Origin of the sequence: Paenibacillus sp. V4I3 (assembly GCF_030817215.1) — a bacterium.
Classification (GTDB): domain Bacteria; phylum Bacillota; class Bacilli; order Paenibacillales; family NBRC-103111; genus Paenibacillus_E.
The window spans coordinates 952,228-1,067,570 of the sequence record NZ_JAUSZA010000001.1; the positions used below are offsets into that span (position 1 = coordinate 952,228).

Genomic DNA, 115,343 nt, shown 5'->3' on the forward strand with positions numbered 1-115,343 from the left:
TTCATCGCAGCAAAAGTAGCTTGATACGATTTATCATTCGGCTCATTCGGATCGATAAGCTTCGGCGTGTATTCAATTTCTAACGTATACTCACCCGTAATCGGCTCTGAGTAATCCTTCATATTGCTGACACGAATGTAATACTGACCAGGTAGCAGATCCATTTGGGAGCTGACCTCGATACCTCCATCTCCGGCTTGGTCGATCGTAATCGACTTCTCCCCTTCCTTCTGGAAAAGGATCATCGGATCTATGCGCCCTGTATCTACGGATAGCCTGATACGCATTGTACCTGAGTTTTCTAGGGATATTGCAAACCAATCCAGATCTCCTTTTTGATGAAAAGTACCTCGGATAGATTGACTCCGATCAGGTAAAACGAAGGCTTTATACTGCTTATCATTATCCTCAAATGGATCCTTATAAATAGCAAAATCCGTTCGCATCGAGTAATTTAACGCCGTCTTGCGGGAACGATCCACAGACTGCAGCTGCACGTACGTGCGCCCTTTGGTCACAAAGACCGTGAAAGGCTGACTTCCGTCCGTGGTATTATTCGCGATAAACGTTTCTCCGGAATCGAAACGCACTCGGACACCCGAGCTATCTGCGCTATTCAGCCATAATTTAATAAACCCATCATAAGCCGCATCAATGGCGTACCAATCTTGGTCTTGTGCCGAGCTAAGTACAGCTTTAACAGCCGTATGAACCGGCAATATGGCAGCCTGATTCATATTTTCGTTAGGCTCAAAGTAATCCTCACTGTACGGCTTCGTCAGTGCCAAATCCACTCTTAACAAACCATAGCCCGTTCTGGAATCCCATCCCCCTGACGCCAAGTCTTCTGCCGTCTGCTCGAGCTGCGCACGAACTTGATACACGTTCATACTCGGGTATTTGCCCCATACCAGAGCTGCAGCTGCAGCAACCTGGGGTGCAGACATGGAGCTTCCATCTTGGTACTGATAGCCGCCACCTAGTGCTGTTGTGTATACATCCCATGGCGCCACAAGATCCAGCTCCGGCCCAAAGTTCGAACGAGGGTCAGCAAGCCTTTCCGAGTTAACGCCTCCTACAGCTAGAACAGTTGGATATGCCGCAGGGTATTTCACACTTGTACTTTCATTGCCAACAGCGGCTACGAGCAGTACATTACGATCCTCTGCATACTGCACAATGCCTTCCATATAATCGGAGTATTTGTTCAGCCCTAGGGAAAGCACTACGATTTTCGCGCCGTGATCCACTGCATACTTGATACCTTCGCCAAGCTTCACTTCGCCGCCTGTACCGTCGGCCTCCAATGCTTTGATTGGCATAATCTTGGCATTTGGGGCTATGCCTGCAATCCCTTTATCGTTATTGAACGTGGCCGCAATGATACCTGCTACGTTCGTTCCATGTCCATTATCATCTTGAGGCTTTTTCGAAGGCTGAAGCAGATTCACACCATCTACTAAATTACCAACTAAATCAGGATGTACAAGATCAACGCCCGTATCGACGACCGCTACTACAATTGGTGTCCGGGAATCTCCTGCCGCAGCCCATGCTTGATCGATGTGGATCATATCCAGATAGGTTTGTTTCACTCTCATGGGATCCGTCGACACCGGGTAGGCTGCTTCTACTTTCGTTATCATCCCTGTAAGTTCCACAACAAGCATCATTAGTACAATGAGCCAAAGGTGTCGAGTACATTTCATGAAATCACAGGTCCTTTTTCTTGTATGATCTTTTTTCCTTCTCTATCTATACCACATTACCCGTCTTCTCGATACATATAACGGTTTTTCGTCGCAAAAAGTTCAGATATTCGGGAAAAAATTTTTGTATGTATGGGATGGCGGTCAATCATTCTCCTGTATATTGTACATCGAAATGACAGGCCGTGAAGCCCTTGGAATAATTTGCTGCAAAAGCGATAAATGACTCATTCATCTGGAATCAGCTGAACGCGTAAATCAACGCAAAAAAGCCTTCCCCCACTTTTTAAGCAGGGAAAGGCTTATTCATAAATTTACATAATCAGAAAATCCTTCGTCAAGGTGAAAATGGCTTCGATGCCTTTCAACACAAGGTGTGGAACAACGCCCAGCGCCACGCTGATGAGGGCACATAACCAAACTGTTATCCCTAATGGAATCGACACCTTAATCTCGGCAGGCTCGTAATCGCTGCGCATAAACATTTGGCGTACGATGCCAAAATAGTAGTAAAAGGATACCACACTGGTAGCTATCATCAGTCCCCCTAACCAATAGTGCTGGGTCTGCATTGTTCCCAGGATGATGTAGAGCTTTCCGAAAAACCCGCCAGATAAAGGAATACCAGCCAAAGAAAGCACGATGAGCACCATAGCTACGGCTGTTATTGGGGCCCTGTAATAGAGACCACCAAACCCCTTCGCCTCGGTATGCCCTTCCGCTTGCTCAATGATCATCAGCACAGCAAAAGCTCCGATATTCATAAACAAGTACGCGATCAGATAGAAAATAAATTCAGAAAAGTTCGCGTAATGGGTACCGGAAAAGTAAGTTCCAATCGGAACGAGTAAGTAACCTGCATTGGCAATTCCTGAGTAGGCCAAAAGCCTTTTCATATTCGTTTGCTTCAGCGCAATGAAATTACCGGTTACCATCGCGATGGCAGCCATGACCGATATGGCCAGGAACACGTCCGATTGAAAGCTGCTGTTTTCAAAGCTGCTAAATCCAAACAGCACGTAGAATACGCGGAATAGGATGGCGAAGCCGGCACCCTTGGACACGACGGCCAAAAATGCCGTGACTGGCGTCGGTGCGCCTTGGTACACATCCGGTGCCCAACTGTGGAACGGGGCAGCGGCGATTTTGAAGCCGAAGCCAGCCAACAACATGAAGAATGCTACATAGAGCAACGGCTCGTAAGCAGTTACGAGTGATGGAAGAGCAGCACCAATCTGCGACAGATTGCTGGAACCGACCATCCCGTATAGGAAGGACATGCCATACAAGATGATCGCAGATGAAATACCGCCCATGACCAAATACTTGAAGGCACCCTCGTTAGATTTGTTATCTTTCTTCTTCATAGCTACGAGCAAGTACGAAGTAATACTCAGCAGCTCCAACCCAACGTACAGCGTGATAAGGTCACCCGAGGATGACATAATCATCGCACCGAGCGCGGCGGGCAGATAGAAGTAGTAATACTCCCCGACATGTGGAATGGCCTCTTCTTTGATGAAGCCTAAGCTCATCAAGACAACGAAGCCAGTACCTAATAAAGTGAACAATTTGAGCAGATTCGAGAAATCATCCACTCTGTAGCTATTATTGAGCAGCCCAATAGCCTCTTCTGGATTCAACTGCATAACAACGAATATCGCAGAAATAGCGATGCCAACCAACGTCAGCCATCCAATTATCGAGCGACTAAGCCTGTTGGGAAGGACCAAATCCAAGAGAGATAGGATGATCGCAGTGGCAACCAGCGAAAGCTCAGGGAGCAGATGCACTAAATCAGCGACATGGAGTCTTATCTGTTCCACTGGTCTAACCTCCTATCTTCCCGGCAACGCTTTGGATCAATTGATCCAAGCTGCCTATCGTTTGCTGAAGCGGCTGACTTAGCACGCTTGGGTATACACCGAGCAAGAGAATGAACGCCACCAATGTAATCATCGGCACGGCCTCGATTAATCTGGCGTCGCGTATGCCTTGCAGCTGCAGGTTCGGCTGTTTAGGGCCGAACGTGATGTTCAGAACCCCGCGCAGCACGTAAACCGCGGTAAAAATGATCCCAAGTGTACCGACTATCGCGTATACTCGGTGCGTTTCGAAGAGTCCGAGAAACGCGAGGAACTCACTGATGAAGCCGGATAAGCCCGGTAATCCGAGCGATGCCATACCAGCGACCAGCAGAATGCCGCTGATGAACGGTATGGACGACGCGAGACCGCCTAATTGGTCGAGCTGCGTCGTTTGGGTTCGCTCGTAGATGCTGCCTACGAGCAAGAACATCAGGGCCGAGATGAGGCCGTGTGAGATCAGTTGGAACACGGCGCCCTGCAGGCCCGACACATTGAACGCGGCGAGACCCAGCAGGACGATGCCCATGTGGCTAATACTCGAGTAGGCCAGCACGAGCTTGAAGTCCTTTTGTACCATGGCGAGAATCGCGCCGTACACGATATTGATGACGCCGAGGAGCGCCAGCATCCAGGCCCACTGCTTGGCTTCCCCAGGGAAGAACAGAATGCCGAATCGGATGAGGCCGTAGGCCCCCATTTTCAGCAAAATTCCGGAGTGAATCATAACAACAGCAGGCGGAGCCTCTGTATGTACTTTGAGCATCCATGTATGGAACGGGAAGATTGGCAGCTTAATGCCAAAGGCAACCAGAAGCATAATAAACACGGTCCATTTCATGCTCTGACTAAGGAAGAACGGCGATCCTTCTTGATTGACATAAGCGGTGGGATCTTGCAGCAAATTATGTGCAATCGTATGAATGTCACCGCTGTAGTAAATGACAGCTTCTGTCTGCGAAGGCACCTGGTTGAATCCAGCCGTGCTGACGAGGATTAAGAACGCGATCAACATGATCGCCGAGCCAAGTCCATTGTAAAGCAGGAAGCGGTTAGCAGCTTGCTCCCGATTCATATACCCCCAAATACCAATCAAGAAGAACATCGGTACGAGCGTAATTTCGAAGAACAAGAAGAACAAGAAGAGATCCTGTGATAAGAAAACTCCGAACATACCGGTTTCCAGCAGCAAGAACAGAATGAAGTACGTTTTCCAACGTTTCTTGATATACACCGAAGCTAAAGCAGCCATTGACGATACAAGTGCGGTTAGAAACACCAGAGGCAAGGAGATGCCGTCAACCGCCAACGAATACTTAAACTCGAAGAAATACGAAGTAATTTGCTGAATTCCCTCATGATTAAGCGGAACTTTGATCCAGTCCAGCTGTTCTTTATACTGAATCGGATCACCCTGATAATTGTAATCACTATACAACCAAGCCGCCAGAATAAGCGGGATCAGTGTCGTGACAATACCAATTGTTTTAATCAATCGGCCTCGATCACCACGGATGAAGAGCAAGACCAGAACGCCCAAAAGAGGCGAGAAGGCGATCATACTTAGGATGGGTATACTAGCCAGCATGGATGAACCTCCTTCCTGCGATGGCGAGTACCAAAATCAGCATCCCCAAAATCATGATGACACCATAGGTTTGTAGTTGACCATTTTGAAGACGCGAGCCTAGACGCCCTAGTCCGACCACAGTAAAGGCGATCAAACGCACAATACCGTCAACGATATACACATCAAACAATTCGAGTATCCAGCCTAAACCGCGAAGCGGTTTTACAATGACGCCATCATAAATTTCATCAATGAAATATTTACGATTCAGCAGCGTATACAGCCACGGCATTTTACTGGAAACCACATCGCGCGGAATCGTACGTTTGAGGTAGATCAAGTAACCGAGCCCAATTCCAAGCACACCAGCCAGTGTGGACAAAATAATAACGGTCCAATTGGCTTTCTCATCATGATCATGCCCGGTCAACCACTGACTGAGCCATTCGTTAAACGGTGTATTCACAAAGCCCGCAACAACAGCAAGCACAGCAAGAACAATCAATGGCGTGGTCATTGTTGCCGGAGATTCATGGGGTTCATGAGCGGTATGCGCTGCATGACCATGATCGTCGTGATCGTCATCAGTAGTCTTTGCTTTGCCTCTAGGCGATCCCATAAACACGAGGAAAAACAGACGCGACATATAGAACGCTGTGAAGAAGGCAGCAATGACACCGACCCAGAACAAGAGCTGGTTATGCTCGTAGGCTTCCGTCAAGATCATATCCTTCGACCAGAACCCTGCGAAAGGGAAAATACCTGACAGTGCCAGCGTGCCTATGCCGAATGTCCAGGTCGTGATTTTCATTTTGCGGGATAAGCCGCCCATTTCGTTAATGTCCTGCGTATGAACAGCGTGAATCACACTGCCTGCGCCCAAGAAGAGCAGCGCTTTGAAGAAGGCATGCGTGAACAAATGGAACATACCAGACGTGTAGGAAACGCCAATCCCGAGTGCCATCATCATATAACCGAGTTGACTCACGGTCGAGTAGGCGAGAATGCGTTTGATATCGTTCTGAACAATACCAATCGTGGCCGCAAAAATCGCTGTGAAACCACCCACATATGCTACAACAAGCAAAGCATCCGGCGATGCGTGGAAAATATCAAAGGTACGCGCAACGAGGTACACCCCAGCGGCAACCATCGTTGCTGCGTGGATTAGCGCACTTATCGGCGTTGGACCTTCCATAGCATCGGGCAGCCACGTATGCAGCGGGAATTGACCAGACTTACCCATCGCCCCGATGAAGATCAGAATAGCAATCCATGTGATGATCGTTGGGTCGATTTTGCCCGTTGTAAAAGCATTATGAATAGATGTGAAATCAAGTGCATGCCCTGGCATGTACCAGTACAACAGCAGAATGGCAATAAATAGGCCAACGTCCCCGATACGGGTAACGATGAATGCCTTTTTCGCAGCAGCCTTCGCTTCTGGCTTGAAGTACCAGAATCCGACGAGCAGGAAGGAACATACCCCTACAAGCTCCCAGAAGATGTACAGCTCCAGCATATTTTCCGAGATAACAAGACCAAGCATAGAGAAGGAGAACAAAGCGATATAGCCAAAAAATACATGAATTCGCTCGTCGCCTTTCATATAACCCTTGGAATAAATGTTCACCAGCAAAGACACCAGTGTGACAATCACGAGCATCAAGGCGTTCAGATTGTTAACCTCAAAGCCCATATTCAGCGTGAAATCGCCCACTTGCAGCCAATGCAGCTTATTCCACGTGTAATCCTCCACTTTACCGCCAATTCGTTCAACGAAAATCAGCAAAGCCACGATAAATGATGCCAGCATCGCGAAAATACTGATGTAAATACCTAGATCTTTTAATTGACGTCCCATAGCCGTAAGCGCTAGAAAAGCAAGCAGCGGAAACAACGGAATGAGCCAGGCGTACTGTGAATAGTCCGATACCATATCCTTGTTAGCCTCCTAGCGCTTCATAGAATCCAAATCCGTAACTTCTACTGTCCCTTTATTTCTGTAAATGGTAATTAGAATCGCGATCCCGACAGCCGCCTCAGCAGCAGCTATGGTGATGTTGAAAAGCGAGAAAATCTGTCCGGTAAGAGCCGGATGGTCACCAAGCTTCGAAAAGGCAATCAAATTCAAGTTCACCGCATTCAGCATAAGCTCAATCGAAAGCAGGACGATAACCCCGTTCTTCTTCGTTAACGCACCGTATAAGCCGATGCAGAACAGGATTGCCGCCAGCGTGAGATAGGGAGTAATAATGTTGCCCACAGCTAATCCTCCTCTCTCTTCGCGACCACGATGGCACCGATGAAGGCTACCGTCAGCAGCACCGACATGATTTCGAAAGGGATAACGTGCTCGTTATAGAGCAGTTTTCCGATTTCTAGTGTGTTATCCTTGCCAGCATCCAGGGTACCCGAAGCGACAAAGGTCGTTTTTTGAATGGCATAAAACAACACTCCGAACAATCCCAAAGCACCAATAATCGCTAGGCCTTCATGCCAAGGACGCTTAGGCTCCTCTTCTTCCCCTTGTCTGTGCCTCGTCATCATAATGCCGAAAATCATCAGAATCGAGATTGCACCTGCGTAGATCAACACTTGCACGAAAGCTACAAACTCAGCCTCCAGAATGACATACAGCCCCGCCAAACTAATAAACGTAAGGGCAACGGCAATGACCATGTGAACGACTTTGGTAAATGAAATCATGAAGATAGCTCCGCCAATTGCGAGTAGAGCGAAGACGAAGAAAGCCCAGCTTGAACCGTTGGATAAGAAATCACCAATTCCGCTAAACATCTTTCTTGGCCCCCCCTTTTGGCAAAGCTGAGTTGTTCTCTTGACGGATATTTTGCGTGTTTTCGCTTAACCACTGCATATTTTTGAACAAATCATCACGACTGTAGGTACTCAGCTCAAAATTGTTCGTCATGACGATTGCTTCTGTCGGACAGACCTCAGTGCAGAGATCGCACAGAATACAAATCTCGAAGTTAATATCGTACGTATCGATAACCTTACCCTTTTTCTCTGGGTCAGGATTCGCTTTACCTGTTAGGGTGATACACTCCGTCGGACAAACGCGTGCACATTGATTACACACAATGCATTTCTCTGGATCAAAATATTGAATACCGCGAAAGCGGTCCGGCATTTTAATCGGAACGTCAGGATATGCGTACGTTATTTTTTTCTGCGTCATACTTTTAAACGTTACGCCTAAACCTTTCATTATGCCCTTCATTCGTTTCCCTCCTTAGAGTTTCCGTAGGAAACTTGATTCGTAAGCTATGTGATGGTCATTACGATCGCCGTAATCAGCATATTAACCAGTGCCAATGGAAGCAGCACTTTCCAGCCGAATCCCATGAGTTGGTCTACCCGTACCCGGGGCAGCGTCGCGCGCAGCCAGAATAGGAAGAACACAACCGAAGAGAATTTCAGCAGGAACCAGATAATACCCGGAATGAAATCAAGGAATGGGAACGGCGAGTGCCATCCACCCAGGAAAATCAAGCTCGTAAGGGAAGCAATGACGAACACGTAAACATACTCCGATAGCATGAAAAAAGCGAAGCGGAAACCACTGTATTCCACATGGTAACCAGCAACCAGCTCAGACTCCGCTTCCGGCAAGTCAAACGGCGTTCGATTGAGCTCCGAGACTCCGGCTATAACAAAAATGATAAAGCCCAGAATCTGAGGAATGAAATTCCAATGCCAGAAACCGCCTGTTTGATGATCAACAATTGTATGTAGATTTAAACTACCTGTCATCATGATGACACCAATAACGGAGATGACGAGCGGTACCTCATAACTAATCATTTGAGCCGCGGAACGCATACCGCCTAACAGCGCATATTTGTTATTCGATGCCCAACCGCCAAGGATGATACCAATCGTAGAAATCCCCGTTAGGGCTACATAAAAGAGCAGACCGACATTCAAATTCGCATTAAACAAACGATCCGAAAATGGAATCGTCGCAATAATTGTGAACGAAGGAATAAACGTAATGATAGGCGCCAGAATGAAAAGCTCGCGCTCTGCTTTTTTAGGAATTGTATCCTCTTTGATTAGAAGCTTGAAGACATCCGCAACACTTTGCAGAAGCCCAAAAGGCCCCGTTCGGTTCGGTCCGATCCGCATCTGCATCCAGCCGATAACCTTACGCTCGAAGTAAATCGCATAGGTTACGAAGCCTAGGACAAGCATCAGCATGACGATGCCCCAGAACAGGAAAACGAAGAAGTTCGTCCATGTTAGACTCTCCTCCAATAAATTCACCATTAGGCATCCACCTCCCCAACGACAATATCGATGCCGCCTAGAATCGTAATCAAGTTGGTCATCGACTCACCGACCAGCAGCTTGGGCAAAATTTGCAGATTCACGAAGGAAGGTCTTCGGAATTTCAAACGGAAAGGCTCTGCTTTGCCTCGGGAAATAATATAGCAGCCAATTTCCCCGCGCGGAGACTCAATAGCCGAATACACTTCCCCTTCTGGAGGACGAATGACTCTAGGCACCTTGCCCATGGTCTCGCCTTGCTCGGGAAACTGCTCAACAGCTTGCTCCAGGATACGAAGGGATTGCTTAACTTCCTCCATACGAAGCAAGTAACGATCATAGCAATCGCCGCCGCTGCGAACAGGCACGTCGAACTGAAAGCGGCTGTACAGGCTGTACGGCTGCGTTTTGCGGATATCCCAGTCTACACCCGTACATCTCAAGTTAGCGCCGCTAAGGCCATACGCAATGGCTGTCTCTGCATCATACTTGCCTACACCCTTGATACGGGATAGAAAGATCTCATTCCCCGTTACTAACGTGTGATACTCTTCCAATTTACCGTACATATAAGGAATAAATTTCTTAACTTTATCGATCCAACCCTCTGGAGCGTCCCACTTCACCCCTCCTACACGCATGTAGTTGTAGGTTAGACGAGCGCCGCATAATTCGTTGAACAAATCGATAATAATTTCCCGATCACGGAACGCATATAAGAACGGGCTCATCGCACCAATGTCCAACAAATAGGTTCCCCACCACACCATGTGAGAGGCAATACGTTGAAGCTCCATCACGATTAAGCGAAGAAACTCCGCTCGTTCTGGTACTTCGAGCTGCATCATTTTCTCTACGGCATTCACTAGCACGTAGTTGGTTGTCATCGCCGATACGTAATCCATACGGTCCGTGTAAGGAATAATTTGTGTATAGCTAAGGTTCTCCGCTAATTTCTCTGTTCCTCTATGTAGATAGCCCATCACGGGTATTGCTTCTTTAATAACCTCTCCATCCAACTTCACGATCACGCGGAAAACCCCGTGCGTACTAGGATGCTGAGGACCAACGTTTAACAGGAGTTCTTCTGTCCGTAACACGAGCTACACCTCCGGGTCAAGCGGTTCGTAATCTTTGCGCAGTGGATGGCCGACCCAATCGTCAGGCATCATGATTCTTACTAAGTTAGGGTGACCTGGGAAATCGATACCCAGTAGATCGAACACTTCCCGTTCATTCCAATCTGCGGTAGCCCATACTGGAGCCACAGAAGGAATGCTTGGCTGCTCTCGATCTGTTTTCACTTTCACACAATACTCATGCTTGTGTGTGAGGGATAACAGATGATACGCCACCTCTAGGTGCGTCTCTTGGTCAACGCCCGACAGATTGCGCAAGTAATCGCAGCGAAGCTCTTTATGATCCCTGAGCGTCAGCGCGGCCTGCAGCCAACGTGAGCTGTGAATGACTACGTAAGGACGATGCGCGTCCCTTTCGTTGATGAATGCATCGACGACGGTGTCTTCGCCAACGTCGGCTTTCAAAATCGCGACCAGCCGATCAAGCAACGGCTGATTCGGTGAAGGCTCCTTCGGCGCTTCAGGCTCCGCCGACTCGGGCTTCACCCCGCGCGCGCTAGCTCGCGCAGCGCGTGCTTCTGCGGCGGCCTGGACTTTGGCCGCCTTCTCGTCGTCCCCAGCATCCGCAGACGCTGGGGTTGGTGCTGCTGCCGACGCGGGCTCGTCCGTCGGCTCAGCGGCCGCCCGCGCAGCGAGGCGGGCGGCTCTCGCCGCGGCGCGCTCCGCTGCCGCGTCACTCGCTGCTGGCGCGTTCGCGCTCACGGCTGCGTCACTGCCCTTCGCTGCGTCTGCGTCGCCGCTGCCAGGATCTTGCTCCGCAAGCTCAGCCGCAGGCGCATCGCTCGGCTCGCTCGTCGTCTGCGCAGCCGGGTCAGCGGCCTGCTTCTCCGCCGCGCGATCTACCGCAGCCTGCACGTCCGCGCTAAGCGGCGTCTTACTCGCGCGCGCCTCCGGCGGAAGATCGCCCACTTTAGCGATTGCTTCCTCTAAAGGCGATTCATTCACTTTCTTTCCATCAGCAGTTGGAGACGGGGCTACCTTCTCCTCCGGCTTCTTCTCATCACTCATCGATTGGTCACCTGCTTCCCAGTCTTCGCTTCATAGCGAATCTTCTCCTGAAGCTTGTTTATCCCATAAATGAGTGCGGCCGGGTTCGGTGGACAACCCGGAATATAAACATCAACCGGAACAATTTGGTCAACTCCCTTAACGACGGAGTACGACTTCACATAAGGTCCGCCTGCCGTAGCGCAGGACCCCATCGCAATGACCCATTTCGGTTCAGGCATTTGTTCGTAAAGACGGCGCAGCAAAGGAGCCATTTTCTTCGTTACAGTCCCCGCCACAATCATGACATCAGATTGTCTAGGAGACGTACGGAAGATGACTCCGAAACGGTCTAAATCATAGTGGGATCCGCCGGTACCCATCATTTCGATGGCACAACAGGCCAGACCAAAAGTTAACGGCCAAAGCGAATTACTGCGAGCCCAAGCTTTCACTTGCTCCAGTGTCGTCATAAAGACATTACGGTTTAATTCTTCCCGTTCTTCGGGAGATATTGACTCTAGACTGAAGTCCATTGCAGCACCTTCTTCTTCCAAGCGTATATTAATCCAATGGCAAGCAAGGCTACAAAAATACACATTTCCACTAAGGCAAATAGTCCAAGCTGATTAAAAGCAACAGCCCACGGATACAGGAACACGGTTTCCACATCAAAGATAACAAACATCAAAGCAAATAAATAATAACGAATGTTAAACCGGATTTGTCCCTCACCTACAGGCTCATTACCACTCTCATACGTCGTATACTTTTCATCGACGGGTTTACTCGGTCTCAACCATTTGCCTACCGTTAGCGCTATCATAGGGAGAAGAATACCTAATCCTAGAAAGATCGCTACGATTACATAGTTATTTGTATACATCATGTGAATGTAACCGCCTCCATTCGTATTTGCTTTTCTTATGCGTGCTACTAGTTTTGGTAATATTCACCTTCAATATTATAACAAAAAGCCTTTTGGGCGTCGATGACTAATTCCAAACCCCACTTTTCATTCCTAGTGAGTAGATTTTCCATAATTATCTTTTTTTAATCTTCCTATTCGAAAAAAAAGCGGAGGAACCAAAGTTCCCCCGCTTTTCATCAAACATCTATTATTTCCCGGACACACTGATACGATTTACTGCTCTTTGCAAAGCAGCTTCCGCACGTTTGAAGTCAACGTTATCTTGTTTGGTTTCGGCTATACGCTTCTCCGCACGTTCTTTCGCTGCTTTCGCACGATCGATATCAATTTGTTCTGGTAGCTCGGCGCTTTCCGCCAATATAACCACCTTATCCTTGCGCACTTCCATGAAACCGCCGTTTACCGCGATGATTTCGTCTTTAGAGCCCTGTTTCTTCACAGTAATAGGCGCAATTTTCAATGGAGTGACCAGTGGAATGTGATTCGGCAGAATTCCAAGCTCCCCTTCGACACCCTTCACGCTAACCATGTTCACTTGTTCAGCGTACACTTTGCGCTCCGGAGTAACAATTTCCAGTAGGAATGTACTCACTTGGATTCTCCTCCCTTAGAGTTTTGCTAGGCAAAACTGGCTTCGTAAGCATTACTGCGTTGGCATTAAGCCAAACTTACAGTGTTTTTGCTTTCTCGATAGCGTCCTCGATCGTTCCCACGTTGTGGAAAGCCACTTCAGGAAGGTTGTCGTGCTTACCTTCAAGGATTTCTTTGAAGCTGCGCACAGTTTCTTTCAATGGAACATAAAGACCTGGGAAACCGTTGAACGGCTCAGCAACGTGAAGAGGCTGAGACAAGAACAAGCGGAGACGACGCGCACGCTGTACAGTCAATTTATCCTCATCGGATAACTCATCCATACCCAAGATTGCGATAATATCCAGAAGCTCTTTGTAACGTTGAAGAATTCGTTTAACACCTTGTGCTGTTTTATAGTGATCTTCGCCAAGTATTTCTGGCGTCAAGATACGGGAAGAGGAAGCAAGTGGATCTACCGCAGGGAAAATACCTGCTGCAGCAATACTACGCTCCAAGTTCGTTGTTGCGTCCAAGTGAGCGAAAGCCGTTGCTGGAGCCGGATCCGTATAGTCATCGGCAGGAACGTAAATCGCTTGAATGGAAGTAACGGAACCTTTTTTCGTGGACGTAATACGCTCTTGCAGTTGACCCATCTCTGTTGCCAGAGTCGGTTGGTAACCTACTGCTGATGGCATACGGCCCAGCAATGCGGAAACCTCAGAACCTGCTTGAGTAAAGCGGAAAATGTTATCGATGAAAAGAAGAACGTCTTTGCCTTCTTCATCACGGAAATACTCAGCCATTGTCAAACCGGACAAAGCTACGCGAAGACGCGCGCCTGGAGGCTCGTTCATTTGACCGAATACCATCGCTGTTTTTGCGATAACGCCGGAGTCTTTCATCTCGTGGTAAAGGTCATTACCTTCACGAGTACGCTCTCCAACGCCTGCGAAAACGGAGATACCGCCATGCTCTTGTGCAATGTTGTGGATCAATTCTTGCATCGTTACGGTTTTACCTACACCCGCGCCGCCGAAGAGACCGATTTTACCACCCTTAACATAAGGAGCCATAAGGTCGATAACTTTAATTCCTGTTTCAAGAATCTCTGCTTTTGTCGACAAGTTCTCGAAAGCTGGAGCTTCTTTGTGAATGCCGCTTGTAAATGTACGGTCAACGCCTTCGATACCATCGATTGGCTCTCCCAATACGTTAAATACGCGACCTAGTGTTGCTGCTCCAACCGGAACGGTAATTGCAGCTTTTGTATCTTCAGCTGCTGCTCCACGCACAAGTCCGTCAGTTGAGGACATTGCAATACAACGAACCAGGTTGTCACCAAGGTGAACAGCTGCTTCGACTGTCATTGTGGATAGTACGCCATTATCATTTCTTTCAATCTTGATTGCATTCAAAATTTCAGGGAGTTGTCCGCGTTCGAACTCAATGTCGACGACTGGCCCTGTAATTGTTACAACGCGCCCTTTGCTCATGGTTTCCCTCCTAAGAAAAGCTTTGCTTCCGTAGAAGCTTTAATATCATGCGTTCGCGTTCGCTCCAGCAACGATTTCCGATATTTCCTGGGTAATCGAAGCTTGACGCGCACGGTTGTAGGCTAATGTGTAGCCGCTGATCATTTTCGTTGCGTTCTTCGTAGCGGAGTTCATCGCTGTCATTCTCGCACCAAACTCACTTGCTTTACCTTCCAATACAGCACTGTAAATAAGCGTTTCAGCATATTTAGGCAGCAATACTTCCAGAACGCCTTCTGGTGATGGCTCATACTCATAACTTGCAGCAGCCACGCCAGTTACTTCTTCCATAGGAAGCAGGCGGATCATAGTTGGAATTTGGGTAATCGCATTTTTGAATTGGTTGTATACCAAGAACAACTGGTCATACGTTCCGTTTTCGAAGTTCTTCACTGCTGCAGTAGCCACAGATTTAATATCCGCGAATTTCGGTGAATCCGGAACACCTGTTACTTCTTCTACAATTGGCATGTTGCGTTTGTGAAAGAAGTTGCTGCCTTTACGTCCGATTACAAAAATCGAATATTCAGCTGTTGATTTATGGTTTTCACGAATCTCGGTCATGACCTTCCGCAACACGTTAGCGTTGTAGCCTCCAGCCAATCCACGATCCGAGGTGATTACTAAATAGCCTGTCTTCTTCACTTCGCGCGACTGTAACATCGGGTGTTTGATCCCTTTGCTTCCAGCTGCGATGCTTTGAACGACTTCTTTCAACTTATCGGAGTAAGGACGTGCTGCTTCCGCAGAACGTTGTGCTCGTCTCAAATTCGCTGCAGAGACCATTTCCATCGCTCTCGTAATTTGTTTCGTGTTTTGTGTGGACTTGATTTGGCGCTTAATCTCGCGCATTCCTTTTGCCATACCTGCTCACCTCTCTTTTGAGGCTTAGAAAAGCCTTCATTCGAAGACCTGAATTCAGGCGATCAGCCTGCCCAGGATTAACATGGTAGACAAAGCTCCATTTCAACATGAAGCTCTGCCATCATGATTTATTCAGAAGCTGCGAAGCTCTTTTTAAATTGAACAATTGCTTCTACTAGCGCTTTATCGTTATCCGGAGTGATGTCCTTCGTATCACGAATGCTGTGTAGAATTTCTGGACGGTTCGATTCCAGGTAAGCCAAGAATTGACCTTCAAAACGCGTTACGTCTTGAACAGGAAGATCATCCACATGCCCTTTAACAACCGTGTAAAGGGAAGCAACTTGCTTTTCCAAAGACATCGGTTGGTGAACACCTTGTTTCAAAATTTCAAGCGTACGAACACCACGGTCCAAACGCGATTGAGTAGCTTTATCTAAGTCAGATCCGAATGCGGCAAATGCAGCAAGCTCACGATATTGTGCCAAGTCAACACGAAGTGTACCGGCAACTTTTTTCATCGCTTTCGTTTGTGCAGAGCCCCCTACACGGGATACAGAGTTACCAACGTTAACCGCTGGACGCTGACCTGAGTAGAACAAGTCGGATTCTAAGAAGATTTGTCCGTCCGTAATTGAAATTACGTTCGTAGGAATGTATGCCGAGATATCGCCTGCTTGTGTTTCAATGAAAGGAAGTGCCGTCATAGAACCGCCACCTAGCTCATCATTCAGTTTCGCAGCACGCTCTAGAAGACGGGAGTGCAAGTAGAAAACATCCCCTGGATAAGCTTCACGACCCGGTGGACGACGAAGCAAAAGGGATAACTCACGGTAAGCAGCTGCTTGTTTGGACAAGTCATCATAGACGATCAACACGTGCTCGCCTTTGTACATGAAGTACTCTCCCATTGCGCAACCTGCGTACGGAGCCAACCAAAGCATTGGTGAAGGCTCGGAAGCAGAAGCTGTTACAACGATTGTGTAGTCCAAAGCGCCAGCGTGACGAAGTGTTTCAACAACACCTACGACAGTGGATTGCTTTTGACCGATAGCAACGTAAATACATTTAACTCCGTTGCCTTTTTGGTTGATGATCGCATCGATTGCGATCGCTGTTTTACCTGTTTGACGGTCACCGATGATCAACTCACGTTGTCCACGGCCAACCGGTACCATCGCATCAATCGCTTTGATCCCAGTTTGCATAGGCTCATGTACCGATTTACGGGCCATAACGCCTGGTGCTGGGGATTCGATTGGGCGGAATCCAGTTGTTTCGATAGGACCTCTACCATCGACTGGTTGACCCAGTGGGTTAACAACACGGCCGAGAAGTGCGTCGCCTACAGGAATTTCCATGATGCGGCCGGTACGTTTTACTTGGTCGCCTTCACGAATATCTTTGTAAGGTCCGAGAATAACGATACCTACGTTGCTTTCTTCCAGGTTAAACGCGTAGCCCAGAACGCCACTTGGAAACTCAAGCAGCTCGCCTGCCATTACGCTTTCCAAGCCGTGAGCACGAGCGATACCATCACCAACTTGAATGACTGTACCTACATCAACCACTTGGATATCGGAATTATAGTTTTCAATCTGTTGTTTAATCAATGAGCTGATTTCTTCAGGTTTGATACTCAACGAACTTCACCCCTATTCTTACAGTGCTTGTGTTAAACTAACGCTTTGGCCAAACGATCCAACTTGCCTGCCAAGCTTCCATCATATAAACGATCACCGATGCGCACTTGAACGCCACCGAGCAATTTGGGCTCGACTTCATTCGAAACACGAATCGTTTTACCTGTTACTTTGCTGAAATGTGAAGCAATCTCATCTTGCTGAGCATCCGTCAATTCGAATGCGGAGTAAACAATGGCACTCGCTTGTCCAAGGGCTTCATTCGCAACCTTGACATAGTCGTTAACCAAGGCTGAAAGAATCGATTGTCTTCCTTTATCAATCAAGACCAGCAGCGTGTTCCACACCGGTTCGGAAACTTTGCCTTCGAAAATCTGCTTCAGCAGGTCCGTTTTAGCGGAAGTCCCGATGTTCGGATGGTTCAGGAACTTCTGCAAGTCTGCATTGTCCCTAATCGCACTAGCTACAGATTTCAACTCTTCTTCAACTTGGGAAATGATACCTTTATCCTTCGCTACTTCGAACAGAGCCTTGGCATAACGCTTCGCTACGACGATGTCACTCATACGTTGCCTCCTACCTCTTTGAGGTAATGCTCAACCAGTTGTTCTTGTGACTTTTCGTCGATTTGCTTTTCAATAATTTTGGATGCGATCAGAACGGACATCGCGCCAACTTGGCTGCGAAGAGCGGCAACCGCTTTGTTCTTCTCATTTTCAATATCTTTAAGGGCTTCGTCTTTGAGACGAGCGGACTCTGCTCCAGCAGCACGAATAATTTCATCCGCTTGCTTGGAACCCGTTTGCTTCGCTTGCTCAATGATTTCGTAAGCTTCCTTACGTGTTTTTTGCAGTTCTTGCTTTTGTTCCTCTAACAGTAGTTCAGCTTGCTTGCGGCTTGTTTCTGCTGTTTGAATTTGATCTTTAACCAATTGTCTGCGTTTCTCCATCATGCCGAACAGAGGACCGAACGCAAATTTAGAAAGCAACAAATATAAAATTAAGAACGCGATAAGTTGAATCCAAAATGTGGACCATTCAATATGCAAGTAACGTCACTCCCTTCTGATAACATGGGCAAAACGAAGGCGTGGAGGCTATTGCCTTCCGCGCCAAGCGATTTATTAGCCTGCTTTTCCCATAAAGATGAACGCAAGAACCAATGCAACGACCGGCATTGCCTCAACTAGACCTACCCCGATAAACATTGTTGTTTGAAGCGTACCACGAAGTTCTGGTTGACGGGAAATACCTTCCAAAGCGCGACCTACGATCAAACCGTTACCAATACCTGCTCCTAGTGCTCCTAAACCGAATACGATACCTGCTGCTACTAATGCTATTGCTCCCATTGATAAAATCCTCCCTCAAATTCTTAAGTTTGTTTTTGTATAAGTGACTCGAGACTTCCCGAGGTAAGTCTTACTCTTAATGCTTTTCTTCGTGAATCAACGTTTGCGAGATGTAAACCATTGTTAGCATCGTAAATACGAAGGCTTGAATTGCACCAACGAACACACTGAAGCCCTGCCATACGAAGAGAGGCGCAATCCCAAACCAGCCTGCCCCAATGATGACAGATATCATAATTTCACCTGCATAAATATTACCGTAAAGACGGAAAGCGAGCGTAAGCGGCTTCGATACAACTTCAATCAAATGAAGGATCAGCATAGCCCCTTTAAATTCAAAGTAATGCGCGAAATAATGCTTCGTATTACGAGTTACCCCTAGATAATGACTGAGCAAGATGACGATAACCGTAAGCGCTCCTGTTACAGCGATATCTGCTGTCGGTGATTTCCACCATGATACATGATCTTCAGTCACGATCGAGAACGGAAGGCCAAGCATGTTGCCGATAAAGATGTACATAATGAGCGTAAGACCAAGCGCGATAAAGCCTTTGCCATGCTTCGAACCAATCGTGCTTCCAATAATGCCTTCTACAAACTCAATGGTCCATTCCATAAAGTTTTGCAATTTCGAAGGATTCGTTACCGATGCTCGGCTGGCCCCTGCGATTGCAAGGATAAGCACGATAATGGTGGTAATTCCGATCATCATGAGTGCAGATGCGTCGAAGTGAATACCTAACCACTCAAATTCTGGTGCGTGATGTTCCATGTTTTCCATTTTCACCCCTTTCATCCATTGAAGTTACATCGTGGAATTACTTCTTAGACTTTCGAATAGAAAGAATACCCAGTACGAGTGTTGCCAATTGAGCAAAAAAGTATCCAACGATCGTTGTAGATAACGCAACATGTTCGGGATACCTTACGGCAACCAAACCTACGAACCCAGCGATTGCTGCCCTAGTAAGAAAACCTAGGGTTACCTTCCGCCCGGTCTGCTCTATCGCAGCTGCTGCCAGCTTGTTAATCTTCCAGGCTAAAAACCTTGCGCTGATCATACTCGCAATCGAACCAAGCATAATACCGGCAATGTAAATCCTGTAGTCGACAAGAAGCGCCCATGCAGCCAAACAAAAGGATAAGAAGAAAAGAAATACATTTTGAACCGTTTTCAGAGTGGCTGAAAAGTCATCCATCATAGCCCTCCGTACTGCTTTATCATGAAGTAAATGCTAATGATTCCGGTTACAAGCCCGAGCAAAAATCCGCCTAACAACCAAAGCTGTCCCCCTAGTGTGTGACTCAACCAATCGCCGAGAAAATATCCGGCTCCTAAACAAACAACGAGGTCAATACCAATTGCACTAGTTAACGCTACTGCCCGCCACGGATTATCGTTGGGATTTGGCCGTTTCATCGCATCCTCCTGAGAGTTTTCCACATAGGAAAACCCGCTTCGTAGACATAGTGCTACGAATCCTCATTCATTGTATCGAAGCCATGCAAGGTTTGTCAATTGACGGAACTTCATTTGTGACTTCTTACAAAACCACTCAGAGCCTTGCGGCTCTAGGGTTTGCGAGTTTCCAAACCAAACAGTCGAACTGTACGCTGTAGCGTTTGTCATGATTTTGTCACGGTTAGAATGCTTCCGGACGCTCAGAGGTCTTGCCGAAGTGATAAAGTATCGCTTGCACGATGCGTTCAGACGATTTTCCATCCCCATAAGGGTTGGCGGCTTGACTCATTTTGTTGTATAAATCTGGATCGGTTAGAAGCGCGCGAGCACGCTCATAGACCACTTCCTCATCCGTTCCAACGAGTTCAAGCGTACCTGCCTGGATACCCTCAGGACGTTCTGTCGTATCCCGCAGAACTAGAACCGGCACACCAAAAGACGGCGCTTCTTCTTGAAGACCACCAGAGTCTGTCAGGATCATATGGGCGTGCGGATAGAAGTTGTGGAACTCGAATACGTCAAATGGGTCTACCAGCTTGATGCGTGGGTGATTGCCCAGGATCTCATGTGCGGGTTCCTTGACTGCAGGACTTGGATGTACGGGATAAACGATCGCAATGTCTTCGAATTCATCTGCAATACGTTTCACTGCACGGAAGATTTGACGATGAGGCTCACCTTGCGCTTCACGGCGATGCGCCGTCATCAAGATCAGCTTGCGGCCCGCTGCCCATTCCAGAACAGGATGATCAAATTTCTCCTGTACCGTGTATTTAAACACATCCGTAACCGTATTCCCCGTCACATAAATCTGGGATTCAGATTTATTTTCTTTCCGCAGATTATCAGCCGATTGCCCAGTTGGCGCAAAGTGCAAATCCGCTAGCACACCCGTTAATTGACGGTTCATTTCCTCCGGGTAAGGGGACATTTTGTTCCACGTACGAAGACCTGCCTCTACATGTCCCACTTGAATTTGCTGCATGAATGCCGCATAGCTTGCAAGGAATGTCGTCAATGTATCGCCGTGAACGAGAATCAGGTCAGGCTTAGCTTCTTGGAAGACAGGCTCCAAACCTTGCAATACACGCATCGTAATCTCATTTAACGTTTGGCGGTCTTTCATGACGTTCAAGTCGAAATCCGGTTTAATTTTGAAAATATCGAGTACCTGATCCAGCATTTGTCGATGCTGAGCTGTCACACAGACAAGGGACTCAATATGTTCAGGATGCTTCTCCAGCTCCAAAATAAGCGGAGCCATCTTAATCGCTTCGGGTCTTGTTCCGAAGATCGTAATGACTTTTAAACGTTTCATCGGTTTCTTCTCCCCTTAGAGCTTTCCGTAGGAAAGCTATTCTTCGTAAGCATTAACTTTAGAGCTTTCCATAGGAAAGCTTACTTCGTAAGCCAATTACTTAGTGCCGAACAGACGATCCCCTGCGTCACCAAGTCCCGGTACGATATAGCCATGATCGTTCAGGTAGTCATCAACGGCAGCTACGTAAATATCAACATCTGGATGCTCTTGTTGAACTGCTTTGATCCCTTCTGGTGCTGCAATTAAGCACATCAGCTTCATTTGCGTACAGCCTCTGCGTTTCAGCACTTCAATCGCCATATTCGCGGATCCGCCTGTGGCCAGCATCGGGTCAATAACAATTAACTCCCGCTCCAGGACATCTGTCGGCAGCTTCACATAATACTCGACAGGTTGAAGCGTGTCAGGATCACGGTAGAGTCCAACATGTCCAACTTTAGCAGCAGGAATCAGCTTAAGTATCCCATCTACCATACCCAGACCTGCACGCAGGATCGGAATGAGTCCCAGCATTCTGCCAGAAATAATACGGCAATCTGCTGTAGTCACAGGTGTTTTCACCTGAATATGCTCAAGCGGAATATCTCTCGTAATCTCATAGGCCATTAAAGTCGCAACCTCGTCTACGAGATCTCGAAAATCCTTCGTTTTCGTATTCTCATCCCGAATATAAGTTAACTTATGTTGAATTAACGGATGATCACAAATAAATAACTTCCCCATAATTTCCTCCTAAAGAGCTGAGTTTTATATGTATTTCACAAAAAATATCGTCATGGTACGACAAACCTCGTCCATTATATCATATGTTATCCAACTTATCCTCTGAAAAACCAAAGCTTCCGTGAATATCCATTTTACAAGAAAAAACCACTAGGACTATTCACCCGAGCGGCTTTGGAATAACATGATCAGCTCAATCTACGATTTCGGGGCAGAACCAGATGCTCTTGAAATCGAACCAACCAAGCGTATTGAAAGAAATACCTTGAAGGTGTGGACTATAAACTAATTGTTGGGTTGTATGTAGAAGAAATAAGACCGAGTGGTTATGCGATAATAATCCTTGCATGGAGCGGATTCGTTGTAAACGTACCTGACTGTCAGGCTCAGCTTCGATGGAGGCAATGGTTTCATCGAACGTTCTGCGCTGTTCATCGGTCGCGTAAACGCGCAGCGCCAAGTTGCCTATCTTATACATCTCAATCAGACAACGGGCCTCATCGTCATCTGCGACAACCCCGCCGACAATGATATCTGCGCATTGCATCCTATGCACTTTGGACATTTCCTCAAAAGAATATTCTTGTAGAGCAACCTGAATTCCGATTTCGAGGCAGCGAGCATGAACCCATTCAGCTAGAGCACGGTTTTTTGGGGTGAAAGTCATCGTTATCGGCTGGCCTTCATATCCGCATTGACTTAGTAATTCTCTAGCTCGTTCAGGCTGGTCATCTTCCGGCAGTTCGACTGGCGAATCGGTCGGCAAGAAATCTGCTGCAGGTATCGCATTATATAACCCTAGTTCCTTAATCATACCGCTGCGGTTAAGTACTAGCTGCAGCGCTTGACGAAAATGGATATCCTGCTGAGGCCCTTCCTTTCGTAAATTAAAGACCAGCATGCTGGAACCCAGCATCATGATTTCTTTTTTACACCAATGCGCCGGTGTCGGCTGTTTAGAATGACTGAGCTTGCCCATTTGGAAGTTCAGCTGCTGCCACCTTCGCTCACTCACCATTTCCGGAACACAAAGCAGTTCGATACGATCCAGGTGGGCGGACTCCCGGTAATAATCCACGAACGCTTCGAATGTTACGCCTCCCTCATCATATCTCGTAATCCGAAATGGACCAGTCCCAACGGGCAGCATGCCTGGATCGCTCACTTTCTGAGGACTGTACACATCAGCCGGTACGATCGCGGCCTGGTAGGAACTTACGTAGTGTGGAAACATATAATTCGGCGCATTCAACTCGACTCTAACGGTCAGTCGATCCACTGCGCGGATGTCTCTAACAGATTCCAGCAGCCATCGGTTTGGAGAATCTTCCGTGCCTAGCGTACGCACCCGATTAAGCGAAAACACCGCGTCTGCCGATGTCATCTCACGACCATGATGGAATCGTACCCGCTTACGTAAATAAAATGTCCAGATCGTTGCATTCTCATTACATTCCCAGTCATGCGCCAAACCTGGCTCTAAGCTGCCGCAAGCAGGATCAAAATAGATCAGCGTATCAAAAGCCTGCTTGACGAAATGGAGATCACCAGAGAATAGCACATCCACAGGGTCTAGGGTCAAGACTCTCATCTGCATCGGCAATCGAAGGGTTTCAGGATCGCCAGACTCAAGGGTCCCTCTATACCCAAAGTAACTTCCTAACCAAGCTAAGAATCGATCCATGACTCCTGGATCCAATCCTTCTATTTGAAACAAACTCATCGCGCTGTTCAAATTCCCCTGCTCAACATGCAATTTCGCTTCAGTAAACAAAAGATCTTCGACGGAAGCCAGAAACCGGATCGTAGAACGATTACCGCGCCCGCGACCCGGTGTCCAGGAAATCCACGCCATCTCAATCATCTTACGAATCAATATTTTCACATTGCGTTCCGTACAATACAGGTAACCGGCTATTTCTTCAACGGACACGGGCACATCCATATCTGTTTGTTGAAAATTGTGGACCCGCATTATTGTTGTTTTCAACTGCACGTACTGTAAAACAAGCTGCATGGATGCAACCTCCTTTTACACGAATTACCAAGAAGTATAGGTCTGCCCCCATACTTTCGTCAACAGCCCCTGGACCGATAAAAGGGTAAAAAAAAGCCGACTCCAGAGAGCCGGCCTGAACATTTTTTAAAACTAGAATTAATAAGTTAAACCTGGGTAAAGCGGATACTGTGCTGTCAGGTCTTTCACTAAACCGCGTGCTTTTTCCAAAACAGCTTCGTCTTTCGGGTTTTTCAAGGTAAGTCCAATAACTTTCGCGATTGTTTTCATCGCTTCTTCATTCATACCACGGGATGTTACAGCAGGTGTACCAAGACGGATACCGCTAGTGATGAACGGACTTGTTGGGTCAAAAGGAATCGCGTTTTTGTTTGCTGTAATACCAATTTCGTCTAGAACGTGTTCAGCGTCTTTACCCGAAATGTTCAAGTTGCGCAAATCGATCAGCATCAAGTGGTTATCCGTACCGCCGGAAACAAGGTTAATACCTTCAGCTGTTAGAGCAGTCGCCAATGCTTGCGCATTGTTGATCACGTTTTGTCCGTATGTTTTGAAATCTGGTTGCAGAGCTTCACCGAAGGAAACAGCTTTTGCTGCAATCGTATGCATCAAAGGACCACCTTGCGTACCAGGGAAAACGGCCTTATCGATCGCTGCAGCCCAAGCTTTGCGCGTAAGAATCATACCGCCGCGAGGACCGCGAAGCGTTTTGTGCGTTGTTGTCGTTACGAAATGTGCGTGCGGCACTGGGTTCGGGTGCAAACCAGCCGCAACAAGACCTGCAATATGTGCCATATCGACGAAGAAAAGTGCGCCGACATCATTAGCAATGGAAGCCAATGCTTCGAAATCAATCGTGCGCGGGTAAGCACTTGCGCCAGCTACGAGCATGCGAGGCTTGTGTTTGAATGCAGCTTTACGAACATCGTCGTAATCAATGCGGAAATCTTTTTCGCTTACGCCGTAAGCTACGAAGTTGTACAGAATACCGGATGCATTCACAGGGCTACCGTGCGTTAAGTGACCACCATGTGCCAGGTTCATACCCAGAACAGTATCACCAGGGTTTAGAGCCGCCAAGTAAACAGCCATGTTGGCTTGTGCGCCGGAATGCGGTTGAACGTTTGCATGCTCAGCACCGAAAAGCTCTTTTGCACGATCGCGAGCGATATCTTCTACGATGTCTACATGCTCACAGCCGCCATAGTATCTTTTGCCTGGGTAGCCTTCAGCATATTTGTTCGTTAGCACTGTACCCATAGCTTCAAGAACAGCTTGGCTTACGATGTTTTCGGATGCAATAAGCTCAATTTTGTCACGCTGACGGGCAAGCTCAAGGTTCATGGCTGCTACAATTTTAGGATCTTGTTTGCTCAAAAAGTTTGTCATATTAAATTCCTCCTACAGGATAATCTTATTTGTTAAGTCTTTATTCATTGAGGTAAATGGCTAACAATCCGCATCGGGTGCGGCTGTTTGATAGAGCTGATCAGCGATATCTTGCGAGTATACTGCCCTTGTACCACCGACCAGCTTAGGCCGGGTAAAAGCCATCGTTACATAGGCATGGCCAATGTTTCGCACTGGCGGTCTTGCTGGCACAGCAACTGGGCGCAGATGCATCCCGATGAGTGTGCTGCCAATATCGATTCCGGCATGTGCCTGAATCATCTCGACAACGACCGGCTTCGCGAAATGACGGTACGCATAGGAGGCCATCGAGCCTCCGGCCCTTGGCACCGGAATGACAGAGACAGGCTCAAGCTGAGGCGCATGCGATAGCAGCTCTTCCTCAATAACAATCGCGCGGTTCAAATGCTCGCAGCATTGAAAAGCTAAATGCAGCCCGAACTCGCGGCTTATTCGCTGCGCCGTTTCAAAAATCGGCTTGGCCGCATCCAGCGTACCCGATGTACCGATCCTATGCCCGAGAATTTCACTCGTGCTCGTTCCGATAATCAGAATGTGACCTGATCTTAGATTGCCGACTTTGACCAATTCCCGAAGATTCGTTTCCAAAGCCTCGGCAACATTAGAAAGAATGGAATCTGTCATCGTGATCCCTCGTTTCTCGAATTTTCCGTTAGGAAATATTCTATGGATGCAGTGTGAAACGGTCTTCGATACTTTGCACTTTGTTAATCCGATTCTGGTGGCGAACACCTTGAGAAAACTCGGTTTCGAGCCAAATTTTCACGATTTCCTCTGCTACACCCGGTCCAATAACACGTTCCCCTAAGGCAAGTACGTTCGTATCATTGTGCTCACGCGTCGCTTTCGCTGAAAATAGATCATGCACAAGTGCACAGCGGATGCCCGGAACCTTATTCGCGGCAATCGACATCCCGATACCCGTTCCGCAAATCAGAATACCTTTGTCAGCTTCGCCTGATACCACTTGCTCACAAACTTTAAGCGCATAGTCGGGATAATCGACCGAATCTGCACAGGTGCAGCCGTAATCGACGACTTGATGACCTAATGACTCAATAAAAGGAATGATAACATCTTTCAAACGATAGCCTGCATGATCCGCACCTAAAGCAATTTTCATGAGTAGAACGCTCCTTTGCTTGTTCGAAATTCGACCATCCTATTATATCCCAAAGCTCACCAGAAAACGAAAAAAAGAGCGGACACGCTAGAAAACGCGCGTTGCTCTTTTGCCCAGGCGACCGGCCGTATAGCTCAATGCTCCATTGTGGTTACTCCCACTCGTCGCCAGTTACATTGAGTCTTGATTGATACCTCTATTTTATCGCATTCTACCCCATGTGTAAAGATGTATCCGCAATTCGTATATATAGAACGTGAGTTATTTGGAGCCTTCGTTTCGTGCACGTATTTTCTGAACCAATTTATCTAAACTCCCGCTGATTTCCTCGGCCGTTTGTCGGTAAGTCTCTATGGAGCCTCCGAACGGGTCAGAAATGTCAAAGTCAGGAATCGCATGTTCAAGTTTATAAATGCGGCTTCTTTCTTCTACAGACACTTCTTGCGAAAGAGCCTGTTTGAGCTGAAGCTCCGTAACGAGCTGCTCCCTTTCCTCAATCGCCTGTAAAATATGAGCATCATCCAGGGCGTACTCTTTGAGCGTAAAAGTCTTTTCAATCGCACCCGGAAACCGCTGAATGACCGTACGCTTATGACCCATCGTCATCGTCAAAATGAGATCAGCCCAATTCACTTCAGACTCTTGGATCGCCAAAGAACTAATGGACTCCTTGAAGCCCGCTTCCTGTAAAAGCGATGCACTATTTCGGGAAATTGGACCACCCGTCACCGCGGATACCCCTGCTGAACGAACCTCCGCCGCAAGCCCTTCTTGATGCACCCTGATACGCAGCAAACCTTCTGCTAATGGACTGCGGCACGTATTTCCTGTACAGACAAATAGAATTCGCAACATGATTCCCTCCTAATCATAAGCATAAGCTAAGATGAAAACTTTATATACCCTATTGTATCATAGTAAAAACTTGATCCCAAACGTGAGCAAAATAAGCCCGCCAAAAGCCTCGCCATACTCGCCTACCAAGCCGCTTACCCGCCTACCAACCAACAAACCGGCGATGGATAGCAAACCCCCAAACAGACCAAATATCAGCACCGTCAACACAATATCTGTAGCAAACATGCCAAGGGATACACCCACAGAGAATGAATCAATACTGACACTAAGCGAGAAGATCGTCAGGCCCCAAATTGACCTATGATCAAAAGAAGTCGCTTCTTCTCCACGAATCGAACTATATACCATATGCGAACCCAAAAGAATGAGCAAACATCCCCCAGCCGCTGTAGCGACATTCCCTAGCAGCAATGAAACATATTGCCCCATAAACATACCCATCAAAGGCATGAGAACGTGAAATATACCAATCACGAAGCTAATTTTCATAATATCAATCAAACGAATACCCTTCATCCCTATGCCAATCCCTAAGGAAAAAGCATCCAGGCCCAAAGCAATCGCCATAATAATAATTGTTACTAGCTGCCCAAATTCCACCCCAGATGCGAGCATAGCGCTATCCCCCTTGTCCACGTTTCTCTCTCAAGATATGCGGACAAACAGGGAATCATGCTAGCTAAACACGTACAAGCCGGTGACCGGCTGCTTTACGAAGTCGATTCATAATCGCAAGGCCAATCCCCGTTTCAGGACAGCCCTCTGCAGCAATATATTGAATGCCTTCTTGATCAAATTGCCTTAACGCAGCATAAAGATCCTGAGCGATTGTTTCTGGTTGCGATAACGATCCGCAGGCAATAACCAAATCAGCATGATAACAAGAAGCTCTCTCCTCAAAAGTAAGAACACCCGTTGACTCACCTCGTGTTTTGGCAGCATCAATATCGTTTTGGATCCATTCAGCAACAGATTCTGTATCTTCACCATGAACGATATGCATAAATCCTTTTGGTGCATAATGTGTATACTTCATCCCAGGAGCACGCGGTGTTTCGGAATCTTGTACTTCTTCCCGCTCTGGCTCATGAATTCGAATAGCAGGTAGTGCCGATTGCAGCTGCTCTGCCGTAACACCGCCAGGACGCAAAATGTATAGCTCACCGCCTACAATCTCGATAACAGTCGACTCGACACCAACCCCAGTTGCACCACCATCCACGATCCCCCCAATCCGACCATCTAAATCATCTCTGACATGAGAGGCGAGTGTTGGACTAGGTCTGCCTGAGCTATTGGCACTTGGCGCGGCTATAGGAAGTCCCGCTTCACGAAGAAGCTGCAAAGCCACAGGATGATCCGGAATTCGCACACCCACAGTTTTTAGACCAGCGGTTACTAACGGCGAAATGCCACCTGTTTTCACAGGCAGCACAATGGTAAGAGGACCCGGCCAGAAAGCCTCCATAAGCTGGCGATGATCCGACGTAACACGATCAGAAAGAATTAAACTTGAAAGCTGTTCAACATCCGCAATGTGGACAATGAGAGGGTTGTCCGAAGGCCGACCTTTCGCTGAGAAAATCCCTTGAACCGCTGCCGTATTCGTTGCATCTGCCCCAAGACCATATACCGTCTCTGTTGGAAAGGCCACCGTTTCCCCACTTCGGAGAAGCAGAGCAGCTTCAGCTAAATCCTCACCTATCTCGGTCCCTATACCCTGATCCACTTTCCAGTATTTTGTCACGATCATCTATCATCCTAACTTCAAATAAAATTCTGATCCTAATGGGAATGGGTGACTTTTCTTAGCTGAACCACGATACGATCTTCTTCACCATTTCCCAGATAAAAAACTTAACTTGTGGCTGCTTAGCATCAACCGATTCCGTTTTTTCTTCCACTTGTGCATCCTTAACGTCTTTAACGACAGGGTTAGACTTGTCGGGTTTAACCGTTGGAGCAACTTTACTGTCTTTCGTTGCAGGTGTAGGAGATGACTTTACCTTACCATCTCCCTCTGTTTTCGCTACAACAGCAGCCGATGCTACCGCTTCTCCGGATAAGGAATCCACGAAACATAATGGTGGAAACAACACACACCACCAGTTCTGACCTTCCCCCGTTCCAATCGTCACGCGCAGCGCTTCATATTCTCCCGCCGGGTATACTTCATTTCCGTACATTTTCGTTGGAAAAGGGACTTTACCGAGCTCAACTGTATGTGTATAGCTATAGCCACGTGCTTCAATCATTTGTCCAACAAGGATATCAAATTCAGGCAAGTGGGATATTACTACGGCTCTTGCGTCATCCAGCGTTTGCGGACCAACGACCCACTCCTGCATACGAGCAATAATCGCATCACGAATCTCACGTTTCAATGCTTGATCCTGCGCCGAATCGGAGTTTGCTAGAATACGTAAGCGAATAGATTCTTCCGGTATCGTAGGCGAAATAACCGCCGCATTTGAACGATTCGATTCCCAACAAGTTATCATAACAATAAGTGCAAAAGCTACTAATAATAAAGATTTATAAGATTGACGATTAGATCTCTTAACCATGAGGAAAAGCCCCTTTCCCTTCGCTTCTACTAGCCAGTATGGGCAATAAGAGGAGGAGCTAAACCTAGTAAACTATTTAAATTTGTGAAAATGATAGAGTTGGGCTTGGGGGTGGATTCGTTGTTGAAAGAGGTGGCTTTCGGCTGAAGGAGATGAGTTTAACGATGGAAAACACTCTTATCAGACTCCGATACCTCGGTGCTATCCAAAAGTATCGCGTTCGTTCCCAACGCTACGAACTCCCTCTATTCTCGCGATCGGATCGCGATCACATGGCGATCAATGCCCTGGAGATCCGGCACGAATCGGATCTCGTCCCAATCAGCGGCGGCACGCAGCATCGCCGCCACAGCCTCCGCCTGCCGAATGCCCACCTCGAACCCGACCACAGTCGGGATTCGCGGCAGCTGCGGCAGCTGTGAGATCATCCGGCGGTACAGGTCGAGTCCCTCGACACCGCCGAACAAAGCCGTGTGCGGCTCAAACAGCCGCACTTCCGGCTGAAGCGCCGGCAGATCGCCATCAGGGATATACGGTGGGTTAGACACTAGTATATCCGGCGCAATCCGGCGCGCAATGAAGGGCTCGAGAAGGTCCCCCTCGAGCCACTCCACCCGCGCAGCCACGCCGTGGCGCTGCGCATTCACGCGGGCCATCTCCAGCGCTGCCGCGGAGATGTCGCTGGCGGCCACGCGCCACGCAGGGCGCGCGTGTGCCACAGTCACCGGGATCGCTCCGCTCCCGGTGCCCACATCCGCAAGCAGCGGAGCGCCTTGCGGGAACAGACGCGAGCCCTCGTGGAGCAAAGCTTCCACGAGCAGCTCCGTCTCCGGCCGAGGAATCAGCACGGCCGGGCTAACCGCAAAAGGAAGGCCGAAGAAATCCTGCTCGCCGATAATATACTGCACCGGCTCACCCGCGGCCTTCCGCTCCACTAGCTGGCGCCACTTCTCCGCCAGCTCAACAGGAAACTGTTCCGGAAAACGGAACAGCAGTTCCGTCCGACTGCAGCTGAGCAAGTGCTGCAGCAGCAATTCCACACAGGAAGCAGCCTCGGCCACACCGAGCTTCCCTAAAAAAGAAGAAGCCTCAACAAAGGCTTCTCTTAAACTCTTAGCAGCAGTCGGCATCACATTGCCTGCTCCCCGTTATCTAAAGCATCGGACTGCGCTGCAATCGTGAGCGCCGAAACGATCTCTGCCATATCACCATTAAGCACAGTTTCTAAGCGATGCAAAGTCAAGCCAATACGGTGATCGGTAATTCGGCTTTGCGGGAAGTTATACGTACGAATCCGTTCGGAACGGTCACCAGTACCAACCTTGCTTTTACGCTCGCCCGCATATTTCGCTTCCTCTTCCTCACGCATTTTATCGGAAATACGTGTACGAAGCACGCGTAATGCTGACTCTTTATTGGAGTTCTGCGATTTACCATCCTGACAAGTCGCTACGATACCTGTAGGTACGTGCGTCACACGCACAGCGGATTTCGTCGTATTAACCGACTGACCGCCCGCTCCACTGGAACAGAACGTATCGACGCGAATATCCGCATCATGGATGACAATCTCAACATCTTCCGCTTCCGGCATAACCACTACCGTCGACGTTGAGGTATGGATACGTCCACCTGATTCCGTTACAGGAATTCGTTGTACACGGTGCGCCCCACTCTCATACTTCAACTTACTATAAGCGCCTTTACCGGTGATCATGAAAATAATCTCTTTAAACCCGCCCAAATCGTTCACAGAAGCATCGAGAATCTCCGTTCTCCATCCTTGCGCGTCCGCATAGCGCGTATACATGCGATACAAATCGCCCGCGAACAAAGCAGCTTCGTCGCCGCCTGCCGCACCGCGAATTTCGACGATTACGTTCTTATCATCATTAGGGTCTTTAGGCATCATGAGCATTCTAAGTTGTTCTTCCAACTTGGCAGATTGCTCGCTAAGCTCATCGATCTCCATTTTGACCATTTCACGCATTTCATCATCCAGCTTTTCGTTTTGCATCACTTTAGCATCGGCTAGCTGTTCGCTCACACTCTTATATTCGTTATAAGCATCATAAGCTTCTTGAAGATCAGATTGCTCTTTCGAGTATTCTCTAAGTTTCTTCGTATCACTCGTTACATCCGGGTCACACAACAGTTCGCTTAATTTGTCATAGCGGTCTACAATGGACTGAAGTCGATCCAACATATAGGATCACTCCTTTCTTTACTTTTTTTATTAATTACACATTAAATCTGAAATGCATGACGTCCCCGTCATTCACCACGTACTCTTTACCTTCGAGACGCACCTGGCCTTTTTCTTTCGCACCATTCATCGACCCTGCAGCTGTCAAATCATTATAAGAGACGACTTCAGCACGAATAAAACCACGTTCGAAATCGGTATGAATAACACCAGCCGCTTGAGGAGCTTTCGTTCCCTTGCGGATTGTCCATGCTCTTACTTCCTGCACCCCAGCTGTGAAATACGTGTACAAGCCAAGTTTTCTATAAGCTGCTTTAATCAATCTATTCAAGCCGGACTCTTGAAGTCCCAACTCTTCGAGGAACATCGCTTTTTCTTCATCTTCCAACTCGGCGATTTCGGATTCAACCTTCGCACTAATCGACACCACTTCGTTGTTTTCGCTCTCAGCAAATTCTTTCACAATTTTCACAAAAGGATTTTCATCTGCTGTTGCTACTTCATCTTCACTCACGTTTGCCGCATAAAGCACGGGTTTCATGGTCAATAAATGAAGGTCGCGCACGAGAAGTTTCTCATCTTCGCTGAGATCCAGACTCCGTGCTGGTTTATCTTCATAAAGCGCTTCTTTAATACGCTCTAAACACTCCACTTCAGCAACAACCTTTTTGTCGCCGCCCTTGAGGTTTTTGCGCGAACGCTCGATCTTCTTTTCTACCGACTCAATATCTGCCAAAATTAATTCAAGATTAATCGTTTCGATATCGCCGATCGGATCCACTTTACCGGAAACGTGGGTAATATTATCATCTTCAAAACAACGAACAACATGCACAATGGCATCCACTTCACGAATGTGTGCCAAGAATTTATTTCCAAGCCCTTCACCTTTGCTCGCACCCTTTACCAAACCCGCAATATCAACGAATTCAAAGGCTGTCGGGACAATGCTCTTAGGCACAACGATCTCTACCAGCTTCTGCAATCTCTCGTCTGGTACTTCAACTACCCCAACATTCGGATCGATCGTACAAAACGGATAATTCGCAGATTCTGCCCCCGCCTGTGTAATTGCATTAAACAATGTCGATTTTCCTACGTTCGGTAGACCGACGATACCTGCTTTCAAAGCCATTGTAGTTACAACTCCTTAATTTTCGAAAATCATCCTTCTTATTATATAGCACTTGGAACGCAAAAAAAAGCCTGAAGGCTATTGATTCGCCGCAGACTTTTTTTCCGTTGCTCTTTTAAATTGCGCTTCCCGCTTCTGTACGAAGTAAGTTTCGATCTGATTCGTAAGGATAAAACCCCTTAAAGCATTGGTTTTCTCTTGCGGAATGTCGATATAACTGGCCCCATAATAAAAACCATTTTCAACCTTTTCTTTTCTTACAATTTCCATCGAACAAGGCACCGTAAAGCCCAAATCCAGCTCAACTTCGAGCTGTGAATGCTTTTGAACAATCTTATCAATCATAGAATTATCATTAATGGTAAATCCTAAGCCGTTGATGGATATATTTTTGATTGAAATACCAAGTGGGTTTTCAAATTGATGTTTATTCCTTTTATTCATATCCTGAAGTCCGAATAAGAGACCTGTATGTTTCACATCCACACGTGGGAATTCCCGTTTTTCTGCGAATTTCTTACGATTTTCAGGTGGATTAATGACAATGACGGAGCCGAATTCTTTGGCAACAACGGTTGTATTCATCACAAACAAGCCGGATTTGGTATAAACCGTCATTTTCGCTTTATCACCAAGTTGAAAGACATCGTATTCCGGTAATTCCACCTCAATAATGTCTCCGAGTGCATAGGTTAGTACGCCAGTAGCTACGAAATCGTCCTTTCCCAAAACAGCCTTACTATCAATTAGCACGTCAGCGTCATACCCCTCCTTGCTTCCGTAATATTTCATGACGTTATACCCGTTGGCCATTATAATCAGCACCTCTTCCTTACTCAAGTTATTCCCTATATAAAAATAGACCGCCCCTTTATGTAGGAGCAGCCTATTACCTCAATCAAAAAAAGCATCGATTTTCGGTAACCAGGCTGCCATAGTTCCAATGGAACCGTAGACCCTCAGCTTTGCGTCCTTGCTTTTCAACAAGTTTGCCATTGTCGAACCTTGCTATTTATTTATACCTATCACGTACTATATGGTCTAAAAGACCTACTAATATCTATCATTATACCTAGCACAGTTGCTATTATCAACAAAATTCCTTGCATAGCTGTTCTTTTTGTTGTATGTAATGTAGAAAGATTAAATATCCACAGCTTTTTAAGTTATCCACAAAGCTATCCACAGGTTGTTAACAACGGAATGAATGTTCGATTATTATACACATGTGGATAAAAATATATTAGCGAGGTGTCCCCCTGTGGATGAACATATCCCCTGGATGAAAGAAGCAATTCAAGAGGCTCTCAAAGCAGAAGCCATCCGAGAAGTACCGATTGGAGCTATCGTTGTCCATCAAGGTCAAATCATCGGCCGCGGCTACAATTTGCGTGAAACAACCCTAGATCCTCTCGCTCATGCCGAAATGATCGCTATCAAACAAGCGAGCGAACATCTGCAAGCCTGGCGGCTTTTGGATTGCCAGCTCTACGTCACTCTAGAGCCTTGCCCGATGTGTGCGGGCGCGATTGTGCAATCGCGGATTCCGCAGGTCATCTACGGAACCATTGATCCGAAGGCCGGCTGTGCCGGAACGCTCATGAATTTGCTGCAAGAGGACCGGTTCAATCACCGTGTCGATGTCGTTAGCGGCGTCTTGCAAGAAGAGTGTTCGACGATGTTGACCCAATTTTTCCGTAAATTACGCGGTAAAGCTTAGAATTTCCTGCCTCTAATTCTGCATCGCTGCTGCCAACTCAGCCAGTTTATTCAACGTATACATTCCTTGTCACTAAGAAATACGACCGCCCAAAAGGTTGCGCGACGAAAGCCTTCGTGCTATCATAATTCTTGCCATGCGCCCGTAGCTCAGCAGGATAGAGCAACAGTTTCCTAAACTGTAGGCCGGATGTTCGAATCATCTCGGGCGCGTAACCTTTCAAAACTCAATGAAAACGCCAGGTAACGGTTATTAGCCGCTGACCTGGCGTTTATTATTTTCTAGAAATACGCTGCCTTTAAGGTTGGTTCTATTGTTCTGGGCAATGATTATTTTTTAAAGCTTCTTTCATGCTTTCTTCCTGAAACCGGCGATGTAGAAGTTAGTGTAGGTGAAGTGGGCACCGGTGGAATATTAGGGGTAGACATGTCTGTCGAATCGTTTACCTGTTGATATCTCCACTTTTTCATATAATTTTTTCTCCCAATACTGACCGGTGTCATATCCTCATGCTTACGAAAAAGTCGAATAAAATACGAAGGCTGGTAACCGATTTGCTCCGCAATCTCAGCTGCTTTTCCTTATTCGACTGGCGAACCAATTCCTGAAAAGCGACTGCTCGCTTTGCCCATACGAATCGCCTGCATGAGCTCCTTTTCCAAAGCAAACGGATAGGGCAAATCCTCATTGGCATTTGGCAGCATTTCCTCCAAATCAAGCACCTGATGATCTGCTTTTAGATCCCGAGCTCTCCTGACTTAAATGCTTCCACTCTCTCTCGATAAATGCTAGTTCATCCTCTTGGCTTTCTTGCGTTGTCTTGTAATCATTGATGACATTCACGAGCCGCACTATCGGTTGATAAATCCGTTTGGATGCGAACCAAGAGAGCAGAACGGCTATAAGTAGCCCTAGTCCTCCAATACTGAGCATGCTCCTCGACATAAATTCCACGGGTGCTGTAAGTTGAGATAAGGAGGTTGCAGTTACATACTTTCACAGAGTTCCTGTACGGGTCAATTGACCGTAAGCAATAGAGTAAGACTGTCCTTTACGATCCAGTATGAAAGAGTCAGATTCTGCCGTCCTGCTCATTACACTTTCATGAATAGCTGCCTTAAATTGGGCGTGCTCCTCGTCGACGGTTTTCTGGGAGACGATAATATGTCCATCTTTTGCCATTAGGAAGGAAGCCCCATTGTTATCTGTGGTCATTTCCTCGACCATCTGCACCAGTTTTTCTTTATTCAAATATAAAATAAGCGCACCGTATGGCTCTCCCACATTAGGAAGCTTTTGAACTAAGGCAACCGTGTTGGAATCCGACTTCGCATTTACTTTAGGCAGCGAATCCCACCAAAAAACGCCTCGCCATGCCCCCTCCTCTATAGTGATGATTTTTGCTAGTCAATGCTAACGGTTGGTCAACAACTGCTTTCAATTTACAAGGCGCATTCGTTTCCATCAATCATCCATTTTTGTTAGAGGAATCATGAGGCGTGGTAAGGGATATCAGCCGATTTCCGACCATTGTCTTATTTTGCAAACATCCAGTCATAGCCTTGCCGCTATCGATGTTCTATAATAAACGGTAGATTTGTTAGTCCTCATTTCAATCCAAGAACCTAATCAGAAAGGGGCTCTTCGATGACAAGCATCAAAGCTTCATCCTCCTATCGCATTCCTCTTTTCTGTATAGTTACACTGCTGTTCTGGATGTCGATGTATACGAGCGTTCCCATCATGGCGCCTTATGTAGAATTCCTTGGCGGGAACCACCAGTTGGCCGGATGGATTGTCGGCATGTACGGGATCTCCCAAATGCTGCTGCGAATTCCTGTAGGTATCATGTCAGACCGATTTCATAAGAGGAAGTTATTTATTACCTTTGGCCTGCTATTCACGGCAATAACCGGTTTAGGACTATGGATAACGCATGATTTCACATGGATCCTTATTCTTCGAGCACTGGCAGGCGCAGCCGCGGCAACATGGGTTGATTTTACCGTATTATTTACGAGCTACTATAAGCATGAAGATTCAACAAAAGCGATCGGAACGATCTCCTTCTTCAATTCACTTGGGCAGGTACTTGGTATTCTCGGGGCAGGATGGGCGGCAGATTCCTTCGGTTGGGAGGCCGTCTTCATTTTGGGAGCTCTGCTAGGCTTGATGGGGATGATTGGATCACTTTTCCTTGTAGAAAAAGTCGAAATTGATGCGCCTAAAATTACGATGCGCGGTATCGGTGACGTTGCGACTGACCGTACGCTGCTGTTCGTTTCCTTACTCGCTATCTTGTCGCAAGTCCTCATATTCGCAACGGTTTTTGGATTTACGCCTGTTTATGCAACTCAGCTTGGAGCTGATAAATTCTCCTTATCGATGCTTTCGTTATTTGCCAATGTACCGGTAGCGCTAGCTTCCTTATTTGGCGGACGGCGATGGGCTGTTCGGTACGGGGAGAGGCGCATGGTTGTCTGGGGTTTTATTCTCATGGGGATATTTACATTTACGATTCCTTTCACCCATCATCTTTGGGTGCTCATGGTTACACAGGCTTTTGCCGGCTTTGGCCGCGGACTTTCTTTTACCTTACTCATGGGGATGAGTATAAAGCATATGCCTGCGGATAAGCGGGCAACAGCAATGGGGTTTTTTCAAGCTATTTATGGATTGGGCATGTTCATTGGACCCGTTCTTATGGGTATAATCGGTGATTGGTTTTCTCTGAATCAGGGATTTATTGTGTTAGGTGTACTTGGCGTTTTGAGCGCACTTCTATCTCAATGGTTCGTACAAAGTACGCCTTCTAAGCATCAAGCCAAACCTAGCAGTTCTACAGCAGCACTTTAAAAGGGGGAACGGATCTTGAAGATTCGTTCTTTTTCTTTTTGAAATCGTGCAGGGGTACCGGTGGTTGCCTTCGTCTATTCATGCGGAGAGGAGGAGAAGCATATTCAGGAACAAGCACTCGTAAAGCGCATAATGAATGGCGATGAGGCAGCATTCCGTGAGCTTGTAACAACATATCGTCACCATTTGTTCCAAACGATCTATGCGATTGTACGCCATGCAAAGGATGCCGAAGATTTATCACAGGATGTTTGGACCCGGATTTATTTCTCCCTCCCTCAGTATCAAATGAAGGGTCTGAAAACCTGGATGACTCGCATCGCGGTGAACCGGGCTATCGATTTCAAACGATCGGCCAGCAGGCGTAGGGAAGAAATGACGGCTGAGATGGAGGAACCCATCCAATCCTCTGGCAATCATCCTTATTCTGAGCATGGTGTGGAACATGAAGTGATATTGAATGAGACGACTGAGCTCGTGCGTAAGAAGCTCCATCAAATCCCTGCCAACTATCATGAAGTATTAACGGCCTACTATATTCATCATCAGTCGTATCAAGATATTGCCAACGCTCATGGGGTAACGGTAAAAACGGTAGAATCCAAGCTATATAGAGCCAAGCAGTGGCTTCGTAACAATTGGAAGGAGGAGGAATTCTTGTGAACCATTATAATGAACATGTATGGAAGCAATATGTGGAAGAGCGTTTGTCACCCGATACTTTGAGTGAGATGGAGCTTCATCTGTATCAGTGTGATGAATGCTTGTCGATGTATATGACATGTTTGGAACAAATGGAAGCTATACTTCCGATCATGGAAAGGGATACGCAAGGGTATGTGGATGCTATCATTGCCCGTACGACAGGAACTAAGCGCTCTTGGTACCACTCAACAATGCTGCATTACGGTATTGCAGCAGTGGCTACACTCATCCTTGTGGCTACCGGCTTCTTTCACGGAATTTCGCAGGAATTGGACTCTGTAGGTTCGTTTAAACCTTCTAACTCAATAAATACATCTTCCTCCCTACAAACAGATAAACCGATATCGGACCAATTGCTAAATAAAACACTGACGTGGCTAGACACGTTGCAAAATAAATAAACACAAGGAGGTTACACCCTTAATGCCTAATAAAAGCAGCCTAGTCGCATTCCTGCTGTCCTTCCTACCTGGAGTAGGCCATCTATATATGAACCGTTTATTCCGCGGGCTCCTATACGGTGGCGGGTTCTTTGGATCGTTATTCCTTATCTTCATGGGAGTCGCTATATTACACGCTCCGGATGACTTCCTGATTCTTCTTGCCTTGTTGGCCGCCTTGACATGGGTTGTAAATATGCTGGATATGATTATCTTCCTGCTGCGTTCACAGCCCTATCGCTTGCCTGGCTCTTACGGGTCCGAGCAGCATGGGCAGCATGAGCAGCCTTCTTGGGACGCGAATCCTTATTCCACTCGAATGGCTGGTCAACAAGAAAAAACAAAAATTATGCTGCTCTCCTTCATCCCTGGACTCGGACATTATCAGCTTGGGTTGATGCATAGAGGTCTTACAGCGATGGTCTCTTTCTTTGGAGTTGCTATATTAGTATTCTTCGTCACCATCATGACGCATAACGAAGGCTTTGTTGCCTTTCTGTTGGCCTTGCCAGTTCTATGGTTTTACACGATGTTTGATGCACTGAAGCAACAGGGGAATAAACAAGCGGGGTTAGAGCTTATAGATCGCAGTATTTTTGAAGACTTCCACTTTGGGGATGACTACGGTCGCAAAAACCGGACATTGGCAACGATTATTGCTATTTTTCCAGGAGCAGCTCACTTGTACCTCTCTATGACGAAACGCGGCGTCCAGTTAATGGCGATCTTCCTCTTCTCCATTTATATATTGGATGTACTCCGATTGTCTCTGTTTTTATTTTTAATCCCGATTCTTTGGTTTTTTAGCTTTTTTGATGCTTTGCAGAGCATTACGAAGTACGAAAATGGTACCCTAATTGACAAACCAATCATCGAGAATTGGACAGCTTATCAACGACCCATTGGCATGGTTTTGATCTTACTTGGCAGTTACTATGTCCTAAAAGATGTTGTTGTTCAATTTATGTATCAAATTCTACCTAGCTCAAAAAATTACATGTATTTAATTACGAATTTCAGTCAAACCCTCATAGTAGCCCTGCTGCTGATCGGTGGTGGCGTACGTTTATTAGTGAACCGTAAACAGCACGTTTCAACGTTTTCAACGTTTACTGATGATGCTCATTCGTCATCGCACCAATCGAATCCAATGCCTCAACAATATCTTGAAATAGACGAAAAAAAGAACCCCTAAGGGTTCTTTTTTGTCGGTGTTGATGATTTCTTTAAAACATGTTACACGTAAACCTTAGGAAAATCTGCTTATAAAACACGGTAAGTGTCTTTGGCACATCCCCTCCAGCCTGATTATAACAGGTAGAAAAGTCCTCTATGCAACGGTTGTTTCCCTTTCGCTAATTGCTCCAACGGAACCACACCTCTCTGCTCACCGACAAAATATAGTATGTCCGGCTTTGTGGATTTTAAACATTTTGTAAAGATTTTCTTCGCGATTATTTAGTTTTCATGACCGCGGCCTTCTGCGTGAGAAGCTCTTGAGTGATTCTGATTCTTCACTTTCTTAGAGCCTGATAATGGCTCTGGACTATTATTCCGATCACTATTCTTTACTGAACCGTTTTCTACCAGATTATCCCCTGCAGAATAAGATTTCGGTTTTGACATTTAGTGGTCTCCCCTATTCTTGTCATGGTTTAAGGCATCTTGATGTCTATGATCATTGACTTGCTGCTGCACTTGCTGAGCCTGATGGCTATTAACAGGGCTAGCTTCAAAATCTTTAGCTACATTCTGCAAATTTTTATCAACCGCTCTTTGTTTGGTCATTGTGAATTCCCCCTTCGCCCTTTAGGCGTGTGTAACTTTCTGCAAGGCTTGTGCGCATTCGTGGATATGCCGAATGTAATCATCCACCAGATTCTGCACAATTTCACTGGTCTCATCAATGTGTGTAGTGCCCTGCTGCACATCAGTCAGTTCAACCTTTACCTCTCTGTCGTCCACGTAGGTGACTTTAAAATCGATTGTATAGCCCGTATGCCCCGCCGCCATAATATGAACCCTCAGTGCCTGAGGATCGGCCTCATCGGCCCATACACGCGCCTGATCGGTTTGATGCAGCGTTGTCGGGAGTACCGTCATCCACTCATTTACCAATTCAGCTTGATCAATCGTTAGCTTGTCAGCTTTGCTCATAGGTAACACCTCCACATGTATAAAATGCGGAGGCCACCCGCCTTTTATCCATGTAAAAAAACAACAAAAAAAGCCACACGATTCAAAATGAATCGCATGACTTCTTGGTTAGGGTATTACCATGGTTACGGAGAGGGTGGGATTCGAACCCACGGAGACCTTGCGACCTCGGCGGTTTTCAAGACCGCTGCCTTAAACCACTCGACCACCTCTCCACGATAGGTGTCTCCTAGTAGGGAGACAACCTTGTGCAGTGACAAAAAGCATTGTAGCACAGATCTTATAGGAGAATCAAGTGCTATTTTTTTGTAATCACTTTGACATTGTTCATGTAAGGAATGAGAACCTCAGGAACCTGAATCGAACCGTCAGCTTGCTGGTAATTTTCGAGAATAGCAGCCACTGTACGACCAAGCGCAAGACCTGAACCATTCAGCGTATGCACAAATTCCGGCTTCGCCTTCGCATCTCTGCGGAAGCGGATGTTCGCTCTGCGAGCTTGGAAGTCTTCGAAGTTACTGCAGCTAGAGATTTCACGGTATGCGCCGCTATTAGGCAGCCATACTTCCAGATCGTACGTCTTAGCCGACGTGAAGCCGATATCCCCTGTGCAAAGTGACAACACACGGTAAGGCAGCTTCAGAAGCTGTAGAACGCGCTCAGCATGCCCTGTAAGCTTCTCCAACTCATCGTAGGAGTCTTCGGGCTTAACGAGCTTAACGAGCTCAATTTTGTTGAATTGGTGCTGTCTGATTAAACCGCGTGTATCTCTACCTGCAGATCCAGCTTCTGAACGGAAACATGCACTGAACGCAACAAAATTAACAGGAAGCTGCTCGTTCGTGAGAATATCTTCCCGATGATAATTCGTTACCGGTACTTCCGCAGTCGGAATAAGAAAATAATCCGAATTCTCCAGTTTAAACACATCTTCCTCAAACTTGGGAAGCTGCCCTGTTCCCGTCAAACTATCGCGGTTGACGATATATGGAGGCAGCATCTCTTCATATCCATGCTCATCGCTATGCAGGTCCATCATGAAGTTAATCAATGCACGCTCCAGCCTAGCGCCAAGCCCTTTGTAGAAAACGAAACGCGAACCCGTCACCTTCGCCGCAGCTTCGAAATCTAGAATGCCAAGCTCTTGCGCTACTTCCCAGTGCGGTTTCACTTCGTAATCGAACTGTGGAATATCACCAACGCGGCGCAGTTCCACATTCTCTTCTTCCGTGCGGCCCACAGGAACGCTTGCATGGGGCATATTAGGGATGGAAAGCAATATCTGCTGTAAGGACTCGTCCAGTAAGCGAATCTCGTCATCGAGCTCCTTAATGCGGTCTCCGACAACTTTCATTTCTTGGATCAGCTCATCCGCATTCTCGCCGGATCTTTTGCGACCAGCTACCTCTTGGGATACCGTATTTCGGCGGTTTTTGAGCTGCTCGGTTTCTTGTAAGAGCTCTCTACGCTTCAAATCTAATTCCGTAAAGCCGTTCAACTCTTCAATTTGTTTACCACGGTTTTGCATTGCAGCTTGTACAGCTGCCAAATCACTTCGAAGTAACTTTACATCAAACAAGGAGATTCCTCCGTTAGCGCAAAATGTTTAGAATATGGAAGCAAGCACCTTACCGGCAATAATCCGGTGATATCAAGGTGCTTGTACCATCAATTATGCTTGTCTTTGCTTTACCATGTCTAAGAAATAGCTGTGCAGACGGAAGTCGTCTGTCAGCTCTGGGTGAAACGACGCTGCAAGGAGATGCCCTTGCTGCGCTGCAACGATCTGGCCGTCATACGTAGCCAGTACATCTACCCCAGGTCCCACCTTCTCGATGAGTGGGGCCCGAATAAAGACCGCGCGAACGTTTTCGTCGATACCTTTGATCGGCAAGTCCGTCTCAAAGCTTTCGCGCTGACGACCGAACGCGTTGCGAGCCACCGTGATATCCATCAGCTCAAGGTGAGCTTCCGGCTGCCCGTTGATCTCTTTCGCGATGACAATCAACCCCGCGCAGGTGCCGAAAATCGGCTTGCCCGCGGCGGAAAAATCCTTCAGCGCATCAATGAAACCATAGGTGCGCATTAACTTGCCGATTGTCGTACTCTCTCCACCCGGTAGAATAATCCCATCAAGATCAGCTAGCTGCTCGGTTCGTTTGACAACGACGCCTTCGGCGCCAGCCTTCTCGATCCCACGAATATGTTCTGCTACCGCGCCTTGCAGCGCGAGAACTCCGATCTTCGTCATTACCAGCCGCGCTCCTGCATACGCTCGGAAGCTTGCAGCTTGGAAATTTCGATTCCCTTCATAGGGGCACCCAGGTTTTTGGAGATTTCTGCAATCAATTTATAGTCTGTGTAGTGAGTTACGGCTTCAACAATCGCTTTCGCGAATTTCTCAGGGCTATCGGATTTGAAAATACCGGAGCCTACGAATACACCATCGGAACCAAGGTGCATCATGAGCGCAGCATCTGCAGGTGTGGAAACACCACCAGCTGCGAAGTTAACAACAGGCAATTTACCTGTTTCGTGAACTTGTAGAAGCAACTCATAAGGAGCGCCAAGTGTTTTCGCTTCAAACATCAATTCATCCTTGGACATTCCTTGGATTTTGCGAATTTGACCTTGAATTGTACGCATATGACGAACAGCTTCTACGATATTACCAGTCCCTGGCTCACCTTTGGTACGAAGCATGGAAGCACCCTCACCAATACGACGCAAAGCTTCACCAAGATCGCGGCAACCACATACGAAAGGAACCGTGAAATCGCGTTTGTTGATGTGGAATACTTCATCCGCAGGTGTAAGTACTTCACTCTCATCGATATAGTCAACGCCTAGGGATTCAAGAATTTTCGCTTCAACGAAGTGTCCAATTCTTGCTTTCGCCATGACAGGAATGGATACTACTCTCATCACATCTTCAACGATTGAAGGGTCAGCCATACGGGATACGCCACCAGCTGCACGAATGTCAGCGGGTACGCGCTCAAGCGCCATAATAGCGGACGCGCCAGCTGCTTCTGCGATTTTAGCTTGCTCGGCATTCATAACGTCCATGATGACGCCGCCTTTTTGCATTTCGGCCATACCAGTTTTAACGCGGGAAGTTCCTGTTTCCATTCTTTATATCCTCCTATAGCTTGTATGCCAATTTCATGCAGTTTCCTACACGATTCGATAGTAAATCTTCTAAACAATTATTTTACATGAAGGAGGGTTAATATACAACCCATTTTCTGGTCTAGGAGCCGCCTTTAATCCCTTTAAACATATCGCTGAAGAAGTTTTTGAAGGAGCGGAACAAGAGACGAATCCAGCTGCCTTTTTGTACATCATCATTAGCAATTAGATCAACCGTTTTATCTTGTCCATTGTAGCTTACCTTCACTTTACCGAGCGTATCGCCCTTCGTAATAGGTGCTACGAGCTTGCTCTCTTCAAGCGGCTCTGCCGTAATTTTAAAGTCAGTATCTTTCGCACCTTTTCGAGTGACGAACGTCAGACCCGTTTTAGTCACAAGAGGTACTTGTGTTTGAACACCTTTCTTAATGTTTACGATTTTCAAAGAATCTATTTCTTGCTTCGCATTAAGGAAAGGTTTAATTTCAAAATTATTGAATCCATAATCGAGCAGCTTTCTCGTTTCGTTGAAACGCTCCGGTTCTGTTTTGGTACCCATGACAACAGTGATAATACGCATTCCATTTCGTTCAGCAGTCCCTGTAAAGCAGTACCCTGCATCATCAGTAGAACCTGTTTTCAAACCGTCCAGTCCTTGATAAGCATACTTTTTCAAATTGGTGTTGCTCAGATTTCCTTCTAACATCCAGTTCCAATTGATCATCGGCGTTTTATCCGTAGCTCTTAGTTTTAAAGATGGGATTTTCGTAAATTCAAGAATTTCTTTATGATCCTTAAGGATATTATAGGCGAGAATGCCAGCATCTCGTGCAGTCATTTTGGTCTCACCTTCAATAGATGCCGGCGGATTTTTGAGATCGGCGCGTGAAAGTCCAGTAGCGCTAATGAAATGAGCTTTGTCTGACATACCAAGTTGTTTGGCTTTTTCGTTCATCATTTTCGCAAAATTTTCTTCCGTACCACCGATTAATTCGGCAAAAGCCACGGAAGCATCATTCGCGGAGTAGATTGACATCGCATTAAACATATCTTTGAAAGTAAGTGTTTCATTTTCAGCGATAAGTTGTCCAGAACCAATTACGTCCGCAGCATTTTTGGTGGCAGTCACTGGCGAATCCCATTTGAATTTCCCTTCTTTAATACTCTCCATAGCCAGATACTCAGTCATCATTTTGGCCATACTGGCTGGCGGGAAAGCTTCATCCGCATTTAATTCATAGAGTACGGCTCCTGTGCTTGCTTCCATAATAATCGCAGATTTAGCTGCTGGTTTAGGTTCATTGAGTGCTGGCGTTGGCGCCGTTGGGGCCGTTGAGGCTGCTGGTGTAGTTGTGGCTGCTGGTGCTTTGGTATCCGCGGCATATGTTGTTTGTATATGTAAAAGTAAGGATTGAGCAATTAAACTGACACCTAACACCAAAGCAACCTTTTTCTTTGTAAAACTTAAAAATCTCACAATTTCACTCTCCTAATGATGTAATAATACGTTATATTGTACCACACCCTATTAGACAAAAAAAAGAAGACGTAGGTTCATTTTCCCACGCCTCCAATTTCATCTATATTGTGACAATTACAACGAGTAATTAGGTGCTTCTTTGGTAATTTGAATATCATGCGGATGACTTTCCTTTAAACCTGCACCCGTAATTCGAATAAACTGGGTATCATGAATAAGTTCTTGAATATTGCGGGCACCACAGTACCCCATACCTGAGCGAAGACCGCCCACGAGTTGATAAACAGTATCCGCCATTGGCCCTTTATAAGCTACACGACCCTCGATACCCTCAGGAACAAGCTTGCTCTCGTTCTCTTGGAAATAACGGTCCTTGCTGCCTTCCTTCATCGCCCCTAAAGAGCCCATACCCCGATATACCTTGAATTTACGCCCTTGGAAAATTTCCGATTCACCCGGACTCTCATCCGTTCCAGCAAAAAGACTACCAATCATAACCGCACTAGCCCCCGCTGCGATCGCTTTGACAACATCACCGGAGTACTTGATACCGCCATCTGCGATAATTGGGACTCCAAACTCTGCTGCAGCTTGCGCACAATCATAAATAGCTGTAATTTGAGGAACACCAATCCCTGCAATAACCCTTGTTGTACAAATGGATCCAGGCCCAATTCCTACCTTCACCATGGATGCTCCAGCCTTAATGAGGTCACGTGTACCGTCACCTGTGGCAACATTTCCTGCGATGATAGGCAGCTCTGGATATTGTGATCTAAGCTTTTTCACGGTTTCTGCGATATTAATGTGATGACCATGCGCAGAATCTACGACAATCACGTCGATGCCTGCTTTTACAAGAGCTGCTGCTCTCTCCATAACGTCCTTAGCAACACCTACAGCTGCACCTACGAGTAAACGCCCCTGTGCATCCTTAGCGGAGTTAGGGAACTGAATGGCCTTCTCAATATCCTTAATCGTGATTAAACCTTTAAGCTCAAAATTTTCATCGACCAAAGGCAATTTCTCAATTTTATGCTTTTGAAGAATACCTTCCGCTTGCTGAAGCGTGGTCCCCACAGGAGCCGTAACCAGATCTTCTTGGGTCATTACTTCTTTGATTTTGATGGAATAATCGTGTACAAAGCGCAGGTCGCGGTTCGTTAAAATCCCCACCAGCTTGTTCGCTTCATTCACAATCGGTACACCAGATATACGGTATTTCGCCATCAGCTCTTCCGCGTCATAAACATGATGCTCCGGTGTTAGTGAGAAAGGATTCGTGATAACGCCACTCTCTGATCTCTTAACACGGTCAACATGCTCAGCTTGAAGCTCAATCGTCATATTCTTATGGATAATCCCGATACCGCCTTCTCGTGCCATCGCAATTGCAAGCGCAGATTCCGTAACAGTATCCATAGCAGAGCTAATAAACGGGATATTTAATTTCACATGAGGCGCAAGTACGGTTGAAACGTCGATCTCCTTACCGAACACTTCAGACTTTCTTGGCACCAACAATACATCATCAAACGTTAAGCCTTCCTTACCAAACTTGTCTTCCCTCACAACACGTATTCCTCCTTAGAGCTCTCTATGAAAGAAAGCTTTATTCGAATGAATCTTCTCATTCGTTTTGTTTATGATTGCAATCTTAACAAAAGCCTATTTTTCGTGTCAAGGAAAAGGACAAGTCTACCGGATAACCTTCTGCCCGAATAAGTCAATTCCGTTAACGATACGAATACGTGCTGCTCGAGTTCCATAACAAAAATTGTTCCACACCTTGCTCTTTTGCTGCTTTAATTTGCTCCTTAACATCAATAGTCCCATATTTCTTATGTGATTTCACCCAAGTGGCTGTAAAATCCTGATACCATGGTCTTATTTCCGCAATATGACTATCTGATTTCACTAAAAGCTGGTTCTTCCCATTTGCATCGCTAATCGCTTTACGAATAACCGCATAAGGTTGTAAATCGGGATTCTTAATTCCATATACCCCACTAGAATAATGAGAAGGATACAACATAGGTGAAATATAATGAACCTGCTTACTGATCATCAACCAATCTTGTCCAATGCCCATATCATTATCAGACGAAGTTGTTAATCCAAAGACATCAGCAGATAAATAAGCTTGTCCACCCATTTGTTCTTTGGCTTTCTTGAGGAAATTCTCGATTACCTGTGCTTTGGTCCATTTATTGGGGTTATCAAATTTGACCTCCTGATCCACTTTCTTGCCATTCTCAGGAAACCTCACATAATCGAACTGGATTTCATCAAAACCTAATAAAGCTGCTTCCTTAGCAATTTGAACGTTATAATCCCACACTTCTTCCTTATAGGGGTCCACCCAAGCCGTTCCTTTACTATCCTTCCACACGTTACCCGCTTGAGTCATCATCGCATAATTACTTTTTTTCATGCTTAGATAAGGATCTTTAAACACAACGACTCGCGCAATCGTATATATGTGCTTCTCTTTTAACCTTAGAAGGATGGCTTTCAGATCACGAATAATAACATGGCTATTTGCCCCTATTTCATTCACCAAAGGAACCGCCGACGGATATGTAACTTGTCCCGAATCGTTCTTTACATCGATAACCATCGCATTCAGATCGGTTTGATCCACTAGGTCAACCAACTGCTCAAATTTATTGCCTACCGCTGACCAGGCGGATACATAAATACCTTTAACAACCTGCTTAGCTGGCTTTTGAGGCAGGTTCTTGACCTCAGCTGAAGACAGTTGCTTCGCTTCTTGGATTGAGATAGGCAATGTCTTTCCTAAATTGTTTAAAGCGCCTAACGGATCTGTACCATCCTTGATCGAGCCCATCTTGGCATAGCAGCCACTTACCATTTGTATCACTAAGAAACCAAGAAACAAAACACGCAAACATCTCCTGTATATCGATGCACCCATACTAATCCCTCCTCATAGGGCTAGTATGGTTTAATATGTCGCATTGTACTGATGTAAAAAAAGAGTCTTTCTGGAATTTCTTCCAAAAAGACTCTTTATATTGCTTGGCAACGTTCTACTCTCCCAGAACCCTGCGGTTCAAGTACCATCGACGCTGGAGGGCTTAACGGTCGTGTTCGAGATGGGAACGCGTGGGTCCCCTCCGCCATCATCACCAAACGGGATGCTTCTGCCAGGAAACATCGAAAACCAGTTCAGGCTGTCTTGCACCCTGAAAACTAGATACGAAACTTGCGTAAAGTTAGATTACTTAGGAATTTTGGTTAAGCCCTCGACCGATTAGTATTCGTCAGCTGCATGCATTGCTGCACTTCCACCTCGAACCTATCAACCTCGTCGTCTACAAGGGGTCTTACATACTGGGAAATCTCATCTTGAGGGGGGCTTCGCGCTTAGATGCTTTCAGCGCTTATCCCCTCCGTACATAGCTACCCAGCGATGCCTCTGGCGAGACAACTGGTACACCAGCGGTACGTCCATCCCGGTCCTCTCGTACTAAGGACAGCTCCTCTCAAATTTCCTACGCCCGCGACAGATAGGGACCGAACTGTCTCACGACGTTCTGAACCCAGCTCGCGTACCGCTTTAATGGGCGAACAGCCCAACCCTTGGGACCTACTTCAGCCCCAGGATGCGATGAGCCGACATCGAGGTGCCAAACCTCCCCGTCGATGTGGACTCTTGGGGGAGATAAGCCTGTTATCCCCAGGGTAGCTTTTATCCGTTGAGCGATGGCCCTTCCATTCGGTACCACCGGATCACTAAGTCCGACTTTCGTCCCTGCTCGACTTGTAGGTCTCGCAGTCAAGCTCCCTTATGCCTTTGCACTCTGCGAATGATTTCCAACCATTCTGAGGGAACCTTTAAACGCCTCCGTTACATTTTAGGAGGCGACCGCCCCAGTCAAACTGCCCACCTGACACTGTCCCCATACCGGATCACGGTACTAGGTTAGAACTCCGATACGATCAGGGTGGTATCCCAACGATGCCTCCACCCAAGCTGGCGCTCAGGCTTCAAAGGCTCCCACCTATCCTGTACAGATCGTACCAAAGTCCAATATCAAGCTGCAGTAAAGCTCCATGGGGTCTTTCCGTCTTGTCGCGGGTAACCTGCATCTTCACAGGTATTAAAATTTCACCGGATCTCTCGTTGAGACAGCGCCCAAGTCGTTACGCCATTCGTGCGGGTCAGAATTTACCTGACAAGGAATTTCGCTACCTTAGGACCGTTATAGTTACGGCCGCCGTTTACTGGGGCTTCAATTCATAGCTTCGGAACCGAGGTCCCTAACCACTCCTCTTAACCTTCCAGCACCGGGCAGGCGTCAGCCCGTATACTTCGCCTTGCGGCTTCGCACAGACCTGTGTTTTTGCTAAACAGTCGCTTGGGCCTTTTCACTGCGGCCCCCTCGGGCTATTCACCCTACCGAGGCACCCCTTCTCCCGAAGTTACGGGGTCATTTTGCCGAGTTCCTTAACGAGAGTTCTTCCGCGCGCCTTAGAATTCTCTTCTCACCCACCTGTGTCGGTTTGCGGTACGGGCACCTTCGCCTGGCTAGAAGCTTTTCTTGGCAGTGTGAACTCATGACCTTCGGTACTTAAATTTCCCTCCCCATCACAGCCCAGCCTTACGATGTGCGGATTTGCCTACACATCAGCCTCACTGCTTGGACGAGCATCCATCAGCTCGCGTCACTATCCTTCTGCGTCACTCCATTGCTCATAACGGCTACGGTGGTACAGGAATTTCCACCTGTTGTCCATCGACTACGCCTTTCGGCCTCGCCTTAGGTCCCGACTTACCCTGAGCGGACGAGCCTTCCTCAGGAACCCTTAGGTTTTCGGCGGATCAGATTCTCACTGATCTTTTCGTTACTTATACCGGCATTCTCACTTGTATGCGCTCCACCTGTCCTTACGGTCAGAATTCTACGTACATACAACGCTCCCCTACCCATGCACTAAAGTGCAAGCCATAGCTTCGGTGGCGTGTTTAGCCCCGTTACATTTTCGGCGCAGAGTCACTCGACCAGTGAGCTATTACGCACTCTTTCAATGGTGGCTGCTTCTAAGCCAACATCCTGGTTGTCTGTGCAACTCCACATCCTTTCCCACTTAACACACACTTGGGGACCTTAGCTGATGGTCTGGGCTGTTTCCCTTTTGACAATGGATCTTAGCACTCACTGTCTGACTCCCGGATTTAAGTTTGTGGCATTCAGAGTTTGACTGGACTTGGTAACCCTTGGCGGGCCCCGCACCCAATCAGTGCTTTACCTCCACAACTCAACATCCGAGGCTAGCCCTAAAGCTATTTCGGGGAGAACCAGCTATCTCCGAGTTCGATTGGAATTTCTCCGCTACCCCCACCTCATCCCCGCATTTTTCAACATGCGTGGGTTCGGGCCTCCAGTGAGTGTTACCTCACCTTCACCCTGGACAGGGGTAGATCACACGGTTTCGGGTCTACGTCCACGTACTAAAGCGCCCTATTCAGACTCGCTTTCGCTGCGGCTCCGCCTTTTCAGCTTAACCTCGCACGGGAACGTAACTCGCCGGTTCATTCTACAAAAGGCACGCCATCACCCATATAGAGGGCTCTGACTTTTTGTAAGCACACGGTTTCAGGTTCTTTTTCACTCCGCTTCCGCGGTGCTTTTCACCTTTCCCTCACGGTACTGCTTCACTATCGGTCACTAGGGAGTATTTAGCCTTGGCAGATGGTCCTGCCGGATTCCGACGGGGTTTCACGTGACCCGCCGTACTCAGGATACCTCTAGGGGTTTCGTTCGATTTTGGCTACAGGGCTTTTACCTTCTATGCCGGACCTTTCCAGATCGCTTCGCCTACCGAACTAACCCCACAACGAGGTCCTACAACCCCAAGGAGCAAGCTCCTTGGTTTGGGCTATTCCGCTTTCGCTCGCCGCTACTGACGGAATCACTTTTGTTTTCTTTTCCTCCAGGTACTTAGATGTTTCAGTTCCCTGGGTATGCCTCTACTATTGCTATGTATTCACAATAGAGTAACTGCGCATTACCACAGCTGGGTTCCCCCATTCGGACATCCCCGGATCAAAGCCTGCTTACGGCTCCCCGAGGCATTTCGTCGTTCGCCACGTCCTTCTTCGGCTCCTAGTGCCTAGGCATCCTCCGTGTGCTCTTTCTAGCTTAACCTAGAAAAAACTTTAAAGATTTTTGCATGATCCAAAAGAATCACACAACCTAAGTTCTTACTTTACGTTTTGTTTCGTTATCTAGTTTTCAAGGAACAAAGTTGAAGGTAAATTCATCCTTCAAAACTGAACACGAGTGAGTAAGCGATTTGTGTACTTACGTACACTTGACTGGTCTTATCAAGACCGAGTCTCCATAGAAAGGAGGTGATCCAGCCGCACCTTCCGATACGGCTACCTTGTTACGACTTCACCCCAATCATCTACCCCACCTTCGGCGGCTGGCTCCCTTGCGGGTTACCCCACCGACTTCGGGTGTTGTAAACTCTCGTGGTGTGACGGGCGGTGTGTACAAGACCCGGGAACGTATTCACCGCGGCATGCTGATCCGCGATTACTAGCAATTCCGACTTCATGCAGGCGAGTTGCAGCCTGCAATCCGAACTGAGATCGGCTTTTAAGGATTGGCTCCACCTCGCGGCTTCGCTTCCCGTTGTACCGACCATTGTAGTACGTGTGTAGCCCAGGTCATAAGGGGCATGATGATTTGACGTCATCCCCACCTTCCTCCGGTTTGTCACCGGCAGTCATCTTAGAGTGCCCACCCGAAGTGCTGGCAACTAAGATCAAGGGTTGCGCTCGTTGCGGGACTTAACCCAACATCTCACGACACGAGCTGACGACAACCATGCACCACCTGTCTCCTCTGTCCCGAAGGCCTACGATATCTCTACCGTATTCAGAGGGATGTCAAGACCTGGTAAGGTTCTTCGCGTTGCTTCGAATTAAACCACATACTCCACTGCTTGTGCGGGTCCCCGTCAATTCCTTTGAGTTTCACTCTTGCGAGCGTACTCCCCAGGCGGCATACTTACTGTGTTAACTTCGGCACCGAGGAATCGAATCCCCGACACCTAGTATGCATCGTTTACGGCGTGGACTACCAGGGTATCTAATCCTGTTTGCTCCCCACGCTTTCGCGCCTCAGCGTCAGTTATAGGCCAGAAAGTCGCCTTCGCCACTGGTGTTCCTCCACATCTCTACGCATTTCACCGCTACACGTGGAATTCCACTTTCCTCTCCTACACTCAAGTCAACCAGTTTTGGATGCGAACCGGGGTTGAGCCCCGGGCTTAAACACCCAACTTAATTGACCGCCTGCGCGCGCTTTACGCCCAATAATTCCGGACAACGCTTGCCCCCTACGTATTACCGCGGCTGCTGGCACGTAGTTAGCCGGGGCTTTCTTCTCCTATACCGTCACACAAAGAGCAGTTACTCTCCTTGCTGTTCGTCTAGGGCAACAGAGCTTTACGATCCGAAAACCTTCATCACTCACGCGGCGTTGCTCCGTCAGACTTGCGTCCATTGCGGAAGATTCCCTACTGCTGCCTCCCGTAGGAGTCTGGGCCGTGTCTCAGTCCCAGTGTGGCCGTTCACCCTCTCAGGTCGGCTACGCATCGTCGCCTTGGTAGGCCGTTACCCTACCAACTAGCTAATGCGCCGCAGGCCCATCTATAAGCCACAGATTGCTCCGTGTTTCATAATTCTCTCATGCGAGAAAACCAGTTATCCGGTCTTAGCTATCGTTTCCGATAGTTATCCCAGTCTTATAGGCAGGTTACCTACGTGTTACTCACCCGTCCGCCGCTAACTTATCCCGAAGGATAAATCCGCTCGACTTGCATGTATTAGGCACGCCGCCAGCGTTCGTCCTGAGCCAGGATCAAACTCTCCATAATAGTAAAACTATTTGAAAGCTTAATTGCTCATTTGCGTTGCTAGCGAGATTTTGCAATCTCTTTTTTGAACGATTTCTCATTCGTGCTTACTCACTCGTTGTTCAGTTTTCAAAGATCAATTTCTTTCATTTTAATCCTTCGCCCCTCAAAGGCGACTTGATTAATATACCACATCTGCCTATTCGATTGCAAGAACTTTTTTTAATTTCTTTCGTTCTTTCATTCGACCGCCGAAGCGACAAGGAGTAATATAACAAATCTAAAGGCAGAATGCAAGCTTTTCTTAATCATTTCTTAATAATAAAGAAAACCCCCTATAGTAGGGGGTTAACATTACTCTCTATGACTTTTAAATATGACCAATAACATCTTGAATGAATAGGCTTCTTTCTAATGTTAAATTTACGATCGTTCCATTAACGTTAATCCAAGGTCTGGTAGGATGCGAGCGATCGGAGAAAATAATCTCACCTACACGGTTATCGCTTAGTTTTACGATTGTTCCATTGCTTATTTGTGTGGACTTGTTCATAAATACTTGAACTAGGGTTGGATCTACCTTACCGAATGATTCAGTGAAGAGCTGCTCTAGTACAACATACGGCGATACAGCCGTTTTATAGTAACGCTCATTGGTCATGGCGTTATAAATATCAGCAATCGCAACTATTTTGGCATACATGTGAATCTTGTCACCTTTAACTCCTAGAGGATAACCCGACCCATCCTCACGTTCATGATGCTGAATGGCCGTTAATTTGACACCTTCGTTAATACCGGAAATATTTTTAAGAATTTGATACCCGATTAGCGTGTGCTGTTTAATCTCATCCATTTCGGATACTGTTAGAGCACTCTTCTTCTCAAGAATGGCTGGATCAACTTTAGAAACACCAATGTCATGTAAGAGTCCGGCTAACGCAATTTGCATCAGATCTTTCTGAGGAAGACCATGCCATCTAGCTAATGAATAAGCGGTTAAGCTGACCTGAATACTTTTGTGATAGATGTAATCTTGCAAACTGCGATTTTTCGGTGTGAAGGTAAGTACTTTATAGGCATCAATATGTTGAATGAGTGCTTCAAGACCGTTTCGAAGATCTAAAATGGGAAGCGGTTGTCCACCATTAGCTAGATAAAAGACGCGTTTAAGGAGCTTCAACATTTTCTGATATTCCATATAAAAAGGATGAACGGTTGCAACCTCATTCGGTTTCGTTTCTTCACTCGTGGCTTCGGATTCTATACCATTCTTAGATTCAATAAAGACTGATGAAATGAGAAATGCTTTTAGAATTTCAATCTCTCTTTCACTAATGACTTTTCCTTTATTAAAAAGTACATTTCCCAATTTCGTTATTACGTTATCGCCTAATCTTTCACCATATTTTAATTGAGAAACGGCTACTGTCGGCACAATCATTCACTCACCTTAATTTGTCTTATACTTCTTATTGTAAAGTAAAAGGGATGGGTTTGTAAGCCCCATCCCGACATTTTATTCTTCTTCTGTTTCAGTTACTTCTGTTTCTTCCCAATCGCCATCTTCCTCATTCTCGCCTTGCTCTTCATTTTTCTGCACGCGAGCTAAGGTTCCAACTTCATCGTCTTCACGAATATTGATTAAGCGTACACCCTGCGTGTTACGACCCATCATAGAGATGCCGTCCATACTTGTACGAATAACAGTACCCGATGCTGTAATAATCATAAGATCCTCATCATTTTGCACCACTTTAAGACCGACAATAGGGCCGTTCTTATCTGTAACGTTCAAGGTCTTAATCCCTTTACCACCGCGTGACTGGATCCGATATTCAGAAACAGGCGTTCTCTTACCAAAGCCTTTGGTCGTTACAATGAGTACACTATTATCTTCATGGACAACGTCCATATCAATAACCGTATCTTCTGGGTCCAGGTGTATACCTTTAACCCCAGTAGCAGACCTACCCATGGAACGAACATCTTGTTCTGGGAAGTGGATGGACATGCCTAACTTGGTTCCCATAATAATGCCTTGGTTACCGTCAGTCAGTTTCACACCAATGAGATCATCATCTTCCCGTAAATTAATGGCGATTAAGCCGCCTTTACGAATGTTTGAATAATCGTCGATCGGTGTTTTCTTCACAACACCTTGCTTCGTTGCAAAGAATAAGTATTGCTCTGTTTCAAAGCTTTCTACCGGAATCACCGCGTTAACCGTCTCACCTTGCTCGATCTGGATTAAGTTAATGATTGGTGTTCCACGAGCCGTCCGGCTCAAATCCGGAATCTCATAAGCTTTCAGACGATACACTTTACCTTTATTCGTAAAGAACATCAGATAATGATGCGTATTCGTCACGAATAAATGTTCGACGAAGTCATTGTCCTTGGTGTCCATTCCGACAATGCCACGTCCTCCACGCTTCTGGTTCCGATACGTCGTAACCGGAAGACGCTTAATGTAACCCGTATGCGTAATCGTGATGACGACATCTTCACGTGGGATAAGGTCTTCATCTTCGATGCTTTCCTCACCAACCGTAATTTCAGAACGTCGCTCATCGCCGAATTTTTCTTTAATTTCATTCAATTCTTCGCTAATGATGGCTAGAATCAGATTCTCATCAGCAAGAATCGCTTTAAGCTCAGCAATTTTCTTCATAAGTTCAGCATACTCAGCTTCGATCTTCTCACGTTCTAAGCCTGTTAAACGCTGTAAACGCATGTCGAGAATAGCTTGAGCTTGATCGAGGCTCAAATTAAACGTAGTCATGAGCCCTTCTCTAGCTTCTTCCGTTGTACGGGAAGCACGAATCAAAGCAATAACTTGATCCAAGTGATCAAGTGCGATTCGTAAGCCTTCCAAAATGTGAGCGCGCGCTTCCGCTTTGCGCAGATCAAACTCAGTTCTACGGCGAATTACTTCTTGCTGATGCTTGAGATAATAATGCAGCATCTCGCGAAGATTTAGAACTCTTGGTTCGCCGTTGACGAGTGCAAGCATAATAATACCGAAGTTCGATTGCATGGCCGTATGTTTAAACAAGTTATTCAGAACAACATGCGGGTTGACGTCGCGACGAAGCTCAATGACAACTCGCATACCGTTGCGGTCGGATTCATCTCGAAGATCCGTGATACCATCAATCTTTTTCTCACGAACAAGTTCCGCTATTTTCTCAACTAATCTAGCTTTATTTACTTGATAAGGCAGCTCATTAACAATGATTCTAGCTTTATTATTGTTTTCTTCAATAACAGTTCTAGCGCGCATCGTAACAGAACCTCTGCCTGTTTGATAGGCTTGTCTAATCCCCTCACGGCCTAAGATAAAGCCAGCTGTTGGGAAATCCGGTCCTTTAATAGCTTGCATCAATTCAAGAGGTGTAATATCCGGATTTTCAATCATCATTTGGATACCTTCGATAACCTCACGAAGGTTATGAGGAGGAATGTTCGTAGCCATCCCTACCGCAATCCCGGAGCTTCCGTTCACAAGCAAGTTCGGAAAACGAGAAGGGAGAACAACCGGTTCATGTTCTTCGCCATCATAGTTTGGTTTATAGTCAATTGTCTCTCTGTTAATATCACGAAGAAGCTCCATCGCGATCTTAGACAAGCGAGCTTCGGTATAACGCATGGCTGCTGCCATATCACCGTCGATCGATCCAAAGTTACCATGACCATCAACCAGCATATAACGAAGTGAGAAATCTTGCGCCATTCGAACCATCGTCTCATATACCGCAGTGTCTCCATGCGGATGGTACTTACCGATGACTTCACCAACGATTCTCGCCGATTTCTTATGTGGTTTATCTGGAGACATGCCTAGCTCAGACATCGCAAACAAGATACGACGATGAACAGGCTTCAGACCGTCTCTTACATCTGGCAGTGCACGACTGACAATGATACTCATCGCATAGTCTAAGAAAGATGTACGCATTTCGGTAGAAATGTCAATTTCTTTGACTTGCGAATGTAATTCTTCGCTCATGAATGTTCCTCCTGAAAGCTTACATCGTTAGCAACGTCTAGGACGTTTAGATATCTAAATTTTTCACGTACTTCGCATGTTCCTCGATGAAATCTCTTCTAGGTTCTACGTTATCTCCCATCAATGAATCAAAGAGCGTATCAGCTTCAATCGCATCTTCGATCGTCACTTGCAGGAATGTACGGCTTTCCGGATCCATCGTCGTTTCCCACAATTGTTCTGGATTCATCTCGCCAAGTCCTTTGTAACGCTGCACATTGACTTTGGCGCCTTCACCGAACTCCTGCATGATGGCTTCTCTTTGCTTTTCGTTATACGCATAGCGAACCGTTTTATTTCTTTCGAGCTTGAATAGTGGAGGTTGCGCAATATACACATAACCGGTTTCGATTAATTTTTTCATGTACCTGTAGAAGAAAGTAAGCAGAAGCGTACGAATGTGTGCTCCGTCAACGTCGGCATCCGTCATGATAATAATTTTGTGATAACGTGCCTTAGCGATATCGAAATCGTCACTGATCCCAGTACCAAAAGCTGTAATCATTGCACGAATTTCCGTATTGGATAGAATACGATCTAATCTAGCTTTCTCTACATTCAAAATTTTTCCGCGAAGTGGAAGAATTGCTTGGAAGTGACGATCACGTCCTTGCTTAGCTGATCCGCCTGCAGAGTCACCTTCTACGATGTAGATCTCACTAATAGAAGCATCCTTGGATGAGCAATCTGCTAGTTTACCTGGCAGCGCGCTTACTTCCAATGCGCTTTTACGACGAGTCAATTCTCTCGCTTTACGCGCAGCTTCTCTAGCTCGTGCCGCTTGAATCCCTTTTTCGAGAATCTTCTTGGCTATCGCAGGGTTCTCTTCCATAAATTCCTGCAGCTTCTCAGCAAATAGAGATTCTACAATACCGCGGACTTCACTATTTCCTAGTTTGGTCTTCGTTTGACCCTCAAATTGAGGCTCTGGAATTTTCACGGAAATAATGGCAGCAAGACCTTCGCGCACATCATCCCCCGATAGGTTAGAGTCACTTTCTTTTAACGAATTACTTTTGCGGGCATAATCATTCAAGATCCGCGTTAGCGCGCTTTTAAAACCGGACTCGTGAGTACCACCCTCATGTGTATTGATGTTATTCGCGAAGGAGTAAATATTTTCCGTATAGCTATCGTTGTACTGAAGGGCAATCTCAATGGAGATATTATCTTTGGAACCTTCCACATAGATTGGCATCTCATTGACGACTTCACGGTTACGGTTCAAATGCTGAACGAAGGAAACAATACCACCCTCGTATCTATGTGTATTGATCGTATCCGTACGCTCATCAATTAAATTAATTTCGATTCCTTTATTCAGGAAAGCGAGCTCGCGAATTCTAGATTGGAGAATGTCATAGTCATACTCCGTCGTTTCCTTGAAAATCTCCGGATCCGGTTGGAACGTAACTTGTGTCCCTGTTTCTTCGGTTTCGCCAATGACCTTCACGTCATACTGCGGCGCTCCGCGGCGATACTCTTGTTCATGAATTTTGCCATCACGCTTAACTTGAACCGTCAGCAGCTCAGACAACGCATTTACAACAGAGATACCTACACCGTGCAGACCACCCGATACTTTATAGCCGGAATCATCTCCACCGAACTTACCACCGGCATGAAGAACCGTTAGAACAACTTCGAGCGTTGGTCTTTTTAACTTGGCATTTTCACCGACAGGGATTCCACGGCCATTATCGATAACGGTAACACTATTATTCTTATGAACGATGACGTCTATCTTTGTACAGTAGCCGGCCAAAGCTTCATCGATACTATTATCGACAACTTCCCATACGAGATGATGAAGTCCACGGGCACTGGTTGAACCAATATACATACCCGGTCTTTTGCGAACGGCCTCTAAACCTTCCAGAACCTGAATCTGACTGTCATCGTACGCATTTTGATTCACAGACATGTTATTCTTCACCTGCTTTTTTTTAGTGAGAGAAACCTCTATCGTTGTCATTCTAAAATGAGCGACCGCGCTTAGAGGACAGTATATTCGCCAATAAGAAAGCTGCTTTCGAAATGCCGAAATCTTATGCTTTCTTATGTGGGGCGAAAAGGTTAATTCGTTAACAATTGATGCGCTCTTTTCTTGAGCGTGGTAGAGGAAATTGGAGAATAATACACTTTACTCTTCGTAACAACGAGTGATTTGCAATCTTCTTCGCCGATTTGCTCTGTTTTTTTATCTTTTAAAGCTTGCTGTATGAATTGTTTCGATATTTTGGAAGATTTCTCTATCGAGATATCGAAAATAGCAATCAGTTCGGATGCTCTAATAATTTTCTCTCCACCCAAATGAATAAACATGCTCCTCAGCTCCTGCCGCTTACATTTCCTTTCAAAACATGAAACACGGAAGCATGATCCAGTTGATCCAAATGGACACTCTCTAGACCTGTTGTTGTAATAAAAGTTTGGACTTTCTGCTGAAACGTGCGGATCAACTGTGTTTGTCTATACTCATCAAGCTCGGATAGCACATCATCCAGCAATAATAGGGGATACTCGCCAACTTCCTCATGAATAAGCTCTATTTCTGCAAGCTTAAGTGATAACGCTGTTGTTCGCTGCTGACCCTGTGATCCATACGTTTGGACTTCTTTGTCGTTGATGTAAAAAAGAAGATCGTCACGATGAGGGCCCACTAGCGTAACACCTCTTCGGAATTCCTGATCTCTAACCAATGATAACTTTATCATAAATTGGTCTAATAAAACAGATTCATCTTCAAACGGTGTTATATCAAAAGAGGGGGAATAGCGAATAAGAAGCTCCTCACTATCGTTCGTAATCCCTCTATGGATCGTTTCCGCCCATTGTTGTAGCTTCTTAATAAAGCTTTGACGTTTTTTCATAATTTTAACACCATACTGTGCTAATTGTTCATTCCAAATGTCTAACATCGCGTCTGGCGCGGTTTTTCCTGGAAAAGATTGCTTTAAATAATTATTCCGCTGCACCAATATTTTCTGATATTGCGATAAATCATGCAGATAGGAGGGCTGTACTTGGCCAATCTCCATATCGAGGAAACGCCTTCTAATACCAGGAGTTCCTTTGACAATCTCTAAGTCTTCCGGTGCAAACATGACCACGTTCAAAGCACCGATAAAGTTACTAAGTTTCTTTTGTTCAAGGCCATTGATTTTCGCTTTTTTACCTTTGGTCGAAATGGAGAGATCCAGCTTACAGCTGCCATATCGCTTCTGAATTTCCGCATGCAGCTGCGTCTGCTCACCGTTCCAGCCAATTAATTCTTTATCCTGATGGGTGCGATGTGATTTCGTCATGGCCATTACATAGATTGATTCCAACAAATTAGTTTTACCTTGGGCGTTAGGTCCAACGAATATATTCACATTGCTATCCGTTGTTAGCTCAATCTGGTCGTAATTTCTGTAATGACTGAGTACGAGTCTGTTCAAAAACATGGGTGGCCATCCTCCTGGGTTAATCCGATCAGGAGCTAACGACTTCGAATTGTCCGAAACCCTCCACGGTTACCACATCTTGCGGCACGAGTTTCCGGCCTCTACGATTTTCAGCTTGTCCGTTCACTTCAATTTTTGTATCCACAACAAAAAATTTGGCTTGTCCACCTGTGGATATACAGTCCGATAATTTCAGAAACTGTCCAAGTGTAATATAGTCCGTATTTATGGGGATCTGTTTCATATAGCGCACTCCTTAATTCGTTGTTCGATACGGCAAAATAAGCTGCAGAATGTTTGTGGAATCTTGAGGCTTCATGATGATTGGCTGCATAGCTCCAGTAAATCCGATGTGAATGAACTCGGAATCAAGAACTTTAAGCGCATCGAGCATATATTTGGAGTTAAAAGAGATTTTGAGTAACTCACCAGCAATATGCTGCAGGTTAATTTGCTCAGTTACTTTTCCAAGCTCGGAAGAACTTGAAGAAATCTCAATCGTCTGGTCTTCAAGCATCATCATTTTAACAATGTTCGTTTTATCTTCTCTAGAAAGTAAATAAGCACGGTCGATGGCTTCAGCCAATTCTTTGGTTGGTACGACCATTTCGGTTTGAAAAGATTGCGGAATCAGCTTTGATGTATCCGGGTAGGTTCCGTCTAAAATGCGAGAATAGAACAAAATCGAATGAATTTTGAATAAAACCTGATTGTCTGAAATAACTATATCTATAAGGGAATTTTGATCAGGCAAAATTTTGCTTAATTCATTCAAAGTTCGGCCTGCGATAACAATGTTCGGAAGTTGATGGGCATTATCGTTATCAACCGTTACTTCTCTGCTTGCGAGTCGATGACGATCACAAGCAATAAATTTCAGTTTATCACCTGAGATGTTCCAGAGCACACCCGTAAGAATAGGCGTCGATTCATTCGTTGATACGGCATAAGAAGTTTGCTTAATCATTGTTTTCAGCAAATCGCTAGGCAAACGCAGCATTTTACTTTCTTCGATTTCGGGTAGAAGCGGGTATTCATCGGGATCGAGCCCCATGATTTGAATCTCAGAAGAACCAGAACGAATAATGGTTTGAAAGTTATTTCTTACTTCGATTTCGATTAATTGTGCAGGTAGCTTACGAATAATTTCGACGAAGAATTTGGCTGGAAGAACGACACTACCGGCTTGAAATAGTTCAATAATTTTAATCTTGTCATTTTCACTAGGGGTAAAGCTTTGAATGGAAATATCCGTATCGCTTGCTGTAAGGGTTACACCGCTTAAGGTTGCATCTATTTTGATCCCTGTAAGGATAGGTATTGTTGTACGAGAGGATATGGCTTTGGAAACGTGACCAATGGATTCAATTAAATGGTCTTTTAGGATGGTTAATTTCATGATTTCACTCCTGTGGTTCTTTTTTTCATTGCGTTAGCATAATCATTATATAATAACATTCTTTATTAGTAATAGCAGTAGGGGCTCTGGATATGTGGATATGTGGATGAACCTTATATAAATCAAGCCTATCCACATGTGAATAGATTGTGCATAGGCTTACCCAAAATTAAATGTTATCAAGAGGGGTTCTTGATGCGTTCTGTCAGATTATGAACGATCTTGTAAAGATCCTGATCTACTTTTAATTGTTGTGATATTTTATCATGGGCATGGATAACCGTTGTATGGTCACGGCCACCAAAATTATCTCCGATTTTCGGCAAAGAGAAGTCCGTCAGCTCACGTGCCAGGTACATCGCGACCTGTCTAGGGAATGCGACGGCTTTTGTTCGTTTACGGGCTTTGAAATCCTCTAGCTTTAAACCATAGAATTCTCCAACCCGCTGCTGAATATCCTGTATCGTGATTACCCGTGGTCGATTCGATGGAATAATATCTTTCAATGCTTCGGCTGTTAGATGCACACTAATATCCTGATTAATAAGGGATGAGTACGCAACAACTCGAATCAAAGCACCTTCAAGCTCACGAATATTCGTATCGATTTGGTTCGCGATATAGATCATCGCTTCATTCGGAATCTCCAGATTCTCTGCTTTCGCTTTCTTGCGGAGAATGGCGATGCGTGTTTCCAAATCAGGGGGCTGAATATCTGTAATTAATCCCCACTCAAATCTAGAGCGTAACCGATCTTCCAGGGTTGGAATTTCTTTGGGCGGCCGGTCACTAGAGATAATAATTTGTTTGCCTTCTTCATGAAGCGCGTTAAATGTATGGAAAAACTCCTCCTGCGTACCTTCTTTACCAGCGAGGAATTGAATATCATCAATCAAAAGTACATCGATCGTTCTATATTTATTACGAAATCCTTCACCGCGGTTATCACGAACCGCATTAATAAATTCATTCGTAAACTTTTCTGATGAAATATATAAAACACGTGCCCCAGGGTTATGTTCTAACACATAATGGCCAATGGCATGCATTAAATGGGTCTTACCTAAACCAACTCCTCCATAAAGAAAGAGGGGATTATAAGCTTTAGCTGGTGCCTCGGCAACAGCCAAGGATGCAGCATGAGCGAATCGATTGCCGGATCCGATAACGAACGTATCAAAGGTATACCTAGCATTCATCATATTGGTGAAATTTTCTTCACCTGTAACAATCGCAGGACCTTTAGGTGGGAAAACAGCTGGCTGAACCGCTGTAGACTGAGATTTCTGATCTTCCGTTTCAATGATAAATTTCACAGAAACTTGTTTACCCGTAAAGTCATAAATGGTTCCTTCAATAAGCTTGGTATAACGGCTTTCGAGCCATTCCTGGGCAAAATTGTTGGGCGCACAAATAACGACAGTTGAATCATTGAATACTGTCGCTTTGGTTGATTTAAGCCAAGTGTCGAAGCTTGGTTTACTGAGCTTAGTTTGAATAATCGTTAAAATTTGCTGCCATAAGTCCGTAGAATGGCCTTCCACAGTAATTCACTCCTTTGAAATCAAACATGTGGCATAAAGGCCAGTAAAGATATGTTCGGTTTATAAAGCTTTATTGTTAAATCTCGAAAATAAGCAATTCACTTTACACGATGGCTTAATCGAAATCTGTATATAGCTTACTCGGTTAACAACGAAAAGAACCTTATATGTCTGATGCGGTCAAGAAAGGACGATTTTTGTCGATTTTATCCACATTATTAAGGATCGGTTGAAATGACTTATTCTTGTAGAGGGAAAATTGTTCACAATGTTATCCACAGGTTGTTGATAAGTCGGAGGGTTAGTGGTGTCTATCCACAACAGAAACATTATCATCTTATCAAAAGATTACTTGTTAATCAACGGATTGTTTGATATTATCCACATTTACAACAAGTTGTGCATAGATTTTGTTCACAACACAAGATATTGTTGATATTATGTTAATTTTCGACAAGCTTCTCTGTTGGGGAGTAAAATTTTATACACAGGTTATTCTTTTTTTATTTTTTACTGAGGAAATGTCTTCTTCACCTGTACACTCAGGTAGGTTGACTTTCTGCTGTGGAAATGATTTAATGAGTAGTAGAAATTTTGTAGGATGGATATCCTCAGGTAGGGAGGTGCTATAGATGGGTCCGACGTTTAACCCGAATACGAGAAAGCGTAAGAAGAATCATGGTTTCCGTAAAAGAATGAGCACGAAGAACGGTCGTAAAGTTCTGCAAGCTCGTCGTCTTAAAGGAAGAAAAATTCTTAGCGCGTAAAAATGAGGCTCCGGAAGGGGCTTTTTTTTTTGCATTTTGAGGGATTGGTTTATATGGGGATAATTCTGTTAAAACTATATAAGCTAACTAATATTGTATTGAACTTAACTTAATCACGGAGTCATTTGTCTGGAGCGTACATAATTGTGGAAAAAGTATATAGATTAGCTAAAAGAGAAGACTTCAATAAGGTATATCGGTATGGGAAGTCGATGGCCAATCATCAATTCGTTCTATATTATTTGCCCCAACCTAAATTGGAACAGTTTCGTCTTGGCGTGTCTGTGAGTAAAAAGGTAGGCAATGCTGTCGTTCGAAACCGGCTCAGACGAATGATGAAGGAAATTATCCGTTTGAAAAAAGAGAATATGACGCCACACTATGACTACATCTTATTGGCTAGAAAACCAGTGGTTGAAATGGACTATGCCGAGATGGAGAAAAGTATCTGGCATGTGATTCGCAAGGCTTCTTTATTAAAAAGAAATGATGTCATTAAAAAGTAACGTAATATTTCCTTGCGGGCTGAAGATGTGTTATAGTTTATGATGGAAAAGATATTTAGGAGGATCTCATTTTGACTCGTCGAATTTATATGCTAGCTTCACTCTCTGCGTTGATCTTATTACTGTCCGGATGTAGTCCGTCAAGTGCAGCTATGGCACCTATTGATCCGAATACCGCAGGTTTTTTTGTTAAATATTTTGTGTACCCGCTTTCCAGAACGCTGGACTGGTTCGCTGATCATTTATGGGGTCAATACGGATTATCCATCTTGGTCGTTACCTTGATCATTCGTTTAATTATTTTGCCGCTTACACTTAAGCAGTACAAAAGTTCCAAACGGATGCAGGATCTACAGCCAGAGATGAAGAAGCTCAAAGAAAAGTATAAAGATGATGCGAAGAAACAGCAGGAAGAAACCATGAAGCTGTTTCAGCAAAATGGTGTGAATCCATTAGCAGGATGTTTCCCAATCATTGTTCAAATGCCAATTCTAATTGCTCTTTATCAAGCGATTATGCGTAATGATCACATCCGTGAACATACTTTCCTATGGATGAATCTTGGACAACCGGATCACCTGTACATTCTTCCACTGATTGCCGCGGCAACAACTTTCGTTCAACAAATGTTTATGTCTTCCCAAATGAATCAACAAATGAAAAGCTTATTATATATTTTCCCAGTTATGATTTTCGTGATGTCCATGAATTTCGCAGCTGCTCTTCCGCTTTACTGGATTTACGGTAACATTTTCACAATCATTCAGTCTTACTTTATTTATGGTTCTCCTGCATCGCAAAAGTCGGGGCAAAAAAATAAGGGTGGCCTGTCCAAATGAAAAAAATTGTGGTGACTGGAAAGACTATTGAGCTAGCGGTTAAATCCGGTTTATCTCAATGGCAAGTTTCCGAGGATCGTGTAAACATTCATATTTTGGAGCAACCCTCTCGAGGGTGGTTCGGATTTATTGGTACCAAAGAAGCTAAAGTAGAGCTTGAATTGATTCCAGATCCACTTGAGGAAGCCATTGCTTTCTTACAAGATATGTTCGCAGCGATGCAGATTTCCATCACCATAGATACGCGTAAAGATCGTGAAGGCTACATTTTGAATATGAGTGGCTCTGAATTAGGTATTCTGATCGGTAAAAGAGGACAAACACTGGATGCTTTGCAGTATTTGGTGAATATCGTTGCAAACCGGTATGCGAATTCTCATTTTCGTATTATCCTAGATGCGGAAAATTTCAGGGATAGACGTAAGAAGACATTGGAGGAGCTCGCAGTTAGGCTCGCCAATCGTGTAATTAAGTCCAAAAAAGAAGTGATTCTTGAACCCATGAATTCTCAGGAACGAAAGATTATTCATGCTGAGTTACAGGGACATCCAGTTGTAAAAACATACAGTAAAGGCGAAGAACCGAACCGTAGGGTGGTTATCGCTGTCAAATAAAGCTACCGCAATGACTTTGATCATGTCATTGCTTTTTCTTTAAGATGAGGTAAATTCGAGGTGTAAATATTATGTTAAATGATACGATTGCTGCTATTTCTACACCGCTTGGTGAGGGTGGGATAGCGGTTATTCGTGTGAGCGGAGACGAAGCTGTTCCACTCGTGGAACGTATTTTTCGCTCTAAAACGAAATTATCTGTTGCTGAGACGCATACGGTACATTATGGATTCATAATAGAACCTGCTTCTGCCCAAAAGGTAGAGGAGGTTCTAGTTACGTTAATGAAAGCTCCACGTTCATTTACGATGGAAGATGTCGTGGAGGTCAGTTGTCACGGGGGCATTGTCTCTGTGAAGAAAGTGCTTGATCTATTGCTGCAGCAGGGAGTTCGGTTAGCTGAACCCGGTGAGTTCACGAAGCGAGCATTCTTGAATGGTCGGATTGATCTGACTCAGGCTGAAGCGGTGATCGATTTAATCCGGGCCAAATCGGATAGGGCTTTCAAGGTAGCTTTGAAGCAAGTTGAAGGAAATTTGTCAAAGCAAATCAAGCATTTACGGCATGTATTAGTGGAATTGATGGCTCACGTGGAAGTGAATATTGATTATCCGGAGCATGACGTAGAAGAAATGACGAACACTTTCATAAAGAGCAAGTGTGATACGGTAATGCTTGAAATTGACCGTCTTTTGATAACCGCGGAGCAAGGGAAGATATTGCGAGAAGGTATTGAAACGGCCATTGTAGGTAAGCCGAATGTCGGTAAATCATCGCTTCTCAACGAATTAGCGCAGGAGAATCGTGCAATTGTTACGGATATTCCAGGTACAACAAGGGATGTTATTGAGGAATTCGTGAATATTGGCGGTATTCCTTTAAAGCTGCTGGATACTGCGGGCATTAGGGAAACGTCAGATCTTGTCGAACAAATCGGAGTTGAGCGTTCGAAGACTGCTTTAGCTGAAGCAGATCTTATTTTGTTAGTGCTCAACAGTAATGAAGAGCTTGAATTCGACGAAATTGCGCTGATGAAACAATTAGCTGATAAGCAAACGATTGTTATTTTGAATAAGACGGATTTAGCTAGAAAGCTGAATGTCGAACAAGTACTAAGTTATTTTCCACAGGAACGTATTGTTGAGTTATCACTGATTGAGAATAAAGGTATTGAAGATTTGGAAAAAGCGATCGCGGCAATTTTCTTTGAGGGTAAACTAGAATCAAGCGATTTGACGTATGTTAGTAATGTTCGTCATATTTCGCTGTTGAAGCAAGCTAAACGCTCGTTACAAGATGCACTTGATGCTAATGAACAATATGTTCCTATTGATATGATACAAATTGATATTCGAGCAACTTGGGAGCAGCTTGGAGAGATTATTGGCGATTCAGTCGGAGAATCATTGATCGATCAAATATTTACACAATTTTGCTTAGGAAAATGAAAACGACAGCATTTGCGTTTTCATAAAAGAGGGAGGGACGTTTATTATGGGATATCATGCAGGTGATTATGATGTTATTGTCATCGGCGCCGGACACGCAGGTTGTGAATCTGCACTGGCCTCAGCACGCATGGGTTGTAATACGCTTTTATTAACGATTAATTTAGACATGGTCGCATTCATGCCTTGCAATCCATCTATTGGTGGTCCTGCGAAGGGCCACGTTGTTCGTGAAATTGACGCGCTTGGTGGCGAAATGGGTCGTAACATCGACAAAACGTTTATTCAAATGCGGATGTTGAATACAGGGAAAGGCCCCGCGGTACATGCGCTGCGCGCACAAGCGGACAAATTTGCGTATCAACATAAAATGAAAGAAACAATTGAAGCGACTCCAAACTTGACGTTACGTCAAGGTATGGCCGAAGAGCTCATTGTTGAAGGTGGCGTATGTAAGGGCGTTATCACTAAAACAGGCGCTGAATATTACTCTAAAGCAATTGTATTAACGACGGGGACTTATTTAAGAGGGAAAGTTATTATGGGCGAACTGATGTATGAGAGCGGACCAAATAATCAGCAGCCTTCTGTTAAATTATCGGAATCCTTGCGTAAACTCGGTTTTGATCTTGTTCGGTTCAAAACAGGGACACCGCCGCGCGTTCACAAGGATACAATTGATTTTAGTAAAACGGAAATTCAACCGGGTGATGATGAACCTAAATTTTTCTCATTTGAGACAAAAGCTGAGATTGGTGGTAATGAGCAGCTGCCATGTTGGTTAACGTACACGTCTGAGGAAACGCACAACATTATTAATTCTAATTTACATCGTGCTCCGATGTTCTCGGGGGCTATTGAAGGAACAGGTCCAAGGTATTGCCCATCCATTGAGGATAAAATAGTTCGATTCGCTGATAAACCTAAGCATCAAATCTTTCTAGAGCCAGAGGGACGTAATACTTCGGAATATTATGTTCAAGGGTTATCAACAAGCATGCCGGAAGATGTACAATTGGGCATACTGCGTTCAATCCCTGGTTTAGAGAAAGTGGAAATGATGCGTACCGGTTATGCCATTGAATATGATGCGGTAGTTCCTACTCAGTTGAAACCTTCTTTGGAGACGAAATTGGTAAGTGGATTATTCACTGCTGGACAAATTAATGGAACATCGGGATACGAGGAAGCTGCTGGTCAAGGGGTTATGGCTGGGATTAATGCGGCTCGTAAAGTTCAAGAGAAAGAAGCTATCGTTCTGGATAGATCGGAAGGGTATATCGGCGTTTTAATTGATGATCTTGTAACGAAGGGTACGAATGAACCTTATCGTTTATTAACATCTCGCGCAGAGTATCGTTTGCTTCTTCGTCATGATAATGCTGATCTAAGACTAACACCAATTGGTCACGAAATTGGGCTAATTTCAGACGAACGATTCGCAGCATTTTTAAATAAGAAGGCTTTGATTGATCAAGAAATTGAACGTCTGACTAACGTTAAGGTGAAACCAGAACCTCATGTGCAGGAATTACTAGAAAGTCTGGAAAGTGTGCAGTTGAACAATTCTGTACCAGCTATTTCGTTACTTCGTCGTCCTGAGATTGAATATAAGCATATTGAACAAATGACTCCTTCTCCACTTGAGCTTGACGATGAAATGAAAGAACAAGTAGGGATTCAAGTGAAATATGCTGGTTACATCGAAAAACAAAGCAATCAAGTTGAACGTTTGCGCAAGATGGAAAAGAAGAAGATTCCTGATGACATCGAGTATAGCGAAATACACGGAATTGCGACGGAAGCTAAGCAGAAGTTAGCTAAAATTCGACCGATATCTATTGGTCAAGCATCTCGTATCGGTGGCGTTACACCTTCGGATATTTCAATCCTGCTTGTTTATTTGGAACACTACAACAGAGTCATTGCGGCTAGAGGTTAATTCATGGATGATATTCAACAACAATTTGTTCAATTATTAGAAAAACAACAAATTACTCTTTCTACATTACAGCTTGATCAATTTGAGTTGTATTACAAGACTCTTGTTGAGTGGAACGAGAAAATGAATTTAACGGGTATTACAGAGAGAGATCAGGTTTACTTGAAACATTTCTATGATTCTCTTTCTGTTTCTTTTAATTATCATATAGGACAAGTATCATCCGTTGCTGATATTGGCTCTGGAGCTGGATTTCCGAGTATTCCTTTGAAAATTGCTTTTCCACATCTTAAAATTACGATCGTTGATTCTTTGAATAAACGCATCTTGTTTTTAAGAGAGTTAGTTACGCAACTTGGGCTTACGGATACCGAATGTGTTCATGGTAGAGCAGAAGACATTGCTAGATTACCTAAGTATCGGGATCAATTTGATTTGGTTACAGCTAGAGCTGTTGCACGATTGCAGGTTTTAAATGAATTTTGTCTTCCTTTTGTTAAGAAGGGTGGAACGTTCATTGCAATGAAAGGTTCAGAGATTGATGAGGAACTAAGTGAGGCTTCATTCAGTTTAGCAGAGTTAAGAGGGAAGGTAGTCAAGGTGAATCGTATGCAGCTACCGATTGAGGGATCGATCCGGCATTTTGTAGAGATTCATAAACTAGCATCGACTCCCGCTAAGTATCCTAGAAAAGCAGGTATCCCACTGAAAGAGCCTTTAGTCAAATTGTGAATTTGTTCCACGTGAAACATTTACATGGATTCGAGTATCAAATAGAAGGAAATAGGGACTCTATGTTGAATTAATAATAGAGTGAATTTAACCCAATAGATAAGCAATTTTAAGAGATTGCACTTGTATACTTCGACGTAATATTGGCAAAATGTTTTCGTTCGTTGAAAAGAAAGTATAAGTATAAGTATATATTTTTGCTTCGCATCAACCTTGACAAACGCATTCGTCCGTTAAGGACGAAGGTGTCGTTTATCCTTGTGTAGGACGAAGAGGTCGTCTATCTTTGGATCATTTTGGTCGCTTAAACTACGGGAAGAGTTGGTGGTAAGTTTTCCTATGAAAGAACAAATTTCAAAGCTATTTGGCCTATCAGATCGATCAACGACTGACGAGGTCAAGAACATATCGGTTAATAGTATTATTCCAAGTCCCTATCAGCCAAGGTTGTTGTTTGATGATGATCGAATTGATGAACTCATGCAAACAATTCGAACTCATGGCATCATTCAGCCCATCGTTGTCAGAGTTAAAAACAACGCGTTCGAGTTAATTGCCGGTGAACGACGTTTAAGGGCTGTTAAAAAGTTGGGTCTCGATACAATCCCTGCGATTGTACGTGATTTCAATGATTCTCAAGCAGCATCTATTGCTCTTATTGAAAATCTTCAGCGCGAAGGACTTACCTCAATAGAAGAGGCTGCTGCTTACCAACAATTAATAGAGATGCATGATTTAACGCAGGAAAGCTTAGCGCAGCGTCTCGGTAAAAGCCAATCGACGATTGCAAATAAAATCCGGTTATTACATTTAAGCGAACCTGTTAAGATGGCATTAATGGAACGTAAAATTACGGAACGTCATGCCAGAGCATTGTTGGCGCTTGATCAAGAAGAACTGCAAGTTAAAGTGCTTGAAGAAATCATCGCCAAAGAGTTGAATGTAAAGCAAACAGAAATAAAAATTAATTTCTTGAAGGAAGCAACTAAAATCAAGAAATCTCGACGCGTCTCTTTTTCGAAAGATGTTCGGTTAGCTTTAAATACAATTCGTCAATCCGTTGAAATGGTTTCGAGTTCTGGTTTAAATATTAATACGTCTGAGCAAGATCATGATGATCATTACGAAATTATAATTAAGATTCCTAAACGATAATAAGGCATTTATTGCTACCTTAAACGGCGCAAGCCGTTTTTTTTGCATCTTATGGACATAAACTATCAAATATTGATAAGGTAACTCGCCCATAGATATGTTAAGATAGTAATACTGCTTTAGTATGGCATTTGGAACATAAGCGATTGAGGTGAAATGGTTTTGTCTAAAATAATTGCAATAACAAATCAGAAGGGTGGCGTCGGTAAGACGACAACTTCTGTGAATTTAGGTGCTTCCCTAGCATCATTAGGGAAAAGGGTGCTTCTCGTTGACATCGACCCACAAGGCAACACAACAAGTGGCATCGGTGTAAACAAAGCGGATGTTGTTAATTGTATCTATGATGTACTAATTAATGATGTTCACCCCAAAGATGCAACGGTTGAAACCAACGTTCCAAATCTCAAAATAGTACCTGCAACGATTCAGTTAGCAGGAGCTGAAATAGAACTTGTTCCGACGATTTCAAGGGAAGTACGATTAAAGAAATCCCTCCAGTTAGTGAAACATTTATATGATTACATCCTTATTGATTGTCCTCCGTCACTAGGCCTTCTAACCATTAACTCATTAACTGCTGCCGATTCTGTCATTATCCCAATTCAATGTGAATACTACGCGCTTGAAGGATTAAGCCAGCTGCTCAATACAGTTCGTTTAGTTCAAAAGCATCTCAATACAGGGCTTCAAATTGAAGGCGTTTTGTTGACTATGTTCGATGCAAGAACTAACCTTGGTATACAGGTTATTGAAGAAGTTAAGAAATACTTCCAAACGAAAGTATACCAAACGATTATTCCAAGAAATGTTCGCTTAAGTGAAGCACCCAGTCATGGACAATCCATTATTACGTATGATCCTAGATCAAAAGGCGCGGAAGTGTATTTAGAGCTTGCGAAGGAAGTGATCTCTGTATGACCAAAGGCCTTTCTAAAGGTTTAGGTAAGGGATTGGATGCTTTAATTACTTCTTTACATATCGATGATAGTGATAAAGTTATCCAAATTCCATTATCTCAATTGAGAGCAAACCCTTATCAACCTAGAAAAAATTTCAATGAAGATAGCATTAGAGAATTAGCTGATTCAATCAAAGAACACGGTGTTATTCAACCGATCATCGTTCGTAAAGTTCTTAAAGGTTTTGAGATTATCGCTGGTGAGCGGAGATTCCGTGCTTCTCAAGTATCAGGGATGCCGACGATACCGGCTGTTGAAAGAAACTTCTCGGATCAGCAAGTAATGGAAATCGCTTTGATTGAAAATGTACAGCGTGAAGATCTCAATGCGATGGAAATTGCTTTTGCTTATCAAGGTATCATTGATCAGTTTTCTCTCACGCAAGAAGAGCTTTCTGCAAAGGTTGGAAAGAGTAGATCGCATATTGCTAACTTTCTGAGATTGCTGCAACTGCCTGATTCCATTAAACAATATGTTTCACGTGGAACATTATCAATGGGACATGCTAGAGCTATTGTGGGTGTGAAGGACGATAAGGTGAAAAAAGAACTCGCAGAAACAACCATTAGTAAACAATGGAGTGTACGTGAGCTTGAAGAAGCTGTGAAAACGTTGGAAGAGACACCAGGGCAAGAAAAAGAAAGAAGTAAGCAAAAAGAAAAGAATAGAGATCCATACATTAATCAAGCTGAAGATCAGTTGAGAGATATTTACCGCACGACGGTGAAAATTAAAAATCAGCAGGATAAAGGTAAGATTGAACTTCTCTACTATTCCAAAGACGATTTAAACCGTCTACTAGAATTACTTCAAGGTAAAATTTCTTAAAATTAGATAGCATACCGATGGTTTTCTTTCGAACTGAAAGATCAAACTAAGGTATGCTATATTTATGAGTTGATGAGTAAGTTTACAACTTAACGTGCTTCGTACCAACCTTACAAACCAGCTCGACTTTAAGGACGGGTTGAACCGTATATCCATGTGAGAGAGGTGACAAAATGACGGGTGTTATGTATTTTGATCAAGCGGCATCTTCATGGCCAAAACCACCTGCTGTTATGGATGCCATGATGCAATGTATGCAGGAGTTCGCAGCAAATCCAGGCAGAGGCAGTCATCAGATGGCAGTGAAAGCCAGTAGAGTATTATTTGAGACACGGAAAAATACGGCGCGTTTATTCGGGATTAGAAATCCTAATGATATATCGTTTGCACTAAATACAACCCATGCACTGAATCAAGCGATCAAAGGCTTCGTAAAAGCTGGAGACCACGTAATATGCACCAATATCGAGCATAACTCCGTGCGTAGACCTCTTGAATATTTGAAGGCCTCGGCTCAGGTTGAACTTACGTATATTCCTAGCGATGAACAAGGTAATATTCGATTAGATGAATTGAAGAAAGCATTTCAACCCAATACAACACTGGTCGTTGTCAATCATAGTTCAAATCTGTTGGGGACAATTATGCCAGTAGGTGAAATGGGAGACATCTGCCGTAATCAAGGCGTTAGGCTGCTCGTAGACGCGGCTCAGAGTGCCGGTATACTGCCTATTGATGTAGTGAGTATGAATATTGATATGCTGGCATTTCCGGGCCACAAGGGGCTCTTGGGGCCTCAGGGAACAGGTGGTTTATACATTCATCCGGACCTTGATTTAGAGCCACTATTACACGGAGGCACAGGGAGTCAATCGGAGGCCATACACCAACCCACCGTGCGACCAGATCGTTATGAAGCTGGGACGCAAAATACAGTTGGAATTGCGGGACTAAATGAAGGTGTGAAATTTGTCTGGGCTGAAACTGTAGAAAAGATTCATGAGAAAGAGTGGCGCCAAACTCAACTCCTGATGGAAGGTTTGCTGGGAATTGAAGGAGTCACGGTTCTTGGGCCAACGCTTGGACAAAATAAAACAGGAATTGTTTCCTTTAATATCAACGATGCGGATTCATCGGAAGTGGCCTTTATCCTGGATCAATCCTTTCAGATAGCCGTTCGTTCAGGCTATCATTGTACACCACTTGCCCATGAAGCTGCGGGAACTTTAGCTAAAGGTGCAGTAAGAGCGAGTATTGGTTATTTCACAACGGATCATGAAGTCGAAGCCTTGATTGATGCTGTAAAAGAGATTCAAACGCAGTATGCGAAGTAGAAAGAGGGATAAATCATGGGGGAACTGTTTGGCCTTGATGCTGGGGTCATTGTATTAACTTGTTTCGCATTAATCGTTGTGCTATTTATTTTCATATTAATTGTATCCATTAAATTAGCTTCCTTGCGTAAACAATATTCACAAATGATGAACGGGTCACAAGCAGAGAATATGGAACAGCTCATTATTGATATGCAAAAAGGATTAAATGAGCAAAAGGCCGAATCAATAGCGACTTCAGCCAGGGTTGAAACAATTCAAAAAGCATTGATGAAGACGAAGTCAAAAATCGCGATCCATCGCTATAATGCCTTCAATGAAGGTGGAAGTGATTTAAGCTTTACTATTGCTATATTGGATGATTATCAAGATGGGGTCATTCTGACGGGTATACATAGTCGCGAGCAGATGTATTTGTATGCTAAGCCAATTCAGAATGCACAATCAAGCTATACGCTAAGCCCTGAAGAAAAAGAAGCGATTAATCAAACTTTAAAGCAGCCGTAGCATTAGGGGTATAAGATTGTGTGCGGCGCAAAGCAGAATGAAGAGCATCACCAATGATATTGGCCATATTCATGACTAAGCTAAGCCGCGTGTTCTGAAGGACGAAATACTCCATAAATCCACCGACATTTACAATTCCGGTAACATGGATGTCACCAACTGGGGGCAAATCTTTATTAACACCAGCGCCCGGTTTAAGAGGTCCATCTGCAACTTGAATGCAACCGACGCTAGATACTTGACCAAGGCAAGCATCGATGGCAACGATGAAGGGGTTTTGAAACTGGTTATGGACTTTATCCACGGTTTCAGCTAAATTCATGGCATGGACAGGCTCATCTAAAGTGCCGAAAAGATGGAGGTTGCGGAGGTTGGTTGTTCGATTCAAATGAGAGCCAACTAGTGGTCCTAAGGAATCTCCAGTAGAACGATCGGTTCCTACACATATGACAACGATAGGTTGATAGGTTGGTAGTTTGCTAAAGATGGTGTGTAAATGCTTTGAGAGAAGAAAAGGGGTATCAGCATCTGTATGTTGAATCTTCAGTGGTTCTAGAACCGTATTTTTCACTCCATCGAAACCAAATTGGAATTTCATCGTATCCCTCCAAATGTTACTATTTTTTTTACTAGTATATGGAGAGATAGGGACATTTATACGTAGAAGAGGGGGACTTTCCCTGAAACTTTCAATCATGTTGCTAGCGTTCGATTCTACTCAACAAGCACTGAGGGCAGAAATGCTGCTAGAGTATGCAGATATCGAGATCGACATACGACCAACTCCGAAAGAAATCACCGCGGGCTGCGCACTGTCTATTGAATTCCCCGGAGAGAATTTAGAACAAGTAAGAGACATCATTCATTCTGAAAATGTGGAAATAAGAGGCATCTATTTTAAAAATGAGGATAAATATGTTACGATGGAATGAAATTAAGGGGGGCTGCAGATGGCCTTTGTAACTAAGTTTTTTGCAGATTTAGGTCAATGGATACACGAACATATAACTAAACCGGAAATGATAGCCTCGATATTTTGGATTATCGTTAAAATTATATTAATCTATGTAGTAGCTAAAATTTGTATAAAAATCGCTGATAAAACAATCGCTCATATGATTTCAGCCAGAGACAAGTCTCCGTTGAAATTTGATAGAAGAAGAACGAACACAATAGGAAGTCTCATACATAATCTAATAGCTTACACGATCAATCTTATATGCATTATGCTGATACTAGGGCAAGTTGGGCTGAATATAGGCCCTTTACTTGCTGGTGCAGGTGTACTCGGGCTAGCGATTGGTTTCGGAGCACAGAGTTTGGTGAAGGATGTAATAACAGGGTTCTTCATCATCTTTGAGGATCAATTCGGAGTGGGGGATGTCATTCAAATTGATCAATTCAAAGGTACAGTGGAAGAAATCGGGATTAGAGTGACCCGGATCAAGAGTTGGACAGGTGAAGTGCATATTATTCCGAATGGAAATATCAAACAAGTAACCAATTTTTCTACCTATAATTCACTTGCTGTAGTTGATGTAACGATTCCTCTTCATTTGGATATTGATAAAGCGACAGAAATCCTCAAGGAAACGGTGAAGCAAGTTCAGCTGCTTACCGATGATATTGTGAAAGAACCTGAGGTGCTTGGTGTTCAGATGGTAGGTACGACGGATTTGAAAATTCGTATTATCGCGGAGTGTAAGCCGACAAGACAATTTAATGTCACTAGACTTTTGAATATCGAAATTAAGAAGCAGCTCAATATCACCCAAATAGAAGTGCTATAACCCAAGAAAATAATGTCCGTAAATTCAAAAAAGGCGGTGGCAGACGAATGGAGAAGAAGCAGTATCAACTTGGCGATATTGTGCAAATGAAAAAGCCCCATCCGTGTGGCACCAATGAAATGGAAATCATTCGGATGGGTATGGATATTCGGATCAAATGTGTAGGCTGTAAACACAGTGTATTAGTGCCGAGAACGAAGTTCGAAAGTAAGCTAAAAAAAGTACTCCGATCGAATATAGAGATACAAGAAGAGTCCTCTTAATGGGTTCAGGAAAAACACTTGCGAGAGCCTGACTTTTTTGATACAATAAGTCCTGTTCTCGCTTTTCATGGAAAGGTACCCAAGTGGTCCAAGGGGGCTGACTCGAAATCAGTTAGGCGTCGCGAGGCGTGCGTGGGTTCGACTCCCACTCTTTCCGTACTCTAGTGGAACCAACAGCGTGAAACAAATTAAGAGCCTTTTACGTCTATGAAGACGTAGGGGGCTCTTTTGCTTTGGCAGTTAGGGGATAAAAGGCAAGGAAAGGAAGCAAAATAACCCCATATCTAGGCATAGGTAAAATGAAGGAGGTAGACCGTTATGAGAATTTGGTTAATGATGCTTCTGGTGCTAGCTGTGGTCATCACAGGGTGCTCCAAGAAGAACGAGGGGGGCACAGCAAGTCCTACTGCTGGTGGGACTGTACAGCCTTCTCCAGGGGCTTCTGCGACGCCTGGCGGGACAAGCGGTCCAACTGGTGGAACAGCTGCAACTGCGACACCAAAGGCCGGAGACAATGCGACGAAGGATGAGCCGCTTCCTAAGATAACGAAGGAACAGGCCGATAAAATAAGTATGACAGGCACTTACGATGACATGGTGAAGCTGACAGGATCCAAAGGTAAGTTGATTAAAGAAGAGAATGGAAAGAAAACGTATGACTTTGAGATATCCAATCAACCTGGTTATTATGTACAGCTTGTTTTCTTTGCGGATGGTAAGATATCGGAGAAGCGAGTTTATCAGAAATAACGAAGAAGGCCGCACACCCAACTGGGTTGTGTGGCCTTTTTGCTCATAGGGTAGAAGTGGTTGTATTTGTGCCTTTATCGAAAATTTTCTCACCATTGCCTGAACCCACATTGCCAAAGAGGATGGTTTCTCGGCAATTGGTATCCGTGATCCGGATCGGTGCTTTGGTACAGGTGTTTAGGCTATTACCTATTAACTGATTGCTATCTGAGTACGAACCGCTTTCTTTGCCTTCAGCAGCTAGTAAAATGCCTTCTGCTTTACAACTACGAATAGAATTCTGACGAATCTGATTATCATAAGCATTAATGAGGACAATCCCGTTATTACCTATAGCTTGGAGCTGGTTATTGGATATGATATTGCGATGAGGTCGTTTTAGTTGGGTGTCCGCTTGTCCCGCTAACAGAATACCAATATCGTCGATATCATTTAGAATATTAGCAGTAATCATATTGGAGATGCAGTGACCCTTGAGACGGATGCCATAGGTATACCCTTTATTTCCGCTTGAATTTATAAAATTCTCAATAATGTTATCGGAGAGGGTATTAAACTGACATGGCTCTTCTCTGGGACCGGATATAAGGTCAATCCCAGACTGATAGCACTTCTGCATGCGATTTCTCGCGATGACAGAATGACTGCTGCCATTGGTAAAAGTGATACACGTTTGAAACAGCATGTTGAATTGATTTTGCACAAAATGATGATTCTTAACATTACTACACCAGATGCCATAACCTTGGGAATCGTAATCCAGCGTTCCGATGATGTTATCGAAAGTACAGTTTTCCACAACGACTCGGTTAGAGTCAACGGATTTGATGCCATTATCGATCATTGAAAAGGTGCAGTCTGTGATGGTAATGTCGGTAGCTTGGTCGAGCGCAATTCCGCATTCAATGCGTGGTACCGAGGCATTCCCGAAAGATCCAATTCCTTGGAAGGACAACCCCTGGATATGTACATGTTGAACCGCGGATAAGTTAAGGAGACCGAATTTATGGGTGGAGGACCGAAGGATACTGCTGCTGCCGGCCCCTATTAAGGTAATGTTCGCACTCACGCGCAAGGGAATCTTGAGGAAGTACATGCCTGGCGGGATGTAAACTATGCCACCTGATAGAGCAGCTGTGTCGATTGCGCTTTGGATGTAAGGAGCATCGTCTTCATCATAGCGTCGGTTACCGCGGGCTCCGAAATCTTTGACATTGTAAATAAGTGTGGAAGGAGATGCTGCTTGAGCAGTTGAGCTATTTGTGAAGATGTCTCCTGCTACAAAAGCTAAACCTGCGGCGCCAATTGAAGAGAGCAGTTTTCTACGGCTAAAAGAGGCTGTAGATTGGGGCGGAGGGTTTAGATCAGAAGATGATACTTCACGCTGTCTATCTTTATTTTCGTTCAAAAAATTTCACCTCATTAAAGGATTGGTAGATATAGTAAATTATAAGATAAAGCGAACAGAACGGGAAGAGCAGAAGTATCATTGAAACAGAGTTAATACTTTGTTAATAATTCATTTAGATGGATTCAATAAGCCTATATTAAAATAAATAGTAAGGAAACGTTTCCCCTAAATCGTATTAAAGGAGAACCAAGATGAAACTTAGCAAAAAAGGAATTACTGTACTTTCATTTACGATTGGAGCCTGTCTATTCGTATCTACTGCTTTTGCCGATACGCTGCTTGGATCTGGATATGACCGGCTGAAAGATTCAGCAAAAAACACTGCTGCACTCATGGAAAAGGATTTGAACAACTATACGGTCGAGGCGTTGTATACGTTGAAGGATAATAATCAAACCTTGCTTCAAGCTTCAATGATCAAGAAAATGGATACGGCAAAACAAACATCTGAAGACAATACGGTGACTAAAAAAGCAAATGGCGAAACCACCTCCAATTATACGTATTCCGACAATAAGCTTTCAGTTAGGAAAAGCGGCATGGAGGATACCTATTACGTCACGGAATATCCGGCTAATGTGAACAGGAAAGGACCAGCACAGTTCGACAACCCGTTTAAAGAGAAGGGAGCAGCGGAGATCGAAAAGATTGTTGACGCTGTGGTTGGCTCTCTGAAAGATTATGTGCAGGTAGAGGAAGGGAATGACGGCGGAAAAGTATATGCGGGGAGCTTGTCCGAGACACAAGTGCCGGCCGTCGTAAATGCTGTCTCCTCCTTTGGTATCAAGCAGATGCTTAACGATGAGAGGGATTTACCGGAAATAGAGAGCGATATTTTTGTGAAAAAGGTTGTGGGTACGGCCGTTGAAAATAAAGCAGGCTATCTGGAAAATGTGACGGGTGATATTACCCTGTCGGGAAAAGATAAAAATGGTGTTCAGCATGACTTAAACCTCAATGTCATTGTAAAGCTTTCTGAGATTGGCAATACGAAGATTGCTATGCCTGACCTAACAGGCGCGAACGTTGAGAAGGTCAGCTATTCGGGCGGATTCAGCAGCAAATATGTGGGAACATATAAAAATGATATCATTATGGACAAAGACGGCAAGTTTGTGAAGATTGGCGAGAGAACGGTTGAAATCACAAGCATAGACGGCGATAAAGTGACAGGAAAGTATTCAGAGACTGTTTATCCTGGTTTTGAGAGCGAGTATCCAAACAAGGATGCATTTGACTTTGCATACAATCCGGTGTCATCCACAACTTTTACTTACACAGATGCGAAGGGTGAACAGAAAAATGGAATGATTCATCCGAACTCCGCTGGCAAGGTTTATTTTGAAATGGGTATAGAGGTCATTGATAAAAACTCGTACAAATCTAGCTCGAAACCATATTACGATGGAGAATTTAGACGCATATTTGAATAGAAAATGGGGTTCAGGAGGCTGCAAATGGCGGCTTCTTGAACATTTTTTGGGGAGATGATGAATTGACAGTCAAGGCAATTGAAATAAACGACTTAACCAAGTCATTTAAGAATGGCCGGGGGATTAGCGAGTTAAACTTAGAAGTAGATCAAGGCGATATATTCGGTTTTCTAGGACCAAATGGCGCTGGGAAGACAACAGCCATGAAGATGATGACCGGGCTCACGAAACCGGATCGTGGTGATGTGAAGATTTTCGGCGCCAGCATTTTAGAAGATTACGTCAATGCCATGAAGCATGTAGGCTGTATGATTGAAACAGCGGAATCGTATCCATATTTAACAGCAAATGAAAACCTGAAACTGTTCGCCAGGTTTTACCCGCAGATTGATCAGCGAAGAATTGATGAATGTCTTGAAATCACAGGCATGTTGAAATATAAAAATGAAAAATCACAGAAATTTTCACTCGGGATGAAACAAAGGCTGGGGATAGCGGCTGCGATTCTGTCCAAACCAAAGCTTTTAATTTTGGACGAGCCTTTAAACGGACTTGATGTCGAGGGGATGCTGGAAATGAGAAAATTGATCAAACAGCTTTCCCAGGAGGGCACGACTTTCTTTATTTCCAGCCACTTGATTCACGATGTGGAATTAACGTGCACAAGAATCGGGATTATTTACGGAGGCAAGCTTGTCAACGTCGAATATACCCAGAATATTCTTTCTTACTATTCTTCGCTTGAAAATTATTTTGTAAGTGAGGTGGACAGGAATGGCAGGGTTTAAAGCTGCATTTATAAATGAATCCGTGAAGCTGCTGAAAAAGAGAAAAAAATGCTTGCAGCCGTGATTTTGTCCATTCTTGCCGTTGTGATCGGGCAAATTGCCGTAACGACGATTAAGCATGGCCTTGGATTAAGGGTTGTTGGGAGTGTGGAATTTCCCATAGTGGTGCTAACGTTTATTACTTATACGCTTTTACCGTTGTTTGCCATTTTTGTAGCGATCGATATGTTTAACGGTGAATCCTCGTCGAATACTATGAAAATAACGCTCTTAAGGCCGGTCTCCAGATTTGGTGTGTTTAGTGCGAAGGTTTTAAATTTGGCCTTATTTATTGTTGGGAACCTTTTGTTTGTTATGCTTCTTTCTTTGCTTGTTGGATTCATATTTAATCCGGCCTCTGCCAGCTACATGGGCATCGTAAAGGTGATTTTATCATATGGCTTAACTTTTCTTCCCGTATTTGTGTTTGCACTTATCGTCGTCCTGTTGTCCAATGTGATCCAGGGAGGACTAGCAGTATTTTTCCTCTCTATTCTAGTGTTTATCGGTTTTAATTTTATGGGTATTGTGTTCTCATCCTATTCGAGTTTTTTTATTACGTCGATGTTTGATTGGTACACCCTCTGGATTTCTGAATCGATCAATGTGTTTAAAATATTCCGACAGATCTTAATCATGTCAGGCTGTGGTATCATGTTATTTACTACGGGGTATTACTTGTTTGACAGGAAGGATATATAGAAAGGAATATACATGCACTTAACCAAACGTTTTTTCACGATGAATGCGCTGGCTGTACTGGTCTCCATTGGTTTGACGTTCCTGGCTGTCATTATTTTTGTTGCTGCTTATACGAAAGTTTTTGGCCGCGAAGCCGGTATAAAGGAGTTTCAAAAAGTCTTCGAAGTCAGGGCAGCGATCAGCGAAATCAAAAGAGAAGCACTGACCTTTAAGTTCGAGCAGCTCTTGGATCATAACTATCAACAAAAGCTCTTTGATCGAGTTAACGCTTTGGATGCCAGTGCGATCATTTTAATAAATAGAGAAGTTTTGTTTGCTACACATAATTTTAATAAGATCGATATCGAGAAAAGCCTAATGCTGTCTGGCGATTCGTCTCATCGAGATGAGATTGAGCTTGAGGGCAAAACTTATATGTTTACCCGAGCGGATTACAAACTTCCTTCAGGGGATATGGGCATTTTGCTGCTGCTTGTGCCAATCAAGGTGAAAACAAGTTTTTATGTGCTGCTTGGCATTTTTACAGTCAGCTTTTTCACTGTGGTATTTTTGCTAATGAATTTTTGGATTTCGTATAAGTTTTCACGCGGAATTATTTTACCGATTTCCAGGTTAAAGGACGCCGCTATTAAAATCAGGGAAGGGGATTTAAGCTGCGAGATTTCCGAAGAGGGCGAAGGCGAAATTCAGGAATTAAGCAGAACCTTGGAGTTAATGCGGATCAAGCTAAAGGAGTCTGTCTATTTGCAGCAAAAATTTGATGATAACAGGAAGTTTTTAGTTTCAAGCATTTCACATGACTTAAAGACGCCTGTTACTTCCATTAAAGGTTATATTGAAGGGATTATAGATGGGGTAGCCAAGACGCCTGAGAAACTTGAGGAGTACCTTGAAACTGCACGATCCAAAGCTATTTTGGTGAACGCTATGATCGATGATCTTCTTTTATATTCCAAGCTTGATTTGAATCAGCTTCCTTATCATTTTGAGAAAAGCGATTTGACGAGCTATTTCGAGGATTGCGTCGCGGATCATAAATATGAGTGTGAAAAGGCTAACCTTTCATTAGAGTTAATAAACGAATTAAAGGAGCCTGTCAAAGTATTAATCGATCGTGAAAGATTAAAGAGGGTCATACAGAACATTCTTGATAATGCTGTGATGTATGCAGGTAAGACAAATGGAAAGATTGCCATATTACTCAGGGAAACACGAACGTCTGCTATTATAGAAATTAGGGACAACGGCAATGGAATACCCGAGAACAAACTCCCCTTCATATTTGACCGATTTTATCAGGTAGACCCTTCAAGAAAAAGCGGCAGCGGACTAGGACTTGCTATCGCAAAGCAAATTATAGAAGGGCAAGAAGGGAAAATATGGGCAAAAAGCGTTGTGGGAGAGGGGACACGCATAATGATATCTCTGAAGAAGTTCTAACATGTTTGGAGGTTATGATGAAAAAAATTCTGATTGTTGAGGACGACCAAAGTATTGCCAATTTGCAAAAGGATTACCTTGAGTTGAGCGGTTATTCGGTTAAGACGGTGAACAGCGGATCAGCGGGTTTGAGAGCTCTAAAGGAGGAAGATTTTGAGCTCATTATATTAGATATCATGCTGCCGGATATAGACGGGTTTGAAGTTTTGAGAACAGTGCGTGAGCAGGATGATATTCCTGTGCTTCTGGTATCAGCTAGAGCAGAGGAAATCTATAAGATTAATGGTTTAGGACTCGGCGCGGACGATTATATTACAAAGCCGTTCAGCTCGGGTGAACTGGTAGCCAGGGTTGGTGCCCATCTGAAAAAATTTGAGCGTATGAAAGAGCGGTTTGGAAATGGGAATGAGGGAAGCAGGATTCAGGTCAGAGGTCTTGAGGTTCAAAAAGATGCCAGGAGAGTTTTTGTGAACGGGAATGAAGTCATTTTGGCGCAAAAGGAATTTGACCTGCTTCTGTTTCTTTTGCAGCATGCCAATCGGGTGTTTGGTAAAGAAGAACTTTTTGAGAGAATCTGGGGGATGGATGCGATGAGCGACACCTCTACCGTAACGGTTCATATTGCCAGAATCAGAGAGAAAATTGAGGAAATCCCATCTAAACCCCAGTATATAGGAACAGTTTGGGGATCAGGGTACAGGTTTATAGTTTGATCATTTCAATTGAAAAGAGTTGGCCCTAAGTAGGTAAACTACATAAGGGCCAGCTATTCATTCCAATCGCTAATGATTCCTATCCCGCCGCCTGTAGCTTACAGAGAAACGGTCAATGATATACCCAACCAGGGCCCATGAGGCGATCGTTAACGCATAAATGATAAGCATTCGAAACATGGAAATTTCATAGATGTTCGTAAATGTTGATGCAAACCATGCTGGTATACTGAGAGCGTAGAACAGCATATAGAAGGCATCATGATCATGAAATAAATAATGAACCAAGCACAAGGCAGCACCTAGGAAGGTGAACAGCCATGTAAACGTGGTAATTCTCATTGGTCATTCTCCTACTCATGGTGAACTTATTTTAGCGTTATTTTTTTTCGATGCCATTTTCGATTGTGGTTACTATTTTCCGGGAAAGTGTCACCTTTTTTCAACGTAACGGTTTTAGGATTCTTGATGCCCATGTGAAAAGCATTTTCACCGATTTCCATATACTCGCCGTCGTTAGGAACATGATCGCCAGCATTGAATTCTGTCCATTCACCCACGATGATCACCTCTTCTTAAGAATAACAATCATGTTTAGATTACCCCTTTGCAGGGGAAGCATGTATGAATCCCATTACCAGCTTCCTCCTCACAGTTTGTTAGAGAAAAACTTGTAATCTGTCGCTCAATTTGCTATAGTATTCAGGTGCGAGTTTTGAATAAGAATCCTCGCTCCTTGCTCCTTCGCTTGTCTGACAAGCTTAAAGAGGAGCCGCTTAGTCCAAAAGGAGGTGAAATACATGCGCAAATATGAACTGATGTACATCATTCGTACAGACGTTGAACAAGAAGTTGTTCAATCTACGGTAGAAAAGTTCCAAGGCATCATCACGAACGGTGGGGGAGAAATCTCCAAACATGACCTGATGGGCAAACGCCGTCTTGCGTATGAGATCAAGAAGTTCCGTGACGGGCACTATGTGCTGGTACACTTCAACGCAGAACCTGCTGTTGTAACTGAACTTGATCGCGTACTTAAGATTTCGGACGAAGTTATTCGTCACTTAATCGTAAACGACGTAGCTTAAATGCATGCCAGTATTTTCGTCAGGAGGGTTGTTCCATGTTGAACCGTGTTATTCTTATCGGTCGATTGACCAAAGATCCAGAACTTCGATATACGCCAGCTGGCGTAGCTGTTACACAATTTACACTTGCAGTAGACCGCCCTTTCACGAACTCACAGTCGAAAGAACGGGAAGCGGACTTTATCAATATCGTCACGTGGAGGCAGCTTGCTGAAACATGCGCGAACTATTTGCGTAAAGGTCGTTTAACAGCAGTGGAAGGACGTATTCAGGTACGGAATTACGACAACAATGAGGGCAAGCGCGTTTATGTGACCGAAGTTATTGCCGATAATGTACGTTTCCTTGAATCCAGCAACAGCGGCGGTAATCGCGAAGAAGGCGGATCATCTAACGCAAACGCAAGCTACGGCGGCGGAAGCGGCAGTGGCAATCGTGGCGGTGGATCGCGCGAGCAGCAGGATCCTTTCATAGATGACGGAAAACCGATCGATATTTCCGATGATGACTTGCCATTCTAAAGTAGAAAGGACTGAACAAACTAATGGCTTTCCAAAAAAGAGATAACAACAGTGAAGATCGCGGCGACCGCAAATTTGCTCCTCGTGGTAAAGGCGGTAAAGGTAAACGTCGTAAGGTTTGTTACTTCACAGTAAACAAAATCAAGCACATTGACTATAAAGATATTGAAACTCTTAAAAAGTTCATCAGTGAGCGCGGGAAGATTCTTCCTAGACGTGTAACTGGTACTTCCGCTAAGTACCAACGTGCATTGACGATCGCTATCAAGCGCTCCCGTACAATCGCATTGTTGCCTTACACAACGGAATAGGGTTAAACCAAGAAGGCAGCTGTATCTAACGGCTGTCTTTTTTGTATGCCAAGAAGCAAACTACGAGGGGAGAAACCGATCGTGAAAATCCATAAAAAGCAGGCGGAACACTACATATGGGGCGAAAGTTGCGACGGTTGGTATCTGGAGCGGGACGCAGATAGGACAATAATCCAAGAGCGAATGCCGGCAGGCGCGAGTGAAGTCAAGCATGTGCATGAAAAGGCGAAGCAGTTTTTCTTCATTTTAAGTGGAGAAGCTAAGATGTGGATCGATGGTAAGGTCATCACCCTGAAGTCGCAGGAAGGTTGTACAATCTTACCTGGTATTCCGCACCAAATTCATAACGAGTCCTTGGAAGATGTCGAATTTCTAGTGATTTCAACACCATCAACGCAAGGGGATCGAACAGCTCTGTAGAGGCTTTCTTTTCTTGTGCCTATTTGTGGTATAATTGAGACAATAGTCATTGCTGAATGAGGAGAGATGGCGGTTGCTGAATAGGGAAAAGGATGTTGACCTAGCCAGACGGGCCAAAGTCATTGAGTGGCTCAAGACAGAAGTCGTAGATCATGTAGCACATCTGCTCAAAGGCATATGGGAAGGCAGCCATGTGAAAATTGTAGATGGATTAGCCAGCTTAATTTCGAGCGGTTACATCTTAGGCAGAAGACTAGGCATTTCATTTCACAGTTTAGACGAAGCTATTGTAGAGAAAATGAAGAAGCACCGCCAAGAGGGCCATCAACTTGAGGACTGGTACGGCGACATTTCATCGCTAGAAGAACATTTACGTAAGAGGTGAGCCCGGTTGGGGAAACGAAGTTGGCAAAGCATCATATGGAGCGCAGTGACGATCGTCTCATTGCTATCTCTAATGACGCCTTTTATTATTTTCACATTTAGTTTTCTCATGATTCCAGTTCTAATGTTATATGTAAAATCAAGCACAAGGCGTTTCGTCATTAGCTATGTGCTCAGCTTGCTCGTTGTTTATATACTTACCCAATGGCAAGGGATATTCCTTATGTCGGTTTCTCTATTCTTTTTACCGCCTGTACTGGTCATGGGTAACTTATATAAACGTAAAGCAGCGGCAAGATCTGTGTTAACGGCAGGGATTATCACGATTCTGGCAGAGTCTCTGGTGAGTCTTGTTATCGGGTATGCGCTCGGATTTGATCCGGTTGCGAAGTTCAAACAGTTCATGATGGAAAGTATAGCGAGTATGCCTCCAGGAATTCGTGATATTTTGCCGAAAGATCAGGATTGGTATGTCAATTTCATCGTGCAAGTGATTCCTTTATATTTAATTTTCGTAGCCCTATTCTACACATTTGTGTCTCACGGCATTAGCCGCTGGCTGCTCAACAAAACAGGAGAAGGGATTCCAGGATTGCGCCCGATGAGGGAGTGGATGCTGCAGAAATCGCTTGTCTGGATCTATTTAGTTGTATTTGTTTTAGATTTATTCGTTAATCCGGCTTCAATTTCGCTTATCTCTACGTTATTAATGAATGCGATGCCGCTGCTTATGCTAGCCTTTGCAATTCAGGCGATTTGCTTTCTATTCTTTGTTGCACATGCGAACAAGTGGAAGCCTATTTTGCCAATCGTGGCGATTGTATTAGTTTGCTTCATGCCTCCTTTATTTATCGTATACAGCTTATTAGGGGTATTTGATGTTGCGTTTCCAATCCGAGAACGGTTCAAGAAAAATATATAGGATTAGGAGCTAGTTCGAATGCCGAAGTTCCTTTTAAAGCGGTGGCACGGTCAACATATCGTGTGGATTTTCGTCCTACTCATCATTTTGACAGCCATTATTTATATGTTCAAATGGTGGCTGGGCCTTACAGCCTTTCTAGTCTGCGGTGTATTGGCTTACTTTACGCTACAAGCAGAAACAGCTTTTCGTAGAGAGTTAAATACGTACGTCGGAACGATTACACATCGGGTGAAAAAAGCAGGCAATGAAGTGATGAGTGGCCTTCCCATCGGAATTATTTTATATAATGAAGAGAAGCGCATCGAGTGGCACAACCCTTTTGTGGCAAAAATGCTTGAGAAGGATTCGGTCATTGGCGAGTCGCTATTTGAATACTTCCCTGATTTGAAAAACAAAAAGGACAAAAACGACAAAAGTGACAAGCTGGAGCTGTCCATTGGAAAGTTTATTTATCAAGTATGGATTCGGCCAGAGGAGCGGCTTCTTTATTTCCGTGAAATAACGGAGCAAGCGAATTTGGCGAAGAAGTATGAAGATGAGAAAACGGCGATCGGCATCGTAATGATGGATAATCTAGAAGAGTCGACGCAAGGTCTCGATGATCAGACGCGCAGTATTATGCTGGCTAAAGTGACTGGCGAGATTACGGAATGGGCTCAGAAGTACCAGCTTTATTTGCGCCGGACGTCGTCAGATCGTTTCCTCATTCTGATGGATCAAAAGGCTTTGCGCCAATTGGAACAAACACGGTTTGAAATCCTGGACGAAGTGCGGGATTTGACGATTGAAAATAAGCTTCCATTGACACTTAGTATTGGGATCGCTTCAGGAGCTGAGCAGCTCATGGAACTTGGTCAAATGGCACAGATGGGACTAGACATGTCACTCGGCCGCGGCGGCGATCAGGTAACGGTCAAAGTCGGGCAGCGACTTTCCTTCTATGGCGGAAGGACGAATGCGGTTGAGAAGCGTACGCGGGTTCGAGCTAGGGTCATTTCTCACGCCTTGCGTGATCTAATGAAGGATAGCGATAAAGTGATCATCATGGGTCATAAGTTCCCCGATATGGACTCCGTTGGTGCAGCGATTGGTGTCTTGAAGGCAGTACAGGTTGTCGGCAAGGAAGGCTACATTGTACTGGAGGGTGTTAATCCCTCTATTCAGAAGGTGATGGAGACGATTGCTGCCGATGAGCGGCTGCATCGTTGGTTCATTACGCCGGAGCAGGCGATGCAGATTACGACACAGCGCTCGCTGGCAGTTGTTGTGGATACACATAAGGCGTCCATGGTGGCTGAACCTAAGCTGATTCAGCTGACGCATAGGGTCGTGGTGGTCGATCACCATCGCCGTAGTGAGGAGTTCATCCATGATGCGACGCTCGTCTATATGGAGCCTTATGCGTCCTCAACGTGTGAACTTGTGACGGAGCTTCTTCAATATATCAATGAAAAGCTAACCATGGAAGTGTTGGAAGCAACGATGCTGCTGGCTGGGATTGTGGTTGATACGAAGAGTTTCAGCCTCCGTACAGGGGCAAGAACCTTCGAAGCGGCATCCTATTTGCGCCGTAATGGTGCAGATTCCTCCTTAATCCAGCGATTGCTGAAGGAAGATCTCGATTCGTATATCGAAAGAGCAGAAGTTATTAAACATACAGAAACGATCTACGAGCATGTTGCTTTGGCAGTTGCTGAGCCAAATCGCAAATATTCTCAGTTGATGATTGCGCAAGTAGCTGATACATTGTTGAATATGACGAATATTATGGCATCCTTTGTCATCGCCGAACGACCGGACGGATTGATCGGAATCAGCGCAAGATCGCTGGGACAGATGAACGTTCAGATCGTAATGGAGCGTCTGGGCGGAGGCGGGCATTTAACGAATGCAGCTACGCAGATAGATGGCACTTTAGAGGAAGCAACGAAACGATTGAAGAAAGTACTTGAGGAAATGCAGGAAGAGGAGGGACTTTTCGAATGAAAGTCATTTTACTAAAAGACGTAAAAGGCCAAGGTAAGAAGGGCGAAGTGAAAGAAGTATCTGAGGGCTACGCACAGAATTTCCTAATCGCGCAGGGACTTGCTGCTCCAGCTACACAAGGAACCGTTAAGGTGCTTGATAATCAGAAAAAGGCAGAACAGCGCCGCAAGGATCAAGAGAAAGCCGATGCTCAGGCACTCGGTGAGAAGCTCGGTGAAATGACCGTTCAAATCAAGGCGAAAGCCGGTGAAGGCGGACGTCTATTCGGAGCCATCCCTAGCAAGCAAATCGCAGAGATTCTAGAGAAGCAATATAAAATCGTAATCGATAAGCGCAAAATCGTGCTGGAAGATCCAATTCGTACGCTTGGTGTGACGAAGGTTGCTGTGAAACTGCACAGTGAAGTAACGGCTAGCTTGAACGTACATGTGACGGAGGAGAAGTAAGAAGTGGAGTGACGGAACGTGGGTAGTGGCGTTTCGGAGCAAGAGAAAACAGCGTAAATGGAGAAAGAACATGGATAAAGGTAAGAGTCCCTTGGAGGGGCTCTTATCTATTGTGAGGTAATACCGCGGTTGTTGGATTAATGAGATAATTCCCGTAGTTTGCTGCGGGGAAATTTATTAGATGTCTGTAGAGATGTTTAAGAGTTTTGTGAGCGTAAGAGAGTAAAGAGTAAAGAGTAAAGAGTAAACCTCTAAAGCCTTCTAAATTGTTTGAAGTGCTTTGAATGATATTTGAACATGAACCAATTCAGTCCGAAGTGTGGATGATAGAAAATGATTAAAGAGTTTCTCATCTTTTGTGATGCAAGGCTAGTAAACTACTAACGAAAAGAAAGGCGGGTACAGCAGCATGAGCGGAGATAATATGTTTATGGATCGTGTACCCCCACAAAATATAGAAGCCGAGCAAGCCGTACTCGGTGCTATTTTGATTCACGGCGAAGCCTTGATTACCGCCATGGAGCGGATATCAAGCGACGACTTCTATCGTGGTACACATCAACGCATCTTCGAGTCGATCGTAGAACTCGCAGAAGAGCAGGAGCCTGTCGACCTGATCACGCTTACGTCGCGGCTACAGAACAAACAGCAACTTGAAGAGATCGGCGGCGTGACGTATCTCTCTGAGTTGGCTAATGCGGTGCCAACAGCAGCAAATATTGACTACTACGCAGCTATCGTCGAGGAGAAGTCGATGTTACGCCGCCTTATCCGCACAGCAACCCAAATCGTCTCCAATGGCTATGCCAATGAGGACGATGTTGGGTCAATGCTCAGCGAAGCGGAGGCGAAGATCCTTGAGATCTCGCAGCGCCGCAGCTCAAGCGGCTTCGTGGTTATTCGCGATGTGCTCATGGAAGTATTCGAGAAAGTCGAGCAGCTTTACTCGAATAAGGGAGGGTCAACGGGGATCCCTTCGGGCTTTATTGACCTCGACAAGATGACGTCCGGCTTTCAGCGCTCGGACCTTGTAATCTTGGCCGCCCGTCCTTCGGTTGGTAAGACCGCGTTCGCGCTGAACGTTGCGCAGAACGTGGGCGTACGGGCTAAGGAAACTGTCGCCATCTTCTCCCTGGAGATGGGCGCGGCGCAGCTTGTACAGCGTATGATCTGCGCGGAAGCGAACGTCGACGCCAACCGCATGCGGACGGGTTATCTCGAGGGCGACGACTGGGAGAAGCTGACGATGGCAATTGGCGCTTTGTCCGAGGCGAACATTTACATCGATGATTCACCATCGATTACGGTCGCGGACATCCGCGCGAAGTGCCGTCGTCTGCAGCAGGAGAAGGGGCTCGGCATGATCCTCATCGACTACCTGCAGCTGATTGCCGGCCGCGGCAAAGGCGATAACCGTCAGCAGGAGGTCTCTGAGATCTCCCGTACGCTGAAGCAAATTGCGCGTGAGCTCAACGTTCCGGTCATCGCGCTCTCGCAGCTGAGCCGGGGTGTTGAGCAGCGGCAAGACAAGCGTCCGATGATGTCTGACCTTAGGGAGTCGGGATCGATCGAGCAAGATGCCGACATCGTAGCGTTCCTCTACCGGGACGATTACTACGATAAGGAATCCGAAAAGAAGAACATTATCGAGATCATTATTGCTAAGCAGCGGAACGGTCCCGTAGGAACCGTAGAGCTGGCGTTCTTAAAGCAATTTAATAAGTTCGTAAATATGGATCGAAGTCATCAGGAAGCAGCAGCCGCGCAGTATTGACGGCTGTTTTTTTTATTTTCATAAAGCTAACCTATTAGTTTGCGCAATATCCGAACGATTATACAGACACCTGTGTAATTGTTCGTTTTTAATTGACTTTGCTCAGGGGGACTGCTACACTAGAGACGGTGAAAAAACCTTGGTCGAATGCCTGCTTATCGTAAGGCAACTTCGAAATAAGGTCGTTTTTCATGCCGTAAGGTAGGTTCACTTCCTGCAGATGACTGCCGAAGAAACCTGGATGTTCCTTTGCGGTGAGTAAGCCCTCTGAACCGGTTCGCCAAATGTGAAACGGTGTATAGAGGTATTTGCATCGCCAGAGGGAAAGTAAGATGGACACTAGACGCTTTAGCGCTTTAATGAAGTCCAACTTCTCTCTGTGGTACTAAAGCCATAACGGCTCATTATGGGTGATTCGTCACCGTACGGAGGTAAGTGCATATGTCAACGGTTGTTGTTGTCGGTACGCAATGGGGAGATGAAGGGAAAGGGAAAATCACGGATTTCTTAGCGGAATCTGCTGAGGTTGTTGCTCGTTATCAAGGTGGTAACAATGCAGGCCATACAATCATTATTAGCGGGAAGAAATATAAGCTAACGATGATACCTTCAGGTATTTTTTACAAAGATAAAGCTTGTGTAATCGGGAATGGCATGGTGATTAACCCGGCTGCACTCATTGAAGAAATTAACTACATTCATGATAACGGTTTTACGACGACGAACCTTAACATTAGTGACCGCGCGCATGTCATTATGCCGTATCATTTGTTGTTGGATGGTCTGGAAGAAGATCGCAAAGGTGATAGCAAAATTGGCACGACCCGCAAAGGGATCGGACCTTGTTATATGGATAAAGCAGCTCGTAACGGTATTCGTATCGCTGATCTAATGGACGCGGAAGAGTTTGAATTGAAGCTTAGACGCATCGTTGCAGAGAAAAATGTTGTGATTGAGCAAGTTTACGGTTCACAGGGTCTTGATGTAGAGCCGATTCTCAAAGAATATCTCGAGTACGCTGAAGTCATTCGTCCATATGTAACGGATACGTCGGTTGTATTGAACCAATACATTGATCAAGGACGCAGAGTACTATTCGAAGGCGCACAAGGTGTTATGTTGGATATCGACCAAGGTACATACCCGTATGTTACCTCCTCGAACCCAACTGCAGGCGGTGTATGCATTGGTTCTGGTGTAGGCCCAACGAAGATCCACAATATCATTGGTGTGGCAAAAGCTTACACGACGCGTGTTGGTGATGGCCCGTTCCCTACGGAGCTAGACAACGAAATCGGCGCTTGGATTCGTGAAAAAGGCTTTGAATATGGTACAGTAACGGGTCGTCCACGTCGTGTTGGTTGGTTCGACAGCGTTGTTGTTCGTCACGCAAGACGCGTTAGCGGAATCACGGGCTTATCCCTTAACTCCATTGACGTTCTAACTGGCCTTGAAACGGTAAAAATTTGCACAGGCTACATGTACCGCGGCGAGTTGATTGAGCACTACCCAGCTAGCCTGAAAGCTATCTCCGAGTGTGTAGCTGTATATGAAGAGCTTCCAGGTTGGACAGAAGACGTATCCGGCGCACGTACGCTGAGCGATCTGCCTGAGAATGCCAGACATTATGTGGAGCGTGTTTCCCAGCTGACAGGTATTCCAATCGCGATCTTCTCCGTAGGTCGTAACCGTGAGCAAACGAACCTGGTTCGTCCAATCTACGCATAATCATAACCAAATGAGGCGTAATGTTCGCTTTTTCCTGAATAACTTAAGAAATCCTCTAGGCTGTTAGCAGCTTAGAGGATTTCTTTTTTATCAAAAAGGGATTTAATGGAGATGATTTCGTCAATACTGGGAAGGAGGAACATGATTATGCGCCAGGAGTGATAGCGAGAATGAAACTAATAGCATGGTTAAGTAAGATCGTCATTGGAACAGTCCTGATTACATCGATTACGATGTTTACGACATGGTATGTTGTAAACATGTACGTGGAGGATATATTTCGACAATATCAGATCCCAGCTTTGGGTAAAAAGGTTCAATTTAACGAATTTGCTGCAAGATTGGCGGGGGAGCTGAATATAGTTATGCGTAGAGACGGGGGGAAGCAAGCTGCCCCATCTGAAAGCCCTGCACCTACGAAGCCTGTTCCTAGTCTCAACCCGTCTGGAAGCCAATCTAGCCCTAGTCCAAACGATCAACTTCCCACAAGTGGAGTTAGTTCTACTGACAGTGGAGATGCTTCCCAAGGAGCCAAGGATGATGCCATAGCCGTTATGGGAAGAGCGCGAAGTGAAGCGAACGAGCAGAAAAAGGAACTCGTTATGTCGACGGAGGATTTTGCCAAAAAAAAAGAAGCACTGTCCAGCGACGATAAGATGAAAATATTTTCTCTAGTTGTTGCCAAGCTGCCGCAAAGTGACGTGCAGAATCTATCCGTTTTGCTCGAAGATGGGATTACCACAGAGGAGTTAAAGCAAGTCAATGACACGCTTAAAAAGTACTTAAGTGAGAAGGAATTGAAGCAGCTTACAGATATCCTGAGCAAGTATTAATGGAGTTGTCCGCCGTATTTGATAATCGTATCCTCAGCTTGGCGGTAGCGTGACTTCTCAACACTTACCATGAGTGCAAAGGAGGGCTCAGCAGCAAAGCTGTCTACGGATTGAATGAAGCTGTCACCTTGATCAGAACTAGGCACTACGCTATTATCGAATTTGATATCTAGTACACCTTGCAGTTTAAGAACTTCCGCCGCTTGCTCTAAATTATCCCTATTTTGGAATGTAGCAGCCAAATTAATTTCCATCGTTGATGTCCCCTTTCAATTTTTCATGCTAATTCGTCAAACCTTGTAACAATGCGCATAATCTCTTGGATTTTCATACAAAAAAATGAATTTTTAGCGCCTTCTTTTGGTGATGGACACGAATCTATCACATGGATATCGAGTATTTTGTTGAAATAGGCAGAGAAAGTGTGTTAAATTTAACAAAAGGAAGACATCCTTTATGGATATTATGTCTAATCAAGGTTTATTTATGTATCTACGGATGCAAAACCGTTCAAAGGGAGAAGATCATGACAGGTTTCAGGGGAATGCGCTTTGTCATGGATCTCATCAAGAGATTCACGCCTAAGCGAGAAAGCTTGACCGGAAATGAATCAATATCAGACAAGCAGCTGGAAGAATCAACGACAATAACGACGCTAACGGTAATGAAACGACAAAAATGGTCCCTTGCTCTGGGAGTTAGTGCAATCGCACTAACTGGGATAATTACGTTTACTGGACATCAATATGTTGAAGCAGGCATGGTGAATGTGTATCATGTGAAGCTGGATGGCCAAGAAATAGGTATTGTAAGCGACAATAAGATTATTGAAGAATATAAGCAAAGAAAACCGCAAGAAGTGCAACAAAAATTCCCAGATGTGCATGTCGTGCTGAAAACAAACGGAGTTACCTATGAGTCTGAAAAGGCTTACAATGTAGAACCAGATGATTCAGCTGTTTTGGCAACACTTGATAAGCTGCTTGTGCCGCAACCGGTCGGCATTGAATTGAAGGTAGATGGGAAAACCATCGCAATTGTGAAGGATCAGCAGACGGCTGATCAGATTCTTGAACAGGTAAGTGCACCCTTCGCGCCTAAAGCCAAGGAAACCGCTAAGGTAGCTGCCCTATCAACAGGGTTGGGTGAGGATATCACAACAGCACCATCGGAACTCGAGAAAGTAGAATTTGTTCAGCAGGTAGATACCAAGGAAGTTCCTATCGAACCAGATGATTTGGCTAAACCGGAAGATGTAATTAAAAAGCTCAAGACCGGTGATGTACAGCCTGCTAAGTATACGGTTGTCGAGGGAGATTGCGTTTCCTGTATCGCGAAGAAATTAGGGATTACAAAGCAATTCATTTATGATAAAAACCCCGGCCTTCAAGATGATAAGCTGAAAATCGGCAACCAACTTGATGTGACGGTGCTCAAACCAACGCTCTCTGTTAAGACAACAGAACGGGTTGTACAGAATCAGGAGATTCAATACGACACTGAGTATGTGAAAGATGATTCACTTCGTGTAGGTGTTGTTCAACCGATAACCGCTGGGAAGAATGGGCTGAAGAAGGTTACGATTCAAGTGACGAAGGTCGACGGTTTAATGACCGAAGAGAAGCTTGTGAATGAAGAGATCATTGATAAACCTGTTATGGCTAAGGTGAAAAAAGGAACCAAAGTCATTCAAGGCGAAGGCTCAGGGAAGTTCGCGTGGCCTGTCATTTCCCCAAGTATTTCAAGTACGTTCGGCATGCGCTGGGGTAAGCTCCACAAAGGAATTGATATTACTGGCAACAAAAATATCATGACGGCCGATAACGGCAAAGTCACGGAAACCGGTTATAAATCCGATTATGGCAATTATATTATTATTAATCATTTGAACGGTTACGAGACGTTATATGGTCATTTGAGCAAAATCACCACCACCGAAGGTACTATCGTCGAAAAGGGCGATAAAATTGGTATTATGGGAAGTACAGGCGACTCCACGGGTGTTCACTTACATTTTGAGATTCACAAAAGTGGTAGTTTAGAAAATCCTTTAAAGTATTTAAACCGCTAATTATAGACAGAGGCAAGGTCAAACCGAACAACTCGGGGGGCCTTGTCTCTTTTTTCCACAATAGAAAGAATAAGTTTCAATTTGCCTCGGGTAGAGGGTTTCTCACTTGAATGTATGATAAAATAGAGGGTAGTATGCAGGAAATAGACTGACTTTACATGCTCGTCCCAGTGGGACGAAGTCATTTATCCTTGAGTAGGCGGTGGTAGGTTTGTTTGGTAAAATTCTCGTGGTGGATGACGAACAACCGATTGCAGATATTTTGAAATTTAATTTGGAAAAAGAGGGCTACCAGGTCATCTGTGCGTATGACGGAGGAAGCGCTGTAGAGCTTGCTTTCTCTGAGCAGCCGGATCTGATATTGCTGGATCTCATGCTGCCTGTGAAGGATGGGATGGATGTGTGCCGAGAGGTTCGCTCGAAGCTGAATACTCCTATCATTATGCTCACAGCCAAAGATACAGAACTGGATAAAGTGCTTGGCCTAGAGATGGGCGCAGACGACTATGTGACCAAGCCATTCGGTACTAGGGAGCTGCTTGCCCGAGTGAAGGCGCACCTGCGCAGACAGACGAAAGCGCAGTCGGCTCCAAGCGAGTCAGACACGCAGCGGAATGGGATGCGTATTCATGCCCTGTTTATCGATAACGACATGTACATGGTGTATAAAGATGGCACACCGCTCGATTTGACACATCGGGAGTTCGAGCTTATTCAGTATTTGGCCAAAAATTCAGGCAAAGTCATGACACGCGAGCACCTGCTGCAGGCGGTGTGGGGCTTTGAATATTTCGGCGACGTACGAACAGTCGATGTAACGATTCGGCGCTTACGCGAGAAGCTGGAGACGGACCCGAGCCGTCCGGAGTATATAATGACGCGCAGGGGCCTCGGCTACTTAATGCGCAGTCCTAAGGCCGGAGGCTTCTGAGCATGAAGGGCATCCGCTTCTTTCAATCGATTCAAGCGAAGCTGATTATTATTTATGTCTTACTTATTCTGATTGCGATGCAGCTCATTGGCGTGTATTTCTATAAGACGGTGGAGACGTATTTCAAGAATGACTTTTTGGCTTCACGCAACAGTCAGGTAACGCTGCTGGCCGGTTTTGTGGGATCGTACCTCACAGGGGATCAGGACAGCAAGAACGCTGCTGAAGGCAAGAAGACGTACGCGGATTTGAACGAATTCGTCAGCAATTTATTTTCTATTAATAATGCGGAAATTCAAATTATAGATGCGAACGGGAACGTCATTAGTACATCGGTTCCTAATCATTTGAAACAGAAGAACACGCAGCCGGAAGTCATCAGGGCGCTGCAGGGGATTAAGGATAACCAACGGATCTTCACGGATGAGGATGGTTATCGGAAGGTCATTATCGCCAAACCGGTGGGCAGCGGTGCCCGTGTCCTGGGTGCGGTATACATTATCGCTTCGATGGAAGATGTCTATAAAACGATCCGATCGATTAACCGCATTCTCATCTCGGGAACCTTGATTGCTCTAGGGTTAACCGCTATTCTGGGTGTGCTCCTTACTAGTACGATCACGAATCCGATCAAAGAGATTACGAAGCAGGCGACGGCTGTCGCAGAAGGCAACTTTGATCAACAGGTTATTATTCAAGGGACCGATGAGATTGGGCAGCTCGGTCATACATTTAATTTTATGATGAATAGGCTCAAAGAAGCGCTCTCGCTGAATGAAGAAGAGAAAGAGAAGCTCGCTTCGATCTTAACGAATATGAATGACGGGATTATTGCCACGGACGATAGAGGCCATGTCATCGTGCTTAACCGCAGGGCGAAGCAAATTCTGCAAACGGAAGAGGAGACGACTCTCGGTCTGGACATATCTGAGGTGCTTGGCATTCCGATGGATACGATTCGCGGTTTCCTCCAAGGTCATGTTAGTACGACGCTGCTGGATATTCATCTCCCCGATGACGATGAGCAGTTATCCGTACGTATCACATTCACGCCGATTCACCGAAGAGGTGAAGGACAAAATGGGATTATTGCGGTGCTACAGGACGTAACGGATCAGGAGAAGCTGGAGCAGGCGAGGCGCGAATTCGTAGCGAACGTATCACATGAGCTGCGTACGCCGCTGACGACGATCAAGAGCTATCTGGAAGCGCTAGATGATGGCGCAATCGAGGAGCCGCAGCTGGCTTCACGCTTCATCAGCGTTACGCGCAGCGAGACGGAGAGGATGATCCGCTTAGTGACGGATCTCTTGCATCTATCGAGGCTTGATTCCAAGCAATCGATGATGAGTAAATCCTCGACGCTTGTGAGCGAGATGCTGGAGGAGGTGGCCGACCGTTTCTCTTTCCAGCTGCAGCAGCGTAAGATTCAAATTCTAATTCATGTGGAGCAGGGCGTAACCAGCTTACTGCTCGATCGGGATAAAATTGATCAAGTACTCGACAATCTCGTGTCGAATGCAATTAAGTATACGGGTGATGAAGGGGCCATTCAGCTTGAAGCGAGGAAGATCGAGAAGGATGTTCTGGAAATTTCGGTTCAGGATAACGGAATTGGCATCCCGAAGAAAGATCTGTCCCGCATTTTTGACCGATTCTACCGTGTGGATAAAGCGCGTTCCCGCAATATGGGCGGTACGGGGTTAGGTCTTTCAATTGCCCGGGAAATAGTAAAAGCACATGGCGGTTCGATCATTTTGGAGTCGGAACTGGGACAAGGAACTCGTGTTGTATTCACACTGCCGATTCAGCAAGAGGAGGAAGATGAGCTATGATCGAGAGTCTGAAATCCATCCTTCTTGTTGTCCTGATTGGGACGAGCTTGTACCAAAGCTTCTATTTAGCTTCTTACACCCCGCCGAAGATTGAGCCTATACAACAAAGTAATTATGTTCAGACGGAGACATTAGGGAAGCAATCGGAGCTGCATGACATGCTGTTCCCTGATCAAATCATCGTTCACTTAGGCAATCAGCAGCACTCTGTTCTGTATCCAAACAATTACTACTATACAAGACTGCTCGAAAATATTAAGCAGCGAAGTTTTAAAGGCTTTCGCAAAACGTCGATGTATTTGGTCAATGTGAACTGGGAAGAAGTTCGAACGAAACAGCAAGGGGTTGAGATTCGATTCCGCGACGGCATCCCTTTTACGATTCTTCAGCAGCTGCTTCGTATTGAAGGCGAAATGCCGATTGATAATGATAAAATCACACGGATATGGATTTACTCTAAGGGCAATAACGAGGATGTTCGTGCCTTCTTCTTTACGGATTCCCCGGGCGTTGGGTATGAAGTCATCGGGGCCGATTTTACCAGTAAAGATGTGGAAAATTTCGCGGCATTTGGTGACCTCACGAACCTATACAAAACGACAAACAGCGGGGATTACTATCTCCCAATAAAGCCGCTTCGACTGCCGAACTATATATTTAGTTATAGCTTGTTGACGTCAGATCAATTAAAACAAAGCCTGTTCGTTGATCCAGGTATTACTAGGTATCTCAAAGAGCGCGACGGTTCTGAAATTTATACGGACAGCAAGCGCGGTTTTCAGCTAAATCGAGATCTGCGGTGGGTCACGTATTCGGATCCTGTAGCGCCAGTAGAAAGTAAAACAGAGGTATTGGAAGACTTGCAGGCGGGTATCAAATTTATTAATCAGCATATCGGTTGGGATGGGAAATATATAGTTTCTCACACGCCACAGAAGCAATTAATCGATAATCACTCGTTCACGTTCCGACAGTACTATGAATCTTTGCCGATTATTACGCCGCAGGCTGAGGGCTATGGTTCCGTGAAAATGCAAGTTCAGAAGGGAATTATTTCTGGATTCGAGAGGTCGATGATTATTCCCGATCTGAAGACAGTACAGCGTCGTGATTTTGAAATCATGTCCGGTGATGCTTTGGAAGAAAGGCTGCAGTATTATCAGAAGCGATCCAGTATTGTTACTATTTTCCCAGCATATCGTCCGGTAATAACGGATAAGACGCTTGTATTGACGGCAACATGGGCTATTGAACTGCGTGATGGCACATACGATTTTGTGGAGTAAACAGGTTCCATTTCTGAGGAAAGGTTGGTGAGATCATGAATTGGAGTCGGGCTAAAACGATTTTGATTTGTTCCTTTTTGATGTTGAATATGATTCTTGGTTTCCAACTTTGGTCCACCAATCGTTCCAATCAGACGGAAATCGCTTTGGATACATCAAGTACTGTAGAAGAGCTGAATAACGCGCTCCGAAATAAAAATATACGGCTAATGGATGAGTTACCGACGGATCAACTGAAGTTGAAGGTCATCACGGTGAAGTACGACGATAGTATAAAGCCAGGTGAGCAGAAAACATTGAAAACACCCATTAACATGAGCCTTCTCCTTGGTAAAGGGGCTAGTAAAGAAATTCAAGCGCAATCGGAGATTCCACACTTTGGTCTGTACCAATTGGATTCGATGAGAAAAAATGGTGTCTATGTGTTCACACAGCTTTATGGCAAGCTTCCGCTCTTCGACGTTTGGGTGGAGCTGAATGAACAAAATGGAGAAATTACCAGTTACCGTCAAGCTTACGTTGAAGTAGAATCAGGAGTAGAACAGACGGAGCAGAAGCTGATCCCTGCCCAGTTAGCTGTTCGCAGCTTAGTGGACAATTATTTGAGTGACGGCGCTATTATTACGGAAGTCAGACTGGGGTATCACGGACAGCCGTATAACTCAGAAACGCAACCGATGTTTCCACATTGGCGGATTACGATCGATAACGGAGATATTTATTATTTACAAGCTTTCAATGGAGCAGTTGAGTCTCCGCAGAAAGGGTCTGAACTAGCTCCATTTGGTACGCAAGTGGATGGTGCGAAAACAACGGAGAACCCTGAAAATAGCGGGGACAAGAGCAAGGATAAGAAGTAGGCAAGTGTGATAGTCAACAATGGACGGCTAGATGGATGACATGTAGGCATAGAGGAGTAGGGAAGATGGGTATGAGGTTTACGGTACTGTCGAGCGGTTCGACGGGTAATGCGACGGTGGTTGACAATGGTGAAATCAAGCTGCTGATTGATGTGGGATTTAGCGCCAAGAAGATGGAGCTGTTAATGAAGGAACGTGAGCTCGAGGCGAGCAGTATTGATGCCATTCTGGTCACACACGAGCATTCGGATCATATTAAAGGGCTGGGAGCGCTGGCTCGCAAATATGATTTGCCTATCTATGCGAATGAGAAGACTTGGGAAGAGCTGGACCGTCAAATCGGTGTGATCGCGGAAGGCAACAAGAAGGTGATGGAAACCGGAGGTATCGAGGAATTCGGTACGCTTCGTGTTGAATCATTCGGAATATCACATGATGCAGCGGAGCCGGTGGGGTACTGCTTTTATGAAGGGGAACAGAAGTTAAGTGTTGTAACGGACTTGGGATACATGAGTGAGAAAGTCAAAGAAAAGATTACGGATTCAGATAGCTTGGTACTCGAGACGAATCACGATGTGGACATGCTGCGCGTGGGGCATTATCCATGGAGTATTAAGCGTCGTATCCTTGGGGACAAGGGTCATTTATCCAATGAAGCTGCAGGGGAAGCGCTCTGTGACGTGTTGACGAACAAGACGAAGTCTGTCTATATGGCGCATTTAAGTCGTGACCATAATTTAATGGATTTGGCCAGGCTAACGTTGAATAACATAGTACAAGAGCGTGCCCCTGAAGCTAAACAGCTGCGGCTGATGGATACATATTTTGACCGCTCTACGAAATGGGATGTATTGGATTCGGAGTAAGCGCAGCGTCGAGCTCTTTGGATTTGAGCTGGATTTCTTGCGCAGTGATGAGACCCTTATCGATCAGAACTTGAATGAGAGATGAGAGGACGAGTGACTGGTGGTAGTGACTATCTTTAAGGTCAGCGAGCTTACCAATCATGTTAATTTCATCAAAATGGGAAGGAATACGGTTCATTCTGAGCATTCTCCTTTATTTGTATGATTTAAAATTTCAGTTAACTCTAGTATTTCGTTAAGAGATTTGGTTTACTATTATTGTAGGCAAGAAGTGAACGAAACATTCCTATTATTTGAAAAATAACAATTCAAGGCGAGAGCGGCATAGCTTAACCCCTATCAGCGAGGAGGGACCCGATATGAGTTTGTTTGATGATGATTTTTATTCTACCAAAAGGTCCAGGCAGCGTCAGGATTCTTGGCGTCCCAAAGGGACAGGGGCATTCACTAGCTTCGCGGGACGCAGACGGAATGTGGCCCTCATTGCTGGAGTAGGCGGAGCGCTAGCCATGCTTTTGCTGGTCGGGGTATTTGGCGGCTTCGGGAAAAGTGACTCATCTGGGGCAGCGCTAGCTATACCAGCTTCTGCGGCAAAAGCCGAGGTGCATCCGATGAATAGCAACGATTCTGTTGTAGCGGCAACGGAGAAAATAAAGCCTGCTGTGGTCAGCGTTATTTCCTCGAAGAAGGATGATAAAGGGCAAGAGACCGGACTGGGGATTGGGTCGGGTGTTATTTTCGCACGGAATGGTGATAAAATTCGAATTGTGACGAATAGTCACGTTGTTGAGAACGGGAACCAGTTCGAAATCGTTAATTTTCAAGGTGAGCATCGCAAAGCAACCCTAATCGGTCGCGATCGGATTACAGACCTGGCTGTGTTGGAAGCGGATGGGAAAGACATTAAAGTGCTTGCTGAATTCGGTGATTCTGAAACGCTGCGAGCAGGAGAGATGGCGATTGCGGTAGGCAACCCGCTTGGACTTGGATTCTCGCCGACCGTTACCCAAGGTATCATTTCTTCGCCAAAACGAACGATACCGGTTTCGCTGACACGTGAAGGCACGGATTACGACTGGGAGATGGATGTTATCCAAACGGATGCGGCTATCAACCAAGGGAACAGCGGCGGACCTCTGGTGAACATCGAGGGCAAGGTTATCGGAATCAATTCCATGAAGATATCAGATACGGGCGTGGAAGGGTTAGGTTTTGCCATTCCTATTAATAGTGTGAAGCCGATTATTGAGAGCTTGATCAAGGATCATAAGGTGAAAAGACCGTTGATGGGTGTTTCGACGCAGGAACTGCAAGCTTTTAAAGGGACGGATGTATTAAAGCTCCCTACGGATGTTAAGACTGGAGTTATCGTCTTCGATGTGTCGGGACCTGCCAAAGAAGCGGGCCTCAAAGCTCAGGATGTCATTGTCCAGTTGGATGACCGCAAGATTGACAGTACGATCTCGCTGCGGAAATATTTGTATAACGAGAAGAAGATTGGCGATAAGGTCAACGTGGTGTACTACCGCGGCGGTAAGAAGCTGAATGCGGTGGTTACTTTGGTTGAAGCGATGGATAAGTGATGAAAGATAAAAGATGAAAGATGAAAGATAAGTGATATTTGAAGAGATACAAGATATGCGTGGATAGAAACATTGCGGATGAGAGGTACTTGCATGCATGTAGTTTGTAAAGATCATGTGGAAATCGCGATTGATGAGTTTGTTGATGAGTATGAGGAAGCTCCGGACATTGTGGATCTGCAGAAGACCCACTTTGCTAGTTGGGAGCCACCGACGCACTGCGAACACTGCAAGGAGTTAGCGCGATTTCTAGTTGTATGAGGAAGGCGGAGGCCTTCCTTTTTTGTTTGGGTTGGGAGCGGGTCGATCAACACGAACTGGACGAGTTTGATTGGATTAGATCCAATGAAGTCTCCTGACATCCGCGGTTAGGGTTAGTTCCATTGGATTTATACAGTGGAATATGTGGAAACTAGCTCAGAGGAGCTGTTTTTGGAGCATTCTGTTGGATTAGCTCCAATGAAAGCGGGGAAATAGGGTGAATGAGCTCGATTTGATTGTATTTTATCCAATGGAGCAAATGAGGGGAGATTGTCGGTTATGCATTTACAGATATTAACCGTAGGGAAATTGAAGGAGCGCTATCTCGTGGACGGGATAGCGGAGTATGTTAAGCGCCTTGGGCCGTATGCCAAGGTGCAGATGATTGAGGTGCCGGATGAGAAGGCACCGGAGAACATGAGCCCTGCTGAGGAGCAGCAGGTGCGTGTGAAGGAAGGCGAGAGGCTATTAGCCAAGCTCGCTGCGGACGTGTACGTCGTGGCGCTGGCCATCGACGGCGAGATGTGGTCGAGCGAGCAGCTGGCAGGCTCGCTCGACAAGTTGGCCACCTATGGGCGGAGCCAGGTGGCCTTCGTGATCGGCGGCTCGCTGGGGCTATCGAGCGAGCTGCTGCGCCGTGCGGATATGCGGCTGTCTTTTGGCCGCATGACGCTGCCGCACCAGCTGATGCGGCTGGTGCTGGTGGAGCAGATTTATCGCGCGATGCGGATAAATCGGGGGGAGCCTTATCACAAATGACGGCAAGTTTTTGATGAAAGATTTAGGGTGCATATCGAATTGAGCATTAAATCATATGTGATGTATGATTGCGGAACCAAAAGAATGGATGCCATTAAGCAGGAAATTCATTCTTTGGAAAAGGACACTACCGATACGGATTGAGAACTATTAAAAACTGGACAAGGAAACAGAACATACAACTAGGAGATACTACATGGAAATGTACACATCATTTTTATTGCTGAGCCTCACTTCATTCTTTACACTCATTAATCCACTTGCCATTATGCCAATCTTTATGTCGATGACAGCCGATCTTGAATCACAGAAGAAAGTCCATACTGCTCGTAAAGCAGTAATTGTTTCATTTTTTATATTGCTCATATTTTCAACTACTGGCGAATGGGTATTTCACTTTTTCAACATTTCAATTAACAGTTTAAAGATTGTCGGTGGGGTTATTTTCATTTTAATGGGACAGGATATGCTTCAGGCACGACTTGTTCGTACAAAGGTTGATAAAGCGGATGTCGATACATATGTAAATGATATTTCCATTACTCCATTGGCTATTCCAATGATTTGTGGTCCTGGGGCAATTACTAATGGAATTGTTCTTATGGAATCTACGACAAATTTGATGGAGAAGATTATATTAATAGTTGTGATGGCGGTTGTACTTATGCTTACTTACATTGTCCTTGTTAACTCAGCTAAAATTTATCGATTGATTGGGCCAACAGGCAATAATGTGCTAATGCGTTTAATGGGACTAATTGTTATGGTGATTGCCATTGAGTTTATGGTAAGTGGAATTACGCCGATTATCCAGCAAATTCTGAAAATTTCGCCCTAGCGATGGTCAACAGCGCAAGCTATTGACCGAGGTGTATATAATTGAAGCGTCGAAGAACAATTGTGTGTCTTTGACGCTTTTTTGGTCTGATTTATTCAAAAGTTAGGGAGCGGGGACCGTGTATCGTCAATCTTATGTGGAGGGGCATTTTTTGTGTTAGCTGCAAGCCTAGGGAAACTGAACATAAAACGAAGTAGTCTCATTCAGCACGCTTTTCGCGTAAATCTTTCCTTTATGCTGTTCGACAATTGATTTGGCTATAGCGAGTCCCAGGCCATATCCGCCATACTTGCGTGAACGAGATGAATCAGCGCGGAAGAAGCGGTCGAAGATTCTTTCTAGATGCTCTAGTGGGATGCCTTCGCCTGTATTGGTCACCTTTAGCATAATATCGTTATGACGCTTCTTTAAGGTGAGCGAGATAGATCCTTTAGGATTGGTGTATTTGATGGCATTATCCAAGAGAATCATGACCACCTGCTTGATTTGCTCGCTGTTGCCGTGAAGGGGCAAGTTAGGTTCAATCTCGTAATTTAATGAAATATTTTTCTCGAACATAACGGCTTCCATCGTTAGAATGACGCTTTCAACGGATTCGCTCACGTTGAAGTTCGTGAAGATCATTCTTGCTCTGGAGTCATCCATTTCGGTTAGGTATAGGAGATCGTTGGTCAGCGTCTTCATTCTTTCCGTTTCCGATTTAATATGGTGCAACCACTTCGATTGATTGTGAATCGTATCTTCGCTATTGGATAAGAGAACGTCCGCATTGGTGTTAATGACGGCTAATGGCGTTTTCAATTCATGGGAAGCGTCGGCGATAAATTGCTTCTGTTTATTGAAGGCTTCTCTGACAGGAGCGATGGAGCGGTTCGCGAAAAATCGGCTCGTAAAGTAGATGACAATGAGCATAATCAATCCCACGACAGAGAACGTATACACGAGATTCGTAAGGATGTTCTGCCGAGCAGTGACGTCAAGGTATACAACGGAATACCCTGTGGCATTTTTCTGCACGATATAAGCCCATGAATTGCCATCTAGTTTAAATTGGCCGTCATCCGAGTTATTGGAGGCGGCTTTCTTTATCGCCAGGTCGTAGAACTCGGTGTCCATGTCAAATCGGGATTTGGTGGCTGTGATCTTCCACTGTGCGTCTGTTTGCAATAAGAAAGAGACTGAGCGTTCCGGCGACAGGTCGGCATTTACCTTGGACTCTTGTGGAGGATGATCCCCATCTGGTCGCGGCTCTCCCTTTTTTCCGCCAGGCTTGAGGTAGAAGTCGGATACTTTATGCAGCTCCATATCGATATCGCGCCGTACGTTCTGATAGGTAATCGTATAAATGGAAGCAAAGGCCAAGAGCATGATGAAGGAGATGATGACCAGGTTAGCGATAAGAAATCGATTGCGAAGCTTGCTGAACATTAGGTGGTCACCTCCAAAACATAGCCTACGCCTCTAATGGTGTTTATTCGGACCGATGAATTCAGAAAAGCAATTTTTTTCCTCAAAAAAGAGATGTAGACTTCCACGTTGTTATGTTCAACCTCGGAATCGAAGCCCCAGAGCTTTTCGATGATCTGTTCTTTCGATGTTACCGAAAGCTTCCTCGACATTAGCAGCTCCAGCAATTCGCTTTCTTTTAAAATCAGCTTGAGTTCCTTTCCTTTGCACGTAAGCTTGAGATTCCCCGTATTCAATTCGATATCTCCGAACTTTAACGCATCTTCGGGCATGACCTCGCCTTTGCGCCTTAAAGCCGCTCTAATTCTCGCGAGCAGCTCCTCGGTCGAGAACGGTTTGGCAACATAGTCGTCAGCGCCGTAATCCAGACCTGAAATCTTATCGGATATTTCCCCTCTGGCTGTAAGCAGGATAACGGGAGTCGAAATCCCTTTGTTGCGAATCGTCTTCAATAAGGTGATGCCGTCCATCTCAGGCAACATAATGTCGAGCAATAACAGATCATATATGCCGCTTAATGCATTATCCAGCCCAGATTGGCCATCATGGACAGCGTCGACGGAGTAATTGTGTTTTTTTAAAATTTGGGTTAAAGCCTCCGCTAAATGAACCTCATCTTCTACAATTAAAATTCTCATGATTGCTTCCCCTTTTTGTGTCAGTTTGGTAAAGCCACGCTGCTGCATGACTTCATTATAGGGATCGAACCTTTAATCAAACTTAATCTTAACACTTGTCTAGAGCTTAATAAAAAATTTACATGAAATCCATCATTTAAGTTTCACTAAAGGTTCGAGGGCTAATATACAGACATGAAGCAGCAAGCACTCGCAAAGGAGAAAGGGGAGCATCCCAATGGCGATCGAAGTGTTCAACCGATATGAAAATAAATATCTGATGGATAGCAAAGCCTTTTACGTTATATATAACCGATTGCTTGAATATATGGAGCTCGATGAATACAACAAGAATGATAAGTTCTATTCGATAAGCAACATGTATTACGATACCGAACATGATTCTTTAATCAGGAACAGCTTGGCGAAGCCAAAATACAGGGAGAAACTCCGAATAAGAGCCTACGGCATTCCTGAAGAAGATGGCAAGGTGTACTTGGAGCTTAAGAAAAAGGTGTTCGGTTTAGTGAACAAGCGAAGGACGGCGCTGAAGTTGAACGAGGCTTATGATTTTGTAAGCTCAGGTATTGAGCCGGAATTCAAGACTTATATGAACAAGCAAGTCATCCAGGAAATCAAATACTTCCTTCAGCGATATGACCTGCAGCCCAAAGTGTTCCTGGCTTATGACCGAATTGCGATGTTTTGCAAAAATAACCGGGATTTGCGGATTACTTTTGATACGAATATCCGATCTAGGCGGTATGACCTCAAGCTTGAAAGTGGGGATCAAGGAGAATCGCTGATCAGCCGCGGGCAATGGTTAATGGAAGTGAAGGCGGAGAAAACGGTGCCCCTCTGGCTATCGAAAATGCTGTCTGAACACCAAATGTTTCGAACAAGCTTCTCCAAGTACGGTAATGAATACAAAAAAATGCGAAATGAAAGATTAGCGGGGGAGAGAATTCAATTATGATAGAATCCATTTTGGCTTCGGCTCAGGTAAGTTCGGACTTAACCTTAGTCAATGCGTTGTTAACTATCTTGATTTCTTTCGCACTAGGTGCGATTATCAGCTTCACTTATATGAAAACTCAACCTATGTATAATCAGAGCTTCACTTTGACGATGATTGTATTGCCTGCGATCATAGCGGTTATCATCCTGTTGATCGGCAGCAACATAGCTAGAGCCTTTAGTCTTGCCGGAGCATTCTCCATTATTCGGTTCAGAAGCGCTCCCGGAGATCCGAAGGATATCGCGTTCGTCTTGTTTACGATGGCGGCTGGACTCGCATGTGGTGTCGGTTCATTCGGTTACGCGGTGCTATTCACAATTGCTCTTTGCTTATTAATGTTCTTCCTGAAAGCTATCAATTTTGGAGCAAAAAGATCCTCGCAGAAAATGCTGAAAGTAACAATCCCGGAAAATCTGGGGTACGAGGAAGCTTTTGATGAGATCTTCAAGACATTCAAGATTGATTATGAGTTGAGAAAGGTCAGAACCACCGAGCTGGGCAGTTTGTATGAGCTTGTATATCTGGTTACCATCGATCATCTCACGAACCAGAAAGAATTCCTCGATGCCGTCAGGTGCAGGAATGGAAACTTGGATATTACCCTAACGATGAGTCCAACCGCATCAGAATACTAAAATTAGAGAGGTAGATGAGATATGAAAAAACTTTTAATAACAAAACAAGCCGGTATAGTTCTATTATGTGCTGTTATAGCATCAGCATGCAGCGATCAAACCGCCACAACAAATTCCAATGCGGAGGCTTCTTCGACAGCATCGGTTCAGTCTACGGCAGCCGCGTCAAGTACGAAAGCAGCCAGTACCGATCTAATCCAGAAGGTCGAGTATGCTGATGATGACAAGTACACGGATTGGAGCTCGTCGAATCCGACCGAAATCAAGCTGAATGGTACCGGTGCAAGCATTAACGGTTCAGGGGCAGAGGTGAAGGAAAGTACGGTTTCGATCACAGCGGCTGGAACCTATGTGGTGAGCGGGAAACTGGATAACGGTCAAATCGCGATCGACGTAAAGGATAAAGGAACCGTTCGTTTGGTATTAAACGGAGCGGAGATTTATAACAACAGTACCTCGGCTATCTTCGTCGAAGAAGCAGGGAAGACAATTATCTCGTTGCAAGAGGGAACAAATAACCTGGTCTCAGACGGAAAAACTTACGTCTACCCGGATGCGTCAACAGACGAACCCAATTCGGCTATCTTCAGCAAAGACGATCTTACGATCAATGGTGCCGGAAAGCTCGTCGTTCAAGGAAATTACAACAATGGTATCACCAGTAAGGATAAGCTGAAAATAACGGGAGGAACGCTTGATATTCATGCTATTGACGATGCACTTATGGGGCGCGATTTAGTGGCTGTCCAAGAAGGCAGTATGACCATCGAAGCTGGCGGACACGGAATCAAAACAACGAAGGATACAGAGGGTTCCGAAGGTTACATTGACATTGCCGGCGGTTCGTTCAACATCAATTCCGGCGAAGATGCCTTGCATAGCAGCGGCGGTCTTCACATAAATGGGGGAGATATGCATATTAATGCCGGCGACGATGGGATTAACGCGGAGGTCTCGATCGCTATCGCGGGAGGTACGATTGATATTGCCAAAAGCAATGAAGGGATCGAAGCCCCTACGGTCGTGATCTCAGACGGTAAAACAAGTGTTGTCTCGAGTGATGACGGCGTGAATATCTCATCGGGAGATGCCGAAGCCGCTGGTGGAGGTGGGCCTGCTGGACCTGGTGGAAATCAATCCGGCGCGGCTTCAAGCAACAAACTTACGATTAGCGGAGGGAATCTTACTGTCGATTCGAAAGGCGATGGTTTAGATTCGAACGGTTCGATTGCAATGACCGGCGGTACCGTTATCGTTAACGGTCCAACTGAGAACGGCAATGGCCCCTTGGATTACGACGGGACATTCGTAATGACGGGTGGATTCCTGGTTGCCGCAGGCAGCTCCGGCATGGCGCAAGCTACATCCGAGCAATCGACACAGCCAGGCGTTCTGATGACCTACTCGAAAGCGCAGCAAGCAGGCGCTATGGTTCATCTGGAAGATAGCGATGGCAATACGGTTCTAACATTTACTCCACCGAAAAGCTATCAGTCTTTGTTCGTCAGCTCCCCGACAATCAAGAAGGATGCTTCATATACGCTTAGCTCGGGAGGAACGTCGACTGGTAGTCAAGTGAACGGTCTCTATGACGGCGGCAAGTACCAAGGGGGGACGAAGGTGGTTGATTTTACAACCTCGAGTGTCATAACCTGGTTGTCCGAATCGGGTGTGACCGCGGCAAGAAGCGGGATGGGAGGCCCCGGCGGCAATCGAGGACAGGGCGGAGGCAGAGGTGGAATGCCACCAGCAGGTGGTGGAGAACCGCCGCAAAAGACGCAGTAATTGATCAAGTTAGCTAACAAAGTTCCGTGGGTGATCGAGGCTGTATTCGAGGATCACTGCGATTTTAAGGGCACCCAATTTGGGTGCCCTTAAAATTCGCCTTTTTAGAGTGATACAGAGAGGCGTGGAGAGATGCAATTTATAAATATCGCAGGGATACGCTCGAATGCAGTATGCCCATACCGACGCTTATTATCAATACCTCGATGCCGCCGTGGCCTATCCCTACAGCAATGCCATCTTTGCGCTCTTTGCGCTTTTTTAATAGAAAAGAGAAGCCTATCCAACGTCCACCGTTTTCAAATATACCTGCGGCCAGCCCGCCGTAGATGATGACTATCTATGCAAGAGCGCTGATTTAATCATCATCCTTGTAATTCGCTTGCTCGCCGATTGCCAATAACAGGCTGATCATTGTTTTGGTAATCGAGCCAATTTCATACAGGTATTTGGATGAATCAAACTCCGTTGCTCTGTCCCGAAGTCCAGATCGAACGCGTGGAATCGTGAACTAATCCGACTGTTAACTGATGGTTGGGACGCTCCGCCCACCGCTGAATACGCTTTTCTGAGAGATATAGAGATTTCTCGCGCTACCCTAGATGACAGGGAAAAGGACCTGAAAGCTAATCCTAAAGTGTATCTCATAGAAAAAATTTATTAGGTAGTTAGTAGGGGTAAAGATAGGGAATTTTGCAATCTTTATGAAAAATTAACCAAATTTAATAAAAAGGTACTATTAATTAAAGAAATTACATTGTATAATTTAGCCATTATTGAGAGATGGGGTCGAAATATGTCGTCACTTTTGCAAAAGCAAAACTTAACAACGGAGCAACTTCAATTACTTGCATCCGAGATGAGTAAGAAACAAAAAACGGGTGGTATTGCTTGGTTACTTTGGTTCTTTACAGGTGGTATCGGAGGGCACCGTTTTTACCTAGGCAGAGTTGGAACAGGGGTTGCCATGTTACTTACGCTTGGTGGATTAGGAATATGGACATTAATTGACTTATTTCTTTTGTCCGGTATGATTAAGGATACCAATGAAAAGATTGAGAATGAGATCCTTTCTGAGCTTCGTCTGATTAGTCAAGCAAGAGCTAACTCAGAAGTAGCCGCGGGATAGGTTTACGAGTATAAGAAAATGGATAACTTACAATTATTGCGCACTTTAACTTTGGAAGAGCTAGGCATATTAGAGGCAGAATTACTCAAAAAGCGAAAATCTAAAGAAGCAGTTTGGGGCCTTTGGGCAGGATTACACTTCTTTGGTGCTCACAGGTTCTATACTGAAAACTATTTGTATGCAAGCATAATGTTTGCGACTACATTTGTTCCAAGTATCGCCATAATTTTATTAGCTGTTTACACTGATTTAGAATCGTTCAATTACTTCATGTTGTGGGTGCTCATCTTCATACTAAGCGGATCCTTACTTTGGAGTTGGATAGATGCTTTTTTCCTAAATAAGCGTATAGAAGAAATGAACCATGAGCAGGAACGGAATATCATTCATCGAATTAAAGGAATGGATCATTAATAACCTGAACAATCGTAGCCCTATCTTATGAGATAGGGTTTTGTGTTTTATATTCCCGCTCGAATAAACGACCTCACTCACGGAAGCGAGGAGCAGGGGGGGAAACAGGGCATGTGGGTAAGATTACCACGTGTCCTTTTTATATGGGTACCTAGGGGAGGTTTTGTGAGTGCAACGTCGAATGATTGTGTTACAAGATCGATCTGTAAAATCGTATGGAAGATATCAACATTAACGGAGGTGTTTTTACATGAAAGCGCTATTTATCGGAGGCACAGGGACGATCAGCTCTGCAATCACCAAGCAGTTATTAGAAAAAGGATGCGAACTTTATCTTCTGAATAGAGGCACAAGGAATGAGGACTTGCCGGCAGGCGTAAATATTATAAAAGCAGATATTAATGATGAAGAGCAAGTATCTAAGCTTATTGCGAACTTGGAATTTGATGTCGTTGCTGATTTCATAGCATTTGAACCGGCTCAGGTGGAGAGAGATTATCGCTTATTTAAGGGTAAAACGAAACAATTTATGTTTATTAGCTCAGCTTCTGCCTACCAGACGCCTTTATCCGACTATAGAATTACAGAGGGAACTCCTTTATCAAACCCATATTGGGAGTATTCCAGAAATAAGATTGCTTGTGAAGAATATTTAATGAAGCAGTATCGTGAGAATGGTTTTCCGATAACAATCGTAAGACCAAGTCACACCTATAGTGAACGTTCGATCCCACTTGGCGTACATGGAAGTAAGGGTACCTGGCAGGTTGCTAAGCGAATGCTGGAGAACAAACCCGTGATCATTCACGGAGATGGTACTTCCCTGTGGACAATGACACACAATAGTGATTTTGCAAAAGGTTTTATTGGTTTAATGGGCAATATACATGCGATTGGTGAGTCCGTTCATATCACTTCAGATGAGACGGTTACTTGGAATCAAATTTACGAGGTAATTGCTGATGCTCTAGGAGTAAAGCTTAAAGCTGTCCATGTTTCGTCTGAATTTCTGGTTGCCTGCAGTAAGGAGGATTATAGGGGTGGGTTGCTAGGAGATAAGGCTAACTCGGTCGTATTTGATAATTCAAAACTGAAACGACTTGTTCCTGAATTTGTTGCAAGCACACGATTTGATCAAGGGATTAGGCAAACGATCGCATATATATTAGCCCATCCTGAACATCAAAAAGAGGATAAGGAATTTGATAGTTGGTGTGATAAAGTTATCCATGCATTAGATGCTGCTATAAGGAATATATCTGAATAGGTCATTCCAAAGGTAGGGATCAGCCATGTATTGGTTATTTTTAATCATTATTTTGATAATCGTTCTAATTTTTTTGTTCCTGTTTGCACGCAAGGCTAGAGATAAACTTGAGACAAGAAAAGTAGTTCAATTATCACTTAAACAAAAAAAGAATTCGGTGAATAAACAAACTTGTAGTTTTTGTCGTAAAAAAGCCAAACGTCTTCATTT

The 115,343-nt window shown here is 45.0% G+C and carries 118 protein-coding genes, 3 tRNA genes, 3 rRNA genes, 1 pseudogene and 2 riboswitches (1 of these 127 running past the window's edge); of the genes and pseudogenes, 55 read left to right on the top strand and 70 right to left on the bottom strand.

The annotated features are described in order from the left end of the window. The 36 genes from QFZ77_RS04475 to QFZ77_RS04650 form a co-directional block, all read right to left on the bottom strand. Nucleotides 1-1,709, bottom strand: the 5' portion of a protein-coding gene (locus QFZ77_RS04475; protein WP_307436671.1) for a S8 family peptidase. The gene continues 820 nt to the left of window position 1, outside the view; only the first 1,709 of its 2,529 coding nucleotides appear in the window; it begins with the start codon at nucleotides 1,707-1,709; its stop codon lies beyond the left edge, outside the window. A gap of 314 nt (nucleotides 1,710-2,023) precedes the next feature. Beyond that, nucleotides 2,024-3,535, bottom strand: a complete 1,512-nt coding sequence (locus QFZ77_RS04480) for an NADH-quinone oxidoreductase subunit N (RefSeq protein WP_307436674.1) — start codon at nucleotides 3,533-3,535, stop codon at nucleotides 2,024-2,026. A 4-nt stretch (nucleotides 3,536-3,539) separates the two neighbouring features. Beyond that, the gene (locus QFZ77_RS04485; protein ID WP_307436677.1) at nucleotides 3,540-5,162 is read right to left on the bottom strand and encodes a complex I subunit 4 family protein; all 1,623 of its coding nucleotides are present in this window, start codon (nucleotides 5,160-5,162) and stop codon (nucleotides 3,540-3,542) included. After that, nucleotides 5,152-7,083, bottom strand: coding sequence for an NADH-quinone oxidoreductase subunit L (gene nuoL / locus QFZ77_RS04490; RefSeq protein ID WP_307436681.1), 1,932 nt, complete (start codon nucleotides 7,081-7,083; stop codon nucleotides 5,152-5,154). The genes QFZ77_RS04485 and nuoL overlap by 11 nt, the downstream gene beginning before the upstream one ends. Before the next feature lie 15 nt (nucleotides 7,084-7,098). Then, nucleotides 7,099-7,410 carry an NADH-quinone oxidoreductase subunit NuoK gene (nuoK, locus tag QFZ77_RS04495; RefSeq protein WP_029195649.1) on the bottom strand — a complete coding sequence of 104 codons (312 nt, stop codon included), beginning with the start codon at nucleotides 7,408-7,410 and terminating at the stop codon, nucleotides 7,099-7,101. 2 nt (nucleotides 7,411-7,412) lie between these two features. Then, complete coding sequence (locus QFZ77_RS04500) at nucleotides 7,413-7,943, bottom strand: NADH-quinone oxidoreductase subunit J (protein ID WP_057303738.1); 531 nt, start codon at nucleotides 7,941-7,943, stop codon at nucleotides 7,413-7,415. After that, complete coding sequence (gene nuoI, locus QFZ77_RS04505; RefSeq protein ID WP_029195651.1) at nucleotides 7,936-8,388, bottom strand: NADH-quinone oxidoreductase subunit NuoI; 453 nt, start codon at nucleotides 8,386-8,388, stop codon at nucleotides 7,936-7,938. The genes QFZ77_RS04500 and nuoI overlap by 8 nt, the downstream gene beginning before the upstream one ends. A gap of 44 nt (nucleotides 8,389-8,432) precedes the next feature. Continuing rightward, nucleotides 8,433-9,437 (bottom strand): NADH-quinone oxidoreductase subunit NuoH, encoded by a 1,005-nt coding sequence (gene nuoH, locus QFZ77_RS04510; RefSeq protein WP_307436691.1) that lies wholly within the window; start codon nucleotides 9,435-9,437, stop codon nucleotides 8,433-8,435. Then, complete coding sequence (locus QFZ77_RS04515) at nucleotides 9,437-10,537, bottom strand: NADH-quinone oxidoreductase subunit D (RefSeq protein WP_307436694.1); 1,101 nt, start codon at nucleotides 10,535-10,537, stop codon at nucleotides 9,437-9,439. The genes nuoH and QFZ77_RS04515 overlap by 1 nt, the downstream gene beginning before the upstream one ends. A 3-nt stretch (nucleotides 10,538-10,540) precedes the next feature. Then, the gene (locus QFZ77_RS04520) at nucleotides 10,541-11,062 is read right to left on the bottom strand and encodes an NADH-quinone oxidoreductase subunit C (protein WP_307436698.1); all 522 of its coding nucleotides are present in this window, start codon (nucleotides 11,060-11,062) and stop codon (nucleotides 10,541-10,543) included. Between the two features lie 518 nt (nucleotides 11,063-11,580). Next, complete coding sequence (locus tag QFZ77_RS04525; protein WP_029195655.1) at nucleotides 11,581-12,099, bottom strand: NuoB/complex I 20 kDa subunit family protein; 519 nt, start codon at nucleotides 12,097-12,099, stop codon at nucleotides 11,581-11,583. Next, entirely contained in the window at nucleotides 12,084-12,449 is a 366-nt protein-coding gene (locus QFZ77_RS04530) for an NADH-quinone oxidoreductase subunit A (protein WP_307449247.1), read from the bottom strand. Before QFZ77_RS04530 ends, QFZ77_RS04525 begins: the two co-directional genes overlap by 16 nt. 232 nt (nucleotides 12,450-12,681) lie before the next feature. Beyond that, complete coding sequence (locus QFZ77_RS04535; RefSeq protein ID WP_307436703.1) at nucleotides 12,682-13,086, bottom strand: F0F1 ATP synthase subunit epsilon; 405 nt, start codon at nucleotides 13,084-13,086, stop codon at nucleotides 12,682-12,684. 76 nt (nucleotides 13,087-13,162) lie between these two features. After that, nucleotides 13,163-14,560, bottom strand: a complete 1,398-nt coding sequence (atpD, locus tag QFZ77_RS04540) for a F0F1 ATP synthase subunit beta (protein WP_171693076.1) — start codon at nucleotides 14,558-14,560, stop codon at nucleotides 13,163-13,165. A gap of 45 nt (nucleotides 14,561-14,605) precedes the next feature. After that, nucleotides 14,606-15,463 carry an ATP synthase F1 subunit gamma gene (atpG, locus tag QFZ77_RS04545; RefSeq protein ID WP_171693077.1) on the bottom strand — a complete coding sequence of 286 codons (858 nt, stop codon included), beginning with the start codon at nucleotides 15,461-15,463 and terminating at the stop codon, nucleotides 14,606-14,608. Between the two features lie 128 nt (nucleotides 15,464-15,591). Continuing rightward, nucleotides 15,592-17,106 carry a F0F1 ATP synthase subunit alpha gene (gene atpA / locus QFZ77_RS04550; protein ID WP_307436712.1) on the bottom strand — a complete coding sequence of 505 codons (1,515 nt, stop codon included), beginning with the start codon at nucleotides 17,104-17,106 and terminating at the stop codon, nucleotides 15,592-15,594. Between the two features lie 32 nt (nucleotides 17,107-17,138). Next, complete coding sequence (locus QFZ77_RS04555) at nucleotides 17,139-17,672, bottom strand: F0F1 ATP synthase subunit delta (RefSeq protein WP_307436715.1); 534 nt, start codon at nucleotides 17,670-17,672, stop codon at nucleotides 17,139-17,141. Further along, entirely contained in the window at nucleotides 17,669-18,154 is a 486-nt protein-coding gene (atpF, locus tag QFZ77_RS04560; protein WP_307436718.1) for a F0F1 ATP synthase subunit B, read from the bottom strand. Before atpF ends, QFZ77_RS04555 begins: the two co-directional genes overlap by 4 nt. A gap of 75 nt (nucleotides 18,155-18,229) precedes the next feature. Further along, a complete protein-coding gene (atpE, locus tag QFZ77_RS04565; protein WP_167055274.1) occupies nucleotides 18,230-18,457 on the bottom strand; it encodes a F0F1 ATP synthase subunit C in 228 nt (75 codons plus the stop codon). A 76-nt stretch (nucleotides 18,458-18,533) separates the two neighbouring features. Further along, the gene (gene atpB, locus QFZ77_RS04570; RefSeq protein WP_307436723.1) at nucleotides 18,534-19,241 is read right to left on the bottom strand and encodes a F0F1 ATP synthase subunit A; all 708 of its coding nucleotides are present in this window, start codon (nucleotides 19,239-19,241) and stop codon (nucleotides 18,534-18,536) included. A 37-nt stretch (nucleotides 19,242-19,278) separates the two neighbouring features. Then, nucleotides 19,279-19,662, bottom strand: coding sequence for an ATP synthase subunit I (locus QFZ77_RS04575; RefSeq protein WP_307436726.1), 384 nt, complete (start codon nucleotides 19,660-19,662; stop codon nucleotides 19,279-19,281). Then, the gene (locus QFZ77_RS04580; RefSeq protein WP_307436729.1) at nucleotides 19,659-19,880 is read right to left on the bottom strand and encodes an AtpZ/AtpI family protein; all 222 of its coding nucleotides are present in this window, start codon (nucleotides 19,878-19,880) and stop codon (nucleotides 19,659-19,661) included. Before QFZ77_RS04580 ends, QFZ77_RS04575 begins: the two co-directional genes overlap by 4 nt. A 223-nt stretch (nucleotides 19,881-20,103) precedes the next feature. Then, a complete protein-coding gene (wecB, locus tag QFZ77_RS04585; protein WP_307436732.1) occupies nucleotides 20,104-21,240 on the bottom strand; it encodes a non-hydrolyzing UDP-N-acetylglucosamine 2-epimerase in 1,137 nt (378 codons plus the stop codon). Nucleotides 21,241-21,336: 96 nt separating this feature from the next. Next, nucleotides 21,337-21,966, bottom strand: a complete 630-nt coding sequence (upp, locus tag QFZ77_RS04590) for a uracil phosphoribosyltransferase (RefSeq protein WP_307436734.1) — start codon at nucleotides 21,964-21,966, stop codon at nucleotides 21,337-21,339. Nucleotides 21,967-22,159: 193 nt separating this feature from the next. Next, the gene (locus QFZ77_RS04595; protein ID WP_307436737.1) at nucleotides 22,160-23,983 is read right to left on the bottom strand and encodes an ABC transporter substrate-binding protein; all 1,824 of its coding nucleotides are present in this window, start codon (nucleotides 23,981-23,983) and stop codon (nucleotides 22,160-22,162) included. A gap of 138 nt (nucleotides 23,984-24,121) precedes the next feature. Next, a complete protein-coding gene (locus tag QFZ77_RS04600; protein ID WP_171642839.1) occupies nucleotides 24,122-25,372 on the bottom strand; it encodes a serine hydroxymethyltransferase in 1,251 nt (416 codons plus the stop codon). A 60-nt stretch (nucleotides 25,373-25,432) separates the two neighbouring features. Then, on the bottom strand, nucleotides 25,433-26,038 hold the full coding sequence (locus QFZ77_RS04605; protein ID WP_307436740.1) for a TIGR01440 family protein: 606 nt from the start codon (nucleotides 26,036-26,038) through the stop codon (nucleotides 25,433-25,435). Between the two features lie 40 nt (nucleotides 26,039-26,078). After that, nucleotides 26,079-26,537: a ribose 5-phosphate isomerase B gene (gene rpiB, locus QFZ77_RS04610; RefSeq protein ID WP_307436743.1), complete on the bottom strand. Its 459-nt coding sequence runs from the start codon at nucleotides 26,535-26,537 to the stop codon at nucleotides 26,079-26,081. 104 nt (nucleotides 26,538-26,641) lie between these two features. After that, nucleotides 26,642-26,722: riboswitch (ZMP/ZTP riboswitch) on the bottom strand. A gap of 76 nt (nucleotides 26,723-26,798) precedes the next feature. Next, the gene (locus QFZ77_RS04615) at nucleotides 26,799-27,392 is read right to left on the bottom strand and encodes a low molecular weight protein arginine phosphatase (RefSeq protein ID WP_307436746.1); all 594 of its coding nucleotides are present in this window, start codon (nucleotides 27,390-27,392) and stop codon (nucleotides 26,799-26,801) included. A 57-nt stretch (nucleotides 27,393-27,449) separates the two neighbouring features. Continuing rightward, nucleotides 27,450-28,010, bottom strand: coding sequence for a manganese efflux pump MntP (locus tag QFZ77_RS04620; RefSeq protein WP_307436749.1), 561 nt, complete (start codon nucleotides 28,008-28,010; stop codon nucleotides 27,450-27,452). A gap of 64 nt (nucleotides 28,011-28,074) precedes the next feature. Then, entirely contained in the window at nucleotides 28,075-29,148 is a 1,074-nt protein-coding gene (locus tag QFZ77_RS04625) for an L-threonylcarbamoyladenylate synthase (RefSeq protein WP_307436752.1), read from the bottom strand. A 55-nt stretch (nucleotides 29,149-29,203) separates the two neighbouring features. Next, the gene (spoIIR, locus tag QFZ77_RS04630; protein WP_307436755.1) at nucleotides 29,204-29,962 is read right to left on the bottom strand and encodes a stage II sporulation protein R; all 759 of its coding nucleotides are present in this window, start codon (nucleotides 29,960-29,962) and stop codon (nucleotides 29,204-29,206) included. 245 nt (nucleotides 29,963-30,207) lie between these two features. Further along, nucleotides 30,208-31,092 (bottom strand): peptide chain release factor N(5)-glutamine methyltransferase, encoded by an 885-nt coding sequence (prmC, locus tag QFZ77_RS04635; protein WP_307436758.1) that lies wholly within the window; start codon nucleotides 31,090-31,092, stop codon nucleotides 30,208-30,210. Continuing rightward, nucleotides 31,092-32,168 (bottom strand): peptide chain release factor 1, encoded by a 1,077-nt coding sequence (gene prfA, locus QFZ77_RS04640; protein ID WP_047682215.1) that lies wholly within the window; start codon nucleotides 32,166-32,168, stop codon nucleotides 31,092-31,094. The genes prmC and prfA overlap by 1 nt, the downstream gene beginning before the upstream one ends. 34 nt (nucleotides 32,169-32,202) lie before the next feature. Then, entirely contained in the window at nucleotides 32,203-33,303 is a 1,101-nt protein-coding gene (gene ychF, locus QFZ77_RS04645; RefSeq protein WP_056835783.1) for a redox-regulated ATPase YchF, read from the bottom strand. A 78-nt stretch (nucleotides 33,304-33,381) separates the two neighbouring features. Then, nucleotides 33,382-34,116, bottom strand: coding sequence for a PilZ domain-containing protein (locus QFZ77_RS04650; protein ID WP_307436764.1), 735 nt, complete (start codon nucleotides 34,114-34,116; stop codon nucleotides 33,382-33,384). Nucleotides 34,117-34,219: 103 nt separating this feature from the next. Beyond that, nucleotides 34,220-34,307, bottom strand: a riboswitch (cyclic di-GMP riboswitch). Between the two features lie 278 nt (nucleotides 34,308-34,585). Here QFZ77_RS04650 and tadA point away from each other — a divergent pair. Together tadA and QFZ77_RS04660 are read left to right on the top strand one after the other, a co-directional pair. Further along, on the top strand, nucleotides 34,586-35,023 hold the full coding sequence (tadA, locus tag QFZ77_RS04655) for a tRNA adenosine(34) deaminase TadA (RefSeq protein WP_307449250.1): 438 nt from the start codon (nucleotides 34,586-34,588) through the stop codon (nucleotides 35,021-35,023). Nucleotides 35,024-35,161: 138 nt separating this feature from the next. Beyond that, nucleotides 35,162-35,235, top strand: a tRNA-Arg gene (locus QFZ77_RS04660). A gap of 117 nt (nucleotides 35,236-35,352) precedes the next feature. On the opposite strand, the gene QFZ77_RS37715 is transcribed toward QFZ77_RS04660, so the two are convergent. From QFZ77_RS37715 to QFZ77_RS04675, 4 genes are all read right to left on the bottom strand, one after another. Beyond that, nucleotides 35,353-35,589, bottom strand: a complete 237-nt coding sequence (locus QFZ77_RS37715) for a hypothetical protein (RefSeq protein WP_373462723.1) — start codon at nucleotides 35,587-35,589, stop codon at nucleotides 35,353-35,355. 15 nt (nucleotides 35,590-35,604) lie between these two features. Further along, nucleotides 35,605-35,745, bottom strand: coding sequence for a hypothetical protein (locus QFZ77_RS04665; RefSeq protein ID WP_307436767.1), 141 nt, complete (start codon nucleotides 35,743-35,745; stop codon nucleotides 35,605-35,607). Then, complete coding sequence (locus QFZ77_RS04670) at nucleotides 35,738-35,956, bottom strand: hypothetical protein (RefSeq protein WP_307436769.1); 219 nt, start codon at nucleotides 35,954-35,956, stop codon at nucleotides 35,738-35,740. Before QFZ77_RS04670 ends, QFZ77_RS04665 begins: the two co-directional genes overlap by 8 nt. Nucleotides 35,957-36,019: 63 nt before the next feature. Further along, on the bottom strand, nucleotides 36,020-36,274 hold the full coding sequence (locus QFZ77_RS04675; RefSeq protein WP_307436771.1) for a PDC sensor domain-containing protein: 255 nt from the start codon (nucleotides 36,272-36,274) through the stop codon (nucleotides 36,020-36,022). A 396-nt stretch (nucleotides 36,275-36,670) separates the two neighbouring features. On the opposite strand from QFZ77_RS04675, the gene QFZ77_RS04680 reads away from it, so the two are divergent. From QFZ77_RS04680 to QFZ77_RS04695, 4 genes are read left to right on the top strand one after another with little or no spacing between them, the layout of a single operon-like run. Next, nucleotides 36,671-37,879 (top strand): MFS transporter, encoded by a 1,209-nt coding sequence (locus QFZ77_RS04680; RefSeq protein WP_307436775.1) that lies wholly within the window; start codon nucleotides 36,671-36,673, stop codon nucleotides 37,877-37,879. Nucleotides 37,880-37,939: 60 nt separating this feature from the next. Next, complete coding sequence (locus tag QFZ77_RS04685) at nucleotides 37,940-38,542, top strand: RNA polymerase sigma factor (protein WP_307436778.1); 603 nt, start codon at nucleotides 37,940-37,942, stop codon at nucleotides 38,540-38,542. Then, nucleotides 38,539-38,985, top strand: a complete 447-nt coding sequence (locus tag QFZ77_RS04690; protein WP_307436781.1) for an anti-sigma factor — start codon at nucleotides 38,539-38,541, stop codon at nucleotides 38,983-38,985. Before QFZ77_RS04685 ends, QFZ77_RS04690 begins: the two co-directional genes overlap by 4 nt. 22 nt (nucleotides 38,986-39,007) lie before the next feature. Next, nucleotides 39,008-40,219: a hypothetical protein gene (locus QFZ77_RS04695; protein ID WP_307436784.1), complete on the top strand. Its 1,212-nt coding sequence runs from the start codon at nucleotides 39,008-39,010 to the stop codon at nucleotides 40,217-40,219. A gap of 263 nt (nucleotides 40,220-40,482) precedes the next feature. On the opposite strand, the gene QFZ77_RS04700 is transcribed toward QFZ77_RS04695, so the two are convergent. From QFZ77_RS04700 to dnaA, 21 genes are all read right to left on the bottom strand, one after another. Further along, nucleotides 40,483-40,650 (bottom strand): small acid-soluble spore protein P, encoded by a 168-nt coding sequence (locus tag QFZ77_RS04700; RefSeq protein WP_307436787.1) that lies wholly within the window; start codon nucleotides 40,648-40,650, stop codon nucleotides 40,483-40,485. Beyond that, entirely contained in the window at nucleotides 40,651-40,812 is a 162-nt protein-coding gene (locus tag QFZ77_RS04705; protein WP_164484184.1) for a hypothetical protein, read from the bottom strand. A gap of 21 nt (nucleotides 40,813-40,833) precedes the next feature. After that, entirely contained in the window at nucleotides 40,834-41,181 is a 348-nt protein-coding gene (locus QFZ77_RS04710; protein ID WP_307436789.1) for a hypothetical protein, read from the bottom strand. A 128-nt stretch (nucleotides 41,182-41,309) separates the two neighbouring features. After that, nucleotides 41,310-41,396: transfer RNA gene (locus tag QFZ77_RS04715), tRNA-Ser, on the bottom strand. A gap of 83 nt (nucleotides 41,397-41,479) precedes the next feature. Continuing rightward, on the bottom strand, nucleotides 41,480-42,760 hold the full coding sequence (gene serS, locus QFZ77_RS04720; RefSeq protein ID WP_307436792.1) for a serine--tRNA ligase: 1,281 nt from the start codon (nucleotides 42,758-42,760) through the stop codon (nucleotides 41,480-41,482). Nucleotides 42,761-42,853: 93 nt separating this feature from the next. Next, complete coding sequence (gene pdxT / locus QFZ77_RS04725; protein ID WP_307436793.1) at nucleotides 42,854-43,432, bottom strand: pyridoxal 5'-phosphate synthase glutaminase subunit PdxT; 579 nt, start codon at nucleotides 43,430-43,432, stop codon at nucleotides 42,854-42,856. Next, the gene (gene pdxS, locus QFZ77_RS04730; RefSeq protein WP_307436797.1) at nucleotides 43,432-44,313 is read right to left on the bottom strand and encodes a pyridoxal 5'-phosphate synthase lyase subunit PdxS; all 882 of its coding nucleotides are present in this window, start codon (nucleotides 44,311-44,313) and stop codon (nucleotides 43,432-43,434) included. Before pdxS ends, pdxT begins: the two co-directional genes overlap by 1 nt. Before the next feature lie 121 nt (nucleotides 44,314-44,434). Next, a complete protein-coding gene (locus QFZ77_RS04735; protein ID WP_307436799.1) occupies nucleotides 44,435-45,790 on the bottom strand; it encodes a D-alanyl-D-alanine carboxypeptidase family protein in 1,356 nt (451 codons plus the stop codon). A gap of 117 nt (nucleotides 45,791-45,907) precedes the next feature. Then, nucleotides 45,908-47,365: an IMP dehydrogenase gene (gene guaB / locus QFZ77_RS04740; protein WP_307436802.1), complete on the bottom strand. Its 1,458-nt coding sequence runs from the start codon at nucleotides 47,363-47,365 to the stop codon at nucleotides 45,908-45,910. Between the two features lie 163 nt (nucleotides 47,366-47,528). Beyond that, nucleotides 47,529-48,731 carry a putative glycoside hydrolase gene (locus tag QFZ77_RS04745; protein ID WP_307436805.1) on the bottom strand — a complete coding sequence of 401 codons (1,203 nt, stop codon included), beginning with the start codon at nucleotides 48,729-48,731 and terminating at the stop codon, nucleotides 47,529-47,531. Between the two features lie 102 nt (nucleotides 48,732-48,833). Further along, nucleotides 48,834-48,950: ribosomal RNA gene (gene rrf / locus QFZ77_RS04750) — 5S ribosomal RNA — on the bottom strand. A 100-nt stretch (nucleotides 48,951-49,050) separates the two neighbouring features. Continuing rightward, nucleotides 49,051-51,969: ribosomal RNA gene (locus QFZ77_RS04755) — 23S ribosomal RNA — on the bottom strand. A 199-nt stretch (nucleotides 51,970-52,168) separates the two neighbouring features. After that, a 16S ribosomal RNA gene (locus QFZ77_RS04760) occupies nucleotides 52,169-53,710 on the bottom strand. Together the 16S, 23S and 5S rRNA genes form the textbook arrangement of a ribosomal RNA operon. A gap of 349 nt (nucleotides 53,711-54,059) precedes the next feature. Continuing rightward, on the bottom strand, nucleotides 54,060-55,127 hold the full coding sequence (locus QFZ77_RS04765) for an HD-GYP domain-containing protein (RefSeq protein WP_307449251.1): 1,068 nt from the start codon (nucleotides 55,125-55,127) through the stop codon (nucleotides 54,060-54,062). 81 nt (nucleotides 55,128-55,208) lie between these two features. Beyond that, nucleotides 55,209-57,701, bottom strand: a complete 2,493-nt coding sequence (gene gyrA, locus QFZ77_RS04770) for a DNA gyrase subunit A (protein ID WP_307436809.1) — start codon at nucleotides 57,699-57,701, stop codon at nucleotides 55,209-55,211. A gap of 46 nt (nucleotides 57,702-57,747) precedes the next feature. Next, nucleotides 57,748-59,664, bottom strand: a complete 1,917-nt coding sequence (gene gyrB, locus QFZ77_RS04775; RefSeq protein ID WP_307436812.1) for a DNA topoisomerase (ATP-hydrolyzing) subunit B — start codon at nucleotides 59,662-59,664, stop codon at nucleotides 57,748-57,750. Nucleotides 59,665-59,816: 152 nt separating this feature from the next. Next, nucleotides 59,817-60,065: an extracellular matrix regulator RemB gene (remB, locus tag QFZ77_RS04780; RefSeq protein WP_047683999.1), complete on the bottom strand. Its 249-nt coding sequence runs from the start codon at nucleotides 60,063-60,065 to the stop codon at nucleotides 59,817-59,819. A gap of 5 nt (nucleotides 60,066-60,070) precedes the next feature. Continuing rightward, nucleotides 60,071-61,189, bottom strand: coding sequence for a DNA replication/repair protein RecF (gene recF, locus QFZ77_RS04785; protein WP_307436818.1), 1,119 nt, complete (start codon nucleotides 61,187-61,189; stop codon nucleotides 60,071-60,073). 28 nt (nucleotides 61,190-61,217) lie between these two features. Next, nucleotides 61,218-61,433 (bottom strand): S4 domain-containing protein YaaA, encoded by a 216-nt coding sequence (yaaA, locus tag QFZ77_RS04790; protein ID WP_047684005.1) that lies wholly within the window; start codon nucleotides 61,431-61,433, stop codon nucleotides 61,218-61,220. Between the two features lie 12 nt (nucleotides 61,434-61,445). Then, nucleotides 61,446-62,588 (bottom strand): DNA polymerase III subunit beta, encoded by a 1,143-nt coding sequence (dnaN, locus tag QFZ77_RS04795; RefSeq protein ID WP_060645524.1) that lies wholly within the window; start codon nucleotides 62,586-62,588, stop codon nucleotides 61,446-61,448. Between the two features lie 179 nt (nucleotides 62,589-62,767). After that, nucleotides 62,768-64,132 (bottom strand): chromosomal replication initiator protein DnaA, encoded by a 1,365-nt coding sequence (gene dnaA / locus QFZ77_RS04800; RefSeq protein WP_307436824.1) that lies wholly within the window; start codon nucleotides 64,130-64,132, stop codon nucleotides 62,768-62,770. A gap of 632 nt (nucleotides 64,133-64,764) precedes the next feature. Here dnaA and rpmH point away from each other — a divergent pair. The 12 genes from rpmH (at nucleotide 64,765) to QFZ77_RS04860 (ending at nucleotide 75,766) form a co-directional block, all read left to right on the top strand. Then, nucleotides 64,765-64,899 carry a 50S ribosomal protein L34 gene (gene rpmH / locus QFZ77_RS04805; protein WP_029196162.1) on the top strand — a complete coding sequence of 45 codons (135 nt, stop codon included), beginning with the start codon at nucleotides 64,765-64,767 and terminating at the stop codon, nucleotides 64,897-64,899. A 146-nt stretch (nucleotides 64,900-65,045) separates the two neighbouring features. Beyond that, a complete protein-coding gene (gene rnpA / locus QFZ77_RS04810) occupies nucleotides 65,046-65,405 on the top strand; it encodes a ribonuclease P protein component (RefSeq protein WP_307436834.1) in 360 nt (119 codons plus the stop codon). Nucleotides 65,406-65,476: 71 nt separating this feature from the next. Beyond that, complete coding sequence (gene yidC / locus QFZ77_RS04815; protein WP_373462563.1) at nucleotides 65,477-66,244, top strand: membrane protein insertase YidC; 768 nt, start codon at nucleotides 65,477-65,479, stop codon at nucleotides 66,242-66,244. Beyond that, nucleotides 66,241-66,858, top strand: a complete 618-nt coding sequence (gene jag / locus QFZ77_RS04820; protein WP_171690525.1) for an RNA-binding cell elongation regulator Jag/EloR — start codon at nucleotides 66,241-66,243, stop codon at nucleotides 66,856-66,858. Before yidC ends, jag begins: the two co-directional genes overlap by 4 nt. Nucleotides 66,859-66,929: 71 nt before the next feature. Beyond that, nucleotides 66,930-68,306, top strand: a complete 1,377-nt coding sequence (gene mnmE / locus QFZ77_RS04825) for a tRNA uridine-5-carboxymethylaminomethyl(34) synthesis GTPase MnmE (RefSeq protein WP_307436838.1) — start codon at nucleotides 66,930-66,932, stop codon at nucleotides 68,304-68,306. Nucleotides 68,307-68,352: 46 nt separating this feature from the next. After that, nucleotides 68,353-70,248, top strand: coding sequence for a tRNA uridine-5-carboxymethylaminomethyl(34) synthesis enzyme MnmG (gene mnmG, locus QFZ77_RS04830; RefSeq protein ID WP_307436841.1), 1,896 nt, complete (start codon nucleotides 68,353-68,355; stop codon nucleotides 70,246-70,248). 3 nt (nucleotides 70,249-70,251) lie between these two features. Then, nucleotides 70,252-70,980 (top strand): 16S rRNA (guanine(527)-N(7))-methyltransferase RsmG, encoded by a 729-nt coding sequence (gene rsmG / locus QFZ77_RS04835; RefSeq protein ID WP_307436845.1) that lies wholly within the window; start codon nucleotides 70,252-70,254, stop codon nucleotides 70,978-70,980. Between the two features lie 339 nt (nucleotides 70,981-71,319). Further along, nucleotides 71,320-72,135: a nucleoid occlusion protein gene (gene noc / locus QFZ77_RS04840; RefSeq protein ID WP_307436847.1), complete on the top strand. Its 816-nt coding sequence runs from the start codon at nucleotides 71,320-71,322 to the stop codon at nucleotides 72,133-72,135. 162 nt (nucleotides 72,136-72,297) lie between these two features. Beyond that, a complete protein-coding gene (locus QFZ77_RS04845) occupies nucleotides 72,298-73,056 on the top strand; it encodes a ParA family protein (RefSeq protein WP_047684031.1) in 759 nt (252 codons plus the stop codon). After that, nucleotides 73,053-73,925, top strand: a complete 873-nt coding sequence (locus QFZ77_RS04850) for a ParB/RepB/Spo0J family partition protein (protein WP_307436852.1) — start codon at nucleotides 73,053-73,055, stop codon at nucleotides 73,923-73,925. Before QFZ77_RS04845 ends, QFZ77_RS04850 begins: the two co-directional genes overlap by 4 nt. A gap of 173 nt (nucleotides 73,926-74,098) precedes the next feature. Next, complete coding sequence (locus QFZ77_RS04855; protein WP_307436855.1) at nucleotides 74,099-75,259, top strand: aminotransferase class V-fold PLP-dependent enzyme; 1,161 nt, start codon at nucleotides 74,099-74,101, stop codon at nucleotides 75,257-75,259. Between the two features lie 15 nt (nucleotides 75,260-75,274). Further along, on the top strand, nucleotides 75,275-75,766 hold the full coding sequence (locus QFZ77_RS04860) for a DUF4446 family protein (protein WP_307436857.1): 492 nt from the start codon (nucleotides 75,275-75,277) through the stop codon (nucleotides 75,764-75,766). Here QFZ77_RS04860 and yyaC read toward each other — a convergent pair. Then, nucleotides 75,741-76,364, bottom strand: coding sequence for a spore protease YyaC (gene yyaC, locus QFZ77_RS04865; RefSeq protein WP_307436859.1), 624 nt, complete (start codon nucleotides 76,362-76,364; stop codon nucleotides 75,741-75,743). The genes QFZ77_RS04860 and yyaC overlap by 26 nt on opposite strands. Before the next feature lie 97 nt (nucleotides 76,365-76,461). On the opposite strand from yyaC, the gene QFZ77_RS04870 reads away from it, so the two are divergent. From QFZ77_RS04870 to QFZ77_RS04890, 5 genes are all read left to right on the top strand, one after another. Continuing rightward, complete coding sequence (locus QFZ77_RS04870; RefSeq protein WP_082615209.1) at nucleotides 76,462-76,698, top strand: putative Se/S carrier protein; 237 nt, start codon at nucleotides 76,462-76,464, stop codon at nucleotides 76,696-76,698. A gap of 18 nt (nucleotides 76,699-76,716) precedes the next feature. Continuing rightward, complete coding sequence (locus QFZ77_RS04875; protein ID WP_307436866.1) at nucleotides 76,717-77,556, top strand: mechanosensitive ion channel family protein; 840 nt, start codon at nucleotides 76,717-76,719, stop codon at nucleotides 77,554-77,556. Nucleotides 77,557-77,603: 47 nt separating this feature from the next. Then, nucleotides 77,604-77,819 carry a DUF951 domain-containing protein gene (locus tag QFZ77_RS04880; RefSeq protein ID WP_307436869.1) on the top strand — a complete coding sequence of 72 codons (216 nt, stop codon included), beginning with the start codon at nucleotides 77,604-77,606 and terminating at the stop codon, nucleotides 77,817-77,819. 69 nt (nucleotides 77,820-77,888) lie between these two features. Then, a tRNA-Ser gene (locus tag QFZ77_RS04885) sits at nucleotides 77,889-77,976 on the top strand. 161 nt (nucleotides 77,977-78,137) lie between these two features. Further along, nucleotides 78,138-78,569, top strand: a complete 432-nt coding sequence (locus QFZ77_RS04890; protein ID WP_307436873.1) for a hypothetical protein — start codon at nucleotides 78,138-78,140, stop codon at nucleotides 78,567-78,569. Between the two features lie 43 nt (nucleotides 78,570-78,612). Here QFZ77_RS04890 and QFZ77_RS04895 read toward each other — a convergent pair whose 3' ends face one another. Next, nucleotides 78,613-79,977 (bottom strand): right-handed parallel beta-helix repeat-containing protein, encoded by a 1,365-nt coding sequence (locus QFZ77_RS04895; RefSeq protein ID WP_307436875.1) that lies wholly within the window; start codon nucleotides 79,975-79,977, stop codon nucleotides 78,613-78,615. Between the two features lie 194 nt (nucleotides 79,978-80,171). On the opposite strand from QFZ77_RS04895, the gene QFZ77_RS04900 reads away from it, so the two are divergent. The 5 genes from QFZ77_RS04900 to QFZ77_RS04920 all read left to right on the top strand — a co-directional run bounded on the left by QFZ77_RS04900 (nucleotide 80,172) and on the right by QFZ77_RS04920 (nucleotide 85,095). Continuing rightward, nucleotides 80,172-81,413, top strand: a complete 1,242-nt coding sequence (locus QFZ77_RS04900) for a hypothetical protein (RefSeq protein WP_307436877.1) — start codon at nucleotides 80,172-80,174, stop codon at nucleotides 81,411-81,413. 62 nt (nucleotides 81,414-81,475) lie between these two features. Beyond that, entirely contained in the window at nucleotides 81,476-82,201 is a 726-nt protein-coding gene (locus tag QFZ77_RS04905) for an ABC transporter ATP-binding protein (RefSeq protein WP_307436880.1), read from the top strand. A 48-nt stretch (nucleotides 82,202-82,249) separates the two neighbouring features. Further along, a complete protein-coding gene (locus QFZ77_RS04910; protein WP_307436883.1) occupies nucleotides 82,250-82,942 on the top strand; it encodes an ABC transporter permease subunit in 693 nt (230 codons plus the stop codon). A 12-nt stretch (nucleotides 82,943-82,954) separates the two neighbouring features. Next, nucleotides 82,955-84,382 (top strand): sensor histidine kinase, encoded by a 1,428-nt coding sequence (locus tag QFZ77_RS04915; RefSeq protein WP_307436886.1) that lies wholly within the window; start codon nucleotides 82,955-82,957, stop codon nucleotides 84,380-84,382. A gap of 17 nt (nucleotides 84,383-84,399) precedes the next feature. Then, the gene (locus tag QFZ77_RS04920) at nucleotides 84,400-85,095 is read left to right on the top strand and encodes a response regulator transcription factor (protein ID WP_307449256.1); all 696 of its coding nucleotides are present in this window, start codon (nucleotides 84,400-84,402) and stop codon (nucleotides 85,093-85,095) included. A 69-nt stretch (nucleotides 85,096-85,164) separates the two neighbouring features. Here the strand turns inward: QFZ77_RS04920 and QFZ77_RS04925 are convergent, their stop codons facing one another. After that, complete coding sequence (locus QFZ77_RS04925; protein WP_307436889.1) at nucleotides 85,165-85,437, bottom strand: hypothetical protein; 273 nt, start codon at nucleotides 85,435-85,437, stop codon at nucleotides 85,165-85,167. 26 nt (nucleotides 85,438-85,463) lie between these two features. Further along, nucleotides 85,464-85,655, bottom strand: a complete 192-nt coding sequence (locus QFZ77_RS04930; RefSeq protein WP_261303385.1) for a YjzC family protein — start codon at nucleotides 85,653-85,655, stop codon at nucleotides 85,464-85,466. Between the two features lie 240 nt (nucleotides 85,656-85,895). Between QFZ77_RS04930 and rpsF the strand changes: the two genes are divergently transcribed. From rpsF to QFZ77_RS04985, 11 genes are all read left to right on the top strand, one after another. Continuing rightward, on the top strand, nucleotides 85,896-86,183 hold the full coding sequence (gene rpsF, locus QFZ77_RS04935; protein ID WP_028557223.1) for a 30S ribosomal protein S6: 288 nt from the start codon (nucleotides 85,896-85,898) through the stop codon (nucleotides 86,181-86,183). Between the two features lie 35 nt (nucleotides 86,184-86,218). Continuing rightward, the gene (ssb, locus tag QFZ77_RS04940) at nucleotides 86,219-86,704 is read left to right on the top strand and encodes a single-stranded DNA-binding protein (RefSeq protein ID WP_029196140.1); all 486 of its coding nucleotides are present in this window, start codon (nucleotides 86,219-86,221) and stop codon (nucleotides 86,702-86,704) included. Nucleotides 86,705-86,727: 23 nt separating this feature from the next. Beyond that, on the top strand, nucleotides 86,728-87,015 hold the full coding sequence (gene rpsR / locus QFZ77_RS04945) for a 30S ribosomal protein S18 (protein WP_029196139.1): 288 nt from the start codon (nucleotides 86,728-86,730) through the stop codon (nucleotides 87,013-87,015). 81 nt (nucleotides 87,016-87,096) lie between these two features. Then, the gene (locus QFZ77_RS04950; RefSeq protein WP_307436898.1) at nucleotides 87,097-87,435 is read left to right on the top strand and encodes a cupin domain-containing protein; all 339 of its coding nucleotides are present in this window, start codon (nucleotides 87,097-87,099) and stop codon (nucleotides 87,433-87,435) included. A 73-nt stretch (nucleotides 87,436-87,508) separates the two neighbouring features. Continuing rightward, nucleotides 87,509-87,820 carry a MazG-like family protein gene (locus QFZ77_RS04955; RefSeq protein WP_029196137.1) on the top strand — a complete coding sequence of 104 codons (312 nt, stop codon included), beginning with the start codon at nucleotides 87,509-87,511 and terminating at the stop codon, nucleotides 87,818-87,820. A 6-nt stretch (nucleotides 87,821-87,826) separates the two neighbouring features. Then, entirely contained in the window at nucleotides 87,827-88,741 is a 915-nt protein-coding gene (locus QFZ77_RS04960; protein ID WP_307436904.1) for a DUF2232 domain-containing protein, read from the top strand. Nucleotides 88,742-88,759: 18 nt separating this feature from the next. Then, on the top strand, nucleotides 88,760-90,730 hold the full coding sequence (locus QFZ77_RS04965) for a DHH family phosphoesterase (RefSeq protein ID WP_307436907.1): 1,971 nt from the start codon (nucleotides 88,760-88,762) through the stop codon (nucleotides 90,728-90,730). Beyond that, the gene (rplI, locus tag QFZ77_RS04970) at nucleotides 90,727-91,176 is read left to right on the top strand and encodes a 50S ribosomal protein L9 (protein ID WP_056838752.1); all 450 of its coding nucleotides are present in this window, start codon (nucleotides 90,727-90,729) and stop codon (nucleotides 91,174-91,176) included. Before QFZ77_RS04965 ends, rplI begins: the two co-directional genes overlap by 4 nt. Nucleotides 91,177-91,585: 409 nt before the next feature. Further along, nucleotides 91,586-92,950 (top strand): replicative DNA helicase, encoded by a 1,365-nt coding sequence (gene dnaB / locus QFZ77_RS04975; protein ID WP_307436910.1) that lies wholly within the window; start codon nucleotides 91,586-91,588, stop codon nucleotides 92,948-92,950. 441 nt (nucleotides 92,951-93,391) lie between these two features. Beyond that, the gene (locus tag QFZ77_RS04980) at nucleotides 93,392-94,678 is read left to right on the top strand and encodes an adenylosuccinate synthase (protein WP_307436915.1); all 1,287 of its coding nucleotides are present in this window, start codon (nucleotides 93,392-93,394) and stop codon (nucleotides 94,676-94,678) included. Nucleotides 94,679-94,848: 170 nt separating this feature from the next. After that, entirely contained in the window at nucleotides 94,849-95,511 is a 663-nt protein-coding gene (locus QFZ77_RS04985) for a hypothetical protein (RefSeq protein ID WP_307436918.1), read from the top strand. On the opposite strand, the gene QFZ77_RS04990 is transcribed toward QFZ77_RS04985, so the two are convergent. After that, on the bottom strand, nucleotides 95,508-95,765 hold the full coding sequence (locus QFZ77_RS04990; RefSeq protein WP_307436920.1) for a hypothetical protein: 258 nt from the start codon (nucleotides 95,763-95,765) through the stop codon (nucleotides 95,508-95,510). The genes QFZ77_RS04985 and QFZ77_RS04990 overlap by 4 nt on opposite strands. Before the next feature lie 272 nt (nucleotides 95,766-96,037). Between QFZ77_RS04990 and QFZ77_RS04995 the strand changes: the two genes are divergently transcribed. The 6 genes from QFZ77_RS04995 (at nucleotide 96,038) to QFZ77_RS05020 (ending at nucleotide 103,360) form a co-directional block, all read left to right on the top strand. After that, complete coding sequence (locus QFZ77_RS04995) at nucleotides 96,038-97,582, top strand: peptidoglycan DD-metalloendopeptidase family protein (RefSeq protein ID WP_307436923.1); 1,545 nt, start codon at nucleotides 96,038-96,040, stop codon at nucleotides 97,580-97,582. A gap of 211 nt (nucleotides 97,583-97,793) precedes the next feature. Further along, on the top strand, nucleotides 97,794-98,513 hold the full coding sequence (gene yycF / locus QFZ77_RS05000) for a response regulator YycF (protein ID WP_029196128.1): 720 nt from the start codon (nucleotides 97,794-97,796) through the stop codon (nucleotides 98,511-98,513). Nucleotides 98,514-98,515: 2 nt separating this feature from the next. Further along, nucleotides 98,516-100,348: a cell wall metabolism sensor histidine kinase WalK gene (gene walK, locus QFZ77_RS05005; RefSeq protein ID WP_307436928.1), complete on the top strand. Its 1,833-nt coding sequence runs from the start codon at nucleotides 98,516-98,518 to the stop codon at nucleotides 100,346-100,348. Next, nucleotides 100,345-101,634 carry a YycH family regulatory protein gene (locus QFZ77_RS05010; protein WP_307436931.1) on the top strand — a complete coding sequence of 430 codons (1,290 nt, stop codon included), beginning with the start codon at nucleotides 100,345-100,347 and terminating at the stop codon, nucleotides 101,632-101,634. The genes walK and QFZ77_RS05010 overlap by 4 nt, the downstream gene beginning before the upstream one ends. Before the next feature lie 35 nt (nucleotides 101,635-101,669). Continuing rightward, on the top strand, nucleotides 101,670-102,494 hold the full coding sequence (gene yycI, locus QFZ77_RS05015) for a two-component system regulatory protein YycI (RefSeq protein WP_307436934.1): 825 nt from the start codon (nucleotides 101,670-101,672) through the stop codon (nucleotides 102,492-102,494). 65 nt (nucleotides 102,495-102,559) lie between these two features. Further along, complete coding sequence (locus QFZ77_RS05020) at nucleotides 102,560-103,360, top strand: MBL fold metallo-hydrolase (protein WP_307436938.1); 801 nt, start codon at nucleotides 102,560-102,562, stop codon at nucleotides 103,358-103,360. On the opposite strand, the gene QFZ77_RS05025 is transcribed toward QFZ77_RS05020, so the two are convergent. Then, nucleotides 103,329-103,538, bottom strand: coding sequence for a hypothetical protein (locus tag QFZ77_RS05025; RefSeq protein WP_029196124.1), 210 nt, complete (start codon nucleotides 103,536-103,538; stop codon nucleotides 103,329-103,331). The two genes, QFZ77_RS05020 and QFZ77_RS05025, sit on opposite strands and share 32 nt — an antisense overlap. Nucleotides 103,539-103,719: 181 nt before the next feature. On the opposite strand from QFZ77_RS05025, the gene QFZ77_RS05030 reads away from it, so the two are divergent. The 4 genes from QFZ77_RS05030 to QFZ77_RS05045 all read left to right on the top strand — a co-directional run bounded on the left by QFZ77_RS05030 (nucleotide 103,720) and on the right by QFZ77_RS05045 (nucleotide 106,801). Then, nucleotides 103,720-104,943: a S1C family serine protease gene (locus QFZ77_RS05030; RefSeq protein WP_307436942.1), complete on the top strand. Its 1,224-nt coding sequence runs from the start codon at nucleotides 103,720-103,722 to the stop codon at nucleotides 104,941-104,943. Nucleotides 104,944-105,036: 93 nt separating this feature from the next. Further along, on the top strand, nucleotides 105,037-105,204 hold the full coding sequence (locus tag QFZ77_RS05035; RefSeq protein WP_063860151.1) for a CxxH/CxxC protein: 168 nt from the start codon (nucleotides 105,037-105,039) through the stop codon (nucleotides 105,202-105,204). A 279-nt stretch (nucleotides 105,205-105,483) separates the two neighbouring features. Then, the gene (gene rlmH, locus QFZ77_RS05040) at nucleotides 105,484-105,963 is read left to right on the top strand and encodes a 23S rRNA (pseudouridine(1915)-N(3))-methyltransferase RlmH (RefSeq protein ID WP_307436950.1); all 480 of its coding nucleotides are present in this window, start codon (nucleotides 105,484-105,486) and stop codon (nucleotides 105,961-105,963) included. 196 nt (nucleotides 105,964-106,159) lie between these two features. Then, nucleotides 106,160-106,801 (top strand): MarC family protein, encoded by a 642-nt coding sequence (locus QFZ77_RS05045; RefSeq protein ID WP_307436953.1) that lies wholly within the window; start codon nucleotides 106,160-106,162, stop codon nucleotides 106,799-106,801. 168 nt (nucleotides 106,802-106,969) lie between these two features. On the opposite strand, the gene QFZ77_RS05050 is transcribed toward QFZ77_RS05045, so the two are convergent. Both QFZ77_RS05050 and QFZ77_RS05055 read right to left on the bottom strand, forming a co-directional pair. Next, complete coding sequence (locus QFZ77_RS05050; protein WP_307436955.1) at nucleotides 106,970-108,229, bottom strand: sensor histidine kinase; 1,260 nt, start codon at nucleotides 108,227-108,229, stop codon at nucleotides 106,970-106,972. Next, nucleotides 108,229-108,906: a response regulator transcription factor gene (locus tag QFZ77_RS05055; protein WP_307436960.1), complete on the bottom strand. Its 678-nt coding sequence runs from the start codon at nucleotides 108,904-108,906 to the stop codon at nucleotides 108,229-108,231. Before QFZ77_RS05055 ends, QFZ77_RS05050 begins: the two co-directional genes overlap by 1 nt. A 217-nt stretch (nucleotides 108,907-109,123) precedes the next feature. Between QFZ77_RS05055 and QFZ77_RS05060 the strand changes: the two genes are divergently transcribed. The 3 genes from QFZ77_RS05060 to QFZ77_RS05070 are packed head-to-tail and all read left to right on the top strand — an operon-like array spanning nucleotide 109,124 to nucleotide 112,323. Continuing rightward, entirely contained in the window at nucleotides 109,124-109,861 is a 738-nt protein-coding gene (locus QFZ77_RS05060; RefSeq protein WP_307436962.1) for a polyphosphate polymerase domain-containing protein, read from the top strand. Continuing rightward, entirely contained in the window at nucleotides 109,858-110,538 is a 681-nt protein-coding gene (locus QFZ77_RS05065; RefSeq protein WP_307436965.1) for a DUF4956 domain-containing protein, read from the top strand. The genes QFZ77_RS05060 and QFZ77_RS05065 overlap by 4 nt, the downstream gene beginning before the upstream one ends. Nucleotides 110,539-110,559: 21 nt before the next feature. Further along, complete coding sequence (locus QFZ77_RS05070; protein ID WP_307436968.1) at nucleotides 110,560-112,323, top strand: carbohydrate-binding domain-containing protein; 1,764 nt, start codon at nucleotides 110,560-110,562, stop codon at nucleotides 112,321-112,323. A 190-nt stretch (nucleotides 112,324-112,513) separates the two neighbouring features. Here the strand turns inward: QFZ77_RS05070 and QFZ77_RS05075 are convergent. Continuing rightward, a pseudogene (locus QFZ77_RS05075) lies at nucleotides 112,514-112,663 on the bottom strand (YhfC family glutamic-type intramembrane protease); the annotation flags it as partial. A 456-nt stretch (nucleotides 112,664-113,119) separates the two neighbouring features. Here QFZ77_RS05075 and QFZ77_RS05080 point away from each other — a divergent pair. The 3 genes from QFZ77_RS05080 to QFZ77_RS05090 all read left to right on the top strand — a co-directional run bounded on the left by QFZ77_RS05080 (nucleotide 113,120) and on the right by QFZ77_RS05090 (nucleotide 115,133). Further along, nucleotides 113,120-113,452, top strand: a complete 333-nt coding sequence (locus QFZ77_RS05080; RefSeq protein ID WP_307436969.1) for a TM2 domain-containing protein — start codon at nucleotides 113,120-113,122, stop codon at nucleotides 113,450-113,452. Nucleotides 113,453-113,470: 18 nt separating this feature from the next. Next, a complete protein-coding gene (locus QFZ77_RS05085; RefSeq protein WP_307436974.1) occupies nucleotides 113,471-113,866 on the top strand; it encodes an NINE protein in 396 nt (131 codons plus the stop codon). A gap of 250 nt (nucleotides 113,867-114,116) precedes the next feature. Then, on the top strand, nucleotides 114,117-115,133 hold the full coding sequence (locus QFZ77_RS05090) for an SDR family oxidoreductase (RefSeq protein WP_307436978.1): 1,017 nt from the start codon (nucleotides 114,117-114,119) through the stop codon (nucleotides 115,131-115,133). Nucleotides 115,134-115,343: the final 210 nt, after the last annotated feature.

Bases quoted from the DNA above. Each gene is read 5' to 3' on its own strand.
- QFZ77_RS04530 (WP_307449247.1), bottom strand. From the start codon at position 12,449: ATGTATACAAATAACTATGTAATCGTAGCGATCTTTCTAGGATTAGGT.
- dnaB (WP_307436910.1), top strand. From the start codon at position 91,586: ATGAGCGGAGATAATATGTTTATGGATCGTGTACCCCCACAAAATATA.
- rsmG (WP_307436845.1), top strand. From the start codon at position 70,252: ATGGATGATATTCAACAACAATTTGTTCAATTATTAGAAAAACAACAA.
- prmC (WP_307436758.1), bottom strand. From the start codon at position 31,092: ATGCCGACTGCTGCTAAGAGTTTAAGAGAAGCCTTTGTTGAGGCTTCT.
- QFZ77_RS04965 (WP_307436907.1), top strand. From the start codon at position 88,760: ATGCCGAAGTTCCTTTTAAAGCGGTGGCACGGTCAACATATCGTGTGG.
- QFZ77_RS04575 (WP_307436726.1), bottom strand. From the start codon at position 19,662: ATGATGGATGACTTTTCAGCCACTCTGAAAACGGTTCAAAATGTATTT.
- remB (WP_047683999.1), bottom strand. From the start codon at position 60,065: ATGTTTATTCATTTGGGTGGAGAGAAAATTATTAGAGCATCCGAACTG.
- prfA (WP_047682215.1), bottom strand. From the start codon at position 32,168: ATGTTGGATCGACTTCAGTCCATTGTAGACCGCTATGACAAATTAAGC.
- QFZ77_RS04700 (WP_307436787.1), bottom strand. From the start codon at position 40,650: ATGTCAAAACCGAAATCTTATTCTGCAGGGGATAATCTGGTAGAAAAC.
- noc (WP_307436847.1), top strand. From the start codon at position 71,320: ATGAAAGAACAAATTTCAAAGCTATTTGGCCTATCAGATCGATCAACG.
- yaaA (WP_047684005.1), bottom strand. From the start codon at position 61,433: ATGAAACAGATCCCCATAAATACGGACTATATTACACTTGGACAGTTT.
- nuoI (WP_029195651.1), bottom strand. From the start codon at position 8,388: ATGAAGGGCATAATGAAAGGTTTAGGCGTAACGTTTAAAAGTATGACG.
- QFZ77_RS05010 (WP_307436931.1), top strand. From the start codon at position 100,345: ATGATCGAGAGTCTGAAATCCATCCTTCTTGTTGTCCTGATTGGGACG.
- recF (WP_307436818.1), bottom strand. From the start codon at position 61,189: ATGTTTTTGAACAGACTCGTACTCAGTCATTACAGAAATTACGACCAG.
- QFZ77_RS04555 (WP_307436715.1), bottom strand. From the start codon at position 17,672: ATGAGTGACATCGTCGTAGCGAAGCGTTATGCCAAGGCTCTGTTCGAA.
- QFZ77_RS04855 (WP_307436855.1), top strand. From the start codon at position 74,099: ATGACGGGTGTTATGTATTTTGATCAAGCGGCATCTTCATGGCCAAAA.
- tadA (WP_307449250.1), top strand. From the start codon at position 34,586: ATGAAAGAAGCAATTCAAGAGGCTCTCAAAGCAGAAGCCATCCGAGAA.
- QFZ77_RS04900 (WP_307436877.1), top strand. From the start codon at position 80,172: ATGAAACTTAGCAAAAAAGGAATTACTGTACTTTCATTTACGATTGGA.
- QFZ77_RS04745 (WP_307436805.1), bottom strand. From the start codon at position 48,731: ATGGGTGCATCGATATACAGGAGATGTTTGCGTGTTTTGTTTCTTGGT.
- QFZ77_RS05080 (WP_307436969.1), top strand. From the start codon at position 113,120: ATGTCGTCACTTTTGCAAAAGCAAAACTTAACAACGGAGCAACTTCAA.
- QFZ77_RS04525 (WP_029195655.1), bottom strand. From the start codon at position 12,099: ATGGACTTCAGTCTAGAGTCAATATCTCCCGAAGAACGGGAAGAATTA.
- jag (WP_171690525.1), top strand. From the start codon at position 66,241: ATGAAAAAAATTGTGGTGACTGGAAAGACTATTGAGCTAGCGGTTAAA.
- pdxS (WP_307436797.1), bottom strand. From the start codon at position 44,313: ATGGAAACAGGAACTTCCCGCGTTAAAACTGGTATGGCCGAAATGCAA.
- rpsF (WP_028557223.1), top strand. From the start codon at position 85,896: ATGCGCAAATATGAACTGATGTACATCATTCGTACAGACGTTGAACAA.
- gyrA (WP_307436809.1), bottom strand. From the start codon at position 57,701: ATGAGCGAAGAATTACATTCGCAAGTCAAAGAAATTGACATTTCTACC.
- QFZ77_RS05050 (WP_307436955.1), bottom strand. From the start codon at position 108,229: ATGTTCAGCAAGCTTCGCAATCGATTTCTTATCGCTAACCTGGTCATC.
- walK (WP_307436928.1), top strand. From the start codon at position 98,516: ATGAAGGGCATCCGCTTCTTTCAATCGATTCAAGCGAAGCTGATTATT.
- mnmG (WP_307436841.1), top strand. From the start codon at position 68,353: ATGGGATATCATGCAGGTGATTATGATGTTATTGTCATCGGCGCCGGA.
- QFZ77_RS04995 (WP_307436923.1), top strand. From the start codon at position 96,038: ATGACAGGTTTCAGGGGAATGCGCTTTGTCATGGATCTCATCAAGAGA.
- mnmE (WP_307436838.1), top strand. From the start codon at position 66,930: ATGTTAAATGATACGATTGCTGCTATTTCTACACCGCTTGGTGAGGGT.
- QFZ77_RS04910 (WP_307436883.1), top strand. From the start codon at position 82,250: ATGCTTGCAGCCGTGATTTTGTCCATTCTTGCCGTTGTGATCGGGCAA.
- QFZ77_RS05045 (WP_307436953.1), top strand. From the start codon at position 106,160: ATGGAAATGTACACATCATTTTTATTGCTGAGCCTCACTTCATTCTTT.
- QFZ77_RS04985 (WP_307436918.1), top strand. From the start codon at position 94,849: ATGAAACTAATAGCATGGTTAAGTAAGATCGTCATTGGAACAGTCCTG.
- pdxT (WP_307436793.1), bottom strand. From the start codon at position 43,432: ATGACGAAGATCGGAGTTCTCGCGCTGCAAGGCGCGGTAGCAGAACAT.
- QFZ77_RS04925 (WP_307436889.1), bottom strand. From the start codon at position 85,437: ATGAGAATTACCACGTTTACATGGCTGTTCACCTTCCTAGGTGCTGCC.
- QFZ77_RS04625 (WP_307436752.1), bottom strand. From the start codon at position 29,148: ATGATCGTGACAAAATACTGGAAAGTGGATCAGGGTATAGGGACCGAG.
- spoIIR (WP_307436755.1), bottom strand. From the start codon at position 29,962: ATGGTTAAGAGATCTAATCGTCAATCTTATAAATCTTTATTATTAGTA.
- QFZ77_RS04875 (WP_307436866.1), top strand. From the start codon at position 76,717: ATGGCCTTTGTAACTAAGTTTTTTGCAGATTTAGGTCAATGGATACAC.
- wecB (WP_307436732.1), bottom strand. From the start codon at position 21,240: ATGAAACGTTTAAAAGTCATTACGATCTTCGGAACAAGACCCGAAGCG.
- ychF (WP_056835783.1), bottom strand. From the start codon at position 33,303: ATGGCTTTGAAAGCAGGTATCGTCGGTCTACCGAACGTAGGAAAATCG.
- QFZ77_RS04710 (WP_307436789.1), bottom strand. From the start codon at position 41,181: ATGAGCAAAGCTGACAAGCTAACGATTGATCAAGCTGAATTGGTAAAT.
- QFZ77_RS04580 (WP_307436729.1), bottom strand. From the start codon at position 19,880: ATGAAACGGCCAAATCCCAACGATAATCCGTGGCGGGCAGTAGCGTTA.
- QFZ77_RS05030 (WP_307436942.1), top strand. From the start codon at position 103,720: ATGAGTTTGTTTGATGATGATTTTTATTCTACCAAAAGGTCCAGGCAG.
- atpB (WP_307436723.1), bottom strand. From the start codon at position 19,241: ATGGAAAACATGGAACATCACGCACCAGAATTTGAGTGGTTAGGTATT.
- QFZ77_RS05035 (WP_063860151.1), top strand. From the start codon at position 105,037: ATGCATGTAGTTTGTAAAGATCATGTGGAAATCGCGATTGATGAGTTT.
- QFZ77_RS04860 (WP_307436857.1), top strand. From the start codon at position 75,275: ATGGGGGAACTGTTTGGCCTTGATGCTGGGGTCATTGTATTAACTTGT.
- QFZ77_RS04695 (WP_307436784.1), top strand. From the start codon at position 39,008: ATGCCTAATAAAAGCAGCCTAGTCGCATTCCTGCTGTCCTTCCTACCT.
- QFZ77_RS05085 (WP_307436974.1), top strand. From the start codon at position 113,471: ATGGATAACTTACAATTATTGCGCACTTTAACTTTGGAAGAGCTAGGC.
- rpsR (WP_029196139.1), top strand. From the start codon at position 86,728: ATGGCTTTCCAAAAAAGAGATAACAACAGTGAAGATCGCGGCGACCGC.
- QFZ77_RS04880 (WP_307436869.1), top strand. From the start codon at position 77,604: ATGGAGAAGAAGCAGTATCAACTTGGCGATATTGTGCAAATGAAAAAG.
- dnaN (WP_060645524.1), bottom strand. From the start codon at position 62,588: ATGAAATTAACCATCCTAAAAGACCATTTAATTGAATCCATTGGTCAC.
- QFZ77_RS05070 (WP_307436968.1), top strand. From the start codon at position 110,560: ATGAAAAAACTTTTAATAACAAAACAAGCCGGTATAGTTCTATTATGT.
- upp (WP_307436734.1), bottom strand. From the start codon at position 21,966: ATGGGGAAGTTATTTATTTGTGATCATCCGTTAATTCAACATAAGTTA.
- QFZ77_RS04890 (WP_307436873.1), top strand. From the start codon at position 78,138: ATGAGAATTTGGTTAATGATGCTTCTGGTGCTAGCTGTGGTCATCACA.
- QFZ77_RS04680 (WP_307436775.1), top strand. From the start codon at position 36,671: ATGACAAGCATCAAAGCTTCATCCTCCTATCGCATTCCTCTTTTCTGT.
- QFZ77_RS04595 (WP_307436737.1), bottom strand. From the start codon at position 23,983: ATGCAGCTTGTTTTACAGTACGTGCAGTTGAAAACAACAATAATGCGG.
- QFZ77_RS05060 (WP_307436962.1), top strand. From the start codon at position 109,124: ATGGCGATCGAAGTGTTCAACCGATATGAAAATAAATATCTGATGGAT.
- atpE (WP_167055274.1), bottom strand. From the start codon at position 18,457: ATGGGAGCAATAGCATTAGTAGCAGCAGGTATCGTATTCGGTTTAGGA.
- QFZ77_RS04620 (WP_307436749.1), bottom strand. From the start codon at position 28,010: ATGCTCGCATCTGGGGTGGAATTTGGGCAGCTAGTAACAATTATTATT.
- QFZ77_RS04600 (WP_171642839.1), bottom strand. From the start codon at position 25,372: ATGACAAACTTTTTGAGCAAACAAGATCCTAAAATTGTAGCAGCCATG.
- QFZ77_RS04670 (WP_307436769.1), bottom strand. From the start codon at position 35,956: ATGCTCAGTATTGGAGGACTAGGGCTACTTATAGCCGTTCTGCTCTCT.
- QFZ77_RS04915 (WP_307436886.1), top strand. From the start codon at position 82,955: ATGCACTTAACCAAACGTTTTTTCACGATGAATGCGCTGGCTGTACTG.
- QFZ77_RS04705 (WP_164484184.1), bottom strand. From the start codon at position 40,812: ATGACCAAACAAAGAGCGGTTGATAAAAATTTGCAGAATGTAGCTAAA.
- QFZ77_RS04500 (WP_057303738.1), bottom strand. From the start codon at position 7,943: ATGTTTAGCGGAATTGGTGATTTCTTATCCAACGGTTCAAGCTGGGCT.
- QFZ77_RS05090 (WP_307436978.1), top strand. From the start codon at position 114,117: ATGAAAGCGCTATTTATCGGAGGCACAGGGACGATCAGCTCTGCAATC.
- QFZ77_RS04990 (WP_307436920.1), bottom strand. From the start codon at position 95,765: ATGGAAATTAATTTGGCTGCTACATTCCAAAATAGGGATAATTTAGAG.
- atpG (WP_171693077.1), bottom strand. From the start codon at position 15,463: ATGGCAAAAGGAATGCGCGAGATTAAGCGCCAAATCAAGTCCACACAA.
- QFZ77_RS04615 (WP_307436746.1), bottom strand. From the start codon at position 27,392: ATGTTGCGAATTCTATTTGTCTGTACAGGAAATACGTGCCGCAGTCCA.
- QFZ77_RS04650 (WP_307436764.1), bottom strand. From the start codon at position 34,116: ATGGCCAACGGGTATAACGTCATGAAATATTACGGAAGCAAGGAGGGG.
- QFZ77_RS05055 (WP_307436960.1), bottom strand. From the start codon at position 108,906: ATGAGAATTTTAATTGTAGAAGATGAGGTTCATTTAGCGGAGGCTTTA.
- QFZ77_RS05065 (WP_307436965.1), top strand. From the start codon at position 109,858: ATGATAGAATCCATTTTGGCTTCGGCTCAGGTAAGTTCGGACTTAACC.
- rpmH (WP_029196162.1), top strand. From the start codon at position 64,765: ATGGGTCCGACGTTTAACCCGAATACGAGAAAGCGTAAGAAGAATCAT.
- yycI (WP_307436934.1), top strand. From the start codon at position 101,670: ATGAATTGGAGTCGGGCTAAAACGATTTTGATTTGTTCCTTTTTGATG.
- rplI (WP_056838752.1), top strand. From the start codon at position 90,727: ATGAAAGTCATTTTACTAAAAGACGTAAAAGGCCAAGGTAAGAAGGGC.
- rpiB (WP_307436743.1), bottom strand. From the start codon at position 26,537: ATGAAAATTGCTTTAGGTGCGGATCATGCAGGCTATCGTTTGAAAGAT.
- atpD (WP_171693076.1), bottom strand. From the start codon at position 14,560: ATGAGCAAAGGGCGCGTTGTAACAATTACAGGGCCAGTCGTCGACATT.
- QFZ77_RS04870 (WP_082615209.1), top strand. From the start codon at position 76,462: ATGTTGCTAGCGTTCGATTCTACTCAACAAGCACTGAGGGCAGAAATG.
- QFZ77_RS04605 (WP_307436740.1), bottom strand. From the start codon at position 26,038: ATGACAGATTCCATTCTTTCTAATGTTGCCGAGGCTTTGGAAACGAAT.
- QFZ77_RS04980 (WP_307436915.1), top strand. From the start codon at position 93,392: ATGTCAACGGTTGTTGTTGTCGGTACGCAATGGGGAGATGAAGGGAAA.
- QFZ77_RS04485 (WP_307436677.1), bottom strand. From the start codon at position 5,162: ATGCTGGCTAGTATACCCATCCTAAGTATGATCGCCTTCTCGCCTCTT.
- rlmH (WP_307436950.1), top strand. From the start codon at position 105,484: ATGCATTTACAGATATTAACCGTAGGGAAATTGAAGGAGCGCTATCTC.
- QFZ77_RS05025 (WP_029196124.1), bottom strand. From the start codon at position 103,538: ATGAACCGTATTCCTTCCCATTTTGATGAAATTAACATGATTGGTAAG.
- gyrB (WP_307436812.1), bottom strand. From the start codon at position 59,664: ATGTCTGTGAATCAAAATGCGTACGATGACAGTCAGATTCAGGTTCTG.
- nuoL (WP_307436681.1), bottom strand. From the start codon at position 7,083: ATGGTATCGGACTATTCACAGTACGCCTGGCTCATTCCGTTGTTTCCG.
- QFZ77_RS04920 (WP_307449256.1), top strand. From the start codon at position 84,400: ATGAAAAAAATTCTGATTGTTGAGGACGACCAAAGTATTGCCAATTTG.
- yyaC (WP_307436859.1), bottom strand. From the start codon at position 76,364: ATGAAATTCCAATTTGGTTTCGATGGAGTGAAAAATACGGTTCTAGAA.
- QFZ77_RS04850 (WP_307436852.1), top strand. From the start codon at position 73,053: ATGACCAAAGGCCTTTCTAAAGGTTTAGGTAAGGGATTGGATGCTTTA.
- ssb (WP_029196140.1), top strand. From the start codon at position 86,219: ATGTTGAACCGTGTTATTCTTATCGGTCGATTGACCAAAGATCCAGAA.
- nuoH (WP_307436691.1), bottom strand. From the start codon at position 9,437: ATGGTGAATTTATTGGAGGAGAGTCTAACATGGACGAACTTCTTCGTT.
- QFZ77_RS05020 (WP_307436938.1), top strand. From the start codon at position 102,560: ATGGGTATGAGGTTTACGGTACTGTCGAGCGGTTCGACGGGTAATGCG.